Below are 115,343 nucleotides of genomic sequence, written 5' to 3'. Positions count from 1 at the left end.
GATAAAATTTGAATTGAGACCAAATAAATAAAGAAACACATTTGATTATCCAATGTGTTTCTTTATGGTAATAAATTTAAAACGCCCAGTTACCTTTACGGAAGATAGGCTCATGTCTGCCATCAGCAGTAATACCGTCAATATCAAGCTCAGCTGATCCAATCATGAAGTCGTTGTGTGTGATACTAGCGTTTGCGCCGTTTTCAGCAAGTTCTTCTTTAGACATTGTTTTTCCGCCAACTAAGTTAAATGCATAAGCATTTCCGATTGCAAGGTGGCAAGATGCATTTTCGTCAAATAGTGTATTGTAGAATAAAACATTTGTGTTTGAAATTGGTGAGTCATGAGGTACTAAAGCTACTTCTCCTAAGAAGTGAGAACCTTCATCTGTTTCTACTAAATGTTTTAAAGCTTCTTCACCAGCTTCAGCTTTATAGTCTACGATACGCCCGTTTTCAAATGTTAACGTGAAATTATCGATAATATTACCTGCAAATACTAACGGTTTTGTACTAGAAACTTGGCCGTTTACACCTGTTTTAAGTGGCATTGTAAATACTTCTTCAGTTGGAATATTAGCCATAAATGGTACGTTCTTTTCATTTAAGCTACCAGCACCAGCCCATACATGTTTTTCTGGAAGTTCGATTGTTAAATCTGTTCCAGGACCTGTATAGTGAAGAGCTTTATAATGCTTTTCGTTTAAGTAATCCACTTTTGTATGTAATGTTTCATCATGTTCTTTCCATGCTTCTACAGGATTTTCTAAATCAGCACGAGTAGCTTTGAAAATAGCATCCCATAACTTTGCTTCTTGTTCTTCTGGCGCTACGTCAGGGAATACTTTCGCAGCCCATTCTTTCGTAGGAACAGAAATGACACACCAACTTACTTTATCTGCTTGTACGTAATCACGGTATACTTTCATTGCTTCTCCAGCTACTTTATGAGCTGTTGCAATACGCGATGCTTCTACACCTTTTAATAAATCAGGGTTTTCTGCATAGATAGACATAAATGCAGCGCCTTCTTTTGCTAATTCTTCACGAGCATGTGCTTTCCAAGATGGAAATTCAGCGAAAGCTTCTTCAGGAGCTAGATCGAACTTTAAGCGTGTTAACGTCTCATCATTCCAATCTACATATACGTGTTTTGCACCAGATTTATATGCTTTTTCTGTAACGAGGCGTACAAATTGTACAGCTTCAAGAGGTGCACTAATTGATAAAGTTTGTCCAGGTTGAATATTAACACCAACATTAACTGCAAGAGCAGCATATTTCTCTAACGTTTGTTCAAATGACATATGTATAATCTCCTTTAATTTGAAAGATTTCTTACTATATATAATACAAGAAAATTCTAAAAATATATATAAATATAAAGTAAAAAGAGAGCTCAAAATGTATTGAGCCCTTATATTTACTTAATTGAAGAAGCAAACTGCTCTACAGTCGTTGTATGGTGTATACGAACGCGCTTCATCTTTAACAATTCATCAGGTTCACCCTTCGTAATGAATTGCCCAGGCTTTGTCGTCGTCGCAAATTGATAATACTTCTTCGTTTCTGTAACAACCTTATCATCTACATGACCGAATGGATAAGCAATCGCGATAACAGGCTTACCTGTTATTTTTTCTAGTTTTTCTTTTGAACCTTTTAACTCTTCCTCATAGTTTGTAATTTTCGGTAAGTCTGCATGTGTTGCAGTATGAGATTGCACCGAGAAAATGCCGGAATCAACCATTTCTTTTATTTCAGAAGTAGACAATGCTCCTTCTACATCAACGTTATCAACAATCATATATTCTGTTGCTGCCGGTTTAAAAGTATCATCTTTTAGCTTTTGTAAAACGCGAAATGCATTCATATTATTTTTCATACCGTCATCAAATGTAACGAAAATCGGCTTATTTACTTTATTTATATCACCCCAGCGTTCAAACGTTAAAAGCGTATAACCATTGTCTTTTAAATGTTTCATTTGTGCTTCAAAGTTAGCTGGTGATACGAATAAGTCTTTAATACCTTGACCATGATAATCATCGATTGCGTGATACATAAGAACAGGAACCTTTTGTTCGAAAGTAATAGTAGATTTCGTAAGCGGGATTGTTTTCCCATCTTCTTTCATTCCTGTTGCTTCAATTTGGAACTCACCGCGTTTTCCTTCAAATTCTTTTATGTCAAAAGGAATTGTAAATTGTTTCTCCTTTTCTTTAGAAGAAAAAGATTTAGCACGTTCCTTTCCATCAGCTGTGCGCCAAATTTTATATTGTACTTCATTTAAAGAATCTTTTAAGTCTGTAATATGAATACTTGTGTTTGTAGATTCGTGTGTGATGGGAGTATAAGAAATTTTACCTTGTTCTTGTAGAGCCTCTTTTTGTATAGCTACTTCTTGAACCTTTTTCTCTTTTTTAGGTTCTTGGCTTACATTGCTAGTATTGCAGCCTGCTAGAATGGCAGACGTACATAAAGCAATTGCTGCGTATTTTCTCATAAAAATCACCTTCTATTGTGTAGTATGTTGCATATTGACATTAAAATCCCCACCGCTATAAGAGTGGTGGGGATTTACCCTTGTTCATCATATCATTTGAAGAAAATGAGGGGAATATGATTTTTAGGAGGCTATTAAGGTAATAGATTAGTGACTTTGAATAGATGTATTTTTTTGTTTCTTATTAGAATTAATAATAATATAACCGACTACAAAGATAAGAGGAATAATGAAGACATAGATAGGCATTCCCCATACATAATAGCTTTTCAGCGTTAAGACTAGTAAATGTAAGAAATCGAAAATTGCGTGGGCTTTCATAATATCCTCCAATGGTTTTTTGAAAATTATAACATTTTTAACTTGTTATTTGTATAATTTGGAAAGTGATTTAAGCTAATTTTAAAGTAAGAAGAATACATATTAATATGCAATTTTGCATAAGGATATGTATTTTATTAAAATATAAAGATTTTATACTATAATGAAAACCGCTATAAAACTAAGTAAGAATAATGTATGGAGTGGAGAATAGAAATGAAATATAAAAAAATAATATATATCTTTTTCATATCGCTATTTATAGTTGGTTGTCAAAGTGAAGTGAGTAAAGCGAATAGCGTGGAAGAGTATATTCCATCGCATCTTATGAATGCGGAAGTGACGGCGGATATTATGACAATAGAATTTCCTTATGAGATAAAAGAGAAATTAGAGAAAATCGGAAATAAAATGAGCAATAGTATTACAAATAATTTAGATTGGTATTTGAAGTATGCCGAAGAAGAAATTATACCGAAAAAAACGTTTCCTTATCATCAAAACTTAGGTATTACAAAAGAAGAATATGATTTTATGATAGATAAAATGGATAATGCAGAATATATAAATACCAAAGACGGAAAACTCTTTTTTAAAAAGAAAGATCATGAAATTCAAATTCTCTCTGATGAAAATTTGAAGCTAATTAAAAATATTCGAATTGATACAGAGAAGAATACAATTAAAACTCCTTTGGGAGAATGCGAATATGAAGGTGAAATAAAGGCGTCGGATGAACAAAAAGCTACTGGTCCATGGAGTGGGAAGATGTGGACTTTAAAAAGCGATGGATTACTTTATCATTTTTCATTAGGAAAGTTAAAAAATATAAACAAATCTATCATTTACATTTCAATAAAAGGTATATATAAAGATAGGATTATCAATACAGAAGAAGCAGTTGAATTTCACTCGGTTTCATAAAGAATCAAAAAAAACACCTTACTTGTTAAAGTAAGGTGTTTTTTTATTAAATAAACAATCCAGCGATTGTCGCAGATAAAATAGAAGCAAGTGTTGATGCAAATAGCATTTTCCAACCAAATTTAGAAACAACGCTTCCTTGCTTTTCAGAAAGGGCACGGATTGTACCAACGATTGCACCAATTTGGCTAATACTTGCGAAGCTAATTAAGAATACTGTAACGATTCCAACTGTACGTGGAGCTAATGTTGTAGCTGTGTCTTTTAAATCAAGGATTGCTACAAACTCATTTAAAACAATCTTCGTACCCATAATACCACCAGCTGGGATAATATCTTGAGTTGGAATACCCATTAAGAATGCGAATGGAGAAAGTACGTAACCGAAGATTTGTTGTAAAGTAACAGCATGTCCCATTGCGCCTGAAGCTGCACTAATTACGTAGTTTACAACTTCCATCACACCGATAAAGGCGATCATTAATGCGGCAACGATACCAGCTACTTTTAAACCATCAAGCGCACCGTTAATCATTGCGCCGATAAAGCTGTCCCCGAATAGAGTTCTATCAAATTTCTGAATCACTTCATCTTCTTTCTTCGTATCAACTGGTGTTAATAACGAACAAACGATTAAGCTTGAGAATAAGTTTAGCGGAAGAGCTGCCAGTACGTATTTTGCATCTAACATCATTACGTATGATGCTGTAACAGAAGCAGAAACGGAGCTCATCGCAGAACAACAAATGATAAACATACGGTTTTTATTGAAATGCTGTAAATCGTTTTTAATAACGATTAACGCTTCACTTGAACCGAAGAATACAGAGTTTACTGCGTGGAATGACTCAACACGTGGTAAACCAGTAATTTTTGAAATAGCACCGCCGACAACGCGAACGATGAATGGTAAAACACCTAAATAACTAAAGATTGAAAGTAGTGCTGAGAAAAATACGATAATTAATAATACGTTTAAGAAAAAGACAAAATCTCTGTGAATTCCATTAAAGAGAAAATCGACACCTGTCGTACCAAGTTTAATTAGTTTGTTGAAAACTTTACTAATGAAAATAATGATTTGTTGACCAATCTTTGTAGCAAACATAAACCAACCGATTAAAATTTGGAAACCAATCATAATTGCAATTGCACGGAAGTTGATTTTACTTTTGTTGTTTGACAAAGCAAAACATAAACCTAACACGGCAATAATACCGATAATGCTCATTACATATTGCATGTAGTTGCCCCTTTCAGAAGTTCGTATAAAGTTTGTACATAAAACGCTCGTTATATTACTAAAAATAAAGGAATGAGGTTTTATGTCATACGTAAGATGTCTGACCTTTTAGAAAAATAAAAATAAAAAAAGACCCATATGGATTCACTTTCATCTATGAGAGAAAGCTAATCAATATGAGTCCTTTTTTGCGCATAGGCTAATATTCATTAGTTTTCCCCATAGTCCAGCAATTTAAGGTTGCCGGGTAGAAACTCTCGATCCATATTATCAAGTATATATGAGGTAACATCGTCCGTATTAAATTAGTAGTAGCGTAACATTAACAGAGAAGTATCGTCAATAGCTTTTTTTCTTCCAATAGAAAAAGACCATATAAGTATGATAAAATGTAACGCAGTGTTATGAAAAAGAGAGGTCGGAAAATGAGTACTAAAATGACGCCACCAGTTGAGAAAAACGAGTTTATAGATGTAGTATTTGAAGATTTAACACATGATGGTGCCGGTGTTGCGAAAGTAAAGGGCTATCCTATTTTCGTTAAAAACGGATTACCAGGTGAAGAAGCGCAAATTAAAATTATTAAAGTGAAGAAAAACTTCGCATTTGGTCGTTTAATGAAGCTTCATACAGAAAGTCCATATCGTAAAGATGCTGAATGCCCAGTATATAATCAGTGCGGCGGTTGTCAGCTTCAGCACTTAACTTATGAAGGACAATTACAAGCGAAAGAAAAACAAGTACGTGACGTTATGCAGCGTATCGGAGGACTAGCTGATGTTCCTGTTCATCCTGTACTTGGCATGAAGAATCCGTGGGTATACCGTAATAAAGCACAAGTACCAATCGGAGAACGTGAAGGCGGACTTGTAGCTGGTTTTTATCGCCAAGGAACGCATGACATCATTAATATGGAATCATGCTTAATTCAGGCAGAAGAAAACGATACATTAATCCAAGAAGTAAAACGTATTTGTGAAAAGCACGGTATCACTGCGTACAACGAAGAGCGTAACAAAGGAACACTTCGTCACGTAATGGCTCGTTACGGACAAGTAACAGGAGAAATTATGCTTGTCTTCATTACGCGTACAGCAGAATTGCCGAACAAAAAAGCAATTATTGAAGAAATTGCAGCGAAATTCCCAGAAGTAAAATCAATTGTTCAAAACGTAAATACGAGGCGTACGAATGTAATTTTCGGAGACAAAACGACAGTACTGTACGGATCAGAATACATTTATGACTTTATCGGTGACATTAAATTTGCGATTTCAGCACGTTCATTCTATCAAGTAAACCCAGAGCAAACGAAAGTGCTTTACGATAAAACGTTAGAATACGCAAAATTAAATGGTAACGAAACAGTAATCGATGCCTATTGCGGAATCGGATCAATCTCGTTATTCCTAGCGCAAAAAGCGAAAAAAGTGTACGGCGTTGAAATCGTCCCAGAAGCAATCGAAGACGCAAACCGAAACGCAGCACTAAACAACATGACAAACGCTGAATTTGGCGTAGGAGAAGCAGAAGTAGTCATTCCAAAATGGTACAAAGAAGGCGTAATCGCCGACACAATGGTCGTAGACCCACCGCGTAAAGGCTGTGACGAAGCATTACTAAATACAATCATCGACATGAAGCCAAACCGCGTCGTATACGTATCGTGTAACCCAGCAACATTAGCACGTGATTTAAAAGTACTAGAAGAAGGCGGATATAAAACACAGGAAGTACAGCCTGTTGATATGTTCCCGCATACGACGCATGTGGAGTGTGTGGCTTGGCTTAAGTTGGTATAATAGGAAAGCAGTTGATATAGGGGAAATCTATACCACCTGCTTTTTGGTTTACAAAAATACCATTCATAAGCGATTTTAGTTAAAATAAATATTGCTGATTTTCACAAATTATAAATTGAGATTTTGAAATTGTATTCATAGTGAGAGGATTTGAATTTGAAATGATAGATAATTTTTGGCGTGAATTACCACGACCATTTTTCGTACTTGCACCAATGGAAGATGTGACAGACGTTGTTTTCCGTCACGTAGTAAGTGAAGCAGGTCGTCCGGACGTATTCTTCACAGAGTTTACAAACTCGGATAGCTATTGTCATCCAGAAGGTATGAAAAGTGTACGTGGCCGTTTAATTTTTACAGAAGACGAACAGCCGATGGTGGCACATATTTGGGGAGACAATCCCGAATACTTCCGTCAAATGAGTATTGGTATGGCAGAACTAGGATTTAAAGGCATCGATATTAACATGGGTTGCCCAGTACCGAACGTTGCATCAAGAGGAAAAGGTAGTGGCCTTATTCTACGTCCAGACGTTGCGGCAGAACTTATCCAAGCAGCAAAAGCGGGCGGACTACCTGTCAGCGTAAAAACACGACTTGGCTTTAAAGAGTTAAGCGAGTGGGAAGATTGGTTAACGCACATTTTCAAACAAGATATTGCAAACCTTTCTATTCACTTACGTACAAGAGAAGAAATGAGCCAAGTAGACGCGCATTGGGAACTAATTCCGGAAATTAAAAAATTACGTGACCGTATCGCACCAAATACGTTAATAACAATCAATGGAGACATCCTTGATCGTAAAATGGGGCTGGAACTTGCTGAAAAATACGGCATTGATGGCGTAATGATCGGACGAGGCATCTTCAAAAATCCATTTGCTTTTGAAAAAGAGCCAAGAGAGCATAGCAGTAAAGAGCACCTAGATCTTTTAAGACTACAACTTGATCTTCAAGATCAATATGCAGAAGTACTGCCACGCTCAATCACAGGGCTTCACCGCTTCTTCAAAATTTATGTAAAAGGCTTCCCTGGAGCTGCTGAATTGAGAAATCAATTGATGAGTACGAAATCGACTGATGAGGTGCGTGCTTTGTTGGATAAGTTTGAGGATAGTGTTGGTGTGGCTCAGGATAGTGAGACGGTGTAATACTTTGAAGATAGAGGGAAATGGATTGTATTAATTTGTGGGTAGTTATTTTATTTAGTTTTGAGTTTTTTTGTGAATGTAACTTTTTTTGTTGATACAGTCTGCTTGCTGAAAAAAGAAGTCTTTGAGAATATAATGAACTAACGAATACTCGTAAGGAGAAAAATGACAAGAGCTGGAGTAGAGTACATTAGGCTCTATCGAGGTATGAAATGTAATCTGAATAATAGACAGAAATAAAAAATCTCTTTATTTGAGCATGGCCATCAAGTTAAGAAAATGTATGATTTTTATCTAAATAGGACCTCCTTACATGCAGAGTGCATGTAAGGAGGTCCTATTTTATGTTCAAATTAATTAATTTAACAGCGGAAAATTAAATCTAAATTTCCGATTATAAAAATATTGTTTTTCGACTTCTTTCGACATAATTTATAAAGTTAATTATTTAGTATTGGTATGAAGATCTTTTGAATAATAGTTATTTTTAAATATTCGATAATAATTTTAGAGTACTGTGGAATTTTCTTCTGATTTGAAGATTTTTTCTTATAGGAGCTACCAGAATTTTTTTATTTTAATTGGAGGGAAATTATGAAGAAAGTATTAATAGCTTTACTTACAGCAGGATTAATTACATCGGGTTGTCAAAAATCAACAGAATCAGTACCAACAAAAGAAGTAAGCCAAAATGTTAAGCAAGATGAGAAGAAAATTATGACGAATGAGAGCAATGATATTTCGACTTCAAATTTAAGTGGAATAGCAATGTACCTAAAAAAAACTTATCGACTTGAAGATTTAGAGAGAACGCTTTCATCCCCAAGAACAAAAGAGGAAACTAGATGGTTATATGTAGATAATTATGCTAAATATACATTTGAAAGTGATGGGAAAATTATTAATCATATTAAGATTGAATTATTAGAGCCAAAAGATTTGAAGTATAAGGATGCCTTCAAATTATTAGGTCTTGATATTATGTTAGGTACTAAAATTGAATCAGAAGGCACTGAGGCGGAAGGGTATGCAAAATATGATGTTCGAGGAAATGATGCGGAAAGTGTGCAGATTGAGAAGTTTTCAGGAACTGGGGGCGGTAGCATATCTGTAAGTGTGGATGGGGCTTTCAAAAATAAAGAAGGTACTGTTTGGTTGGATTGTGACCGGGATGGTAATGTGAAATTTATTGAAATGAATTATAAGGGTAAGGCGGTAGGAAATGAAACAAGTGTTGCTAACGAGAAATTAGAACCCTTTGATGCAGAGGCAGGATCGGAAGTAGGAAAGAATATTGCAAATATAAAAGTTTATGATACGAAGGATTTACTTATTGAACAAACCGGATTAGCCCCATTTTTATTTCAAGCAACGCTGTATGATAATCCAAATATGTATTATACAGCTGATTTTCCGATAAAAGTTCGAGTTGATAATAAGTCTACGGTAGAAGAAGCTGTGAAAATCGGAAATGAAATTAACAATTTAGTGGTAAGTGCTGTAAATAAAAAGTTTCCACATAAAAATTTTAGAGTCAAAACGTACATTTATCATACAGAATTGGATTCATCAGGTAATTTTAATGCTACTACATCAAAAAAATTGAAAATAATAGAAAATTAATATGTGAAACTTTGGGGATTTGATTTTAATAATAGGGCAGGGAGAAATAAAATAATGAATTGTACAGCATGTAATAAGAAATTATTGAAAACAAATAAGTACTGTACTAGTTGTGGTACAGAGAGAATAAATTTGGATGAATCAGAAGAACTATTTGATAATGGAGAATTCCATAACGATATTACGCCCCAAAATAGAAATGATAAAAACATAAAATTAATAAGAATTGCAAAAAAATCTCCTTGGTACGTGTGGATAATTGGGATTGTGTTTATAGTTATATTAGTTAACGTTCTAATTCAAAATAATAGTCCACAAGAAACAGTAAAAGGCTTTTTTAAAGCTCTTGAATCAAGAGATTTAAACAAAGCAGGTGAGTATATACATCCGAGTCTCCCTTGGGATGTAGAAGCTGGAAAACGTATTGGAATTCCAAAAAATGCGTCAATAGATATATTAAATATAGAAGAAAGAAAAGTTGGAGATAGAGCAAAATTAAAAGTTACGATAGATATCTCTCCAAAACCTTTATACGGCCCTAATCCTGACAATATTACTATTGATTTGAAGAAAGTTGACGGAAAGTGGCTAATTTATGATATGCAATAGTCTCCTATATGGATAAAATTCATCGAAACCCATAAACTCTAGTTTGTATAGAAGAAATATAACAATGTAAGAGACGAGCAGTGTATTTGAGGAATCAATGCACTGCTTTTATAGTTAACAAATATAAAATAGAATGTAGATCTAATGAACTAAGAAAAAATGAACCGAAAAGTTACTGTAACCCTTCTATAGAATCAAATTATTGCTTGGATTGTAGTATAGCCTCTATAATCATAAATTTGGTTAAGACTACAAAACCTCCCCCTAAAATGTTAAAGTAGTAACTTAACGACATTAATTTACACATGCTAAAAGCATTACTATAATCAACATTTCAGGAGGAAACCCAATGGCAATGAGCAACAACGATATATTAAAAAGAGTACGATACGCTTTAGATATAAAAGATATAGATATGGTAGAAATCTTTAAACTAGGCGGGATGGAAGTAACGAAAGAAGACGTAGTTGATATGCTTACAAAAATAAAGAGAGCTCCTCAGCATGAAGCTGAAAATGATGAGGTAGCTGAAGATGAGTACGTAAAAACATGCGATATGATGATGTTAGAGGCATTTTTAAATGGATTTATTACTTTAAAAAGAGGAAAGCAAGATCCGAAACCAGGGCAGCCTGCACCTGTACAGAGCAAGGAGAGTGCCAATAACCTTCTTCTAAAGAAAATGAAAATCGCACTATCTTTAACGAGTGAGGATGTACTTGATATATTAGATAGCGTAGGCGTTACGGTAACAAAAGGAGAGTTAGGCGCTCTATTAAGAAAGAAAGGCCATAAAAATTACAAAGAGTGTGGCGATAGATACGCAAGGAATTTCATTAAGGGATTAGGTGTAAAGTATAGAGGATAATGAGTTCGTTAAAGCAGTAAATGATATAATAGGTAGAGTAGGACGTTCGTATCCTACTCTTTTTTATTTGTAAAAATACTATGCCAGGTGATGAAATGGTACATACATATTTAGGTGAGACAATTAATTTTCATATAACTTATAAGAAGAAAAAGTCCGTGCGTCTTTTTGTGGATTCGTATGGAAATGTGGAAGTGCAGGCTCCGAAAGGGACACCTGTTGAATACTTAGTTCAGTTGCTAGAGGAAAAGTGGGATTGGATTCAGACAACACGTAAGGAAATGGCGGAGCGAGCGCGTGGACCACAGGAAAAGGATTATGATCAAGGAGAGGGCTTTTTGTATTTAGGGAATACGTATCCGATACAGATTTCCCAAGATGCAAGCATTGAGCAAGACAATGCGATTTTTGAAGGGGATAAGTTACATATTTATGTGAAAGAGCTTAAGGATGAGAAAATACAACAAGCTTTAAAACGATTTTACTATAAGCAGTGTAAATCTTTAGTAGAGAAGAGTATTAAAGTGCATCAAAGTAATTTCAAAACAAAACCACGTTCTATTCGTATTACAGATAGTAGTCGTACTTGGGGTACTTGCGATTCGAATTTACAACTAACATTCAATTGGAAGCTAGCAATGGCACCACAGCGAGTAATTGACTATGTGGTTGTTCATGAAATGTGTCATATGGTTCATTTAAATCATGATCGATCTTTTTGGCGTCTTGTCGGGAAGATAATGCCTGATTATAAAGAAATGGAGAATTGGTTAGCGTTATCTAGTTGGAAGATGACGGTTTAGGAAGGGATATCGATTTTTGTCTGTAAATCGATATTTCTTGTCGAATCGTTGATATATTGTGAGTTTTGATAGATATATTTTAAAAATCGTTGATATATTGTAAGTTATGATAGATATATTCGAAAAATCGTTGATATAATTTCATTTACCACAGGATTGTTCAACAAATCGAAAAGAGAAGAGGTCACAGCAGACATCTCCTCTTTTCGAGTATATAGATTATCGCCCAAACTTCACAATGAAAGTATCTGCTGTTTTCTCCATCTCATACCCACGATACCCCTCCGAAAGCAAAGCCTGCTGTCCACTAGCATCACTCATTAGAATACTTTGAATATCCGTCCAATCGCTTTCTTTATCTCCGCGCAATTTCTTCACAAAAACATACCGCAGACTACCACCATACTTCTCCTTTAGCGCAGCAATCGCCATCCCTTGCGCAAACTTATCCTTCAAACTCGGGATGTTAAAAGGAGCAACGGTGCAGCATACATAATCATATTTGCTATCTTCTTTTTGCAATTCGTCCATGATGACGTTTGCTAATATTTTTTGCATACCATTTCCTCGGCAGTTCGGATGAACGTTTGAGATTTCTTGATAGATGACGCGGTGCAGTTCACTTTCTGATAGACCAATATCAAGCCCTAAATGTTCATCGTCGATAGGAGGGACGAGTAGAGCGCGAAATGCGATGAGTTCGTTTTCGATAAAAGCACCGATCATCATGCCGTTTCCTTCTAGAATGTATTGAAATTCTTCTTGTGAGAGTGGTTGTAAACGACTTTTATCTTCTAGTGCTTCAACTACAATGTTTTGTAGTGATAAAATTTGTTCGATGTGCTCTAGTGATAGTAATGTAACGTGAAATGATTCGTTATTTTGTTTTAATGTTCCTTCGTATAGAACCGTCATATGATAGTCCTCCTTTAGCGTACAACGTCTTGAAAGACGGTTAGTTCTTGTAATGTATCTTCGTTTATTTCAATGCCGAGTCCGGGCTTTTCGTTTAAGCGAATGAATGGTACGTCGTAATGTAAGTTTCCGATGTCTTTTGTGAATTTTAATGGCCCTGTTAGCTCTACGCTCGTAATGATTTTTTTTGAGAAAGCGACATGGAATCCTGCGGAAGAGGCAACAGATGATTCGACCATTGATCCCACTTGGCATTCAATGCCTGCCATTTCTGCTTGATGAGCGAGCTTTACAGCTGGATATATGCCGCCGCATTTCATTAGTTTTATATTTACTTTATCAGCAGCTTCTAATTTAATAATTTGGCGCATTTCACGAGAACTTTTTAATCCTTCATCAATCATAAGCGGGAGGTCTGTTTTAGAACGAATATGAGCCATGGCATCAATATCGTCCGCGATAACAGGTTGTTCAATCCAGTCAATGTTTAAATGTCCTAATGAACGTAGTGCTGTTAATGTGTTTGCGCTATTTTTCCAGCCTTGGTTTACATCAACGCGAATAGCGATGTCATTTCCTACACGTTCTCGTACAGCTTCAATACGTTTCACATCTTCTTTTACATTTGTACCAACTTTCATTTTGAAAGATTGGTAACCTTTTTGAATCATAGAAGCAGCTTCTTCAGCCATGTTTTCTGGATCGGCAATACTTAAAACATGAGTGACAGGGAATTCTTCATGGTAGCGCCCGCCAATTAATTGATATACAGGTTGATTTAGTTTTTTGCCCATTATATCAAAACAAGCAATATCAATTGCGGCTTTCGCTGTTGGAACACCGTAAATTGTATTGTCCATCATGTCGTGTATTTTTTCAATATTCATTGGATTTTGCCCGATTAGAGCAGGGGTTAGCGTATGTTTTAAAGTATAGAAAGTACTTTCCCATGATTCACCTGTGACGTGATCATCAGCAACGCCTTCACCGTAACCGATAATACCTTCATCTGTTTCCATTTTGACGATAATAGAGGGCATATCAGAATAAGAGCCATAACTAATAACAAACGGATTGCGAAGCGGTAAACGAATTGCGTAAAGATGAATAGCTGTAATTTTCATTGAATAGAGACCCCTTCCTGTTTACAATAGTTTTATACATTTGATATAGTTGACGTTAAATAGTCGTTAATTAATGATAAGGAGTTAGAGAAAATGATGATAAAAATTGCAGTTGTCGGTTCAAAGGAGTTTATGGAGAACCTTTTTCCTATTGCTCAAAAATTAGAAGGAATAGAAATTGATCCATATATTTACCTTCATCCGGCGGAATCTTCTGAACTATTAAAGTGTTTAAAGCCTTGTGATGTCATCTTTTTCTCAGGTGCTTTACCTTATTATATGGCAAAAGAAATAAGAGAACAATTACAAATTCCAAGTACATACTTACAGCAAGACGAGACAACTGTCGCATCTTCAATTCTTTCTATCATGTATCATCAAAGTATTCAACCACATAACATTTCCATCGATTTAGTAGACCGCTCGTTTATTACAAATGTGTTCCATGATATCGGTATAAAAGAAAGTCCGCAAGTGTTGGATTATGAAAATATGCTGTGGAGTAAGGATGAGATAAATAGAGTTATCGATTTTCATGTAGCTAAATATCAATCTGGAGAGGCTCATTTAGCTTTAACTAGTATTCACGCTGTTTACGACGAGCTTCAAAAAATAGGTGTTCCTTCAGAGCGTATGATTGATCCAACACAATCCGTTATACATGGGCTAAAAGATGCAAAAATAAAAGCTGAGTTAGCAAAAAGCTATTCAGCTACTGTTGGTGCTTGTATTATTTCTTCCTTAGAATTACGAACGAGTTTGCTTGAAAAACTAGATGTCATTTCAAAAGAGCTACGTGGTTCATTTAAACAAGTGGATGAAATGACATGCATTTTGTATACAACTCGTGGTGATATCGAATCAATTATTAAAACAAATGCGATAGATAACTTGTTTGCGAGCGTAGAAGGAACGATAGCTATTGGATTTGGTTATGGGAAAACCGTGAAAGAAGCGGAGCAAAATGCAAAAATTGCTCAAAGTTTTGCAAAGAACAATCCAATAGATCGTTGTTTTTATATACTAACAAGTGATAAAGATTTGTTTGGTCCGTTCCCGAAAGAACAGAGAGTACAAAGTTTGAAAAATGATAATCCGGAACTAATGAAAATAGCGAAGGAAACGAAGCTTAGTCCGGCCAACTTGTCAAAAATCATTCAATTTAGTCAATCGCACCCGTCATTGAAGTTTACAGCAGCTGACCTTTCTGAGTATTTACAAGTGACTCGAAGATCGACAGAAAGGTTGTTAAAGAAATTAGTTGATTACGGGTATGCTCATATTTGCGGCGAGGAAATGCCCTATCAACAAGGGCGACCTCGCGCACTATATGAACTGAATTTACCGCTATTTTTAAGCTTCTAGTTGAGCTTTTTGTTTCTTTAGTAGTTCTGCTTTTTCAATGTCTGATAGTTTTACAATTGTGAAGCCTGTTATACCATAAATGATTGAGATAATAGGTACGATGAAATTTAAAATAGCATAAGGGGCATATTCAAATGCACCTACGCCAAGTGTAGCGAGAATAAATACACCGCACGTATTCCAAGGAACGAAGACAGAAGTTAATGTTCCGCCATCTTCTAATGCTCTGGATAAGTTTTTTGAATGTAGTCCTTTTTCCGTGTATGCATTTGCGTACATTCTTGAAGGGACAACAATTGAAATATATTGTTCAGAGCAAGTAAGGTTTGTTGCAAAACAAGATGCGATAGTAGAAGCGATAAGCCCTTTTGCTGATGTCGCTAACTTTAAAATTTGATTTACAATTGAGCGAAGAATACCTGTATGTTCTAATACTCCTCCGAAAGTCATAGCGACAATTGTCATCGAGACTGTATTCATCATCGAATCTAAGCCACCGCGGTTAAATAGTTCGTCTACTAGCTTGTTTCCAGTGTCTATAACAAATCCAGCTTGGAGTGCACCGACAGATGCTGAGACAGAACCACCTTGAATAAAGACTTGTGATAAAAATCCTAAAATAATACCGACGAGAATCGCTGGTATAGCAGGGACCTTTTTAGCGACCAATACCATAACGACTACGGGTATAATGAGTAGGAAAGGTGAGATAACAAAGTTTTGTTGCAATACTTGTAACGTTTGATCGATGCTCTTCGCATCAATATTGTTAGCGCCGAAGCTTCTTCCTAAGACCGCGTAGACGATAAGAGTAATAATTAAACCTGGAACTGTAGTAAATAACATATGACGAATGTGTGCGAATAAATCTGTATTTGTTAATCCTGCGGCTAAGTTAGTTGTGTCTGAAAGCGGTGACATTTTATCGCCAAAATAAGAGCCTGAAATAATGGCACCAGCAACCATTGGAGCTGGAATTCCCATACTTAGGCCAATTCCCATTCCAGCAACACCAATTGTGCCCATTGTAGACCAAGAGCTACCAATTGCTAATGCTACGATAGAACAAATGACGGTAATGGAAACTAAAAATAGTGATGGAGTTAAAAGTTTTAAACCGTAATAAATCATCGTTGCGACGATTCCACCGCCAATCCAAGCACCAATTGTTAAGCCAACAAGAATAATAATGACGATAGCGGGTAATGCAAGACGAATCCCTTTATACATTGCTTCTTCAAGATCATTCCATTTGTAACCGTAACGCCAAGCGACAATAGAAGCAACGGTTGTACCAATAATAAGTGGAACGTGAGGGGTTTGTTTTAATACAACAATTGTAACCATCATAACTGCAACGGTAATGATAATAGGGATAATCGCTATTCCAAAAGGTATTTCTTTTTTCATAAAGTTCCTCCTTGTTACGTATGTTTGTTTGTATTTTTAGAATTGTCGTAAAATAGACGTTTATTAGGTTATGATAACTAAAAGTTTATGTAAGCGTCAACATAAAAAACAGAAAATAAGGAATGTTCTAATTGTTTGTTTAGTTTGTAATATAAGTGCAGAGTAAGCTTTTTAAGTATTTAAAAATAAATAATTGACTTTTTTCTTAAAATTCAATATGTTCATAAAAACATCTGTTTTTCATAAGTATAATTAACCCGAATCGTTTGTAATGTGGGAAGGAGACTGGAACGTTGAAAACATTAGAACTACAAGAGCGCTTAACGGAGATTTTTCAGCATTTACACGAAAACCCTGAAGTAAGTTGGAAAGAATATGAAACGACAGCGTATATTACTGACTTTTTAAAAGAAGAAGGAATTTCATATAGAACATTTGATGATTGTCCAGGTGTAATTGCTGAGATTGGAGGCGGGAATCCAGTTATTGCGATTCGTGCTGATATGGATGCACTTTGGCAAGAAGTAAATGGAGAATTTAAAGCGAACCATTCATGTGGCCATGATGCTCATATGACCATTGTAATGGGACTTATTTTACAATTGAAAAATATGAGATGGAAAAGTGGTACGGTTAGATTTATTTTTCAGCCAGCAGAAGAGAAGGGGAATGGTGCTTTGAAGATGGTGGAGAAAGGTGCTGTAGATGATGCTGATTTCTTATTTGGCGTCCATCTAAGACCAATTGAAGAACTATCTTTGAAACAAGCAGCCCCATCTATTCGTCATGGAGCAGCAGGATTTTTAGAGGGTATGATTCATGGGGAGGATGCACACGGGGCAAGACCACATCAAGGTGTGAATGCAATTGATGTCATTTCCATGATTAATATCGGTTTGAAAAATATTTGGCTGCCACCGCAAAGTTCTTATTCAGTAAAAATGACGAGATGCCAAGCGGGTGGTGATAATTTAAATATTATTCCGGGAAATGGTCATTTCAGTTTAGATGTAAGAGCAGAGAGTAATATACTATTAGAAGAATTAAAGAAAAAGATTGAGCATGTAATAGAATCAGCTGCATCGATGGGATCAAAAACTTCATACGAATGGATGGATCTTGCACCAGGAGCAGAGGTTTCCGAAGAAGCAGAGCGCTTTATGCGTAAAGGTATTCTCGAAGTGTATGGGGAAGAGAGATGCACAGGGCCTCTCTATACGACAGGAAGCGATGATTTCCATTACTATACAGTGAAAAGACCACATTTAAAAGCTGTTATGCTTGGACTAGGAGCAGACCTACAACCTGGATTACACCATCCGTATATGAGGTTTGATCATAGTTGTATTATGGATGGGGTAGAAATATTGAAACAAACTGTATTGAAAGTGTTAGAAGACAGGGGCTAGAGAGCTCCTGTTTTTTTGTCGTGAATTGTCGGCAAATCGATATATTTGAAAAAACGTTGATATATTTTGAGTTATGATAGATATATTGAGAAAATCGTTGATATATTTGAAGTTACGATAGATATATTAAGAAAATCGTTGATATATTTGAAGTTATGATAGATATATTGAGAAAATCGTTGATATATTTGAAGTTACGATAGATATATTAAGAAAATCGTTAATATAATTTCACGTACCTATTAATTTGATGAAAAATGAGCCTCCAGTACATGGTGTATAATAATAAGTACCATTTTTTAATAGGAGAAAACGAATGAACGAACAATATTACGATGCAGTTTTACATATAAAAACAGTCGGTGAGCAAAAAGGGTTTAACAAGTCTATGCATTATCATCGCTATGAACCGACACCGTATAGCGGGTTAGATGAGTTATTGAATCAATATGAAATACGAAGTAGCGACCGAATTGTAGACTTTGGGTGCGGAAAAGGGCGATTAAACTTTTATATGCATCATAAACGTGGTGCTTCAGCAGTTGGAATTGAAATGAATGAAGAGTTTTATAAAGAAGCGATGGATAATCGAGATCGTTATGCACGAAAGGCACGAAACAGTAAGGGGAAAATTCAATTCCAATGTTGTTTAGCGCAGGAATATGAGATTGATCCACATGATAATAGGTTTTATTTCTTTAATCCATTTTCTATACAAGTGTTTATGAATGTAGTAAATAACATTTTGCTTTCAGTAGAAGAAACGGGGAGAGAAGTGGATATTATTTTATATTATCCTTCTGAGGACTATATTTTCTTCTTAGAAAATCAGACTGCGTTTGAGCTGAAGAAAGAAGTTAGATTGCCAGGTGCTTATGAGAAGAATGGGAATGAGAGGTTTTTAGTTTATAGATTGGAGTGTTAATGTATGGGGGCTTGGGGAGTAGCAATATTATCAGACGATATTGCTGAAGATATTAAGTTACTGTATAAGGATTTGTTAGCAAATGAATATTCAAATGAGGACGCAAGTAGGATTGTAATTGAGGAATACAAGAATGAATTAGATAATGAAGAGACTATTGTTTTTTGGTTAGTATTTGCTTCCATACAATGGAGGTTAGGGAGACTTCAAGAGAATGTTAAGCAGGAGGCATTGCAAATAATAGAAAGTGGTGCAGATTTAGCCCGTTGGGAAGAAGAACCTAAATTACAGAAGAAACGTGAAGTAGTTTTAAATAAACTAAGAGAGCAGTTACATTCTCGGCAGCCAGAAGCTAAAAAAGTGCCGAAAAGATTTATAGCTAATACTTCTTTAAAAGCAGGTGATGCTGTTAGTTATGAATTAGTATCAGGGAGTTGTATTATTCTTAAAGTCATTGAGATTATTGAGGAATGGCACGGAGATAGGTATCCTCTATTTGAAATATGTGACTGGGAAGGCAAAGAAGTTCCTTCAAAGGAACAAATTAACCAATTTGGTTTAAAGAAAAGGATTTATGAAGATGGAAAGCAAGAAATGATGAAACTTGCTATTTATCCTTCAGGAAAAAGAGATAATCCAACTAAGAGAATGCAAATAGTAGCAGAAAATGTAAAAGTAGTATTGAATGTAGGTACACCTTATACAGTAATGAGTTGGAAGGAACTTGATAACTATTTACATGAAATATAATAAAAAAGACGCGCTACCAATAGGTAGCGCGTCTTTTTTATTAGTTACGGATTAAGTAATCAAATGCACCTAAAGCTGCGTTTGCACCTGAACCCATAGAGATGATGATTTGTTTGTACGGATTATTTGTACAGTCACCTGCAGCAAACACTCCTGGTACGTTTGTAGCGCCGTGCTTGTCTGTTACGATTTCACCGCGAACGCGTTCAACTGTTTCGCCTAACCAGTCTGTGTTTGGTACAAGACCGATTTGTACGAATACACCTTGTAATTCAACGTGATGAACTTCTTCAGTTTCACGATCGATGTAAGAAATACCGTTTACTTTATCAGTACCAGTGATTTCTTTCGTTTGAACGTTTTTCAGAACAGTTACGTTTGGTAAGCTGTTAAGACGCTCTTGTAATACAGCATCAGCTTTTAATTCTGGCATGAATTCAAGAACAGTTACGTGCTTAACGATACCTGCTAAGTCGATAGCTGCTTCAATACCAGAGTTACCTCCGCCGATAACTGCTACGTCTTTTCCAGTGAATAATGGACCGTCACAGTGTGGGCAATATGCTACACCTTTATTTTTGAACTCAGCTTCACCTGGTACGCCAACATTACGCCAGCGAGCACCTGTAGAAACGATTACGCTCTTACTTTTCAGAATAGCGCCGTTTTCAAGTTCCACTTCAATAAGTTCTTTTTTCTCTAAACGTTTCGCACGTTGTAGATTCATTACATCGATGTCGTATTCTTTTACGTGCTCTTCAAGGCTTGCTACTAGCTTAGGACCTTCAGTCTTTTTCACGCTGATGAAGTTCTCAATGCCCATAGTATCCATTACTTGACCACCGAAGCGCTCAGCAACGATACCAGTGCGGATGCCTTTACGTGCTGCGTAAATTGCTGCACTTGCACCAGCAGGGCCGCCACCAACAACAAGAACATCGTATGGATCTTTATCAGAAAGCTCTGATGCATCTGGACCGTTACCCATTTTAGCTAAAATTTCTTCAAGTGTCATACGACCGCTTCCGAAAGATTCGCCGTTTAGGTAAACAGTTGGTACTGCCATAATGTCTTTGCTTTCTACTTCCTCTTTGAATGCAGCGCCATCAATCATAGTATGTGTAATACCAGGGTTAAGAACGCTCATTACGTTAAGAGCTTGTACAACATCAGGACAGTTATGACAACTTAGGCTGATATAAGATTCAAAATGATATTCGCCTTGAATGTTTTTAATTTGATCGATTAATTTTTGTTCAACTTTTGGAGCGCGTCCACTTACTTGTAGTAAAGCTAACACTAATGATGTAAATTCGTGTCCTAATGGAATACCAGCGAATACGACACCAGTGTTTTCACCAGGGCGGTTTACGCTAAAGCTTGGTGTTCTCTCTAATTCAACTTTTTCTACTGTAATCTTAGATGACATAGTAGCTAATTCGTCTACTAGAGCTAACATATCTTTAGATACGTTATCGTCTCCTGCGCTTACTTTAAGTAAAATATCGTTCTCCATTAATTGAAGGTATTGGGATAGTTGTGTTTTTATATCTGCATCTAGTATCATTTTGATCGAACTCCTTAGATTTTGCCTACAAGGTCAAGGCTTGGTTTAAGTGTTGCAGAACCCTCTTGCCATTTAGCTGGGCAAACTTCACCTGGGTTGTTACGTACGTATTGAGCAGCTTTAATTTTGTTAACAAGAATGCTTGCGTCACGGCCGATACCGTCAGCATTGATTTCCATAGATTGGATAACGCCGTCTGGATCGATGATGAATGTACCACGAGCAGCAAGACCTTCTTCTTCCATTAAAACGTTGAAGTTTGTAGTGATTGTGCGAGTTGGGTCACCAATCATGATGTACTCGATTTTGCCGATAGTTTCTGAGCTATCATGCCATGCTTTGTGAGTGAAGTGAGTGTCTGTAGATACAGAGTATACTTCAACGCCTAAGTCTTTTAGAGTTGCGTATTGGTTTTGTAAGTCTTCAAGTTCAGTTGGGCAAACGAATGTGAAGTCAGCTGGGTAGAAACAAACTACACTCCATTTTCCTTTTAAACTTTCGTCAGTAACTTGGATAAATTCTCCATTATGGTAAGCATTAGCTTTAAACGGTTTTACTTCTGTGCCGATTAATAACATGTTAAAATTCCTCCTAAATGTTGGTTTTGAGCATCAAAAAATAGTGTGCTCATAAAATATATTTTTTAATTAACTATAATAATTCTAATTCGATATTAATTATCATATAGAAGTGGTTATTTTGTCAAGAGAATAAACCAACTTTATACCAATTTAATTAATATTTATTCTCAATTAAGACTAACAGGGAATGGAAAGGTAATTTTAAGTCTATAAATTTTAGATGAGTAGTTGAAAGTTTAGTGTGTATGTTAGAGATAGTGTGTAAGTTTAATTTCTTAGGAAGGAAATATTTCTTAGAAGTTATGTATTTGAAAAGGAACTGCTTATTTCTATTTTACAAAGAATTGTGCGATAAATAAAATAAAATGAATCGAAATCTTTTTGAACAATTTTTGTCATCTCAAATATATAATTAGGAAGTATATTACGATGATAGTTAGAAATATTGACTCAAAGTGCTAACGAGATATAATAAAACCTAGATATACCTTTCAAAAAGAAGAATACATATTTATAGGATGAAAAAATTCAACCTATTATTTTTTATAGCTTTTAGAAAACGCTTACAATTGGTGTGGAGGGGAAACCATGTCTAAGTTCACAAAGTATTTTTTAATGGAAGCTAAAGATGTGATTGCATATGTGAAAGAGAAATTATCTAAGTTTGAACATGCAAAGGGGTTACAGTGTAAAGAAATAGGTGATGGCAATTTAAATTATGTGTTCCGCGTTTGGGATGAAAAAGAGAACATGTCTGTCATCGTAAAGCAAGCTGGGGATACAGCTCGCATTTCAGATGAGTTTAAGTTGTCGACGAATCGTATTCGTATAGAATCAGATGTTTTGCAGTTAGAGGATGAGTTAGCACCTGGACTTGTTCCTAAGGTGTATTTATTTGATAGTGTGATGAATTGTTGCGTAATGGAAGATTTATCGGATCACACAATATTACGTACAGCACTTATAAATCATCAAATATTTCCGAGGCTTGCGGATGATTTAACTACTTTTATGGTAAATACACTTTTGTTAACATCGGATGTTGTAATGAATCATAAAGAGAAGAAGAAACTTGTGAAGAATTATATAAATCCTGAATTATGTGAGATTACAGAGGACCTCGTATATTCAGAACCATTTACAAATCATAATAAGCGTAATGAGTTATTTCCGTTAAATGAGGGATGGATTAGGGAACATATTTATAGTGATAAAGAGCTTCGTATGGAAGTAGCGAAACGTAAATTTTCTTTTATGACGAATGCACAGGCATTACTTCATGGTGATTTACATACTGGTTCTGTTTTTGTAAGAGATGATTCTACAAAGGTTATTGATCCTGAGTTTGCTTTTTATGGACCTATGGGATATGACGTTGGGAATGTAATGGCGAATTTAATGTTTGCTTGGGTGAATGCAGATGCAACGATGTCACCTGGAGCTGAGAAAGATACGTATATGGATTGGTTACAAACTACGATGGTAGAGGTAATTGATTTATTTAAGCAGAAGTTTTTAGGTGCTTGGGATATTCATGTGACCGAGATTATGGCGAAGGAAGAAGGCTTTAGCGAAGTCTATTTGCAATCTGTATTAGAGGATACAGCTGCAGTGACAGGTCTGGAATTAATTCGCCGTATTGTTGGATTAGCGAAAGTAAAAGATATTACTTGTATTGGGAATGAGGAAGCACGTGCTAGAGCGGAGCGAATTTGTCTTCAAGTAGCGAAGGGTTTTATTTTACGAGCGAATCAATATAGAACGGGCACAAGTTTTGTAGAAACGTTAAAAGAACAGTCAATGCACTACGCGAAGTAAGGGGAGAATATGATGGAAGAGCAATTAATACCAATTCAGTGGAAAGATGATGCTTTAGTTTTGTTAGATCAAACGTTATTACCAAATGAAATTGTCTATGAATCTTTTAAAACAGCTGAAAGTGTGTGGGATGCGATTCAAGTAATGAAAGTACGAGGTGCACCCGCGATTGGTGTTTCAGCTGCTTATGGAGTGTATTTAGGGATAAAGGAATTTGCTGAAAGTACGGAAGAGGGATTTATGGATGAAGTAAGAAAGGTATGTACATACTTGGCGACATCAAGACCGACTGCCGTAAATTTATTTTGGGCACTTGAAAGAATGGAAAGTGTAGCGACAGATAATATTCATTTATCAATCTCACAGCTGAAAAATAGATTACTAGAAGAGGCAAAAGAGATTCATAGAGAAGATGAAGAAATTAACCGTCAAATTGGAGAACATGCATTAACATTATTCCATGATGGAATGGGAGTATTAACACATTGTAATGCTGGTGCGTTAGCGACAACTAAGTATGGTACCGCGACAGCTCCCATGTACTTAGCGAAAGAAAAAGGATGGGACTTAAAAATCTATTCTGATGAAACACGCCCTAGATTACAAGGTTCAACGTTAACAGCATTAGAACTGCAGCGAGCAGGCATTGACGTTACTGTTATTACAGATAATATGGCAGCTATGGTCATGTCACAAGGGAAGATTGATGCGGTAATTGTTGGATGTGATCGTGTGGCAGCAAATGGTGATGTAGCAAATAAAATTGGCACATTAGGCGTATCTATTTTAGCTAAGTACTACAACATTCCGTTTTATGTAGCAGCGCCAACACCGACAATTGATTTAAAGACATCGACAGGAAAAGAAATTCCGATTGAAGAAAGAGATGCTTCTGAAGTGATTAATCGCTTCGGACAATATTCTGCTCCGAAAGAAAGTAAAGTATATAATCCAGCATTTGATGTTACTCCACATGAAAATGTAACAGCGATTATTACAGAAAAAGGGATTGTAAAGGCACCGTTTACGGAGAATTTAAAAAAGCTATTTCAATAAGTAGATAAATGTAAAAGTCAGTCATCATAAGCTTCATACTTAGGGGGATGTATATGTTATTACAAAAAGAAAGAGAAGAAATTGTAGCGTATGGAAAGAAAATGATTTCTAGTGGTTTAACAAAGGGAACGGGCGGTAATATTAGTATCTTTAATCGTGAACAAGGTCTTGTTGCGATTAGCCCAAGTGGTTTAGAGTATTATGAAACAAAGCCTGAAGATGTAGTTATATTAAACCTAGATGGTGAAGTAGTAGAAGGAGAGAGAAAACCATCAAGTGAATTAGATATGCACCTTATTTACTATAGGAAGCGTGAAGATATAAATGCGCTTGTGCATACACACTCTCCTTACGCGAAGACGATTGCATCATTAGGATGGGAGCTTCCTGCTGTATCGTATTTAATTGCTTTCGCAGGACCGAATGTGCGCTGTGCACCGTATGAAACATTTGGTACGAAGCAATTAGCGGAGGCTGCTTTTGAAGGCATGATTGATCGCCGTGCTGTTTTACTTGCAAATCACGGTTTAATTGCTGGTGCAAATAATATAAAAATGGCGTTTACTGTTGCAGAAGAGATTGAGTTTTGTGCTCAAATTTATTATCAAACGAAAAGCATTGGGGAACCAAAGCTATTGCCAGAAGATGAGATGGAGAATTTGGCGAAGAAGTTTGAAGGGTATGGGCAGCAGTAGAATGAAACAAAAACACCCTCAAGAAATCTTGAGGGTGTTTTTTAAGCTTTTTTAAGCAACAAATACATAAAGTAAGGAGCCCCAATTAAAGCAACGACAATACCTGCTGGAATGCCATTAGGATCAACGATATTTCGTCCGATTGTATCTGCTAATAATAATAGCCATCCGCCGATTAAAAGGGCGATAGGCATGAAGATTTGATGTCTTGGACCTACTAAAGATTTCGCGATATGAGGAGCCATTAATCCGATAAAGCTAATTCCTCCTGTTACGGAAACAGCTGCGGCTGCAAGTGCAACGGCTGCAACTAATAAGTACCTGCGTTCTTTTTCAATTTCAATTCCAACGCCAATTGCGACTGGTTCGTTTAATGCTAAAATGTTTAATCGATTTGCTTTATAGAAAACAAACGGAATGAATACGATTAACCATGGGAGCATTGCTAAAACGAAAATCCAGTCATCTCCCCAAATATTTCCGGCAATCCATTTTGAGATAAAGTCCACTTTCATACGATCAGCGGATGAAATAAGGACAATCATCGCTCCAGATAGTGCAAATGCAAAACCGATACCAGTTAATGTTAATCGTATTGGTTGAAGTCCAGTTGATTTACTATATGAAAACACGTAAATTAGAACAGCTGTCAGAAATGCCCCAATAAATCCAACGACAGGTAGTAAGTAAAGAAATGAACCTACGTCTATTGGAAAGTATAAAAAGAAAATAGCAACAGCAACACCAGCCCCAGAGTTAATACCAAGAATACCAGGTTCAGCTAAATCATTTCGGGTAATTCCTTGCAGAATAGCCCCTGATAAAGCGAGAGCCATACCAGCTAATAATGTAATGACAATTCTAGGTAGTCTTAAAGAGTATAAAACAAACTCCTCTTTAAAAGTCCCTTGCCCCATTAATGTTGGGAGTAGTCGATCATAAGATAAAGATGCTGAACCAAGTCCCATTCCAACTACAATGGTTGTGATGATTACTATAAGTAAAGCGAGTATAATGAGACGCTGTTTTCTTAAAATAGATTGCATCATGAGAATGTTTTTCCTCCTTTACGTACAATGAATAGGAAGAATGGTAACCCTACAATCGCAACAATTGCCGCAACTGGTGTTTCGTATGGAGCGTTAATAGTACGTCCGATTGTATCTGCAAGTAGCATAAAGGAAGCTCCAGCAATTGCTGACATCGGTATAACAAATCGGTAATCTGGACCGACAATTGGGCGTACCATGTGAGGTACCATTAAGCCGATAAATGCCATATTTCCAACAAGCGCTACAGATGCACCTGCAAGTAAGATAATAATGATAAATAAAATAGTTTTAATAACAATAATTTTTTGACCTAGTCCAATAGCCACTTCTTCACTGAAACTAAGAACTGTCAATTTTTTTGCTAGTAAGATAGCGATAAAGATACTAATTGAAATGACTGGAATAATAATTTTTAATTGGCTCCAAGTTGTTCCAATTACGCCCCCAGCAGTCCAAAGTGATACATCTTGTGAAATTTTAAAGTAAATGCCGATTCCTTCTGAAATTGCGAGTAGAAATGCTGAAACTGCAGCGCCCGCTAATACAATTCGAAGAGGAGAAAGGCCGCCTTTTTTCACCATACCAATTCCAAATACCATAATTGCGCCAATTGCAGCACCGATAAAGCAAGCTAATGTTAAGTAAAGATAGCTGATGGAAGGGTTGAAAGCAAGTGTCAGTGCAAGCGCAGCATTTGCTCCACCAGATAGCCCTAATAATCCAGGGTCCGCAAGTGGATTTCGTGTTAATCCTTGCATAATTGCCCCAGAAACGGCTAATCCAGCTCCTACAAAAATAGCAGCAACTTCACGTGGTAAACGTATTTCTCGAATAATAGATATTTTGTCTCCTTTAGCGGAGGAAGTGAGTGCTAACCATACATCTTTTATCGAAGTATCTGCAGCACCTAATACCATTGCAACCATAAAAATAAGAAAGAATGCAATTAAGCTTAAAATTAGTTTGTATGTAAAAGCTATAGAACGTGGATTGTCATGATCTTTTGTCATTCGTTTCACATCTTTTCTGTTCATAGAATAAAGGAAGAGGAATTCTTAAATTAAGAATTCCTCATGTTTGTATTATTTACCAAGAAAGCTCTTCTTGAAGAAGTCTAGTTGGAAATCTAATGTAAGTGGATCATTGAAATAGAATTCCATCATGTTTGCTTCATATACGCGATTATTTTTTACTGCTGGGATGTTTTTATATGATTCTGTCTCTTGGAATGAGTTATCAGTATCTTTGTTTTTACTTACGATTAAGTAATCACCAGCAAATTCAGGTAATACCTCAGTAGATAATGCGTAGTAACCTTCTTTTAATGCTTTCTCTTTTACTTTTTCAGGCATTTTTAATTTCATTTCTTGGTACAGGATTTCTGTTCCACGGCCCCAGTTCTCGCCGTATACATAAAGCTGTTTGTTGAAGTTTTCTACAACAGAAACTGTTGCATCTTCACCGATTTTTGCTTTAATTTCTTTACCAGCTTCTTGTGCACGTTTCTTGAAGTCATCAACCCAAGTTTTTGCTTCTTTTTCTTTATTTAATAACTTACCGATTTCTAAATGCTGTGTTAAGTAATCAACTTTTCCGTAAGTGTATGTTACAGTAGGCGCGATTTTCTTTAACTTATCGACATTTTTAACATTTGATAAACCGATGATTAAATCTGGATTTAGTTCAGCGATTTTTTCAACATTTTCATCAGATACTTCAGCAACATCTTTAAGTTTGCTATCAAAACGTGGGTTTTGTTTAGACCATGAATCTACCCCAACAAGATTTACACCTAATGACATTACGTTACCAGCGAATGATGATAATACAACAACGCGTTTTGGATTTGCAGGAACTTCTACTTTTTTACCATCTTCAGATTGGTATGTAATTGTTTCTGATTTGCTACCTTTTGCATCGTTCTTTTTGTCTGTAGAGCTATTGCTACAAGCGCTCATAACAAGAACGAAAAGGACTGTTAGTGAAATAAATAACTTTTTCATCGTCTTTCTCCTTTAACATAGATGATATGTGTATACAATAATTTGTTTAACTGCAATCTTTTTGAAATAGTAGTGGTAATGCAAAAAAATTTATTAAAAATCTTGAATATGAGATTTTATAATATAGTAATAACCATATTAATGAAAGAAGATGTAATCTCAAATTTGCTAATTATTAACAAAATGATAATGATTATCACTATTGATTCTTTAAATAATATAATTTTATATAGGTGTATTGTCAATAGTAATTTTGATTGTAAATTTTGCGGAAACAGGTTATATTTTATTGAGAATGATAATCAACGATTAATAGCTGAGGAGTGAGCACGAATGAATCGAGAAGAATTGTTTGATGTAACCGTGATAGGCGGAGGACCTGCAGGGCTTTATTCAGCTTTTTATAGTGGACTCAGAGAAATGAGAACGAAAATAATAGAATTTCAACCACATTTAGGTGGAAAAATACATGTGTATCCGGAAAAAATGATTTGGGATGTAGGAGGACTATTGCCAGTTACAGGTGATAAGTTAATTGAACAACTTGTACAGCAAGGGTTAACATTTAAGCCGGAAGTTGTATTAGATACAAAAGTAGAATCGATTATTCGTAATCAAGATGGTACTTTTACATTAAAAACAAGTACTGGCGAAGAACACTTTTCAAAAACAGTTATTGTCGCAACAGGAAGTGGTATATTGAAACCGCAAAAGTTATCTATTGAAGGTGCTGAGCGATTTGAAGTATCGAATTTAAATTATACAGTTAAATCTTTAAAGCGTTTTAAAGGTAAAACAGTTATTATTTCCGGTGGAGGCAATTCTGCTGTTGATTGGGCAAATGAATTGGAACCAATTGCGAAAAAAGTGTATGTAACTTATAGAAAAGAAGAATTATCTGGTCATGAAGCACAAGTAAAACAACTTATGAACAGCTCAGCGGAGTGTTTCTTTAATACATCGATTACAAAATTAATTGCCGGTGATAATCATGAAGCGATCGAATATGTAGAATTAACAAATCATGAAACAGGTGAGGTTTCTCATTTACCTATTGATGAAGTTATTATTAATCATGGATATGAACGCGACATTACATTATTAGAAAATAGTGAGTTAGACGTTGCAATTATAGATAATTATTATATTGCAGGTAATGCAAATAGTGAGTCTTCAGTAGATGGATTATATGCTGCTGGAGATATTTTAAAGCACGAAGGGAAACTACACTTAATTGCAGGTGCATTCCAAGATGCTGGAAATGCTGTGAATAAAGCAAAGCAATTTATCCAACCAGATGCAAGTGAGTACGGAATGGTTTCTTCTCATAATGAAGTATTTAAGAAGAGAAATCGCGAACTGATTAAGCAGATGATAAAATAATAAGGAACAAGTATACCCCCACATACTTCTCTATTCAAATGGATAAGAGATGTACGTGGGGGTTTTCCTGTTTACTATATTTTCAATCATTATAATGACACCGGTTTCATCAGTTCATATGATATGAACATTTTATTGGTAAAGCATCCTAGAAAACAATTTAGATATGTTTTGCTTACGCAGAACATGGCTAAATTACGCTGTCCCTTTAGCGCGTTCATTAGGAAATGGCATATTTAGTATAGAAGCAATATACTGTTTTCCGTGTTTTCGAGCCAATGATTCTAATATTTGACGGACGCGTTTTGTAAGATGGCCTTGTTTTTTGATGGCTTCACAATATGCGTCATAGAAAGCATATTTAGCCCAAAGGAAATCATCTTGTTGGAATAAGAAATGATTTTTGTACCATTCACCAATTGTATGATAACAATTGTTTTCATGTATTGCTGTGCTTTGAGAAAGAAAACGATCAGATAAAGATACATTCAAATGAGAAATTGTGTTTTCTGTTTCAACTTGTAGTGTTTTTTCTAACATTGTAATGATGTGACGAGTAGCCATATGTTAACTCTCCTTTGTGTAAATGGGTAATACCATTCTATATTTAAAAAATTCTTACTATATAATACTATACAATATATGGAATGCATCTACCTGCTTTTTGAACTGCATTTACAAAATCTTTTTTATTTGTTTACAAAAATAAAGTAAAGTAAGATACAGTATAGATGAAAAAATAATAAAGGAATGAACGCATTGTATATAACAGTAGAAGAGACTGCGGAGTATTTGAATTTACCAAAATCGTATATTGAAGAGTTAATTCAGCAAAAGAAAATTCGTGCGCTATTCGATGGAGAGCAATATTTAGTAAATAAAGAACAATTTAATACACATTTAGAACAAATGGAGAAATATAAGCAATTAGTGGAAGAAATATTGAACGAACCAATTCCAGAAGATATGGATGTTAAAGACGAAGATTAAACTATGGAAAATCCCTTATGAAGATATGCAGAAATGTATATTCATAAGGGATTTTTTGTTTGAAGATATCAAAAACATAAGGAGTTCTTAGCCTTTCTTCAAATTTTGATAGGTAGTAGTCTACCATGTTAAAAGCATATTTTTTTCTAGCTAGGACAAACATAGAGAACGTAACCTGTACAGATACATATACTATCAGTGCAAAAGCTTATAAATTAATGGAAGGGGTTTTCTCGTGAGTTTATTTCATTGTGATTTTCTGAAAGACTTAATTGGATCTTTTGTGAGAGTAAACAGGGGTGGTCCAGAATCTCAAAAAGGGACAATAGTCGCTGTATGTTCGGATTACTTTGTATTAAAGAATGAAAAAGGAGAGCTCTATTACTATCAGATTCGTCATCTGAAAAGTATTACAAAAAATGTGAAAGATTGTAAAGCGGATGATTGCAGATGGTTGGAATGTGAATGTGAAGATGACTTTGAAAAGTTACTTCAAAGCTTCAAATATTGCTGGGTGAAAATTAATCGTGGTGGCCCAGAGAAAGTTGAAGGTATTTTACAAGATGTTTCTTGTGAATTTGTGACACTAATTGTAAAAGAAGAAGTTATATTAGTTGCAGTATCTCATATTAAGAGTGTAACAGTACCTTGTAGAGAGAGCGAAGAAAGCGAAAGTGAAAGCGAAAGTGAAAGTAATGATTCAGGTCGAGCTCGCGCACAAAGACAGTCAAGAAGAGGAAGATAATAAGAAAGGAGGATACAAATTTGGAAAGTATATTATGCTGTGAACAAATTAAAGGCTTAGTCGGTGAGACTGTAAAAGTAAATCTTCGTGGACCAGAGAGTCGAGTGGGGGTACTTGTATCGTTAGGAAGAGATTACCTTACATTACAACTTCCTCTTGGTGAATTAGTATATTACCAATTGAAACATGTGAAGAGTCTAGTTAAGAAAGTGAAAGAAAGTAAATGTGGCGATGGCTATGTTTCATGTTTCTGCTCTGATGATGATACTTTCGTCGATGTATTACGTGACTTGAAGTATAAGTGGGTAAAGATTAACCGTGGCGGCCCAGAGTGTGTAGAAGGCCTATTAAGTGAAGTGCATGAAGAATGTATTACGCTAGTAAACGGTGATGAAGTTATTTATATCATTAATTATCATATTAAGAGTGTGAGTCAAGTAGTGAAATGTAAAAAGAATGAAGATGAATAATGTTTAATAAATAAGAGGGGCATTATGAGGGAAAGAGAAGAACAATTTCTTATTTCGATAGTATGAAAAGGAATTACTTACTATTAAGACAGAACATTGCCCTGATTATTTTTTTGAAACGGAAGATAGGAAAGCTGAAATTCATAGGAAGGAGGATATAGATGAATGAGTTAAACAAAAGTATTGGGGAAAATATATATGTTAAATTAATCGGTGAAAAAAGGTTTAAAGGTATATTAATAGACGTAGGAAATGACATTATTGTTCTTTACAATGGACAAGACTATGTATATATATCTTTATATCATGTACAATACTATAAATTTTTAAGACCACATGACGAAGACATACTAAAACCAGATGTTGATTCTGTAATTAAGAGGGAATCCCCTTCAATTTCTTTGAGAAAAGTATTAAGTACTTCTAAAGGGATTTTTACAGAAGTTTATGTAGCAGGAAATGCTCCAATACATGGTTATGTTACAAGTGTGATGAACGACTATATTGTTTTTTATAGTCCGGTTTATAAAACGGTATATATATCTTTAAAGCATTTAAAATGGTTAATTCCGTATAAAGAAAACCAAGTACCGTATGCCCTCAATAAAAATGAACTCCCCGTAAATCCGTTAAATATTACATTAGCTAGAACATTTGAAGAACAGCTTATTAAAATGACTGGGAAAATTATGGTGTTTGATTTAGGTGAGGAGTCCAATAAAATTGGAAAAATGGCGAAAATTGATGAAGGTCATATTGAAATATCAAAAGCACGTGATGCAAAAATGTATGTGAATATTCAACATGTAAAATCCGTCCATTGTCCGTAGATTAGTTGGAAGGGCTGGCTTTTTCTTTTATATGCAGAAGAAAAGGTCGAGCCTATTTGTTTTAGTTTAATTTGGAGATGAGGGGAAAATGAATTGAATATAAGCATAGTATAGTGTGATTTTTTAAAAGGTAACTTTGCACTAACTTATAAACATTGTGTACGAGCTATCTTATTATATATTCAATTTATTTTTTGAGGAGGAGCTGCTCAACTAATTTATTAAAGGGGTTTTGTTTGTGGAGCAGTTTCCTAATTCGTTATCAATTACATTGCTTGGTAGTGCTGGTGGAGCAGCAAAAGCAGTTTTAGCAATTTTAAATCAAGCGATAGCAAATGAAAAAGATCCAATTTATGAAGTATTAAAGAATGCCAAATTTCATTTGGTGGATATAAAACAAAAAGATAGGACTTATTATGATGAGTTGTTTTCGAATCTGAAAGGTCAATTATATTTATATGAAATAAACCTTCAAAATGTAGTGGAATTTAAACAACATTTAAAAGAAAAAAGAACGAGTGTTGTGATTGATGTTTCAGGGGCAGATACAATTAGAGTATTAAGCTGCTGTAATGAACTAGGAATTTGTTATATTAACTCAGCCTTGGAAAATGAGGCAGTAGATCAGGACGATAGCTTAATTGGCTTTCAGCTTACGGAAAGATATACAAGGTTTGAGAAGGAGAAAGAGAAATTTACAAATACAAAAGCGATTATAGGTTCAGGTATGAATCCAGGTGTTGTTCAATGGATGGTTGTTGAGCTTATGAAGGAACGACCAAATGAAAGGCCAAGAGCATGTTATATTGTAGAACATGACACGTCATTTTTGAATGATACAGCACTTATAAAGCCACATACACTTTATGCTTCATGGGCAGTAGAGCGATTTTTAGATGAAGCAATCTGGAGTTATCCGATGTATATGAGCCATCATCGTCCTCTTTACTTTTATGAAGATGTATATGCTTCAGAGTATAAAGTGAAGTTAGGAGAAAAAGAATTCTATGGTTGTTTAATGCCACATGAGGAAGTATTAATTTTAGGGAAAAACTTTAATATGGAAGTTGGTTTTCTTTACCGAATTAATGAGTATACAACAAATATAATTAGACAGAACTTAGATCAAGTAGAAGATTTATGGAACTGGAATCGTAAAGTGTTTAATCCAGCGGAAGAAGAGGTTGCTGGAGAGGACTTGGTCGGTGTGTTACTCGTTTATGAAAATAGTGAGACATATATGTATAATGTGATGAATAGTAGCCAAGTTTTTCGTAAATATAAAACGAATGCAACGTATTTTCAGGTAGGGTGCGGGATTTATGCGGGCTTGTCCAGTTTACTTTTAGATCAATTTGAACAAGGTGCTTATTACGTTGAGGAGTTGTTATTAAATACAGAAAGTAAGTACGGTGAGTATTTAAATTTATATATGAAGGATTTTGTAATAGGGCATAATAATTTTACGGATGGATTGTTACATGACAGGGTAAGATGGATGTAAGTTGTTACCAAAAGGAAGGGGAGATCTCCTTCCTTTCATTATTATAAGGTTAAATATTGCCCTGAAAGCAATTTCATACTTATACTTTAAGGAGATAACAATGAAAGTTTTTTGTATCGATCAAGGGGAGTTTTTATATGAATAAATACAAGAGCTTGATTTATGAAGAAAGAAGAGCCTTAAAGGTATTTATATTATTATTTTATATTATATTCTTTTTATATGACGCTATATATTATTTTGTATATCCTGCTATGAATATTAGTGGAACAGCGGTAGGTTGGCCAGAAGGTAGTCTTGGGATAGGTGTGCCTATATTTGTAATAGCATTATTTCCTATTTCTATATATCTTCAAAAAAGAGGGTATGTATATTCTGTAAAATATTTATTTTTATTTGGGTACATGTTTATCAATCTTGTGAATAATTTAATGATTTATTTGCGAACGGATAGACCTTTTGAACATGGTAGTATGGTAGAAATGTTATTAATTTTATTTGCTCCAGTTTTCGTGAATAGAAAATACTTTTATTTAGTGTCCTTTAGTGTAATTGGAAAGTACGTATTTTTCACATTGCTATTACAAGATTTAAAAGTGATAATTCCACTTGTTTTATGTGTATTTTATTTCATTATTTCACATTCTTTATTAAAACGATTTCAATCTTATGTAAGAACAGTGGTTGAAATGATGAACAATATGAAAGAGACGGAAAATTTAGCTGTGATTGGGACTATGTCTACAACAATTGCTCATGAAATTCGAAATCCGTTAACAGCGTTAAAAGGGTTTACGCAAATGCAAAAAGAAAGAAATCCAACTGATACGATGAGCTACGACATTATGCTACAAGAAATTGAAAGAGTCAATGGATTTGTTAGTGAATTGATGTTGTTAGGAAAACCAAAGCCAACAAATTATGAAAGGTGTAATATACGAGACATCCTTCTATATGTTGTGCATCTAATGGAAAGTTATGCAACGCAATATAGAGTTAAATGTCATTTACAAGTAGATGGGAATTTACCGGCTATAAACGGTGATGATAAGCAATTAAAACAAGTGTTATTAAATATCATTAAAAATGGAATAGAATCAATGCCAGAGGGTGGAGAAATTCATATCCGTGCATATCAAAAAACGCAAGGACATTTGTGTATTTCTGTTGAAGACCAAGGATTTGGTATAGAGAATGAGAAGTTAGAAAAAATTGGCAAGGCGTTTTACACAACAAAGGAGACTGGTACAGGACTTGGATTAATGATTACATATAAAATTATTAAGGAACATCAAGGGAGTATCACGATCCAAAGTAGTGTAGGAGTAGGAACGAAAGTAGAAATTTTTTTGCCGACCTTTTAATGTATTGGGAGAAAAGATTTTTCAGAAAAGTGTTCTTGTTGTGTAAATATAAACATTTTATAAAATGTTTCAAGAAGGGTTTTTTTTATAAAATACTTCGTTTATAATGGAGGAAAATATCGACATGAGATTGATTGCTCATGTAGCGGTTCAGTAGTGTTATGAAAAGATAAGAAGGGGTGCACACGCATCCTTTTTTCTATGCAGATATTATGAAAGAGGTGGTATGATGGAATTAACATTAAATTCGACTGTATGTTTACACACGATTCAATTTCGAAAAGAGCAAAAGAATTATATTGTAAAAGATACAATTACAGGAGAAAAATATGAAATGCCGCCACTTTGGATTGATGCATTGGCAATGATGCGTGACGGTTTTTTATTGGGGGAAATTGAGGAGAAATTAAAAGAAGAGTATCCATCCGAAGAAGTGAATATGTTAGCATTCACGAGGCAACTGTTAGAACTAGAACTTGTTGAAATGGTAGATGGAGAAGAGATAGCTTGCACAAAGAAGAAAGAGATAGATTGTTTAGCTTGGGTGCGTCCTCGTGTGGAACAATTCTTTCTTAATTTAAATAGAAAATATAGAAGCAAAGACCAGTAGTGGCCTTTGCTTTTTTTATAGGCTATGTTTAAAAAATAACAGCAAATGCTCTTGCGAAAGCACCGTCACTATTTTTAATTTTTAAAGGTGCTGCTGAGAAAAAGAAACGTTTTTCTTCGATAGCATCTAGATTTGTTAAGTTTTCAATTAAGTAAATATCATTCCCTAGTAATATGTGATGAATCGGTGATGTTTCTGTTGTGACTTCATCAGGAGAAATGAAATCTAAACCGATAGATTTTACTTTTAATCGCACTAGTTCTTTAGCTAATTCTTCAGAAAGATAAAATGCTTCCTTCTCATAAGCTTCTGTATTCCATTTTGTGGATAGATTAGAATGAAAAATAACAATATCACCTTCTTTTATGTCAGTATTATGCAATACTGTCTTAGGTAATTTTCGCTCTTGAATATGTGTTACATCTATAAGAACAGCTTCACCTACAAATTGATCCAGCGGTAATTGATCGATGGTCGTTGCGCCTGAAATAAAATGCGCAGGAGCATCACAATGCGTGCCAACATGAACGACAGAATGAAAATCTGTAACTTGATAGCCTGATTCTTCAACACTTGTAACAGCTTCTAGTTGTATTTTAGGTGTTCCAGGAAATTGAGACATATTATTTTCAAATGTTTGTGATAAATCAATTACTTTCATTTTACATACCTCCAATATATGTTTTTCAAATAATAAAAAGCTCATCCTTCAGTATCAAGAAAGATGAGCTTTACATGCTAGTTGAGTTTTATCTTCCAAAATGCATTGCATTTTGCAGGAATTAGCACCTATTCAGTTTGTATAAACTGAGGTTGCTGGGCTTCAAAGGGCCGGTCCCTCTGCCTCTCTTGATAAAGAAGTATTCAGTTTTTAAAATCGGAATTTTCCGATAGTTAAATTGTAATTCATTTCCTTTTTGCGTGCAATACAAAATAGGTATTCACCCAAATAAAGCTGCTCGCATATTGTAGCTTATGTAAATAGAATGCTGCGAAGGAGTGAGTGCAGTGACAGGAAATGTATTAAATTATTATGCTGGTGGTAATACAGCTAGGGGATTTCACAATTTATACGAAGAGAATTTAAAAGGATTAGACAGATTATTTATCTTAAAGGGTGGCCCAGGAACGGGAAAATCTTCTTTAATAAAGGCAATAGGTCGTGAATGGATTGAAAAAGGATATGATATTGAATTTTTACATTGTTCTTCTGATAATAAATCGGTTGATGGTGTAATTATCCCAAAATTAAAAGTAGGAATTGTTGATGGGACATCGCCGCATGTTATTGAGCCAAAAATGCCAGGAGTTGTTGAAGAGTATATAAATTTAGGAATTGCTTGGGACTCAGATAAACTAAGAAAGCAGAAGTTAGAAATTGAAAGATTTGTTTCAGAAGCAAGCAAAGCTTTTCAGTCTGCTTACGCACGTTTTAAAGAGGCATTGGTTATACATGATGAGTGGGAGAAGATATATATTGATAATATAGATTTTAATAAAGCAAATGAACTAACCAATCAGCTAATCCAGAAATTATTTGCAGATAAAAGCGGGAGACAATCGCTTGTAAAACATCGTTTTTTAGGAGCTGCTACACCGAAAGGAGCAGTTGATTTTGTTCCTAATTTAACAGAAGGGTTACCACATCGTTATTTCATAAAAGGGCGCCCAGGCTCTGGAAAATCAACGATGCTCAAAAAGTTAGCTAAGGCAGCTGAAGAAAAAGGGTTTGAAGTTGAAGTATATCATTGCGGATTTGACCCGAATAGTCTTGATATGGTTATCGTAAGAGAATTAGGATTTGCAATTTTTGATAGCACCGCACCACATGAATATTTTCCAAGTCGCGAGGGTGATGAAATTATTGATATGTATGCCCTTATTGTTACGCCAGGGACGGATGAGAAATATGCGAAGGAAATTCGTGATGTCTCCATTCAATATAAAGCAAAAATGAATGAGGCGATGTCTTTCTTAGCGAAAGCAAAATCGGTTCGTGATAAATTAGAACGAATTTATATTGCTGCTATGGATTTTTCAATAGTAGATGCATATAAAGAGGAGATTCAAAAAGAGTTTGAACGAATTGCTGCTACTGTAATTGAACAGCAACAATAGACGTTTCATTAGGCTGTCAGTAATTTCTGACAGTTTTTTTAGTATGTAGTAAAATTAATAGTGTATTGTCGAATTTCCAAGGAAATAATCAAAAAATGGAGATGTTATGAAATGAGAGAGAAAATCGAGTTGGAGTTAGAAAGAATTGAAAAAGAGAATGATGTAAAAATTTTATTTGCGGCGGAATCAGGGAGTCGTGCTTGGGGGTTTCCATCGAAAGATAGCGATTATGATGTTAGGTTTGTTTATATACATCCGGTAGAATGGTATTTATCAATTCATGACAAACGAGATGTAATTGAATATCCAATTAGTGATGATTTAGATATAAGTGGTTGGGATATTAAAAAGGCGTTGCAACTATTCGCGAAGTCGAATCCTGCTTTACTTGAGTGGATTCGATCACCAATTTTTTATTCGAAAAACTCTAATTTTCCAGAACTACTTCAACAGATGAGTGAGAAGAATTTTGATCCAAAAGCAACGATATATCATTATTTACATATGGCGTCGAAAAATTATCGTGAATTTTTGCAAGGTGAGAATGTAAAGCTGAAAAAGTACTTTTATGTATTACGCCCCATTTTAGCTTGTAAGTGGCTAGAAGAGAAAACGACTTTACCTCCTGTAGAATTTGACCGATTAATTACAGAATTATCATTAGAACGTAGCGTATTAGATGAAATTGAAAAGTTGTTAATAAAGAAAAAAGCAGGTACTGAATTAGATGTTGGATTGAAAATTAAGGTGCTAAATCAATTTTTAGAAGAACAAATTCATTACTATCAGCAATATGTAAAAGGAATTGAAAAGGGATCAGGAATCGATATTGAGAGTTTAAATACATTGTTTCGAGATATGTTGTTTGAAGCATATGAAAAAGAGCACAAGTAAGTTTGTGCTCTTTTTATTTTGTAGGAATGAAGAAAACAGATATAGCTGCGATAAAACCTGCAAAGGAGAATAAGTAAAAATTCCATGCTAAGTCATATTGCATTGTCATAATAATACCGACGAGAATTGGGCCAGCAATTGCACCAACTCGGCCAAGCCCCAGTCCCCAGCCTAAGGAGGTAGCTCGGATATGTGATGGGAAGTATTGTGTTACATATGCATTTAATATTTGAGTAATACCGACTGATCCAATACCAGCAAGGCCAATTAAAAGATAAATGATTGTAACAGATGGTTTGATTGTTAATAGTCCGATACATATGGCTGCCATAAGATAAGAGATGCTAATAACAATTTTTGCTCCTATACGATCAGCAATTGCTCCAGCGAATAATGCGCCGATAGCTGCGGTAATATTTAGCATAAGTAGAAATGACAGACTAGACCCAAGAGGATATCCTGCCTGGCGCATCATCTGTGGTAACCAAGTGTTTAAACCATATATTAAAAACATTCCCATTATATAAGTGATCCAAAAAAGTAGCGTTGCTTTTATGTATTCTTTTGAGAATAAAGTAAAAAATCCATTTTTCTTTCGTATAGTAGATGGGTCTTGATGAGTTTTATCTTTTACATGAAATTCAATTTGAAAACGATTAAGAATTTGGTTCACTTCTTCTTGGCGATTACGTGATAATAAAAATTGAATGGACTCGGGTAAATAGCGAATAATGAAAGGAATGAGGAGTAGTGGAATCATTCCGATACCAAACATAATTCTCCATCCGAAATCTTCTAACATAAGCATGGACAAAATAGCACCTAACACGATACCTAAAGGATAGCCAGTAAACATAAGAGCATAAATAAAAGATTGCCTTTTTTTTGGTGAATATTCAACAGTAAGTGCTGAAGCTGTTGGGATAACACCGCCTAATCCGATTCCTCCTATAAATCGAGATAATCCAAATAACTCAGGAGAAGGAGCGATAGCCGCTAAACCCATTGTGATAGAAAAAAGTGCTAAACAGCATATAAGCGTCCATTTACGCCCAATTAGATCTGTAATCGTTCCAACTAGAATAGCTCCAATAAACATCCCAAATAAAGCATAGCTTGCAATTGTACCAGCATGCGCTGGTGATAGCGCCCAGCTTTTGTCTTCTAGGAGCTTTGGTAGAACGGCACCGTAAATACCTAAATCATATCCATCAGCTAAAATGGCTAGCCAACAAATAAAAACAACAAGTTTTGTAATAGAGCTTGGAAAGATAGTTTCTGTAGATTCTAGATGAGGTGGAGCTGAAGGTTGCATAATATTCACCCCTTTTAATTTGTAGATGAATATATTATTTTATTTAATGTTAATATTTTCCTCCTTGTGTCGAATTTTATCTGAAAAGGGTTTATAACAAATAAAGAAGTTCAACAGTAATTTTGTTGAACTTCTTTATTTGTTTACTCATTATCAACTCGTTTTAACGGTTGGTCTGCTGGGCCTTCAAGAACGTCTCCCTCAATTGAAAAACGAGAACCATGGCAAGGGCAATCCCAAGTACAATCACCATTATTCCATTCAACTTCACAGCCGAGATGTGTACAAGTTGTATCGACGATATGTAATTTTCCTTCTTTGTCCTTATAAGCACCTGCTCGTTTACCGTTAACATGTACGACAGATCCTTCACCAACTTCGAGATCTTCTGGCTTACGTAATGCGGTTTCAATCTTTCCTGCAATTAAATGTTTCGCAACATCAATGTTTTGGGAGAGGAACGTTTTTATATCTGGATTTGCATGGAAGCGTGATGGTGCATACAGTTCTTTATAGGGACTGTGAACTTTTAGGATGGAGTCCTTCAGTAGGTGAGCGGCAGCAGTTCCAGTTGTCATTCCCCATTTGCGATATCCAGTTGCAACAAATATATTTGGATTTCTTTCGTTAATATGTCCGATATAAGGAAGCTTATCTAGAGTAATTAAATCTTGTGCTGACCATCTATAAGGAACTTCATCTATTCCAAAAGTGGCTTCAGCAAAAGAATAGAGTGCTTCATAATGAAGCATCGTATTTATTCCCTGACCTGTTTTATGACTCTCTCCGCCAATCAAAATTAATTTTTCTCCATTGTTTGTTATATAGCGTAAGGAGCGCTTTGGATCATCAATACTTAAATACATGCCACCTGGATACTCCGTTTTTGCTTTTATTGCAAGAGCGTAGGAGCGTTCTGCGTACATTCGCGTAAAGAAAAAGCTATTCGCATCATAAAAAGGAAAATGTGAACAAGAGACGACATATTCACAAGTGATATGATGGCCCTCTTTTGTAATTATTTGTGAATAATCGCCCTTTTCCACATCCATAGCTGTTGTTTGTTCGTAGACCTTTCCGCCCATCTCCACAAACTTTTCTAAAAGTGTTTTTAAATAAAGAAGGGGATGGAATTGTGCTTGATTTTTCATTACAAGCGCAGATTGTACTGGAATAGGAATCGATAGAGATTGAACATAGTCACAAGGTATATTTAATTTTTGATAAGCTTCATATTCTTTCGATAAATTTCTTAATCCGTTATCAGTAGTTGTATATAAATATGAATCTTCATTTGAGAAATTACAGTCGATTTTATATGTTTGAACAGTTTTATTTATGAATTGTAGAGCCTGATTATTTGATTCATAGTAAAGCAGGGCCTTTTCTACACCGAAATGATTTATTAATTCATCATAAATAAGATCATGTTGTGCTGTTACTTTCGCTGTTGTATGCCCAGTCGTTCCATTTAAAATACGACCAGAATCAATTAAAACAACATCGATGCCTTCTTTTGCAAGTAAATAGGCAGTAGTAATACCTGTAATACCAGCACCGATAATAGCAACTTTCGTCTTTATATTTTCGGATAAACGAGGGAAAGTAGGAAACTGAGTAGATTCAATCCAATAAGATAGCGGCAGTTGTGGAAATGTATCACTTGTCATTGCGGAAACCTCCTGATTTTAGAACAATTTTCCTTTTAATATTTCCATATTATATGAAATTCATGTGTGTTGTTTTAGAAGTAGTCTATTTTTATTAAAAGAGGTTATAAATTATTTTAATATAATTAATTAGGTGGGGCATTATGATGTAGTAGGATTTATATAAAACTAAATTCAAGTGATTCTGTTTGTTGATTACATAGGGAGTTATTGAATGAGATAGAGTCTATGGCGTTTAAGAAAATGTCTATATATAGTGGGTAAATCCTTATGGAATCTATACATTTTCTTTAGTGAAATAAAGTATGATTATAAAAATATAACCAACTTTTATTACTAGGTCATAAAAGGTGTTGACAATATAGAAATTCTATTGTTATGATTCATCATGTGGAAAGGTTGATAGAGAGTAAAAAGAGAAATGTTTTTCATTGATAATAAAAGCGAAAAATAAGTGACGATAGAGTGAGTATATTTTCCTTATAATAGATGCTTTTTGGATCATCTAGTAAAATCAATCTGGAAGCAAGAATTGATATATGTAAGTTGCGCAAGGCGCGGCATAAGAAAGGAGCAAAAGGATGAAGGAGCTTCATACGTTTGGGTGGTATGCAGCACGTGTATCACCACATTTGCCGAAAAAAGCATTTAAACCAGTGCCTACTCGTTTATTTGGTGGACTGGCTTATTTGCTTGTGGCATTGGCGGGGTTAATATCGATTGGTGTATTTGAATTGAATGTGTGGGCGAATCTAGGAATTGCGATTGTTCTTGGATTATGTTTTGCTTCACTAGGATTTTTAGGGCATGAAATTTTACATGGAACTGTTGTAAGAAAGGCATGGCTTCGTGACTTCTTAGGCGCGATTGCATTTATGCCATTATCAACAGGGCCAAAGCTTTGGAGAAAGTGGCATAATGCAACGCATCATGTTCATACACAGCATGAAGAGAATGATCCAGATGCATGGCCGACACTTGAGAAACTTAAGAAGAGTAAGTTTTTGAGTTGGGTATATCGTATGCCTTTACATGTACGTTCATTCTTTAGTTTTCTGTCACTAACAATTCAATTTACATTGCATTCGACTCGAATGTTCTTTCATTTTATAAAAGAGTTCAAGTCATCCAATCAAAAATCTGTATGGCTTCAACTTCTTTTGCCTTGGACAGTTTGGATTAGTTTATTGTTTATTATGGGACCTGGAAAATGGTTATTTGCATATGTCATTCCGTTGTTAATTGCTAACTTTATTGTAATGGCATATATCGCAACAAATCACCGCTTAAATCCAATTGTTCCAGTAAATGATCCGTTAGCAAACTGTTTGTCAGTAACAGTGCCGCGCTGGGTAGACGTTTTACATTTCAATTTCTCATATCATACAGAACATCATCTGTTTCCCGCTATGAGTTCTAAATACTATCCGTTAGTAAAAGAGAAGATTAAAGAAATGTGGCCGGAACGCTATCATGAGATGCCGATGACAAAAGCTTTGGCAGCGCTATGGAATACACCACGTGTGTATTATCAAGGAAGTGAATTAGTGGATCCGCATAGAGAGCATTTCTATGGTTCTTTAGGAAATGGACTAGATCCTCATAATATTTCATATCGTGAGGAACATATAGAAGAAGAAAAGAGTATTAAAAAAGTAAATCAGTAAAAATTAATATATTTTTGCAATGAAAAAGCAAGCCATCTCAGGCTTGCTTTTTCTTATAAAGAAACTTCCTTTTTGTTCCTTTTATGGACTTGGACGGAGTTAGTTTCTTTTCGTTGTAGTCGTTTTTCTAAAAGATTAACAAAATAAGTAAATAGAAGAACAAGTATGAGATAGTATGCACCAACGATTATATAAGTATCTAATTGTTGGAAATTACCTGCTGCAATTGATAAACCTGAACCCCATAATTCGGACATTCCTACATAAGCAACAAGTGAAGAATCTTTTAATCCGATAATAAATTGGTTTCCTAGAGGAGGAAGAGACAGACGAAATGCTTGTGGTAATATAATTCGTCGCATAGCTAAAGGATAAGGCATGCCTAAAGAGCGAGCTGCTTCTAATTGTCCCCGGTCAACGGATTGAATAGATCCACGGAAAATTTCCGTAATATATGCTCCGTTATGAATTGCTAAAGCGATTGCACCTGCCCAAAAAGGGGTGAAAACAACAACGGATGTAATTCCAAAATAGAGAATGGCAATTTGAACAATTAAAGGTGTACCACGAATAATAGCAATGTAGACATGAGCGATACTATTTAAAACTTTATTGTTAGAGATTCGAAAGAAAGCGAATAATAATCCAATTAATGAACCGAGTACTAGGGAAGTTAATGTTAATTGTAATGTGACAATAGTAGCCTTTAAGAGTGTGGGATAGGAAGAGATAAAAATTTCAAACATGCGTTTCACCTCATATTGTATAGATTTTAGTAGAGAATGAAATGCCCCACATAAAATGAACATTTAATCAGTGGGGCATTGTTTATAAATCTTTTGAATGGCTAACTTACTTCGTTTTTTCCTCTTCACCGAGAATATTACGCCCGAACCATTTTTTACTGATCTTTTCATACGTACCATCTTTAATGATTTCATCTAACGCTTTATTTACTTTCTCAACCATTTCTTTATCATCTTTGCGAATAGCAATTCCCATTTCATCAAGATTTAATGGTTTTCCGGCTTCTTTTATCTTCGATTTTCCTTCTTTTATCATACGTAGACCAACCATTTGATCCGTAATTACTGCGTCAACACGCCCAGGCTCTAAGTCCATAAGAGCAGTAATATCGCTGTCATATTCTGTGATTTGATCTGTATATTTTGCAACAAGATTTTTAAAGGTACTAGCTTTTACAACACCAATTTTCTTACCTTTTAAATCTTCTGGAGAAGAGATAGCGGTATTCTTTTTAGCCACAAAAATTTGGGCGCCAGAGCGATAGTACGGATTTGAGAAACTAACAGCTTTTAAGCGCTCCTCTGTAATTGCCATACTACCCAGTATTACATCATATTTCTTCGCTTGAAGACCTTGAATCAGCGTTTCCCATGGGTTTGTAACGGGCGTAGCCTTCATGTTCATCTTTTTAGCAAGAGCTTCACCGATTTCTACATCAAAGCCGACAAGTTTGCCGTCATTTTCTTTATAGTTAAAAGGTTTGTATAATCCACTCATCGCATAGCGAAATTCTTTTTCACTATTTGATGAAGTAGTAGAGCTTTCTTTGCTACAAGCTCCTAGTATGAAGGATGTACATAGTGTAATGCTCGCAACAATGGTTAATAGTTTTCTTTTCATAAAACCCCTCCTATATATTGATCATACGGATAGTTTTTTAGTATGTTATTGAAATATTTTATTTGGATGATTAGTTGTGCACCGTATGAATGTATTCCTTTTCGTTTGAAACAAAAGTTACATTATAAAACGTTGCGTAAAAATTGTTTTGCCCGTTCATGTGATGGAGCTGAAAAGAATTGTACTGGCGGAGCATCTTCTACAATCTTTCCATCGTCCATAAAGATGACGCGATCAGCTACATCTTTTGCGAAATTCATTTCATGAGTAACAATAACCATTGTCATCCCTTCTTCAGCAAGTTCTTTCATAACTCGCAATACTTCTCCAACAAGTTCAGGGTCTAAAGCTGAGGTAGGCTCATCAAATAGCATAATCTTAGGGCTCATTGCAAGAGCTCGTGCAATGGCAATGCGCTGTTTTTGACCACCTGAAAGAAGATGAGGAGTTACATCCGCTTTATCTTGAAGGCCGACTTTTTGGAGAAGTTGATTTCCAATATCCTGTGCATTTGCTTTCTCTAATTTTTTTACGTGAATAGGTGCTTCTATGATGTTTTCTAGTGAGGTCATATGAGGAAAGAGGTTAAAGTGCTGAAAAACCATACCGACATTTTCACGGACTTTATTTAAATTTGAATGCTTTGGATCAATTCGCTCACCTTGTAAGTGAATTTCGCCTTCATCGTACATTTCTAAAAAGTTAAGACAGCGAAGTAATGTACTTTTACCAGAACCACTGGCACCAATTAAAACAACAACTTCTTTTTCTTTTACTTCTAAATCAATTCCTTTTAACACATCAAGTGAACCGAATGATTTTACTAGATTTCGAACTTGAATCATACAAAACCCCCAGTTAAAAATATATTTTACAAATGTTGCCCTGTATTTCTGTTATTAGTCATAAATTGTCAGAATCCTTTATTTTTTTCGTGCAATTTGATATTCAAAGAAATAATGATTTTTAAAATCTCTATATCCTTCTATAATGAAAATATGGATAATAATATATAGGTAGTATTTATATTGCTTATAAAAAGGGGGAAAGGGAAGATGGAAAAAGAAAGAAAAACATTTTCTTTTGGATTACGTACACAACTTATGCTATTCACTACAGTTTTAGCTTTCATTACATATTCAACAAGTATATTTTTTATTTACGTGATATACGATTATTTTCAAAGTTATGTAAGTCAAACTGTATATAATATTATCGTTATGTTATTAGGGGTAGTATGGTCTGGAATTTTAGCATATGGAGCAGCCGTATTTTTAATTAAACCGCTTCGCAAGTTAGAGGAAGCGGCAAGAAAAGCAGCTGAGGGTGATATTCGTGAAGATGTTCCATTACCGAAGACAGATGATGAAATTAAATCTTTAAGTGTTGCATTTAATATGATGTTAGGAAACTTAAGGGGCATGGTAAAAAATATTGATACAACATTTTCGTATACAAATAATCAAGTACAGCAGATTAGAAAACAAACAGGCGAAGCAACGAGACAAGCGCAAGGTGTATCTGAGACACTTGCAGAGATTTCTTCAGGCGCTGAGCAATCAGCGGCATCAATTCAAGCAATTGTTTCTGCTGTTGATACAACGACTTCTATTGCAAGTGAAGTAGAAGAAAAAGCGAAGCAGTCTGATACATTGTCTTCAGAAATGGTTGAAGCTTTAGGGCATAGTACTCGTGTCTTTACGTCTTTAATTCAAGGTATTCAAACATTGGCAAAAGAAAATGAAGATTCAATGCAAAATGTACAGAAGTTAGAAGAACGAATGAAACAAGTAGAACATATTGTGTCTGTTGTGAGTGCAATTGCTAGCCAAACGAATTTATTAGCACTAAATGCTTCTATTGAGGCAGCTCGCGCAGGAGAGCATGGAAGAGGCTTTGCGGTTGTTGCGGAAGAAGTACGTAAACTTGCTGATGAAAGTGATCATTCTGCAAGAAACATATCGCAGTTATTACGGAATATGCAAGATGAAGTACAACAAGTTGCAATGAAAATGACAGAACAAGTGAAAATAGCTAAAGAAGAGGCGAAACGTGGGGAAGCTACGGAATTAATTTTAAAAGAAATGTCATCAAGTGTTATGGAAGTAGCCGATGCAACTCAGCAAATTAGTAGTTATATGAATGAACAAGTGAGCCACATTCATCAAACAGGAGCACAAACAAAAGCTGTAGCAGCAATTGCTGAAGAAACGTCAGCTGGTTCGCAAGAAGTAGCACGTGTGACGCTACAACAATCTAAAAATATGATAGTAATCGATCAATTATTAAAGGATTTAGAGAAGCAAGCAACTGATTTGAAACAAACAATTGAACGATTTTCAATGTAAAAGGAAGAACAGAATATTGTTCTTCTCTTTTTTATTTAGCTTGATTTAATATTTACAGTTAAACTATGAACGTTTCCGCAACATTCTTTTCTGTCCCTTTCGGATGAAAATTATAGCGAGCTATAATATTAAAAGGGGTGTCTTTTATGAAAAAAGAAAAAAGACAACGGTTAATTAAACAATTTGTAAAGGAGTATGAAATAGATAAGCAAGAAAGATTAGTAGAATTGTTAGCAAAAAAAGATGTATTAGTAACACAAGCTACGGTTTCTCGCGATATTCGTGAGTTAAACTTAACGAAGGTACCTTCTCAAGAAGGATTAATGATATATAAAGTTTTCTCAGAAGAGCATTTACAAACTGATATAAAGTTAAAGAAAAAATTACGAGAAGTTGTTGTAAAAATTGATTGTGTAGATCAATTAATGGTTATTAAAACATTACCTGGTAATGCACATGTTATTGGTGTTTTATTTGATGAGTTAGATTGGAAAGAAAAAATAGGATGTATATGTGGAAATGATACATGCCTTATAATTTCACAGTCGAAATCAGATAGGGAGATTATAGAAGAAAGATTAAATTTAATTATTTAGATGCAAAAATCCTGTTTTTAATAAAATTAAAAACAGGATTTTTGTTTAAATACGGAAGTTAAATATTCAACATATATGCGTAATATATGTATTTTTTATTGAGAAAGCAAGATAGTTTGTTATAAAAATACATATTCGTATGATTTTAAAAAAATAACTTGTTTAATATTTCACAATGATAATGTGGATGCTTTCACAAAGATGAAAGTACAGAGCATTTATTATGTACTTGTAAGACATCAAACATATTTAAAAGGAGGTACAACAAATGAAACATCCGATACATGTTACTTCAGAAATTGGGGAATTACAAACGGTTTTATTAAAACGACCGGGTAAAGAAGTGGAAAACTTGACGCCAGATTATTTGCAGCAATTATTATTTGACGATATTCCATACTTACCAATTATTCAAAAAGAGCATGATTATTTTGCACAAACGTTACGCAATCGGGGTGTTGAAGTTCTTTATTTAGAAAAACTAGCCGCTGAGGCGTTAGTAGATAAAAAACTTCGAGAAGAATTTGTTGATCGTATTTTAAAAGAAGGACAGGCCGACGTAAATGTTGCACATCAAACTTTAAAAGAATATTTACTTTCCTTTTCAAATGAAGAATTAATTCAAAAAATTATGGGCGGTGTACGGAAAAACGAAATTGAAACAAGTAAGAAGACACATTTATATGAATTAATGGAAGATCACTATCCGTTTTACTTAGATCCAATGCCTAATTTATATTTTACTCGTGATCCAGCAGCTAGCGTGGGCGATGGCTTAACGATAAATAAGATGAGAGAACCAGCGCGTAGACGTGAATCATTATTCATGGAGTACATCATTAAATATCATCCAAGATTTGCAAAACATAATGTACCAATCTGGTTAGATCGTGATTATAAATTTCCGATTGAAGGTGGCGACGAGCTAATTTTAAATGAAGAAACAATTGCGATTGGAGTATCTGCTCGTACTTCAGCTAAAGCAATTGAACGTTTAGCTAAAAATCTCTTTAGCCGACAAAATAAAATTAAGAAAGTGTTAGCAATAGAAATTCCAAAATGTCGAGCATTTATGCATTTAGATACAGTATTTACAATGGTTGATTATGACAAGTTTACAATTCACCCAGCCATTCAAGGGCCAAAAGGGAATATGAATATTTATATTTTAGAAAAAGGATCAGATGAGGAAACTCTTAAAATTACACATCGTACTTCTTTAATGGAAGCATTAAAAGAGGTATTAGGCTTAAGTGAATTAGTTCTTATTCCATGTGGAGGAGGAGATGTAATTGCTTCTGCTCGTGAACAATGGAATGATGGCTCGAACACATTAGCAATTGCGCCAGGTGTAGTTGTTACATATGATCGCAACTATGTATCTAATACGTTATTACGTGAACACGGTATAGAAGTGATTGAGGTGCTAAGTTCGGAATTATCTCGTGGTCGTGGGGGTCCACGTTGCATGAGTATGCCAATTGTTCGTAAAGATATTTAGTATAAATAACGGAGAAAGTAGGGATGAATTATGTTAATGACTAGACCAAATTTAAAAGGAAGAAGCTTTCTAGCAGAAAAAGATTTTACACAAGAAGAATTGTTATATTTTCTAGATTTGGCAGCAGAATTAAAAGAGAAAAAGAAAAATGGTATCCCGCATCATTATTTAGAAGGTAAAAATGTAGCGCTCTTATTTGAAAAAACTTCTACTCGTACGCGTTGTGCATTTACAGTAGCATGTACAGATTTAGGGGCAAATCCTGAATATTTAGGGAAAGGTGATATTCAACTTGGGAAAAAAGAATCTGTAGAGGATACAGCAAAAGTGTTAGGGCGTATGTTTGACGGAATTGAGTTTCGTGGATTTAATCATGAAACTGTAGAATCTTTAGCACAAAATTCTGGTGTGCCAGTTTGGAATGGATTAACAGATATGTGGCATCCAACACAAACACTAGCAGATTTATTAACAATTAGAGAACATATAGGGAAATTGAAAAATGTGAAGCTCGTTTACGTTGGCGATGGGCGAAATAATGTTGCTAATAGCTTACTAGTTGGTGGAGCAATCGTTGGAATGGATGTACGTATTTGTACACCGGAATCTTTATGGCCTGCACAAGAAGTAATTGATTTAGCAAAAAAATATAATGAACAAGTAATGATAACAAGTAATGTGGAAGAAGCTGTTGCGAATGCAGATGTAATTTATACAGATGTATGGGTGTCTATGGGGGAAGAAGAAAAATTTGCTGAACGTGTCGAGTTATTGAAACCTTATCAAGTAAATATGAAAATGATTAAAGCAACAGGGAATGAAAACGTGATTTTCTTACATTGTTTACCTGCATTTCATGATGTTGAAACGATGTATGGCGAAGAAGTTTATGAGAAATATGGGTTGAAAGAAATGGAGGTAACTGACGAAGTATTCCGCAGTAAACATTCAAAAGTATTTGATCAAGCTGAAAATAGAATGCATACAATTAAAGCGGTTATGGCAGCTACTTTAGGAAACATGGAGTAAAGAAGAAAGGGAGTCTTCCTTTCTTCTTTCTCCTCCTTTAGACACTATCATTCACTATTGCTTTTGTATTGTTATTGCAATTAAAGAGAGGTGAGTGGAATGGGTGAAGATAAGAAATTAGGGTTGTTGACACTAACGGCTCTTGTAGTTGGGTCTATGATTGGCGGTGGAGCCTTTAATTTAGCGAGTGATATGGCAAAAGGTGCTGGTGCTGGAGCCATTATTATTGGCTGGGTTATAACAGGAATTGGGATGATCGCACTCGGATTATCTTTTCAAAATCTAACTGTAAAACGGCCAGATTTAGATGGTGGTATTTTTAGCTATGCAAAAGCAGGGTTTGGTAATTTTATGGGGTTTAATAGTGCGTGGGGATACTGGCTATCTGCTTGGCTTGGGAATGTAGCTTACGGTACATTATTGTTTTCTTCATTAGGATATTTCTTCCCGATCTTTGAAGGCGGTCAAAATGTAGAATCCATTATTGGTGCAAGCGTATTATTATGGTGTGTTCACATGTTAATTTTACGTGGAGTTCAATCAGCAGCCCTTGTGAATTTAGTAACTACAATCGCAAAATTAGTACCTGTATTTGTATTTATTGTCATAGGAATCTTTGCGTTTCATATTGATACGTTCTTAGATGGATTTTGGGGGCAAACTGGTTCTTTTTCATGGGGAGCAGTTGGCAGCCAAGTTAAAAGTACAATGCTTGTAACTTTATGGGTATTTATTGGGGTAGAAGGGGCTGTTGTTTTATCCAGTCGAGCAAAAAATAGAAGTGATGTAGGGAAAGCAACCGTTATTGGCTTAATTGGTACACTCATCATTTACATTTTAATCACATTATTGTCTCTTGGACTTATGCAGCAAGCAGACATTGCAGGTTTGAAAAATCCGGCTATGGCTTATTTGTTTGAAAGTGTTGTTGGAAAATGGGGTGCTATCTTTATTAATTTAGGTTTAGTCATCTCTGTATTAGGTGCTTGGTTAGGTTGGACTTTGCTCGCTTCTGAAATTCCATATTTAGCGGCTAAAGATGGAGTATTTCCAAAATGGTTCGCAAAAGAAAATAAAAATAAGGCTCCAGTAAATTCATTATGGATAACAAATGGTTTAATACAAATATTCTTGTTAACATTCGTCGTTTCTGATCAGGCGTATAACTTTGCATTCTCTTTAGCATCTTCAGCTATTTTAATCCCATATGCTTTTTCAGCATTTTATCAACTGAAGCATAGCTTAAAGTCTGAAGAAGCAGATCGAAATAAAAATATAATAATTGGCTTGATCGCAAGTATTTATGGAGTGTGGTTAGTTTATGCAGCCGGTTTAGAGTATTTATTATTAACAATGACTTTATATGCGCCAGGTATTTTTATTTTTTACAATGTTCAAAAGCAAAAGAGTTCGAAGCAAATATTTACTCGAGTGGAATTAGCATCATCCGTAGCAATTGGTGCTTTAGCATTCTTTGCGATTTATGGATTAATTACAGGCAGTATTACTTTATAAAGCGCTGTGAAAGCGAAATCAACTGGAGGGCTGGAATATGGCACGAAGAAAAATTGTAGTTGCACTAGGGGGAAATGCGATACAGTCTGGAGAAGCTACTGCGGGAGCGCAGCAAGAAGCGTTGGAAAAAACGGCAGAACAACTTGTGAAAATAATGGAAAATGATGTGGATATAGTAATTGCGCATGGAAATGGCCCACAAGTGGGGAATATTTTATTACAGCAAAAAGCTGCAGAAACGGAAAAGACACCTGCAATGCCATTAGATACTTGTGGGGCAATGAGCCAAGGGATGATTGGATATTGGATGGAAAATGCAATTGAAAAGGCATTGAAAAAACGGAATATAAACAAAGATGTAGCAACGGTTATAACACGTGTTGTTGTGGATAAAAAAGATGAGGCATTTAAAAATCCAACTAAACCAATTGGTCCTTTTTATACAGAAGAAGAGGCCAGAAAATTAATGGATGAAACAAAAGCAGTGTTTAAAGAAGATGCTGGTAGAGGATGGAGACGTGTTGTTCCATCACCGAAGCCTGTAAGTATCCATGAACATAAAGTGATTAATTCTTTGGTCGAAGATGGAAACATAGTGATAGCTGTGGGCGGAGGTGGAATTCCAGTAATTGATTCTGAAGAAGGGTTAAAAGGAACTGAAGCGGTTATCGATAAAGATTTCGCTGCGCAGAAATTAGCAGAATTAGTAGATGCCGATACGCTCGTTATTTTAACTGCAGTTGATTATGTGTATGTAAATTATAATCAACCGAATCAAAAAAAATTAGAGCATGTCACAGTGAATCAATTAGAAGAATATATTGAAGAACAACAATTTGCTGCGGGAAGCATGCTTCCAAAAATCGAAGCTGCTATTAATTTTGTTAATACAAATCCAAAAAGAAAAACGATTATTACGTCTTTAGAAAAAGTATATGAAGCACTAGAAGAAAAAGCCGGTACTATTATTTCAAAACAGAATGTATGCATGTATGTTTAAATTATTATGTACGCTACTTAGTAGTAAAAAAAGAATGAGGTTAATAACTTCATTCTTTTTATTTATTAATATTTTTTGTACTCATTGTTCATAAAGTTTTCATGATGAAATCTGAATATACAAGTTAATTATGATAAAATTCAAATTGAATACGCTTTCTTGATTTTTCGCTCCAACATACAGCAAGAGAGAGGGAATTTTATGAATAGACGGAACGTAGTGAAAGACTTAAAGCAGTTCGAATTATTTGCTCATTTAACAGAAAAAAAATTGAAAGGCTTAACAGAGTTTGTTTATTGGCGAACTTATAAAAAAGGTCAATTTTTATTTTTAGAAGGGGATTCAAGGGAAAGAATTTACTTCATGTTAGATGGTTTTGTAAAGTTAGAGCGGGTTAATCAAAATGGGAACTTATTATACGATGACTATGTAAAGCGGTATTCTATTTTTCCTTATGGTGGTATGTTTACAGACAGAGGATATAACTATACAGCAGAAGCAATGACGGATGTGGAGGTATATTATATTCCAACGGTAATCTTTGAAGATATGGTAAAGTCCAGCAGAACACAATTGATGTACGTTGTTCAGCAATTATCATCTATATTAAAATTGAACGAAAATCGAGTGCAAAATATTACAATTCCTAATGCACAAGATCGTGTTATCCAAACGTTAAATTATTTAATGCAGGATTTAGGAGAACAGAGTGGAGAAAAGATTGTAATTTCATGTCCACTTACAACAATTGAAATATCCAAAATATCTGGAACATCTCGAGAGACAGTTAGCAGCGTATTAAAACAATTAAAAAATGATAGCATTGTTACAATTTTAGATAAAAAAATTACAATACATGATCCAACATATTTTGAAGAAATCTCTATGTGAAAATTGTATATTGATTTTTTAATTCATAGTGTATATTAATAAGGTTCTTTATATATTTATAAGGAACTTTTTTACGTTATCCTCTATAAAAAGATTGTATAGTATGGTAATAATAGCTAAAATCGATAATAAAATAAAAAGTGAAGGGGAGAAAGAATGATTCGTATTGAGTATGATCGATTAGTAGCTATTTGTTACAGTATAGGGGTTTTGTTATTATTAAAAATTCCAAATGATAATGAATTAATTGGGGAAAAACTATTCAATGTCTATAAGATTCCGATACATACGTATGTTTATATGGATTATAAAGTCTCAAATATATTGATTGTTTCTTTCATACTACATGTAATTGCATTTATATTATTTTTAAAATGGCTAGGAAAAAAGGAGTCTAGTACATTTAGAAAAATGAATAAAATAAAAGTAGTAGGTACTAGTATTTTGATTGTAATGATGCCGTTTATTTTAAATACAATCCTCCAGACATTGAATAAAACATGGTATTATGCAGGAAAAACAGGGGTAGAAGCAATAGAATATAAAAAAGAAGATAGCCAGTGTAGAATGGAGAAAAATGGAGAGAATATCCAACCGAAGTGCATTGTTACTTTAAAAAATTATCGTAATCATTCACAAGCATTAAAAGTTGTTTTATATGATAATGCAAACGAGAATTCAAAAAGCTATCCAGTACCGAAACCAGTCTATTTACAAAAACATGAGACAAAGCAATTTGAATTTCAAGTTCCTGTTTCTTATAATAGAGGTATTGAAAAAGATAAAGTACCAAATATTAAATTACATTCATTGCATGAAAATGATACGAAATACAATTAATCTGTAAGTAAAAGTTTATGAGTAGGAGCAAGAATTTGAAACGATATAGAAAATCAACTTGAATCATCCAACATACTGCGAGGTAACGGTATATTGGATGATTTTTTTATGTTATCCCCTTTTTTCACGTATGAAAAGGAGGAATACTTTGTTGGAAATGAAAAACATCACAAGGATCATACATGGTTTTTACTTTACGTAATCTGTGAAAGTTAGAGCCATAATAACTAGTTTGCCAATTTTTAATGTCGATATCGGGCCAGTTCACATAGTCACCTAGTGTATAAGGATCTAAGCTTTCTCGTAAACCTTTAACCCAGCGTATATTTCGATTTTCTTCATCATCGCATTTCCAAGAGGTAATGTATTCTTGAGCAATAATTGCTTTACGATGAAAATAAGCCGTTTCATTCGGCGAAATATTTTCAACAGCACCTATGAGCGATTGATGCCAAATACTAGCATCTTTATTTGGTGCATGAGAAAGAAAGGATTGCATGATTTGAATGCCTTTAAGGGGAATAGGTTTATAGACATAGGAACCAGAGCGCTTGAAATTTTCAGGGATGTTACCTCCATTAAAAAATTCAACAGCCTTTATATAAGGAACTTCTTCTATAAAGAGAGAGGGGCTACCAGTCTCAAGAAGAGGGGATAATAGGGAATGGAGTTCAGAGGGAGAACCGATAAACTCGCCTTGTGCTTCGATTTTATTTCGTTGCTTGGCGAATAATTCGATCGATGAAGTGAGACGTTCATCTATATAAGGTGCCCAGATTTGCCACGCTTGAAATGCAGCAATAAAGTCTTCCCATTCCCATGTAATTGAGAAAATTGATACATTTTTTATCGGGTGGACTCGAAAAGTTAATGAAGTGACAATTCCGAAGTTTCCACCACCGCCACCACGGCATGCCCAAAAAAGGTTAGAGTTCTCTTGTTCATTTGCACGAATGAGTTTGGCACCAAATTTTCCACATGCTTGTACCATTTCCACTTCCATTAATTGATCACATGTTAATCCATATAAGCGCGAAAGCATACCAATGCCACCACCAAGTGCTAATCCAACAATTCCAACGCTTGCACTTGTACCAGCAGGAATTGTAACACCGTAATTCCAAAGTTCTTTATAAACAGTGCCAAGATTTGCACCAGCCTCAATTGTTGCTGTTAATTTCTCTGTATTAACAGTAATGCGATGCATTTCACTCACATCAATAATAAGTCCTCTATTTAAAAGAGAAAAATTTTCATAGCTATGACGTCCACTTCTTAACCGAAATGGTATATGACGTTCACGTGCCCATTTTAAGGCGTTACAGATATCCTTGCTATTTTGACAAAAAACAATAATACAAGGGAGTTTTGGAATACTTAAATTTAAATTCATTCGGGCTACATTGTAGTCAGGATCTGTGGGAACAACGATACGACCTGTTAATTTTGTTTGCTTCAATTTATTACTCCTTTCTAAAATAATCAGAGCTTTTTATTAATATATGAAAAATGTCTGTAATACGCGTGGACAAGGAGAGGTGGAGAATGAGATTTACCTTTGTGAGAAATAAATAAAGCATAAGAATAAAGAATCTACATAGAGTTCAATGAAAACAGTTGCAAACTGTTCATATTTTGTTATGATAGTGTTACGAAAACGTTTGCATAAAATTTCCGATGGGATGCAAAAGGAGAGAATGACTATGAATAAGACATGGTGGAAAGAAGCGGTTGCTTATCAAATTTATCCACGAAGCTTTATGGATTCAAATGGTGATGGTATTGGAGATTTACAAGGTATTATTGCAAAACTGGATTATTTAAAAGATTTAGGTATAGATGTAATTTGGATTTGTCCAATGTATAAGTCGCCTAATGATGATAATGGTTATGATATTAGTGATTATCAAGATATTATGGATGAGTTTGGTACAATGGCAGACTTTGATGCTTTACTAGATGAAGTTCATAAGCGTGATATGAAGCTTATTATTGATTTAGTTATTAATCATACGAGTGATGAACATCCATGGTTTATTGAATCACGTTCATCTAAAGATAATCCGAAGCGTGATTGGTATATTTGGCATGATGGTAAAGATGGTGCGGAGCCAAACAACTGGGAAAGTATTTTTAATGGTTCGGCATGGGAATATGATGAAGAAACAGAACAATATTATTTACATTTATTCTCACGTAAACAACCAGATTTAAACTGGGAGAATAAAGAAGTTCGCGAAGTACTATACGATACGGTTAATTGGTGGCTTGATAAAGGTATTGATGGTTTCCGCGTTGATGCGATCAGTCATATTAAAAAAGAAGAAGGCCTCAAGGATATGCCAAATCCAAAAGGGTTAAAATATGTGCCATCTTTTGATAAACATATGAATGTGAAAGGTATTCAACCTTTATTAGAAGAGCTAAAAGAAAATACATTCTCTAAGTACGATATTATGACTGTTGGTGAAGCAAATGGTGTTAAGATTGAAGATGCTGAGCTTTGGGTTGGAGAAGAGCAAGGTAAGTTCAATATGGTATTCCAATTTGAACATTTAAGTTTATGGGATGCAGAGAAGAAGAAAGACCTTGATGTTGTAGGATTGAAAAAAGTATTAACGAAATGGCAAAAAGGATTAGAAAATAAAGGATGGAACGCTTTATATATTGAGAATCACGATAAACCACGTATCGTTTCAACATGGGGAGATGATAAACAATATTGGCGTGAAAGTGCAACAGCTCTAGGGGCGATGTATTTCTTTATGCACGGTACACCTTTTATTTATCAAGGCCAAGAAATTGGTATGACAAATGTTCAGTTACCAAATATTGAAGATTACGATGATGTAGCAATTAAAAATTTATATCGCGAGAAAATTGCAGAGGGCGTACCACATCAAGATATGATGGAGATTATATGGGCTTCTTGCCGCGATAATTCACGTACACCTATGCAGTGGAATGATGAGATGAATGCTGGTTTCACAACAAGTACACCTTGGTTTAGCATGAATCCAAATTACAAAGAAATTAATGTTGAAAAGCAAAAAAATGAAGAAAAGTCTATTTTCAATTTCTATAAGAAAATGATTGCCCTGAAAAAAGAGCACGATGTACTGAACTATGGTACGTACGATTTACTTTTAGAAGACGATCCACAAATTTATGCATATACACGTACGTTACAGGATGAAAAAGTCATTGTAATTAGTAATATCTCAAAAGAGGAAGCAGTGTATAATGAGGATTTATTTGCACTAGAACGCAAACGTTTGCTTTTAAATAACTATGAAGTTGCGGAACATGAAGAAGTAACAACAATTGCTTTAAAACCTTATGAAACAAGGGTTTATCGCATTTCATAATAAAAAAGGATGCTCTTTGAGCATCTTTTTTTATGAAAAAAAATAAATTTCTATTGCAAAGTGAAAACGCTTTTATTAAAATAGATTTATGAAAACGGTTGCGTAAAGATAAAAATAAAGTAACATAAGGAATCGTTTTCATAAAGGGAACAGAAATTATAATTTAAATCATTATGTTGTTATAAATAAAGGGGAGGAAGAACAGATGAAAATTACGTCTTTTGATTTTTGGCAAAAGTTCGGGAAAGCGTTATTAGTTGTTGTAGCCGTAATGCCAGCAGCTGGTTTAATGATTTCCATCGGTAAGTTAATTGGTATGTCTGCTGGGGATGTTAACGCAGTTCATACAATTGCTCGCGTAATGGAAGACATCGGTTGGGCAATCATTACAAATCTACACATCTTATTCGCAGTAGCAATTGGGGGATCTTGGGCGAAGGATCGTGCAGGTGGTGCATTTGCAGCGCTATTAGCATTCGTCTTAACAAACCGAATTACAGGAGCTATATTTGGCGTAAACGCTCAAATGTTAGCGGATTCAAAAGCGACAGTTTCTTCAGTAATAGCAGGAGATTTACTTGTAAAAGATTACTTTACTTCTGTACTTGGTGCACCAGCATTAAACATGGGAGTTTTCGTGGGGATTATCACAGGTTTCTTAGGAGCTAATCTATATAACAAATATTATAACTATAATAAACTGCCACAGGCATTAGCATTCTTTAATGGAAAACGATTTGTACCATTCGTTGTAATTCTTTGGTCTACAGTTACTGCGATTGTATTATCACTTCTATGGCCATTCATCCAAAGTGGGTTAAATGAATTTGGTCGCTGGATTGCAGCTTCAAAAGATAGTGCACCAGTTGTTGCACCGTTTGTATATGGAACGTTAGAGCGTTTATTATTACCATTTGGTTTACACCATATGTTAACGATTCCGATGAACTATACAGAGCTAGGCGGAACATATACGATGCTAACTGGTTCAAAAGTTGGACAAGTTGTAGCAGGACAAGATCCATTATGGCTTGCATGGATTACAGATTTAAATAATTTATTGGCAAATGGAGATACGAAGGCATATAACGATTTATTAAATAACGTTGTACCAGCTCGTTTCAAAGCTGGACAAGTTATCGGCTCAACAGCAGCGTTAATGGGGATTGCATTTGCGATGTTCCGTAACGTTGATAAAGAAAAGCGTGCAAAATATAAACCAATGTTTTTATCAGCAGCATTAGCAGTATTCTTAACAGGTGTAACAGAACCAATTGAATTCATGTTCATGTTTATTGCTCCAGTATTATATGTTGTATATGCTATTACAACAGGACTTGCATTCGCGCTAGCTGATTTAATTAACTTACGTGTTCATGCATTTGGATTTATTGAGTTAATTACTCGTACGCCAATGATGGTTAACGCAGGTTTAACAAGAGACTTAATCAACTTTGTTATTGTTTCATTAGTGTTCTTCGGTCTTAACTTTACACTATTTAATTTCTTAATTAAAAAATTCAATTTACCAACACCAGGGCGTGCAGGTAACTATATTGATAATGAAGATGAGGCATCAGAAGGAACAGGAAATGTACAAGACGGTTCATTAGCAACAAAAGTTATCGATTTATTAGGTGGAAAAGAAAATATTGCTGACGTAGATGCTTGTATGACGCGCTTACGTGTAACAGTAAAAGATTTAGATGTTGTTGCACCAGAAGCACAGTGGAAACAAAATGGTGCTTTAGGGCTTATTGTAAAAGACAAAGGTGTACAAGCGGTATATGGTCCGAAAGCTGACGTATTAAAGTCAGACATTCAAGATATGTTAGGTGCGTAATAATATGAAATTGCTAACTTTAAACTGTCATTCTTGGCAAGAAGAGAATCAAATAGAAAAGATACAATACCTTGCTAAAGTAATTCAAGAAGAAGAGTACGATGTCATCGCATTGCAAGAAGTAAGTCAGTCCATACAAGCTGAAAATGTATGCGGTAACAAGAAAAAAGATAATTTTGGACTTTTACTATTAGAAGAGTTAAAAGCGCTACATGTAAAAGATTACAATATTACTTGGGATTTCTCTCATATTGGTTATGACGTGTACGAAGAAGGATTAGCGATTATAACGAAGCATAATATTATAAAAGAAGATACGTTCTTCATTTCAGAAAACGAGGATACAACGTATTGGAAAACGCGTAAAATTGTAAGTACAACAATTGCTTATAATGGTAAGGATATAACGTTTTACTCTTGTCATCTCGGTTGGTGGAATGATGAAGAAGAGTCATTCAAAGGTCAAGTCGATCGTTTGATGGAGCGTGTAGATAGAAATAAGCTCGCCTTCTTAATGGGGGATTTTAATAACAATGCTCGATTGAAAGGCGAAGGTTATGAGTATATGATGCAAAAAGGGTTGTATGACACATATGAATTAGCAATAGAGAAGGATGAAGGAACGACTGTCCAAGGTGAGATTGCTGGTTGGGATGAAAATAAACATAATTTGCGAATCGATCTAATATTGTGTAACCAAAGTAAAAAAGTTCATTCTTCAAAAGTTATTTTTAATGGTACAAACAGAAATGTAATTTCAGATCATTTCGGTGTAGAGGTTCAATTGGATATATAATAGAAGAAATCCTCACAGAGAATAAAAGCTGTGAGGATTTTTTTTAGGAATACAAGTATTTCCAAGAGAAAATACTTGTATTTTTTATGACATTTCATATATATTTGTTATTATTGAATGTAAAACCGATTTGGTCATTTTGTATTCATACTTTGACTCACTTCGTTATATAATGAAGTAAGTGAAAGTTAATGGGAAAAAATAGTACGTTTTTGGTTAATACACGATGTAGAAAGTGATATAATTGCAAAATGTATGTATCATTTTCTAAAGAAGGAAAAATATATAATTAGGTGATAACTTCTATGAAACAGATTTGGCGTATTTATAAGACAGATTTACGGAATGTAGCCAAACATTGGGCTGCAATTGTTATTGTTTTAGGATTAATGATTTTACCATCGTTATATGCATGGTTTAACATTAAAGCTTCTTGGGATCCATATGGAAATACAAAAGAGGTTCCCATTGCAGTTTCTAACCAAGATGCAGGTTCTAATTTAAGAGGGAAAGATATCAATATCGGGGACGAGATTGTAGATTCTCTGAAGAAAAACAAAAATCTTGGTTGGAAGTTTGTAGACGAAAAGCAGGCAATTTACGGAGTTGAACGCGGGGATTACTACGCAAGCATTACAATCCCAAAAGACTTCTCTGAAAAAATTGCAACTGTTCTGGATGAAAATCCACAGAAACCAGAACTTGATTACTATGTAAATGAAAAGGTAAATGCGATTGCACCGAAAATTACAGCAAAAGGTGCATCAGGTATTACGGAAGAAATTAGTAAAAACTTCGTTAAAACAGCGAACGGTGAGATTTTTAAAATCTTCAATGACCTTGGAATCGATTTAGAAACAAACTTACCAAGTATCGAGAAAGTAAAAGATCTTGTCTTTAAGTTAGAAGCGCAGTTCCCAGAAATGAATACATTGATGGATAAGGCGTTAGATGATGCGACTCGAGCAGAGGATATTGTGAAAGTGGCGCAAAAAGATTTACCTGTTGTAGAGAGTATCATAAATGATGGGCAGGAAGCATTGGCGAATTTAGATAAGTTCTTTGCAAGACAAGATCAAACATTAAAAAATGCTCCAGGGACGATAAGAAATGATTTAGTAGCAGCAAAAGGCGTTATGGATAGTGCAGCTGCATTTACTGACTTTTTAATGAATCCAGGTGTAGAACTAAATATTCCTGACTTGTCTGGAATGAATGGATTACCTGAATTCCCAGCGAGACCAGATCTTTCTAAGTTGAATAGTGATGGTTATAAGAGTATAGCGCAAAATATTAATCAAACAGTAAATAATGTTTTAAGTTCATCACGTGCAGGAACAGCTTATGGGAAAAGTGTTTTAAATGGATTGCAAAATGGTCAGTTTAATCCAGAACAAGCAAAGAGAGATTTAAATGCGGTATCAGAACGATTACAAACTGGTACAGATGGTATTTCATATCTTATTAATTTCTTTACTGAACTTCAAAAATCGGCGACTACTGATTTTGGTCAAAGCTTTTTCAAAGGGCGAGTGGATCACTTAACTAATGTTAAAAAAGGTATGGAAAATGCAAATAACGGTATTAAAGATATTGTAAATGTTATTGGCAAAGGACAAGAAGTAAAGAAAGATGTAACAGATGTAGCGAATCAAAAATTAGATGCAGCAAATGGATTAATTGATCAAGCTGAAAAAGATTATAATGAAACGTTTGTAGCAGATTATAAAAAAGCAGTTAGCACAGTCGATCAAGCTAAAGTTGATGCAAATGCAGTATATGATAATGCAAAAGCAGATTACGATAAAGTAAAAAATGGTATTGAGGGTGCAAAAGCAGATTTACAGAAAGCAAAAGAAGATGTACAAAATAGAGGTATTAACGGTTTAGATTCAACGAAAGTAGCTTTAAATAGCTTAAATGGTCAATTCCAATCTGGAATCGGTTTAATTGATGATATGATTCCAGTTCTAGAAAGTACAAATAAGGTTTTAGCGGATGTAAATAGTGATAAAAACCTTAATAATGGAATCGCAAAATTAAACAAAGCGAAAAGTAATCTGCAAAAAGGTGTAGATGCAACGAATAAGGGGATTACACTTCTTAACAATGGCCAGAAACCTACAAAAGATGTAATTGAAAGTATTAACAACGCTGCGAAGGGCGGATCAGCTCAATTAACAGATGTATTATCGACGTATGATTCAGAAATTGTACCTAATTTCAATACAGCAATTGCTCGTACAAAAGAGATGTCGAAAAATACAACTCAAATTTTAAATGATGCAGACAAAAAGCTTCCAGATGTTAAAAAATTACTAGAAGATTCATCAAAAGGCTTAGTAGACGGGAAAAAGAAATTAGCAGATATTAAAGCTGAAATGCCGGAGACTGAGAAAAAGATTAAAGAATTAGCAGATAAAATTCGTGATTTTGAATCTGAAGAGGATTTAAAAGACATCATACGTTTATTGAAAAATGATGTTGAAAAGCAAAGCGATTACTTTGCGAATCCAGTAAATTTAAAAGAAAATAAATTATTTGCGATGCCGAATTACGGTTCAGCGATGTCACCATTCTATACAGTGCTTGCATTATGGGTAGGCGCATTATTAATGGTTTCATTATTAACGGTAGAAGTACACGAAGAGGGCGCGAATTATAAGAGCCATGAAATTTACTTCGGACGTTTATTAACATTCTTAACGATAGGTCTTTCACAAGCGTTTATCGTATCGATGGGAGATATATTCTTACTCGGTACGTACGTAGTCGATAAGTTCTGGTTTGTGTTATTTAGTTTATTTATTGGAGGAGTCTTCGTTTGTATCGTATACTCACTCGTTTCTATTTTCGGAAACGTTGGGAAATCGATGGCGATCATTTTACTTGTACTACAAGTAGCAGGATCGGGCGGAACATTCCCAATCCAAATGACACCAGCGTTCTTCCAAGCGATTTATCCGTTCTTACCATTCACATACGCAATTAGCGCAATTCGTGAAACAGTTGGCGGAATGCTTTGGGATATCGTAACGCGAGATTTACTTGTGTTAAGTGCTTTCGTAGTAGTTATGATTGTTGCTGCGTTATTACTGAAAACACCAATTAACAAATCAAGTGAAAAATTTGTTGAGAATGCAAAAGGAAGTAAAATCATTCACTAAAATAAAAGGTTCCTACCGATAGAGGTAGGAACCTTTTTGTTTAATCAAATTTTAATTTTTTTAATGCTTCTGCGAATGGGTTATTTAATGGTTCTTCTTCTTTTTTCTGTTGTTTCATATATTTTTGAACGTCGCGTTTATCGGCTTTGTTTCCAGATTCTTTTTTACGTCGTTCTTGGAATGTTGATAATTTCTCACGATAGCCACATTTACATGCGAAAATTTGGCCTGCACCCTCACCACGTAATTCTAGTTTCTTCTTACATTGCGGACAGCGAGCGTTTGTTGTACGAGATACATTTTTACGATGACCACATTCACGATCTTGGCATACGAGCATTTTTCCCTTTTTGCCGTTTACTTCTAGCATTGGTTTACCGCAGTCTGGACAAGACTTCGTTGAAATGTTGTCATGTTTATATTTTTTATCACTCGATTTAATTTCAGAAACAATTTCTTTCGTATAGTTCTTCATTTCCGAAATGAATACTTCTTTCTTTAATTTTCCTTTTGCAATTGCTTCAAGTTTTTGTTCCCACTCACCAGTTAGTGTAGGTGATTTTAATTCTTCTGGTACTAAATCAAGTAATTGACGACCTTTTGATGTAATGTGAATATCTTTACCACGTTTTTCAATTAAGAAAGAATTGAAAAGTTTGTCGATAATATCTGCACGTGTCGCTACAGTACCTAATCCACCAGTCGATTTTAACGTATCAGCAAGTTGTTTATTTTGCGTATCCATATATTTTGTAGGATTCTCCATTGCTGAAAGTAAAGTTGCTTCATTAAAGCGTGCAGGTGCTTTCGTTTGACCTGATGTTTGCATAAGTAACTTTACAGTTAATGTATCGCCCTTTTCAATGTGAGGTAGAATCTGCTCTTTTACGTCATCAGTTACATCATCGTCTTCAAATCGATTTTCGTATACTTCCTTCCAACCAGCATATAAAATCGTTTTTCCGCGTGCAATGAATGTTTCATTGCCGACCTTTGTGCGTAACGTTAGTTGTTCGTATTCGAATGCTGGGAATAAAACAGCTAAGAAACGTTTTACAACTAAATCATAAATTTTGCGTTCTTTATCTGTGAATGCTGAGAAGTTAACGTATCCTTCTGTTGGAATAATCGCATGATGATCGCTTACTTTACTATCATCAACAAATGATTTGTTAGGTTTGATAGGCTTTTGTAATACTTTATGTGCGAAGGGACGGTATTCTCCAACACCACATGCTTTTAGACGTTCTGGAAGTGTTCCAACGATATCAGATGAAATGTAGCGTGAATCTGTACGAGGGTACGTTAGTACTTTATGCTGTTCATACAATTTTTGCATAATATTTAATGTTTCTTTAGCAGAGTAACCGAACTTTTTATTTGCATCACGTTGCAATTCAGTTAAATCGTAAAGACCAGGAGAGAATAACTTCTTCTGTTTCTTATCAATTTCCACAACAGTAGCATTTTGTTTATCTAAACTTTTTACAATACCATCGATTTTTTCTTTATTAAAACTACGGCTATTGCCATTTGCATCTTGCCAAGTAAGTTTGAGCTTCTCCATTGTTTGAGCTTCGATGCCGTAGTAAGTTTGTGCTTTGAAGTTCTTTATTTCATCCTCACGACTAGCAATCATAGCAACAGTAGGGGTTTGTACACGGCCACAATTTAACTGGGCATTAAAGCGAGTCGTTAAAGCACGGGTTGCATTAAGACCGATATACCAGTCAGCTTCTGAACGCGCAACTGCTGAAGCGTATAAATTGTCATAGGCTTTACCTGGTTTTAAATTTGCAAAACCATCTTTAATTGCTTTATCGGTTACAGAAGAAATCCATAAACGTTTGATTGGTTTATTTAGCTTAACTTTATCGATAATCCAGCGTGCGACTAATTCCCCTTCACGTCCAGCGTCTGTTGCTACAATAATTTCATTTACATCTTTTCTAAGTAGCTGACTTTTTACAGCATTAAATTGTTTACCAGTTTGTTTAATAACCGTTAATTTCAAACGCTCAGGTAGCATCGGTAAATCTTCTAAATTCCACTTTTTATATTTCACATCATAACTTTCTGGATCTGCTAATGTAACGAGATGACCTAAAGCCCAAGTTACAATATATTTACTACCTTCAAGATAGCCGTTTCCTTTTTTATCACACTTCAGTACACGAGCAATATCTCGTGCAACGGAAGGTTTTTCAGCGATTACAACGCTTTTTGACATATTAAAAACATCCTTTCAAATTTCCATAAGTTAAATATAGCATACATCTTCTTGAGATTCAGTTTCGCTCCATATTTCAGCTGTTTTTAATGGAGTTAACAAAATCCCAACTGATTAAAGTTTCACTTTATCAGTTGCTTCTACAGTAAATAGAAAAGTAAAGAACTTGTTATTTTACTAGAATAAGAGTAGACTTTGAAGTAGATGAATAAGAAACACATGGGAGTTTGTGGATACAAACTGAGAGTATGGCTACTAGTCCGTCATTGACCATTTGAACCTGTTGGATAATGCCAGCGTAGGGAGAGTGTAAAAGCACATATTCAGGCACTTTGCGTACGCGCAAAGTGTCTTTTTGTGTATCTCCCATCATTATAGTTAGGAGATGAAAAGGATGAATATGAAAGAAATTAGTAAAGTAGTGGATTTGGTGAGAGAATCTAATCCGCTTGTTCATAATATTACAAATGTTGTTGTAACAAATTTTACTGCTAATGGTTTGTTGGCACTTGGGGCATCGCCTGTAATGGCGTATGCAAAAGAAGAAGTAGCAGAAATGGCTAGCATTGCTGGAGCGTTAGTATTAAATATGGGGACACTTCGTCCTGAAGAAGTAGAAGCGATGTTACTCGCGGGTAAATCAGCAAATGCGAACAATGTGCCAGTACTATTTGATCCAGTTGGTGCAGGAGCAACTTCGTATCGAACAGAAGTTGCGAGACATATTCCGGCTGAAATTGATTTAGCAATTATCCGCGGAAATGCAGCTGAAATAGCAAATGTTATTAATGAGAAATGGGAAATTAAAGGGGTAGACGCTGGTACTGGAAATGGCGATGTTGTAAGTATTGCAAGGCAGGCAGCAGATGAACTAAATACAGTTGCGGTCATTACTGGAAAAGAAGATGTTGTTACAGATGGAGAGAGAACTATTGTTATTCGAAATGGTCACCCTATTTTAACGAAAGTTACGGGAACAGGTTGTTTACTAACTTCTGTAATAGGAGCATTTGTAGCAGTGGAAAAAGATTATGTAAAAGCAGCAGTAGCAGCATTAACGTTTTATGGTGCAGCTTCGGAACTGGCAGCTGCTAAGACCGTGGAAAAGGGACCTGGTAGTTTCCAAATTGAATTTTTAAATCAGTTAGCGAATACTACTTCTAGTGATATTGAGAAATATGGAAAGATTGAGGAGTTAGAGTAAGAGGGAGTGAAAGAAATGGCACGCATTGAAATAGATAAAATGTCTAAGCTATTGCAAGTGTATTTTATTATGGGAAGTAATAACTGCACGAGGGATCCTTTAGCTGTATTGAAAGAAGCGTTAGATGGTGGAGTGACAATTTTTCAGTTTCGCGAGAAGGGAGAAGGTTCTTTAATCGGAGAAGATAGAGTGCGCTTTGCAAAAGAATTGCAGACGCTTTGTAAGGAATATAGTGTTCCTTTCATTTTAAATGATGATGTAGAATTAGCCATTGAATTAGATGCAGATGGTGTTCATGTAGGACAAGATGATGAAGGAATTACATCTGTTCGTGAAAAAATGGGAGATAAAATTATCGGTGTATCTGCTCATACAATTAAAGAAGCACGCTTTGCAATCGAAAATGGAGCAGATTATTTAGGCGTTGGACCTATTTTCCCAACGAGTACGAAAAAAGATACGAAAGTGGTTCAAGGAACGAAAGGATTAGCTTATTTTAGAGAACAAGGAATTACAGTGCCAATCGTTGGTATTGGTGGGATTACAATTGAAAATACAGCGGCAGTTATAGAAGCGGGTGCGGACGGTGTTTCAGTTATTTCAGCAATTAGTTTAGCTGAATCTGCGTATGAAAGTACGAGAAAATTAGCTGAAGAAGTAAAGAGAAGTTTGTAGGGAAGGACGTGTAGTATTTTAAGTGCTACATGGAGAAATAGACTGCCCCAAAATTTAAACAAACATTTGATTAAAAAAGCACAAACCTTTTTAAATAAAGGTTTGTGCTTTTTCTTTAAAACATAATTGAAATTAAGAGCATTCCAATTCCGATAGAAGTAAATGTTGCAATTAGGCCAGGAATCATAAAGCTATGATTTAATACGTATTTACCAATACCTGTTGTACCAGTACGATCAAAGTTAATGGCAGCAACGATTGTTCCATAGTTTGGAATGAAGAAGTATCCATTTACTGCAGGGAACATAGCGATTAGTAGTGCTGGTGGAATACCGAGTGATAATCCAAGAGGCATTAAAGCACGTACTGTGGCTGCTTGGCTATATAGTAAAATAGATAGAATGAATAATGCGATGGCAAATAGCCAAGGTGCACTTGTTACTAAATGCTGAATGGATCCTTGAATCATATTTAAGTTTCCATTAAAGAAAGTATCTCCCATCCAAGCGATACCGAAAATAGCAACAACTGCTGTTGCTCCTGCTTTAAAGACGTTACCAGACACAATGCTTTCTACATTTGGTTTACAGAAAATAATAATAAGAGCCGCGATAGTTAACATAACCATCTCAATTGTATTCGGCATGGAAAGACGGGCTAACTTCCCATCAACTATCCATCCTGGACGAAGTGCTTCAAATGAACCAAGAAGTACAACAAGGAAGGTTCCTACAAGGAAAAGGATAACTGATAATTTTGCGCCCTTTACACCTACAAATTCTTTTTTCTCTTCAAGCTTAGGAATCATTCCTTCTTTTAATCGTTTTAAGTATTCAGGGTCTTCATTTAATTCTTTTCCCATCTTACTAGCAACGAATGCTGCTAACATACAAGCAATGAAAGTGGAAGGAATACTCACTTTTAAAATATCTAATAAAGTGATTTTATAGTCAGCTAACATTGCTAAAAGAGCAACTGTGGCAGCTGAAATTGGACTAGCTGTAATTGCTTGTTGAGAAGCGATTACGGCAATCGACATTGGGCGTTCCGGTCTAATCCCTGATTCACGAGAGACTTCTGCAATAACAGGAAGTACAGAATAGGCAACGTGACCAGTACCTGCACATAGTGTGAATAAATAAGTAACAATTGGAGCAAAAAAAGTAATACGCTTTGGATTTTTTCGTAATGCCTTTTCAGCTAGATGAACAAGATAGTCCATTCCTCCAGCAGCTTGCAAAGCACCAGCAGCTGTAATTACTGCCAAAATCATAAGCATTACATCGATAGGAGGCGCGGTTGGTTGTAGGTGGAAGACAAAAACGAGTATTGCCATGCCAACTCCACCCATTACTCCTAAACCAACTCCGCCTAGGCGTGCACCAATAAAAATACAGAGTAACAAGGTAAGAAATTGTAGCCAAAACATGATAAACTACCTCCGAAATTCATTAGTTAAGATATATTCGAATAGTTTAATTTGAATGAAAATTAAATAAATACCCGAAGAAATCCTTGTTATTTATACATTTTTTATTATATAACACAAAAAAAGTAACATTCACGTACTTTTTGAAATTATTTTGAAAAAGCAATGCATTAAAAATTTGTATTTATATCTCTAAATAAGTAGACATTTTGATTTATATGTTGTAACCTTTGAAAGAGAATAAATTAATTCTCATAGAACTCCCATATCGTTCAACTCGTTCAGCGAGAAAGGCAAACTGATGGAAACATGAGGACGCAAAACTACAGGAGCTAAGGTCGAAAGGCTACGCTAGCCAGTTACCGGACGGATAGGGTTGGTCTTGGCCAATGCTTTTACATTGGCTTTTTTTTATTCTCGAACATATTGAGAAACATTTTCAAACAAAATATTCATATATTTTGTTTTTTTGTTTATGTTGATTAAGGAAGGTGGATATTAATGAAAAAATATTGGCATAAGTTATCGTTCCTTCAAAAGAACGTCTTATTAACCGTATTAGTTATTTTGACACTTGTTGGAAGTATGGGTGCGTTAAGTTTCAACATGTTTCAAAATAGTATGATGTCTTTATTTGAAAGGCAGTCTATTGAAACAGGAGAAATAGTATTGAAAAAACTGGATGTAGAATTAGTTAGAGACATGGCGAAAGATCCTACAGCCGAAAAAGTGAAAAAAGAAAAGTTAACAGAGAAATTAGATGAAGTGTCAAAAGAATTGAAAAGCGTTGGACAAACGTATGTTACAGGAGCAAAGCCGAATGAAAAGCGAGAATTACAACTCGTTGGTTTGACTACAGAGTTAACAAATGCGTTTCCTATAAAGCCGGGAGATTATTATGAACAACCCGCTCATTGGATGAAGGCATACGATAAAGTGATTGATACGAAAAAGGCTCAAATGACAGAAGTATATGAAGATGAAATAGGTTCGTGGGTGACAATATTAGAACCAATTACAGATGGAGAAAACAATATTGTTGCAATTGTTGCGGCTGACTTAGATGCTTCCATTGTTCCTATTACAAAAGAGAAGTTTATGATACAGGGCTTACTCTTTATCATTATTTCATTAGCAATTGCGACTATTACTCAATTCTTTATCGTGCGTCACTCGTTAGCTCCATTAAAAGATTTACGAGAAGGGTTACGTAAAATTGGTGAAGGTGACTTGAGTATTAAATTAAAAGAAAGACCAGATGATATTGGAATTATTAATGTTTATTTCAATAACACGATTGAAAAATTTAAAGGGATTATAGATAAAGTAAGGCAAACTGCTGAGCAAGTTTCTTCTTCTTCACAAGAATTGTCGGCGAGTACAGAGGAAAACAGCATGGCAGTTCAAGAGATTGCAAGTTCTATTGAAGGTTTAAGAGTAGGGGCACAGTCTCAAAAAACTTCAGTACAACAATGTTTAGGAATTGTACATGGAATGGAAGATAAGGTAGAAGAAATAACTGGGGCTGCAAAACAAGTTGCGGTTGCTTCTGAAGGTATGGAACAACATTCAATTGAAGGTAATGAAGTGATTGGACAAATTATTAATCAAATGAGTTTAATCCAAAATGCAGTACAAGATTTATCTTCCATCATTTATTCGTTAGAAACAAGGTCAAAAGAAATTAGTGATATCGTAACTGTAATTACAGGCATTTCAAATCAAACAAATTTATTAGCTTTAAATGCTTCTATTGAGGCTTCACGTGCTGGAGCAGCTGGAAGAGGGTTTGCAGTTGTTGCTGATGAAGTACGAAAATTAGCAGAACAAACTGAAGCGTCTGCAAAAGATATAGCGAAATTAATTGGTGAAACACAAGCTGAGACAGAAGATGCTGTAGTTTCCATGCAAAAAGGTTCAAAAGAAGTAGAAACTGGAATTTCGCTTGTTCAAAGTAGCGGAGATTTCTTTGAAAAAATCTCAAAATCAGCGCAATCTGTTACAGATCAAGTAAAAGCTGTTTCTGGTAATTCGAGTGATATTTTACAAAATAGCCAGAATATTGTTCAAGTCGTAAATGAATTATCACATATTGCAAATACTTATGCCAACAGCAGTAGTAATGTTGAAGAAAGCATGAAAGAGCAAGAAATATCAGTACAAGATATTGCAGAATTAGCGACTTCTTTAAGTTGGCTTTCTCAGGAATTACAAGAGCTTATTGGTGAGTTTAAAAGCGAATAAGGAGAAAGTTCAATTCTAATCAAGGGGGTATCTCCGCTACTGATTATGAATTGAACGAATCTGCCCTTTAATAAGGGATAAAAAAGGTGTGAATTTTCACACCTTTATTATATTTAAGAGAGGAATTTACATAAATATGAAATTAGCAATTTCTTATAGTGAGATGGTAAAAGAATTTTTAGGAAAAGTAGAAGGAAGTATTAAAATACCTAAAGATGTGCAAGGAACAGAACTTAGGATAAAAAGGAAAACGGAACTGTTTTCAAATTTGACTCACATTGTAGATTTAATAGGAGCGACTGCAACGTGGTTATATCATATTTCTAAAGAAAAACATATTGTCGTGCTTTATCATGTAAGAGGAAGTTTATTTCCGATTACTATTGAAGTTTCTAATTTTCTCTCCTATGAAAGTTTAAATTTACAAATTGAAGAGCAACTGGAGCAAATTAAAGAAATGAATGAGGAAGAAATAGAAGAGTTTCAAAACGGTAATACGTTATATGAAATGTCACCTATTATTATTGGTGAAACATATTATGAGCTAAAAGACACGAATACATTACAATTTGTATTTAGTAAAAATATGCAAAGTGTAGAAATAATATTTAATAGTGTTAATTGGAAAGAGACAACAATTACTCGTTATGCACAACAAATACAAGGTGTTTTAATTAATAAATCACAAAATAAGAGTAATCATATAAATAATTTTAATATTATTACAGAGGCCGAGATGGCACTTTATAGTCAAGTGAATGATACGACAGCAGTATATCCTGAGAAAAGTATCGTCGATATGTTCTATAATACTGTTACTCAATTTCCAAATCGTATAGCTTTATCTTCAAGGGAAGGTACTTTAACTTATGAGGAGCTAAATAAAAAAAGTAATCAAATAGCTCATATGTTAATCAAAAACGGCGTCCAATTAGGAGACTATGTTGGAATATTTATGAAACGTAGCATAGACACAGTAGTAAGTATGGTAGCTATATTAAAAGCTGGTGCAGCGTATGTTCCGATTGATCCAGATTATCCGGAAAGTAGAATACAGTACATTATTCAAGATAGCCAAGCGAAAGTTATATTGATGAAAGAGACGCCTATAACATGTGATGGGGTTCAAACAGTTTCAATGTATGATAGTGAAACTTATGAAGATATAGATGTAAAGTTGTCTATTCATTGTGATGATGTAGCTTATATGATTTATACATCTGGTTCAACAGGGAATCCAAAGGGAACGATGTTAGCACATAGAGGCGTTGTTAATCTGTATACTTGGATGAAAAAGCAATATGAATTGACAGAAGAGGATGTATTTGCCCAATTTCCTTCCTTTAGTTTCGATGCTTCTGTATGGGAGTCATTTGCTTCTTTATTCTGTGGAGGAAACTTATATGTACTATTAGAGGAAGAGCGATTGTCTGTAGAAGCATTTGCAAATGCAATCTATAAAGTGAAAGCAACTTCAATCTTGGCATTAGCAACAATTTTTGTTCGACAAGTAGCAACTTATTTAGCAGAAGAAGATATATATAAGCTAGCTTCCCTAAAAAGAATTGCGATTGGCGGTGAAATGTTGCCTGTAGAGGTTATTAAATTGTGGAGAGAAAGAATAGGTACAAATGTTGAAATTCATAATGTATACGGACCGACAGAATGTACTGTAGTGACGACAACCTATAAAATACCTAGTCAGTTAAATGAGGATGTTGCGAGTATTCCCATTGGTAAACCATGTGCTAATTATCAAGTTATGATTTTGGATGAGAATATGAATCTTTGTCCAATTGGTGTACCTGGTGAATTATATATAGATTCAGTGGGATTAGCAAAAGGGTATTTTAATAAGCCTAATAAAACAATTGAAGCTTTTATTCCGAACCCTTTTAATCCTATAGTTAATATATATAAAACAGGTGATATCGTTAAGTTGCTAGAGGATGGAAATATAGAGTTTTTACATCGGAAAGATGATCAAGTAAAAATTAGAGGACATCGTATTGAACTAGGCGAAATCCAAAGTAAAATTTCTCAAAATCATAATATAAAAGAAAATGCTGTTTTTGCTAAGAAGAGTAAGGAAGGTAGCCAATATTTAATCGCGTTCTATACAACTTTAAATAAAAAAGAAATACCAGAATTAGTTTATCAGTTACAAGAGCAATTACCAGATTATATGGTGCCATCTAAACTAATTTATATTAATGAATTGCCACTTACACCTAATAAAAAGATTGATGTTAAGAAGTTAGCTCAGTTAGAAGAAAAGTATGAACCGGTTCGGCTACAAGAATATGTTGCACCTTCTAATAAAGCAGAAAAACAAATAGCGAACGCCTGGGCGGAAGTATTAGGAATTTCAAAAGTTGGAGTGCATGATGATTTCTTTACAATTGGTGGACATTCATTAAAAGTATTACGAGTCTTAACATTGTTAAAAGAAGATTTCTCACATTTAACAATTCAAGATTTCTTTAAAGAAAGAACGATATATGGATTAGCTCGAATTGAGCGAGAAGTAAAAGTAGAGAAAGAAGAAGTATTTCGTGAATATAAAGTGATTCACGAACCAGATACTATCACGTATGCAAACGTTTTGGAAGAAAACCAGATTTCAAATGTCTTTTTAACAGGAGCTACTGGTTATTTAGGATCACACATATTATATGAATTGTTGAGAGATACATCTGCTACTATTTATTGTTTAGTAAGACCAACTAAAGATGTGCAGCAAAGAATTATAGATACATTAACAGGCTACTTTAATGATATATGTGAAGAATGGTTACAGCGTATACAGGCCGTAGCTGGTGATCTGGGAGAAGAGTATCTTGGGATGAGCGAAGAAGAATTTATGTTCATCAGTTCTAAGATGGATACGATAATTCATTGCGGTGCAGATGTAAGACATTTTGGAGATGTAAAACAATTTGAAAATATAAATGTCCAAGGAACTAGCCGTATGCTAACATTAGCGGAGAAAGGTGCTACATTCCATTTTATTTCTACAATTGGTATCCCGTTAGAATTAGCGGTAGATCAATGGGATACATACATGAAAACTGGTGATTTTAATTACAGTGTAGACTTAGAGAATGTATATTCAAATAGTAAACTACAAGCGGAAAACATTGTTCGTGAAGCAATGAAAAATGGTTTGCGTGGAAATATTTATCGTGCAGGTAATTTAGCATGTCATTCAGAAACAGGTTCGTTCCAACAAAATATTGAAGGAAACGCATTTTATCGTCTTATTAAAACAATGCTATTAATTGGGAAAGCACCAAATGTGAAGTGGAAAGTTGATTTCACACCAATTGATTTTGCTAGTAAATCAATTGTATCGTATTTGCAAGATTCGCAAATTATAGGAGAGACGTTACATATTTGTCATCCACATCAAATTGAGTTTGAACAATTTATACAGCTAATTGGAGAGTGTGGATACAATCTTGAAATGGTTCCACTTTCAGAATATGTAAATACCGGACTTGCATTAGCGAAGGGAAATGAAGTAATAGCAGAGTTAATTGCTTCTCAAGTTGCAGGAGATGGAGCGCAGCAATCTGAAATTGTAATGGGTACGCGTAGAACGAATAAATGGATTAAGAAAAAAGAATTGATAGTACCAGCAATTAATAAAGAATTTATTCAGCAGTTATTAGCTCATGGTGAAAAAGTTGGTTATTTTCCAAAAATAATGAAATGATTATGCATGCTTTTGTTTGTTCAATAAAATAAATCATGCTACAATGAAAACGAATTAAGGACCGGGGAGCCAATTGGCTGAGAGGATGTAAGTAAACATCGACCCTCAACCTGATCTGGATAATGCCAGCGTAGGGAGTTACTTAAAGTGATGTAGCATATGTTATTCTGTAATAACTTGCATACAAGGCTTTCCTACGCAGTAGGAAAGCCTTTTCTTATTTTTGAAATTTATTTTTATAAGGGGGATTTTATTATGTCACAACAAGTTACAATGTCATTTTCAGTAGTACCACAAGCAAAAACGAAAGATGTATATTCTGTTGTCGATAAAGCAATTGAAGTTGTGCAACAATCGGGAGTTCGTTATGAAGTAGGGGCAATGGAAACAACTTTGGAAGGAGAATTAGATGTACTTCTTGATGTCGTTAAACGTGCGCAACAAGCTTGCGTCGATGCTGGAGCAGAAGAAGTGATTACTTCTATTAAAATCCATTATCGTCCAAGCACTGGTGTAACGATAGATGAAAAGGTTTGGAAGTACCGTGATGAATATGCAAAACCAGAAGCAATCTAAACTTATTACAACTATTTGGCTTATCCTTCTCATTGCGATATGGGAAGGATCTGTTTCATTATTTAAAATCGAACCGTGGATTTTACCAAAGCCTTCTGCCATTGTTCAAGAATTAATTGGGATGAAAGATTTACTATTACCAAATACGATGCAAACACTGCAGGAAGTTATAATTGGACTATTCTTTGCAATTTTATTGGGGACGAGCATCGCAATTATTATGGACGTTATACCGTTATTTCGTATTTTAATAAATCCATTGCTCGTTATTTCGCAAACAATTCCAATTGTTGTACTTGCACCGCTATTTATTATTTGGTTTGGATATGGGATGTTGCCGAAAGTAATGGTCGTAATACTCGTTTGTTTCTTCCCAATTGCGCTTAGTATTTTAGAAGGTTTTCAAACAGTAGATAAAAACATGCTGAAACTGTTACAAACAATGAAGGCGACAAAATGGCAAGTTTACCAGAAAGTAAAATTTCCAGCAGTGCTTCCATACTTTTTCTCAGGTTTAAAAATTGCAGTTACATATAGCGTAATGGGGGCAATTATCGGAGAATGGCTCGGTGCAAGTGAAGGATTAGGCGTTATGCTTACGAGGGCTACAAAATCCTTTTTGACTGCCCGAGTATTTGGTGTTGCAGCAATCATCGTTATGGTGACATTATGCCTGTATTTTATCGTAGAGTTTATGGCAAGAATAACAGCACCATGGATATATAGAAAGGACGGCAGAAAATGAAAAAAGGTTTGAAAGTTATGTTAGCTGCCTTAGTAGCGGTAGGTGTGGCTGGATGTAATCCGGCGAAGAAAGAAGAAAGTGCAAGTAAAGATCAAAAAGTAAAAGTAGTATTAGATTGGTTTCCAAATACGAATCATACTGGCTTGTATGTAGCGCAAACGAAAGATTATTACAAAAAGCAAGGATTAGATGTAGAAATTATTCAACCAGGTGACAATGTAACAGCAGAGCAAATGATAGCATCAGGAAAAGCAGACTTCGCAATAAGCGCACAAGAAAATGTAACGTTAGCTCGTGTGGAAGGAATTCCTGTTGTATCTGTAGGAGCGATTATTCAGCATAACACTTCAGCGTTTGCATCGCTTAAGAAAGATAATATGACGTCACCGAAAGATTTTGAAGGTAAACGTTACGGCGGCTGGGGAGGACCAGCGGAAGAAGCGACATTAAAGACGATTATGGATAAACATCAAGCTGATTTTAATAAAGTTGAAAAAATCATCTTAGGACAAACAGATTTCTTTAAATCAATCGGTCGTGATGCAGATTTCGAATGGATTTATTACGGTTGGGATGGTATTGAAGCGAAGCGCCAAGGAAAAGAGTTAAATACGATTATGGTGAAGGACTTAGATCCAGCGCTTGATTTCTATAGTCCTGTTATTATTACGAGTGAAAAACATACGAAGCAAGATAAAGACTTTGTGAAAAAGTTTATGAGTGCAACGACAGAAGGTTATAATTTTGCAATTAAGGAACCGAGAGAGGCTGCTGATATTTTAATTAAAGCTGTTCCAGATGTAAATAAAGATTTAGTTCAAGAAAGCCAAAAATGGTTAAGTACGAAGTATCAAGATGATGCTAAAGCATGGGGAGTACAGAAGGAAGAAATTTGGACGAATTACATGAATTTCTTATATGACAACAAAGTTATTAAAAAGAAAATCGATGTAAAAGATGCTTTTACAAATGAATTCCTTCCAAGTGAAAAATGAGCGGATTACAAATAAAAAATATAGTGAAATCTTTTGACGGAAAGAATGTATTAGAGAATATTAGTGCCTCTATACAAGAGGGAGAGTTTGTTTCCTTTGTAGGACCGAGTGGTTGCGGGAAAAGCACATTATTAAACATGATTGCAAATGTTGAAAAACCAACAAGCGGGAACGTAACGTATAACGATAAGCAAGTACAAGAGCAAGATGTTGTTAGTTATATGCCACAACAAGATTTATTACTACAGTGGCGATCAGCTTTGCAAAATATCGTTCTTCCGTTAGAAATTGAAGGAAAGCCGAAAAAACAAAGGCTGACAGAAGGAATGGAAGCATTAAAGCAGTTCCAACTAGATGAATATGCAGACCATTATCCAGATGAATTATCTGGTGGTATGCGTCAAAGAATTAGTTTTCTGCGCACATATTTATGTGAAAAGCCAATTATGCTGCTGGATGAGCCTTTTGGTAAATTAGATGCATTTACAAAAATGGAAGTACATAGCTGGCTTTTAAACTCTTGGCATCAAGAAAAGCAAACAATCGTTATGGTGACACATGACTTAGATGAGGCAATCTTGCTTTCAGATCGCGTATTTATTTTATCTCAAAGACCAGCGTCAATAGTTGGCGAGGTACAAGTGAAATTACCTAGGCCGAGAACGATGGATATGTTAACATCACTCGAATTAAAAAAGGATAAAGAAGAGATTTTAAGTGTGTTAGCTCCTTATATGAAAAAATAGAAAAAGCCTTTTAACAGTTTTTAGTATAATTACTGTTAAGAGGCTTTTTTTAGAATATGAAAAGATGGAGAAGGAACAAAAGGGAAAATAGAGAATAGAATATAACAGAGTAGTTTATACTCTTAATATAACAAATGTTAAAGGAGTGAAAGGATAAAATGACTTTATCAACTGTTCTTCAAATGGTTTTAGCTTGATATGGGAGAAGTCTGCCCATTTTTTAAGATTAAGCTAAATTGAAGACAGCAGGTAAAGAACCTTAATCCTTTTTTACGATAATATGTAATGGGTAAGGTGTATTCACCTTACCCATTTTTATATGCATAATTAAATAAGGCTTCATACTGTTGGTCTCTCTATTTAGCTTATGGACGATAAGTAAAGGAGAGAAAAAAATGAGTATATTAACAGTAGAAAATTTAAGTCATTCGTATGGTGAGAAAACCATCTTATATAATGTGTGCTTTCGATTATTAAAGGGGGAGCATGTTGGGTTAGTAGGGAAAAATGGGATTGGAAAATCAACACTGCTAAGAATTTTAACAGGAGAACTTATACATGATGATGGGAACATTGAATGGTTTCCACATGTGAAGGTTGGATTTTTGCAGCAGCATATAGATTTACAAGAAGGAATAACAATTGAAGGATACTTGCAAAGTGCATTTTCTAACTTGTATGCGATTGAATACGAAATGTTAAAAATTGCAGAAGAGATGGCTGAAGCAGTAGAAGTAGAAAAATTGTTAGTAAGGTATGGAGAGTTACAAACTATATTGGAAAACTCTAATTTCTATCAAATTCATACAGAAATTGAAGAAGTAGCAATTGGTTTAGGGCTGTTTGAAATAGGATTGGAAAAGGATGTTTCAAAGTTAAGTGGAGGACAGCGGACAAAGTTATTACTAGGAAAGCTTCTTCTAGAAAAAGCTGATGTTTTATTGCTAGATGAACCAACGAACTATTTAGATACAGCACATATAGAATGGTTGCAATCGTACTTGAAGTTGTATGAAAAAGCTTATATTATCATTTCGCATGACGAAGTGTTTTTGAACAATATTACGAATGTCATTTACCATCTAGAAGAACGAAAAGTTAAGCGATATGTAGGGGATTATGAAAAGTTTTTACAAAGTTATCAAGTGCAAAGGAAACAATTACAATCGGCGTATGTGAAACAACAAAAAGAAATTGCTCAGTTAGAAACATTTATTCAAAAAAATAAAATTCGAAAAGCAAAACAGGCAAAAAGTCGAGAGAAAGTATTGGAGAAAATGCGAAGGGTTGAAAAGGTAAATAATGTACCTCAGTCCTGTTTTGCTTTTACTGTTTATAATGAACCAGTAAGTCGTATATTACAGGCTGAGAAACTAAGAGTGGGTTATAGTGAGCCGTTATTTCCAGACTTGAATTTACAAGTGAAAAAAGGAGAAAAGATAGCTATTGTTGGTCAGAATGGTATTGGAAAAACGACAATATTAAAAACGTTATTAGGTCAAATAAAGCCGCTAAGCGGTTCGATTTTTGTTGGGGACCGAGTAAATCCTGCTTATTTTGCACAGGAAGAGTTTGCTTCAGAAATAACACCGTTAGAGAAAATTTGGGCAGAACGACCAGATATGACAAAGAAAGAAGCGCGCCAAGCATTAGCGAAGTGTGGATTGAAAGAAGAACACGTATTAAAACCTATTCGTTTATTAAGCGGTGGAGAGCAAACGAAAGTGCGTTTATGTGAACTTATCGTAACGAAAAGCAATGTTTTAATTTTAGACGAACCGACTAATCATTTGGATGTAGAAACTAAGATGGCTTTACAGGAAGCGTTACAACAATACAATGGAACGATTTTAATTGTCTCACATGAACCTTCTTTCTATGAATCGTGGATAACAAAAGTATGGAATATAGAAGATTGGAATGCTGAACAATATGAATAAAGAAAAGGCATTAGCTTTTATGAGCTAATGCCTTTTCTTTGTGATTAACATGATTTTCGAGAACTCTTACATGAGAATTGTATGAAGAAGCACTCTTATGGTGCGCTTATAAGCGTGCTTTTTCTTTTGTTATATTTATAATAATACGAAAGCCTTTCCCTAACAGGTGACTATCTTTCTTTATATATATAGATAGTTCAAAACGGAATGAAAATAATTCCTATATGTAAAGGATAATGTGGATATTATAGGAAGACAATAGAAATTAAAGGAAATTCATGTAAAATTCAAATGAACTTCATATAAACTTCATATTAGAAACTAAATATAATCATAATAGGTTATTGTAATATTTTTGATTTTTCATAAAATTAAAAGTTTGAATTTAGGAAGTCTTGCTCGAACCTAAATTCAAACTTTAGTGAAATAATTAATGGATATTACGTCTAGTTTTCGCTAATGACGGTATTTAAAAGTTCGGCAGGATTACCTGTTCCTGCACCGCCAATTGTAATAGATCCACCAGGAGGAATTTCACCATTCCATCCTGCGTTCGTAATTACATAATGATTATTTGTTTTACTACTAATTTTAGAATCCCAAACTTGTGTTAAATTACCGCTATAATCAAATTCTAATTTCCAATTTTTAACAGGAGTCGTTCCATTATTTTTGATTATAATCGAGAAGTTATAACCGCTGCCCCAATTCGAAGTGACTGAAAATGTAGCAGTACCATTTCCATCAGGAGGTGTCGTATTAGCTTCATCCGTTTTGACAGTAAGAGCGGTAGGTTGTGATTTATTTCCAGCAGCATCTTTGGCAATTATTGAAAATGTGTATTCCGTATTAGGTTTTAAGTTTTTAATTGTAATGCTATTTGTTGTTGTACTCCATTTCTCTTCTCTAGCAGTAATTTCATATTCCATAACTCCTACGTTATCAGTAGATGCAGTCCAGTTTAATTGAACTGAGTTTGAATTTTTATTCGTAACTACAACGTTTTTAACATTCGTTGGTGGCTCAGTATCTTTTTGACTAATAGGTCCACCAAGTAATTCTTTTACTAGCGTATCAAGTAATTTTGGACCACTGCAACTATATTTTGGACTTGTACGGCAATCTCCGCTTAGTTCCCAAAACATTGCTCCACTTAAACCTTTCGTCTTTATATAGTCTGTTTTGTATTTCATAGATTCATTGTCATCGTAGCTAATAAATGTGCCTGTAGTTGCATTATATAAATAAGGTACTTTAGCTGTGTCATTCCAGTAGCGTACAAAACCATTTTTATTAACGTAATTGGCTGCTAAATCACCGTAATCATACACACCTGTGTCACCGGTAGAATAATCATCCCAAGTACCTTTAGAAGCAAGTTTCCCATCACTACCTGGTTTGCAAGGTTGATATTGTCCGTTATTTTCTTTGCCACAACTTTTCCAGCCACGTCCGTAAAAGGGTACGCCTAATACTAGTTTATCGACTGGAACACCTTCATTTGTATAAACATTTATAGCACCATCTACGTAAAAATTCGTATTTGCTGCTGGGTCATTTGGATCCTTATATAGAGCTGCATTATGATTAGAAGTAGCTTCCCATCCGCCGTGGAAATCATATGTCATAATATTAATCCAATCGAGTATTTGAGAAATTTTCTTTAGCTCTGTATGATCAGCGTAGCGTTGGCTTGCGCCTGAAGCGATTGTTAGTAAATATTGTTTGCCATCTTCAGCACCTGCTTTATTCAAAGCATTTCGGACATCTTGAAGAAGGAGAGTGAAATTTTGTTTATCTTCAGGACGATAACTACCACCAGGAATCGTTTCAACGCCCGGATATTCCCAGTCTAAATCTACGCCATCAAACCCATATGCGCGAAGAAAAGCTACTGTAGATTCAGCAAATACTTTTCTTGTTTTTTCATCAGCGGCCATATCAGAAAAGCGGTTAGACCAAGTCCAGCCACCAACGGAAATAATTGTTTTTAAGTGAGGATATTTAGCTTTTAATCGTTTTAGTTCCCCGAAATTTCCGCAACGGGCATATTTATCGCAATCTTCCCAAGTTGTCCCTGAGCCAGGATACGATTTGGTAACATCAGCCCATGGTTCACCGAGTACGAGAGTACCATTAGGAACCTCTTTATTTTGCAATGGTACACCAGATTCTTTACAGTTCCACGTTTGTTTATTTGGATTATCAGGATGAGTAGAAGGGTTTCCATGTTTTCCATTCCAACAAATATCCGCGAAAGCATAGTTAAGGTGAGTAAGCTTTGATGCATCAATGTCAGCAACTTGATAATTACGTCCGTAAACGCCCCACGAAGGAAAGTACCCAACAATTTTTTGACTTTGCTTTGGTGAATCTGCTAATGCGAGATTTGGAGTAATAAAATTTGTGAGAAAAAGAGGTAAGAAAAGTAGTAGAGATAGTAATAGCAGTGTGAATTTTTGAGACCTCATAGCCATTTCTCCTTTCAAAATAAAAGATATATTTAAAGGCATACGCCAATAAACCAAAATGAATCTAGACGTATGAAACGTCTAGATAAAATGATCAGACATCACGAAGTCTATACAAGGGAGCTGGGGGTGATTAAATCGTAACAAATGTAAGATTTAGTGTAAACGCTTTATTAAGTTGAAAAAGACTTTCTCAATACAAAAAGGCTTGAATACAAACTATATATGAAAACGAAAGATTGGTATGGGAAGAAAAAGCTCATTATAAATAAATTTGAGAAAAAATTGTATGGAGCCAATTATTAAAGACGTAGAAAGATAAGGAAATATCATGTAAAATAATAGTAAAAATATGTAAAGGAGGGAATAGTGTGGATGTGTTTTTGAACATTGCTGAAGAAAAAATTCGACAAGCAATACGGAATGGTGATCTTGATTATCTTCCGGGAAAAGCAAAACCACTACAATTAGAAGATCTTTCAATGGTACCTCCAGAACTTAGAATGAGTTATAAAATTTTAAAAAATGCGGGAATGATTCCACCAGAAATGGAACTACAAAAAGATATATTAAAAATAGAGGATTTAATTGCTTGCTGTTATGATGAAGAAGAGAGAAAGAAATTACGAGAAGAGTTAACAGCAAAAACTCTTCGTTTTCAGCAGGTAATGGAAAAGAGAAAGATTAAAGATAGTTCAGCTTTTCGTATGTATCAAGGCAAATTATTTCGTAAATTACGCTAAGAGGGATAAGATGACTACATTTAAAACGATAGAAGAATTAGCGACCTATATCGAAGAACAACAATTGGTACTTCTGTTTATTAAAACGGAAAATTGTGGTGTTTGTGATGTTATGCTAAGAAAAGTAAATTGCGTATTAGAGAATTATGATTACGTAGAGAAAATAGAAATATTACTACAAGACATGCAAGAGATTGCGGGGCGATATGGAGTATTTACAGGGCCAACAATTTTATTATTTCATAATGGAAAAGAAATTCTTCGTGAATCACGCTTCATTTCACTTGAAAATCTAGAGAGAATCATTCAATTATTCAAGGAATAGGGGAGGCTTTTATATGGGATTTATTATTGTCATACTATTATTTGTTGTAGTTGGAATAATCGTAACAGCAGTTCGATCGAACAAAAAGAAGGTGAACTTGGCGAAACAAAATAACATACATAATTCATCTAACAGCTCATCACCATTATTTTTCTTTGCTGGATCGGATAATGATAGCTCGCATGATGGCGGTTCACATGATTGTGGAGGCTCTTTTGGGGGAGATAGCGGAGGAAGCTGCGGTGGCGGTGGGGATTGATGAAAATGCGCCTTATATAGGCGTATTTCTTTTTAAACAAACGTTTGATTAGTCGGCTTACATATACATAAACACAGTTAAACAAACGTTTGATTAATATTTTTAACATACTAAGGGGAATGGAAATGAAAAGGGAACCGAAAGTGAAAAATAAGGGGAAAGTAGTGTTATTTTTATTAGCTGCGGGAGGCGTATTTCTTGTTAAATTAGCATTTAAATTTGGAACAATACATATGATTCGAACTTGGTTTGAAAGTACGTTTTCTTAAATAAGGAATATAGCCTCTTGCGATAGAGGTTTTTGATTTGTTATTATTAGACTGAACGGTCGGTTTAAAGAGGTGTGAATATGAGAAGAAGCGCAGAAGAGATAAAGAAAGAAATTGCATACAAAGCAGAAAGTCTATTTTCACAGAAGGGCTACGCAGCTACATCTATGGAAGAGATTTGTGAAATTACAGAGCGAAGTAAAGGAAGTATTTATTATCACTTTAAAAGTAAAGAAGAATTATTTTTATTTGTAGTGAAACAGCATACGTATGATTGGCTTGAAAAATGGAATGAAAAAGAGAAGTTGTATAGCACTAGTACTGAAAAACTATATGGTCTCGCGGAATATCATGTAGAGGACATACAGCAACCAATTTCAAATGCCATAGAGGAATTCTCTATGAGTCAAGTTGTAAGTAAAGAGATTTTGGAGGAACTATTAGCTTTAACTAGAGAATCATATGTTATGTTTGAGAAATTAATTGAAGCAGGTATACAGTCTGGAGAGTTCCGTGAAGATAATACTCGTGATCTTATGTATATTGTGAATGGATTATTATCAGGGCTTGGAGTACTTTACTACGAGCTAGATTATAAAGAGTTGAAGCGTATTTATAAAAAGGCAATAGATGTATTGTTAAAAGGAATGGCAGCTGAATAATAGGTCAGTTGCTTTTCTTACAAAATAAATTAGACTGAACGGTCGGTTTGTGAAAGGGGAATGAAAATGAACGCTTTATTTAAAAACCGAGCATTTATGCTCGTTATGGCGTCTGATATTTTACAACAATTTGCAATTTGGATCAGAAATATGGCTCTTTTATATTTCATAATGGAGCGAACGAATAATGATCCGGTTTCTGTTTCTTTGTTATCAGTTATGGAATATGCACCTATTTTTATTTTCTCGTTTATCGGTGGTGCGCTAGCTGATCGTTGGAATCCGAAAAGAACAATGGTCGCTGGAGATGTATTAAGTGTACTGTCTATTATAGGAATTGTCCTGTTGTTAAAGCTGGATTATTGGCAGGCTATATTTTTTGCAACACTCATTTCCGCGATTGTAGGCCAGTTTTCTCAGCCCTCATCTTCGCGCATATTTAAGCGCTATGTAAAAGAAGAAGAGGTAGCAAATGCAATTGCATTTAACCAAACATTACAGTCATTATTTCTGATTTTTGGACCAGTGTTAGGATCGCTTGTGTATACACAACTTGGTTTATTTACGTCACTATATAGCTTAATCATTTTATTTTTGTTATCTGCTATCGCCCTTTCATTTTTACCAAAATGGGTTGAAAAAGAGCAAGTGGCGAGAGATTCATTAAAAAATGATATAAAAGAAGGTTGGAAGTATGTTCTTCATACGAAAAATTTACGTATGATTACGATCACTTTCACCATTATAGGCTTAGCTGTTGGATTAACAACTCCATTAGAGGTGTTTCTTGTAATAGAAAGCCTTGGAATGGAAAAGGAAGCAGTTCAATATTTAGCTGCAGCTGATGGAATAGGTATGTTAATTGGTGGTATTGTTGCTGCAATTTTCGCTTCAAAAGTGAATCCGAAAAAAATGTTTGTATTCGGTATGGGCATATTAGCAATGTCATTTTTAGTAGAAGGGCTATCTACATCATTTTGGATTACTAGTTTCATGAGGTTTGGAACAGGTATTTGTTTAGCTTGTGTTAATATTGTTGTCGGTACGCTTATGATTCAACTTGTACCAGAAAATATGGTTGGAAGAGTAAATGGGACGATTTTACCACTGTTTATGGGGGCAATGCTAATTGGAACTTCACTAGCTGGAGGATTAAAGGAACTAACTTCACTAGTTACTGTGTTTTGTATAGCAATGGCACTTATTTTATTAGCGATAGGGCCAGTTCTACGTATGCAAATAAAAAAAGAAGATGTTGCTAATAAAGAGGCACTAACAAATTCGTTAGCTTCGAAATAACTATTGTAAGGGAGCAATATTGCTCCCTTTTTCTTTGAGGAACTTTTGACAACTATATGAGCCAATTATATACTGATGTTGTAAAAACGATTTTACAGGTTAGGAGCAATGGTGTGAAAAATCAAATCTATGAATTACGCACTGAAAATAATATTTCACAAGGCGCATTAGCTGATAAATGTAAGGTTTCTAGACAAACGATAAATGCAATTGAGAATAATAAATATGATCCAAGTTTAGCGTTAGCATTCCGTTTAGCTGAAGTATTAGGAACAACTGTTGATAAATTATTTTTGTACAAGCAGTAGAGTCGTTCATTATAAGTCGCACCTTTAAAAATAAAAAAGATCCTCTTCTTATGAGAAGAGGATCTTTTCTTATAGCGTTTTAGTCTTTGGACTAGGTGGTGTAACGGATGTATTATTTTCTGGAACTCTAGTTAGTAAAAATCCTCCGATAATAAACAGAACAATAATACTAAGAACACCAGCGTTTGTTTTTCCTGTTAATTGGGTTGTAACACCGACTAATATTGGACCCATAATCGCGGCAAACTTGCCAAATATATTATAAAATCCGAAGAATTCATTTGCAGATTCTTTAGGTACTAGTTTTGCAAAGTATGAACGACTTAGTGCTTGAATACCACCTTGAGATGTAGCAACTAACATTGCTAAAATCCAAAAATCAAGTGTCGTTTTTAAAAAATAAGCATATGTGCAAATAATGATATAAATAATGATACCGACATATAACATTTTTTTACCAGTAAATGTTTCAGATAGTTTTCCATATAGTAAAGCAAATGGACAAGCGACAATTTGTGTTACAAATAATATGATTAATAGATTCGTTGCACTAATACCGAGATCGGTTCCGTAAGCGGTAGACATAGTAATAATCGTATCGACTCCGTCAATATAGAAAAAGTAAGCGATTAGAAACATAAATACAGTTTTATATTCTTTAATATTTTTAAAAGTATCAGCAAGGCGTTTGAAGCTCATTCTAATAGGTCTTGGATGACGTTCAATATAGTGCGTTTGCTCTACGTTTTTTAGCATTGGAATTGTAAATAACCCCCACCAAAGAGCTGTTATCGCGAATGAAATTTGACTAGCAATGCCAACTGATAAAGGGATAGTTCCTTTTTGAGCAAGAATGATAAGAGTGATACAACCGATAAATGGAATAGTACTCCCAATATAGCCTAAAGCGAAACCTCTCGTAGAAATTCGATCCATTCTATCTTCAGAAGTGACATCTACTAAAAATGCATCATAAAAAATGTTTGCTCCAGCAAAGCCGATTAAGGCGAGCATATAGCACCCTAGCAATAAGTACCACTGAGAGGTTGGAACGACTGCTAACATACTTGTAAATACGATACCGAGTCCAAAGAAGAATGTGAAAAAACGTTTTTTAAATCCTTTATAATCAGCAACTGTGCCAAGAATAGGAGCAAGTATAGAAATTAAAAGTGTTGCGAATGAGTTTGCATATCCCCAATATGCTGTTGAAGTTGCCCCAGATAAACCCGCTTCTTTTGCAGCTGCTTTAAAGTAAATTGGAAATAATGCAGTTGTAATGACGAGCGAATATACGGAGTTCGCCCAATCGTATAATATCCAGCTTTTTTCTTGTCTGGACATTTTTTTCATATAATGTTCCCCCTCAAATTTGTTTTACTAACAGTGTACAAAAATAAAAATTATAAAAAGAGAAACAATGATGAATTTTACATAACTTTTACATATATACACAGTTCTTTACAATTGGAGTAAATCCTCTACAATTGATCCGTCTGTTTCACCTAAGTGTAAACCGAGTAGTCTAGCGATAGTTGGGCCCTCATCAATAAGTCTCATATACGGGACGGTAACGCCACTTTTTATTCCTTTCCCAGCAGCGATAAAAATTGTTTCATAGTTAGGTTTTGTTGGAGAGTATCCATGCGTACCAAATGTATATTTTTTACTAGGCGTAACATCTTTTTCGGTAATTTCTTTTATAAAATCTCCTGTATAGTTTTCAGTGAAATAATACCCTTCTCGTGCTTCTAACATGAATAAACAATTACCGTCTGCACCGCAGTCTTTGGCAGCTTCATCATGAAGTATAAATTCAATTCCGTTTTGTTTATTTTGAAGTAGTTCTTCAAGGAGTAGTTGTACCTCCCGAATTGTATCCGTATCATTTTTGTCCTTTACATATACATAGGCAGAGCCGTCGCAACTTTGGCAATAGGCTTTCCAGTCTACTAATTTTCCTTTTTTATTAAGAGATATAAGTCCTCTTTGATGGAATAGCACATTTAATTGGATGGATTTGTTTTCACTTAAAGCGCTATGATCACCAAGGGCAATAATTGTACTTTCTTCGTATAAGTCACTTTCTTTTAGTGCTTGAATAATTTTCCCTAGACGTTCGTCGTGTCTCTGGATAGCAGCTATTGTTCCGTTAGATTCAAAGCCGTGATAGTGTCTTTGTGTGTCTAAATCGGTGAAATGTACAAACATGACATTAGGCTTTTTCGTCTGGATTGTATGCACAGCAGAGGCGAGGACGAAATCATCCAGTTCTGGTTGTGATAAACCATTTCTTATATGGCCGAAACGACGATTTAAATCTAATTGGTATAGTGGGCTACCGCTAAATAAGGAAACTAACACTTGATTTTGCCAAGGTCTATTGGGGAAAATTTCTGGTAAATTGTAATCAATATTCGCTCTTCCAGTAACAGGCCATAGAAGGGCAGCTGTCGTTAAATTTGCTTTGCGCGCTTCATCATACAATGTTGTTCCTTTTATTGATTTTCGGTACCAATGCCAATCAGGTGATTCACGCCCTGGTTGAAGTAACGTATTGCTAACAACACCGTGCTTGTTAGGGTAATTACCGGTTACGATTGTTGAGTGGCTTGGATATGTTACAGAAGGATAAATTGGTTCTACTTTTTCGACAACCGTGCCCTTTTTTATTAGAGATTGGAAATGAGGTAGTTTTTGTAGTATAGGAAAATCTAAAGCTGATAAACAGTCGAATGATAAAATAATGACATGGTTTGTTAATGCTTTATCCATAAAGTTCCCTCCTGATTATATAAAACCTATTATTATATATTACTATTAATACCTAGTAATAAAAATATATTTTTAGGTGAAAATTTATTATTTATTTTCAGAAAAATTAAACATATAATTAAGTATAAGGGAATCTATGGAAGGAGGAAACACTATGGATTGGTTAGATGGATTTGGTATCTTTTACATCATTGGCGGAATCACGATTATCCTTGTATTTGCTATTTCATATTTACTAAAGAAACGGTTTCCAGACAAACAGTTCGATATTATATTTGCACTTAGTTTAATACTTCTTTGCTTAGCGTCCTTTCCCGTTACAATGATTGTTATTGGTGGGTGGGAAGGAATGGGATATGGATTTATTGGTTTCTTTGTCCTACTTGGTACACTTATCGGTATGATTGCACATCAACTTGTGAAAATTACGCGGAAAAGCTACGTATAAAACTGCAAAAAATGAAAAGAATATATAAAAATAAGAAAATTAGCTATTGTTTTAAAAAAGAATTTGTATTATGATAATCAACAAATTTATTTCGTTATAACGATGAAAAAGGACTAGTACATGTTCAACCTTTTTAGCAGAGAGAGAATCCGTCAGGCTGAAAGATTCTTAGAAAGGCAATATGGAACCTGCCTTTGAGTTCTGCATATGCAGCGGGAATTTCCCGTTATCAAAAAGAGAGCATGCGCAATTTTTGTGCATGAATCAGGGTGGTAACGCCGACAAAGCTCGGTCCCTATTTAGGGACGCGGGCTTTTTTGTATTTTCTAGAAGGAGGAAGACTGACTATGGCAAAAGAACAAGTGCAAGCCATTACGAAGATGGAAGAGGACTTTGCGCAGTGGTATACCGATATTGTAAAAAAAGCCGAACTTGTTGATTATTCAAGTGTAAAAGGATGCATGATTTTACGTCCGTATGGTTATGCCTTATGGGAGAATATGCAGAAGGTGATGGATGAGAAGTTAAAAGAAACTGGCCATGAAAATGTATATATGCCAATGTTTATCCCAGAGAGTTTATTGCAAAAAGAGAAGGATCATGTTGAAGGATTTGCTCCTGAAGTAGCATGGGTTACGCATGGCGGAGATGAAAAGTTAGCGGAAAGACTTTGTGTACGTCCTACATCTGAAACTTTATTCTGTGAGCACTTTTCAAAAATTGTGCAATCCTATAATGATTTGCCAAAGTTATATAATCAGTGGTGTTCAGTAGTTCGTTGGGAGAAGACAACTAGGCCATTCCTTCGTACGACTGAATTTTTATGGCAAGAGGGTCATACAATCCATGAAACGGCAGAAGAATCGCAGGCTGAAACATTAAATATTTTAAACTTATATGCTTCTTTCTGTGAGGATTATTTAGCAATACCAGTTATTAAAGGACAAAAAACAGAAAAAGAGAAGTTTGCTGGAGCAAAGGCAACTTATACAATTGAAAGTTTAATGCATGATGGAAAAGCACTTCAAACAGGAACCTCTCATAACTTTGGAACGAATTTCTCAGAAGCATTTGATATTAAGTTTTTAGATCGTAACGGTAAGTGGCAATATGTGCACCAAACATCTTGGGGTGTATCAACAAGAATGATAGGCGGGCTAATAATGGTTCATAGTGATAATAATGGACTTGTAATGCCACCAAAAGTCGCTCCAGTGCAAGTTGTTATTGTACCAATTGCTCAGCATAAAGAAGGAGTTTTAGCAAAAGCAACAGAGTTACAAGCACATATTCAAAAGGTTGCACGAGTAAAAATAGATGCTAGTAATAAAACACCAGGCTGGAAATTTAATGAGTATGAAATGAAGGGGATTCCAATTCGATTAGAAGTTGGCCCTAAAGATATTGAAAAGAATCAAGTTGTACTTGTAAGAAGAGATACGAAGGAAAAAGAGTTTGTACCAATGGATCAATTAGAAGAACGTATTCCAGCATTACTTGAAGAAATTCATATTGCTTTATTTAATAAAGCAAAAGCATCTCGCGATGAGAATACGTATGTTGCGACAAATTTCGAAGAGATGAAAAAAATAGCTGACGAAAAGCAAGGCTTTATTAAGGCAATGTGGTGCGGGGAATTAGCTTGTGAAGAAAAACTAAAAGAAGAAGTTGGCGTATCTTCACGTTGTATGCCTTTTGAGCAAGAGCATTTAGCTGAAGAATGTATTTGTTGTGGTAAAGAAGCTAAACAAATGGTGTATTGGGGAAAAGCGTATTAATACTTTTTCTGATAGGTGATAAAAGGACTTTGGGCTGCATAATAAAATGTAATCCAAAGTCCTTTTTAGTTTTATACAGTATTTCATGTACTTTTTAGATGGAAGGATGTTGTTCTTATTTTACGTTTTTACGACGAATAAACAGTAACATACCAATTAGGAATGTTGAAAGCCCCATTAAAATAGATATAGGGTAATGCGTTGCAGTATTAGGTAATTTATCACCTTGTTTTTTCGTATTACCTTTTACATTACCCCCTTGAGAACCGTTGCCCTCCTGAGAATTGCTATCGCCTTTAACACGATTGCCACCTTGAGAGCCATTACCCCCTTGAGAACTGCTATCACCTTTAACACGATTGCCGCCTTGAGAGCCATTGCCGCCAGAACCGTTACCGCCAGAACCGTTACCGCCAGAACCGTTACCGCCAGAACCGTTACCGCCAGAACCGTTACCGCCAGAACCGTTACCGCCAGAACCGTTACCGCCAGAACCATTGCCACTAGAGCCATTGCCGCCAGAACCATTACCGCCAGAACCGTTGTCACCAGAGCCACTGCCGCCAGAGCCGTTGCCACCAGAACCATTGCCACCAGAGCCACTGCCACCAGAACCGTTACCGCCAGAACCATTGCCACCAGAACCGTTACCGCCAGAACCGTTGTCACCAGAGCCACTGCCGCCAGAGCCGTTGCCACCAGAACCATTGCCACCGGAACCGCTGTCGTCAGAGCCACTACCACCAGAACCGTTACCGCCAGAACCATTGCCACCAGAACCGTTACCGCCGGAACCATTGCCACCAGAGCCACTGCCACCAGAACCGTTACCGCCGGAACCATTGCCACCAGAACCGTTACCGCCGGAACCGTTGTCACCAGAACCGTTACCGCCGGAACCATTGCCACCAGAACCGTTACCGCCGGAACCGTTGTCACCAGAACCGTTACCGCCGGAACCATTGCCACCAGAGCCACTGCCACCAGAACCGTTACCGCCGGAACTATTGCCACCAGAACCGTTACCGCCAGAACCATTGTCACCAGAACCAGTATCGTCCTGAGAACCGTTATTTCCTGGAGGTATATTATTATCCTTTGAGTTTCCTTCTGCAAAATGATCGCTATTTTGTACAATAGCGTTTGTTAATGGTTGGAAGTTTTCAGTTGCAGCATTACCGATATTTAAACCGCTAAAAAAAGATAAAGAGAGTGTTGATGCTAAAATGAAGATTTTCGTCATGGTTTTCCTCCTAAGAGATTAATGTTCCATCTAAAATACATCCCTTTGTAATATTTCTTAGGAAAAAGAGTTTTATGCAAAAAAAACTATATATAGAAAAAGGTGGTGTATTTGTCAAAGCAGAAAAGAGTTAATGTAGATTTCCTACAAATAGTAGAGGGGGAGAATTTACATTCATAACGGTAGAGGAAGTGGCAGCAGATGAAAGAGTATATAGCGTTTGATATTGGCGGTACGCAAATTAAGTATGGTATTGTTTCAGAAATAGGGAGAGTATTAAAGCGTCAAACAGTTGCAACAGAAATTCATTTAGGCGGAGAACAAATTATTCAAAAACTTATATATGTATCCAAAAAAATAATGAATGAACATACTATTGCCGGAATCGGTATTAGCACTGCGGGAATTGTTGATATTAATAAAGGAATTGTGACGGGAGGTGCGGATCATATTCCGGGATATAGTACTATTCCTATTATTGATAGATTGCAAGAGATATTAAAAGTTCCAGTATCGATTGACAATGATGTGAATTGTGCAGCGTTTGGAGAAATGTGGAATGGTAGTGGAAGAGAGAAAGATAACTTTATTATGCTCACCCTTGGAACAGGGATTGGGGGAGCAATTTTTATAGATGGAAAATTGTACCGAGGACATTCATTTAGTGCTGGTGAATGGGGGAATATGTTAATAGAAGGAAAAACGTTTGAAGAGGTTGCTTCGATTTCAGGATTAATTCGACTTGTAAGCAAATATAAAGGCAAAGGCAAGTGGAATGGGAAAAGAATTTTCGAGTTGTATGATAAAGGAGATCGGGAAGTTGCTCAAGCAGTTGGGATTTTCTTTAAACATTTGGCAATCGGAATTAGTAATCTTGCTTATATTTTTAATCCAGAAACGATTATTATTGGTGGAGGAATTACCGATAGAGGAAATGAGTTTTTAAAAGAAGTAAAAGAAGAGGTCAGTAAATACTTAAATCAAGAGATTTATAATAATTGTGAGATTGAACTTGCGCAAAACGGTAATTGTGCAGGAATGATTGGTGCTATTTACCACTTCTTACATCATCATAAGTAAATTATATGAATGTTTTCATATAACTGAGAATTTATCCTTTTTATCGCTAGGTAAATAATGCTACAATATAAGAGAAGAATACAATATTTTCCGATTTGGAAAATGCTTTGTAGAAAGGGAGAAACTTCATGCCTATTATTTTAGAAAAAGGTCAAAAGATCGATTTAACGAAAGGACAACCAAAAGTAGCAAAACTACAGGTTGGCTTAGGCTGGGATCCAATTGGGCAATCAGGTGGATTTCTGTCTTCATTATTTGGAAGTAAACCAAATGTAGATTGTGATGCATCTGTTGTTATGTTAGAAGGAGATCGTTTTTTAAACAAAAATGATTTAGTTTACTTCGGAAATAAACTTTCTACTTGTGGTAGTATTATTCATTCAGGAGATAATTTAACAGGTGAAGGCGCTGGTGATGACGAAACAATTTTCGTAGAATTACATAAAGTTCCAAGCCGTATTAATCGTTTAGTATTCGTTGTAAATATTTATGACTGTGTAAATCGTCGTCAAGATTTCGGGATGATTCGTAATGCATATATTCGTATTCAAAACCCGCAAACTGGTGAAGAATTAGCACGCTATAATTTATCGGATAATTATGCTGGCAAAACAACTCTAATTGCAGGTGAAATGTATCGTCACGGAAGTGAATGGAAGTTTTCAGCAGTTGGAGAAGGCACGCAAGATAAAAACTTAAGTGAGATTGTATCACGTTATCAATAAAATAACCGAGGAGGAATTGTATATGGCATCAATTTCATTGAAAAAGGGACAAAAGGTAGACTTAACAAAAACGAATCCAGGTCTTTCGAAAGTTCTTGTAGGACTTGGTTGGGACACGAATCGTTATGACGGACAAAACGATTTCGACTTAGATGTTAGTATTTTCTTAGTAGGCGCGAATGGTAAAGTTTCAGGAGCTGAAGATTTCGTTTTCTATAATAATCCAAAAGGTGCGAATGGTGCTGTAGAGCATTTAGGAGATAACCGCACTGGTGAAGGTGAAGGCGATGACGAAGCGATTAAAGTAGATTTGAAAAATGTTCCTGCTCACATCGAACGTATTTGTTTCACAATTACAATTTATGATGGAGAAGGCCGTAGCCAAAACTTCGGACAAGTTTCTAATTCTTTCGTACGTATTCTTGATGAAGAAAAGAATGCAGAATTAATTCGTTACGATTTAGGAGAAGATTTCTCTATTGAAACAGCCGTAGTAGTAGGTGAATTATATCGTCATGCAGGTGATTGGAAATTCAATGCAATCGGAAGTGGATTCCAAGGTGGATTAGCGTCTCTATGTAATAACTTTGGTTTAGATGTAGAGTAATAGATTTGATTTATATATCCATCGGTGAAATGTATGTTTACTGATGGATATATTTTTAAAGATAAAAATATAGAGGTGAATATAGATGGTTATTCAATTACAAAAAGGCCAGAAAATCGATTTAGGTAAGACAAGCCCTGGTTTAACAAAAGCAGTAATTGGTCTTGGATGGGATATTAAATCTTATGACGGCGGAGCCGATTTCGATTTAGATGCATCTGCCTTTTTATTAGATGCAAACGGAAAATGTACGAAGGAAACTGATTTTATCTTCTATAATAATTTACAGTCTCCTTGTGGATCTGTTTTACATACAGGAGATAACCGTACAGGTGAAGGTGAAGGTGACGATGAGCAACTTGTTGTGGACTTGAAGAAAGTTCCAGCAGATGTGCACAGAATTGCTATTACAGTTACGATTTATGATGCAGAAGGCCGTAGTCAAAACTTTGGGCAAGTAGGAAATGCGTTTGTTCGTTTAGCGAATGAAGAAACGAGTGAAGAAGTTCTTCGTTTTGATTTAGGGGAAGATTTCTCCATCGAAACAGCAGTTGTCTTTTGTGAATTATACCGTCATAATGGACAGTGGAAGTTTAATGCAGTAGGAAGTGGATTCCAAGGTGGTTTAGGTGCGCTTGTAAGAGCGTATGGCTTGGATGCATAGAAAGGAAACGATATTCGTTTCCTTTTTTTGACCTTTCTATAAATCTAGCAAAGAATAGGGGATAAAGGTAAGATGAGTATTTTGCAAGGAATCCTTGATACGTATGCTCAGTTTTTCGACTTGGACATGTGGATTAAAGTGTTGCAGGATCCAGTATCTTGGGGATTAATTGGTACACTTGTTGTACTTGAAGGATTATTATCTGCTGATAACGCACTTGTGTTAGCGGTAATGGTAAAACATCTTCCGGAAGAAAAACGTAAAAAAGCATTATTCTATGGACTTATTGGAGCTTATGTGTTCCGCTTTATTGCGATTGGAATCGGAATGTTCTTAATTAAATTATGGTGGGTAAAACTTCTTGGTGCACTTTACCTTGCTTGGTTATCAGTAAAATACTTTATTGATAAGCGTAAAGGTGCAAGTGAAGAAGACGAAGCTCACGGTATGAATCAAAATAGTATTCTCTTTAGAATGTTTGGTGTCTTCTGGGGAACAGTTGCGATGGTTGAATTAATGGATATCGCATTCTCTGTAGATAGCGTACTTGCTGCATTTGGTGTATCTAATGAAGTTTGGATTTTACTATTAGGCGGAATGCTAGGTATTTTAATGATGCGTGGTATTGCTGGTGTATTCTTAAAATTGTTAGAGCGTATTCCAGAGCTTGAAACGACAGCATACATTTTAATCTTAATTATTGCAGCAAAAATGTTACTGTCTTTAATCGAGATTGAGATTAGTCATACACTATTCTTTATTATTTTAGTTGTAGCATTTGGAGCAACATTTATACTTCACTACATGAAGAATTCTGGACAAGCTAGAGAAGAAGTTGCAGCTACTAAAGAAGACAATAAATAATTGAAATGGGTTTGCTCGTTTTGCGAGCGCCCATTTTTTATAACCCAAAATAGTTTATAATAGAAGAAGGACTTAGAAAAAACGTAAATGTTTTTGGAGGTGAACTGTTGTGTTTTCACGTTTTACACTTCAACCATATGCATTAAAAGATGAATCAGATTTAAAGCAATTTGAAACGCTTTTAGAAAAACGCCCACAATATGAGCTGACAGAGAATGAGATGAAATTTAGTTATATAGCATGTCGAATCCTTGGCGTTCCTAATGATGTAGATGAATATTTTAATGAGCTGTTTGATTATAGTGAAGCGAAAGGAATCGAAGTTTTACACGAACAAAATTTAAACAAAGTGATTGATTCGGAAAAGCTTCGTCATATTCAAGAAGTGTTCGGATTACATCAAGAAGCACCAAATGGTCTGACAGTAAATAGGCTAGTTGCACACTTATCTGGGAAACAACTTTTACCGAAAGTAGACAATCCTGATTTACAGCATTACATACATACGACGTTTATTTCACTATTGAAATTATATGAGAAGCAACATAATCAGTCGTTAAAGACAGAAGGCTTCCGTCGTTTCTTAATCGACATAATTAAACTAAGCGAAAATTACGTAGCGAAGTGGTTCTCTACGATTAACTATAAGAAACAAATGCCGCGTATCATTTGGTACGGTGATGCACAGGAAAGCCGTATATATTTCTTATACTTTCTTATTATGCTCGGTTGTGATGTGCTTTATTATCACCCAGAAGGAAAAGATGGATTTGAAAATATTGATGAAGAGGGAAGAACTTTTGTTGTATCTCATTCAAGTCGCATTTCGCTTGAACCATTCCCTGATCGTCGCCGTGAGCGTGTTGCAACAGTAGCGTATCAAGCTTCGAAAGAAATTGAACAAGTACTTCACCACGATAATTCACTGCTGTACAAGCCGTGGCAATTCCGTTCCTATACGCCTGTAGCTCGTACACTAAAAACAACATATGATGAACTCTTTTTAATTACGAAAGAAAAGGCGTTTGTACGCCCGACATTCTTTGTTGAAAATAAACACATTTATATCCCTTCTTTATTTGCGAAAATATCCGGCGTTTCAAAGAATGATAAAGAATATTTTCAACGATTAAAGGCTGTTACATCATTTGATAACAGTTTATTAATTAATACATTCCCATTTACGAAAGAGCAAAAAGCAAACTTCCAATATCATTATCGAGATGCATTGGACCGAGCTGGGAAATTGCATCCTGATCTAATTATGAATAGCCATTGGTGGCCGCATAAGCGTTTACCGGAAGGTTTACAGCATGGAATTGCAGAAGCGATTATCCATACGTGTGAAAGTGAAATGTGTAAACCAATTGCGAAAGAGACGAAACAAGATGTAGCGCTATATGTTTTCGCGCAACTTTCTCAAATACCACCGAATATTTTAGAACAGCTTGAGAAATTTGATTATTCACAAGATGTACCGAAAATTGTTATATTTAATAATGAGAAGAGTGGAGAGTTAACTCGTTCTGATGCTGTTTTATTACTATTTTTGAATCAAATTGGAGTAGATGTATTTCATTTCAATCCAACGGGAAGAAACGATATTGAACCGTATATTGAAGCGGGGGCATTTGATTCACATTGGCTTGAAGAGGTTAATTTCGATCTTGAGTTTCATGGTTCATCAGCCTATAAAAATTTATCACAAACAATAAAAGGACTATTTCGTCCATTTTTATAAGGAAAGGGAGAATACCATATGAATAACCCAGTCGTACTAGATCCGAAAACAGAATTAAATGAACAAACAGCACAAGATGTTCGCTTACAACTTAGACAAGATGCGGATGTACAACGTATTTATAATGCGGTAGATATTAAAGATCAATTAGAATTAATTGAACTTGGAAAAGAACCTTCTATGGAAATTTCACGTTTTGCTGATCAAATTTTACATACAATGTCATTATCAAAGATAGAAGATTCTGGTGAATTATTAAAACAGCTTGGTAAAATTATGGACCGATTCGATAGTAAAGACTTTGCGGAAGAGAAAAGCGGTTTCTTTTCACGTATGTTTAAAAAAGCGGATAAAATGATTGAACAAATTTTTAGCAAGTATCAAACGATGGGCCGTGAAATTGATAAAGTTTATGTGGAAATTACGAAGTACCAAGATGAGATGAAAAAATCAATTGGTACGTTAGATGGCTTGTATGAGCAAAACTTAAAATATTATCTAGACTTAGAGAAGTACGTAGTAGCAGGAGAAATGTTATTAGAGCGTTTAAATACAGAGTTAGTTCCGATGTATGAAGAGCGTGTACGTAATAATGATCAATTAGCAGGTATTGAATTAGAGTCGCTTAAAAACTCTGTTGAAATTTTAGAACAGCGTATTGACGATTTAGAAAAAGCACGTATGGTTGCGTTACTTACAGCACCACAAATTCGTATGATTCAACGTGGTAATAATAAATTAATTGGTAAAATCAATACAGCATTTATTACAACGATTCCTATCTTTAAAAATGGTATCATTCAAGCGGTAAATGCGAAGCGTCAAAAGCTTGTTGCAGATTCTATGGCTGAACTGGATCGCCGTACAAATGAATTACTTAAGAAAAATGCACAAAATATCGCAACGCAAAGTGTAGAAGTAGCGAGATTATCAGGTTCTTCTAGTATTAAGATGGAAACACTTGAGGAAACTTGGAACATTATTTCAAGAGGTATGCAAGAAACACAACAAATTGAAGAGCAAAACAAACGTGAGCGTGAAGAAAGCCGCAAACGTATGGCTACATTAACAGAGAACATCAAAAAAGAATTACAAGGATAAAGTGAAACTTTAATCAGTGGGGTTTTGTTCATCCCCACTGATTATTAGCCCACACCAATCGGATGTTTATGGGCAGTTAATCTCCCACCTAGTTTCTTTATTCTAGCTAAATTTTGAGGTGGGGGTTTTACTGCCCGTTAATATGGGGTAAATGAAAAGGCAATGAGGAATATTCCTCATTGCCTTTTTAGTTTCTCTTCACTAATTTAATAATCTCATTCACAACAAGTGGAATGATACTTAATAAGAGAACGAATCCCCAATCTCGCATCGTTAATGCATGTACACCGAATATATTTGCAAGGGGCGGGATGGAGATGATACAAACTTGCATAAGAACACCGATAAGAAGGGAGAAAACTAAATATTTATTTGTAAAGATCCCAATTGAAAAAATTGATTTCGTTCTTGAACGCAAGTTAAATGAATGAACGAGCTGAGAAAAACTAAGAACGACAAATGCCATCGTTTGAGCGTGTAATAGAGCATCGTCATCAATTCGCTCTGGGAAAAGAGGGAATAAATTTGTATCTCCAGTATAGAATTTTGCTCCGGCGATAAAAGCTATTAGCGTTAAAAGTCCAATGATAACTCCATTGAAAATCAGGAAAGGAACGCTGCCACTAAATAAGCTTTCTTTCGCATGTCGTGGTTTTTCCTTCATCACATCTGGATCTTCAGGATCAACCCCAAGTGATAATGCAGGCAGTGTATCTGTAATTAAATTCACCCATAAAATATGAATAGGTCGTAGTGGTGTTGCCCAGCCGAGTAAAATTGCTAAAAATAAAGCGATAATTTCTCCGAAGTTACAAGAGAGTAGGAAGAGAATTGATTTTTTTATGTTGCGATAAATGTTTCTACCTTCCTCAACAGCTTTCACGATAGATGAGAAATTATCATCTGTTAACACAACATCTGCTGCCCCTTTTGCAACGTCTGTTCCTGTAATGCCCATCGCTACGCCGACATCGGCTTGCTTTAAAGATGGTGCATCATTGACGCCATCACCAGTCATAGAAACGATATTTCCTTTCGCGCGTAATGCCTTTACAATTTTCACTTTATGCTCTGGAGAGACTCTAGCGAATACATTTAAATGATTAATTTTGCTAGCTAGTTCTGTATCAGAAATGTTATCTAATTCAGTTCCAATCATAATTTCCGATATTTCTTCAGCAATGCCAAGTTCTTTGGCAATTGCAAAGGCGGTATCTTTATGGTCACCAGTAATCATAACTGTGCGAATACCGGCTTTTTTACATTCTGTAATTGAATCTTTCACTTCAGTTCGTGGTGGATCAATCATACCGACAAGACCAATAAAGATAAGATTTTCTTCAAGATGATTTATATCCACATCGTTTGAATTGTATTGTTTAAATGCGAATGAAAGTACTCTTAAAGCTTCTTGAGACATTGCTCCGGCAGCTTCTAATATTTGATTTTTATCAGAATCAGTTAAAATCTCAATTTTGCCGTTTTTAAAAATATGGGTACATCGAGGTAAGAGCTTATCAATAGCGCCTTTCGTCATGCTATAGTAGCTTTCATCGTATGTATGTACGGTTGACATCATTTTACGATCTGAATCGAAAGGTACTTCGTTAACACGTTCATGTATTTTTTCTAAATGATCTTTTTGCATGTTAAAAGTGGTTCCAGCAACGAGAAGTGCAATTTCAGTCGGGTCTCCCGTTTGTGATTCGTTATTGTAAGAAGCATCATTACATAGCACCATATTTTCTAACAATAGACGTTGCGCATCATTATTTACATTTAAACTTTCTAAGCGATCGTATGTGTTATCACTATAAAAGTGAGTAACGGTCATTTTATTTTGCGTTAACGTACCTGTTTTATCTGAACAAATAATTGTGACAGAACCGAGGGCTTCAACAGCTGGTAGTTTCCGAATGATAACGTTTTGTTTAATCATACGTTGCACACCAATTGCAAGAACGATGGAAACGATAGCTGGCAAGCCTTCTGGAATAGCTGCAACGGCTAAACTAATAGCAGTCATAAACATTTCTAACGTATCCCGGCCTTGTAAAAAACCGATGAGGAACATAACGATACAAATAGCTACAGCGACAAAGCCTAAATATTTTCCGACTTGTGCTAAGCTTTTTTGAAGTGGTGTCATATCATCGTCTGCTTTATGTAAAAGGGTAGCAATCTTACCAATTTGTGAGTTCATTCCAGTTTCAACAGCAACACCGACGCCTCTTCCGTATGTTACAAGAGTGGACATAAATGCCATGTTTTTTTGATCGCCGAGTGGTACTTGCTCATCACTTTGCATGGAAGGGTGGTAGATTGCATCTTTATCAACAGGGACAGATTCACCAGTTAGAGCAGATTCTTCAACTTTTAAATTTGCGGTTTCGATCAGGCGTAAATCGCATGGGATATATCGTCCGGCGTCGAGCATAACGATATCACCTGGAACGACGTGCTCAGATGGAATTTCTTTTAGTTCACCATCTCGCTTGACGATAGCTTTAGGTGTCGCCATCTTTTTCAATGCCTCTAAGGCTTGTTCTGCTTTCGATTCTTGGACGACACCGATAACAGCATTTAAAACTACAACGAGCGCAATGATACTTGCATCTGCCCATTCACCTACAAAGGCAGAAATAAGGGCTGCAATAATAAGGACATATACGAGGACGTCATTAATTTGGGCGAAAATAAGCTGCAATAAAGTGCGTTTTTGTTTTGTAGCTAATTCATTAGAACCGTATTGCTTTAAACGTTCACTTACAATTTCATCTGTTAAACCGTGTTGTTCGTTTGTTTCTAGGTCAATTAATGTTTGATCTTTCGTCTTACTGTACCAATTGCTCATAAGTAAGCACCTCCAGTAAAAACAGTTAGCAATGGTAGTGTTGCTATTATTTGTGAGTAGTATGTATGGAGAAAAAATCTAAGGTGAGGTTCTACTTCTATTGTACAATATTTTACAGTTGGTTGAGGGAAAGAGAAGAGTTGTCATGAATTTGTTGGAAATAAAAAAGAGCCTCATATAAGAGAGGCTTTTTTACTTTTTAATTAATGTACCTAATTCTTCTGTAATAGCTTGCATTTCACTAATGCTGAATGTTTCACGTTTCATAACATGATCATAAATGTCACGTAAATCTTCGTACATTTCTTCGTTAAAACTAGCAGCTCTCATCGCTCCAGCATTAACCATACGTAATTTTTCTTTAATAGCTTCGACCATGTATTCAACGTTTTCTTCTGACTTTACGGATAAATCCACCGAAGTGTCCCCCTTTAAAATAACATAAGGCTATCTTAACATTTTTTATCATTTTCGTTAATGAATCTTTTCAATCCCATTAAATTAGTAGGGATTTCCTTTATATTTAATAATTGGTTGTTTATACTATAAGTATATATTAAGAAATGCACCAAGAAGGGAAGAAACAAAAATATGGTTCAAGTATTGTTTGTTTGTCTTGGGAACATTTGCCGTTCTCCGATGGCAGAAGCGATTTTTCGAAATCTTGTCGTAAAAGAGGGACTTGAAGAGAAAATTGTCATTGATTCTGCAGGAACTGGAGATTGGCATGTTGGCCATCCGCCACATAAAGGAACACAAAAAATTTTAAAAGAAAATGCAGTCACTTTTGAAGGAATTAAAGCAAGGCAAGTAGAAAAAGAAGACTTAACAAAGTTTGATTATATTATTGCCATGGACAACAAGAATATAGCAGATTTAAAAAGTTTAGGTAAAACTGGAGGCTATATTGGTAGGCTGTCCGACTTTGTTCCAGACGGTGGCTGGACAGACGTTCCTGACCCTTACTATACAGGGAATTTCCAAGAAGTATATGACCTTGTAACAGAAGGGTGTGCAAAGCTATTAGCTTTCATTCGAAATGAACAAGGAATATGAGGAAGCTTAGAAAGAAATACTTTCTAACATAAGAAATGAAAGGGTGAAGGAATATGGCAAAGAAAAATAATATTGCTCGAAACATTGCGATTGGTGTAGCTGCAGGTGTAGCTGTATCTATGTTGAAGAAAGAAAATCGTGAAAAAGTAAAAAATACTGCAGAAAAAGCAAAAACAAAGATGATTGAAATTGGCGAAAATGCAAAGATCAAAGAAAAAGTGCAAACTGTTACAGATAAAGGACGCGAACTTGCTGATTTCAATGTGGTAAAAGCGAAAGTAGCAGAAATTAAAAAATTAACGCCATCTGTTGTAGAGACGTTAAAAGAAACGAAAGAAATTTTTAGTAAGAAAAAAGTTGAGCCAGAAGAAAAGCCAGAAACGATTGAAATTCAAGCTGTATCTCCAAAGGTAGATGAGTTGAAAGTAGAAGAAGAGCCAATAGTTGCTGAAGATGGTGGTATGAAAGAAGCGCGTGAATTATTTATGAAAGACTCAAATGCAGTGGAAAAAAAAACTGAAGCGTACATTGAGTTAAAGCAAGATAAAGAAGAGAAGAAAAGCGTTTAAACATATATGAGAAAAATTTTAGAAAAGGTGAGAAGAAATCGTACTTATTCGTTTGGTAAAGATTTATATGACCGGACGATGCGCGATGATGTAGCGGGCTTGGCAGCACAGCTCGCTTATTTCTTCTTGCTTGCAATTTTTCCTGGGCTCGTTTTCTTAATTACGCTTCTTGGATTTATTCCCATTCAAACAGAGGATGTGCTTAGTTTATTAGAGGTTTATGTACCAGATGATGCAATGAACTTAATTGAGGTAAATGTAGATAAAGTTGTAAACCAGCAAAATGGTGGTTTATTATCATTTGGTTTATTATCCATGTTATGGTTTGCCTCAAATGGTGTTAATGCGGTTATGAATGCTTTTAACCGCGCTTATGACGTGAAGGAAACACGTTCTTTTATTACAACAAGAGCGTTATCAATTGTGTTTACATTAGCTATTATTTTTATGATTGTCTTTGCGTTAATTGTTCCGGTATTCGGACAAGTTATTGGAGCAGCAGTGTTTAAAGCACTCGGTTTATCAGATAGCTTTTCTTTCGTATGGAGCATTACACGATTAGTAGCGAGTTTCTTCGTGCTATTTGCTTTGTTTAGTTTCTTATATACATTTGCACCAGATCGAAAGTTAAAAAGAAGAGAAGTTATTTCAGGGGCGTTATTTGCTACTGTAGGATGGATTGTGGTATCGTACTCATTTGCTTATTATGTAGATAAGTTTGCGAATTACGCCAATACATATGGTGGTCTCGGTGGTATCATTATTTTAATGTTATGGTTTTACTTAACTGGATGGGTAATTTTACTTGGCGGTGAAATTAATGGTTTACTCCACCATTATAGAACCGGTGACAATAATTCCCGTAATGAATAATGAGCTCTTGTTCCATAATAAAAAGGAACAGGGGGGATATTTCATGAGTAATAATAAAAAGAACCATAATAATAAAAGTAATAATAAACAAAAGAGCAGTTCGCATCCAAAGCATAAAACGAGTAGCAGTGCGAACGGTCATAATAGCTATCATTAAAAAAAACGGGTCCTCTATGAGGGACCCGTTTTATTTGCTTCCTTTTAATAATCGTAAGCCATTCAAAATGACAAGAATCGTACTTCCTTCATGGCCAATAACACCGAATGGAAGAGCTAAAAATTGCAAGAAGTTTGAACAAATTAGCATGGCAATAACGGCTAGCGAAAAGATTACGTTTTGCTTCACAATACGATTCATTCGTTTTGATAGACGGATTGCTTGAGAAAGACGAGATAGTTCGTTCTTCATCAGTACAACATCCGCAGTTTCTAAAGCTACATCTGTTCCTTCTCCCATTGCGACACCAATGCTAGCAGTAGCTAGTGCAGGTGCATCATTTATACCGTCTCCGACCATTGCTACTGTACCGTATTTTTCTTTTAACTTTTTAATCGTTTCAACTTTTGTTTCTGGTAAGCATGATGCGTAATATTCCTTTATATTACTTTCAGAGGCAATTGCTTTTGCCGTTTCTTCATTATCTCCAGTAATCATAATTGCTTCGACACCAATGCTTTGTAAATCACGAATAGCAGCTATTGTTTCTTGGCGAAGCGTATCTTTTAAAGCGATAAGTCCAAGAATGCCTCCCTCATCACTAATATAAACGACAGTTTTACCTTCCTTTTCAAGTGAGGCAGAAATACCATTATGAAATGTTTTTGTTTCTTCACCGATAAAATCAGCTTTACCTATTTTATAAGCGTTGTTTTCGAATATTCCTTTTAGCCCAAAACCAGTTACATCTTCAACCTTTTCTGGTTTTTTTAATGTAATGTCGTACGCATGTTGTGCATATTTAACAATAGATTCAGCCAAAGGATGTGTAGAGTGACTTTCAATTGATGCTGTAATAGAAAGTACTTCTTTTTCTGTCATATTTTCTCGAACATATATATCTGTTACGGTAGGTTTTCCTTCTGTTAATGTTCCTGTTTTATCAAAGGCGATTGCTTTTACTGAAGCGAGGCGTTCTAAATGTATGCCACCTTTAAAGAGAATTCCATTTCTTGCTCCGTTAGAAATTGCAGATAACGTTGCTGGTGTAATGGCAGCAACGAGTGCACAAGGAGATGCGACTACAAGTAAGATCATAGCGCGATAAAACGTTTCATTCCAGCTCCAGTCAAGTAAGAAATGAGGAACGAACATCATAAGCGCAACAACGAGTAGTACACCTTTTACGTATGTTCCTTCAAACTTTTCGATGAATAGTTGTGATGGTGATTTTTCACTTTGTGCACTTTGTACGAGACGGATAATCTTTTGGAATAATGTTTGATCGCTCGGCTTCGTAATTTTAACTTCGATAGCACCACGTAAATTTACAGTACCTGCAAATACTTCATCGCCATGTCTTTTCTCATTTGGAATAGGTTCTCCCGTGATTGCTGCTTCATCGATATTTGTTTCACCGTTATGAATCGTACCGTCAGCAGGAACACGTTCACCTGGTTTAATTAAAATAATGTCGTTAATTTGTAACTCTCCAACAGGAATACGTTCCTCTGTTCCGTTGGAAATGCGTAATGCTTCTTCGGGTTGTAAGTCAAGAAGAGCGGAAATTTCTTTTTGGCTCTTACTTAATGTATAAGATTCCATAGCACCGCTGAGCGCAAAGATGAAGATTAAAATAGCCCCTTCTGCCCAGTAGCCAATAATTGCAGCACCGATAGCTGCAAAGAGCATTAGCATTTCAACATTTAGCTCTTTTTCTTCAATCGTATCTTCAATTCCTTCTTTCGCTTTTGCATATCCACCAACTATATAAGCAAGGATATAGCAAGTAATACCTGCATTCATTGCATCGTTCTTTGTGAATAGCCAGCCAGCTAAAATAAAAATACCAGATGCCAATGCAAATACAAGTTCATAATGTTTTTTTAATGTGTCCCATAAAGAGGGATGAGAAATTGTTTCTTTTGCGTGTAACGTTTTTACTTCTGAGTTCATTACTACTCGCTCCTTCCGAATTCTTATTGAGAAAAATAATCAAAATCGAAACCCCTATAAAACGACGAAAGCTGCCATCCATAATGGATAGCAGCATTTCTGTTGAATCTGTTTTTAATAGTTATTATGTTGTAATTATTCTATAGTATATCATATGTTTTTATGAGATGGTACGGTTTTGTTTCAAGTATAAACGGAAAACTTGTGTTTTCGCAATTCCTTTGGTATATATGAATATTGTTCATAAAAAGGTCGGAAAGGAAGACAACAAGTGAAGACAGAGAAATTTTTTACCCATCCGATTGGCGTATTTCTTGCTGCAATAGTAGCAACTTTTTTATGGGGAAGCGCATTTCCTTTTATTAAGTTAAGTTATGCTGAACTTGGAATTCAACCACAAGAAGTTGGAGAACAAATATTATTTGCCGGTTATCGTTTCTTGTTATCTGGAGTCATGCTCTTATTATTCTTTAAAGTGTTAGGAAAAGATATGAGCTTCAAAAAAGGAACGGGGAAACAGTTAATACAAATTGGTTTATTCCAAACGTTTCTTCAATATATCTGTTTTTACATTGGAATGAGTTATAGTTCAGGAATTGAAGGAGCTATCATTTCAGGGACATCATCATTCTTTCAAATTTTACTCGCCCATTTTTTATATAAAGATGATGCTCTCAATATAAGAAAAATAATTGGGGTATCGATTGGTTTTTGTGGCGTCGTTTTAGTAAATGTGCCGAGTGATGGTAGCTTATCATTTCATTTTGGAATCGGAAGCTTATTACTTCTTAGTGCAGCAATGCTGTATTCATATGGAAACATATTAGCAAAAGAAGGTAGTAAAACATTAGATGTTGGCTATATGACAGCATACCAAATGATGTTTGGTTCTATAGGATTATTATGTATAGGGGCTTTACAAGTTGGAGTCATGCCATTTACATTTAGTCTACATGCACTACTTATGCTGATTTATTTATCTTTCTTATCTGCAGCTGGTTTTTGCATTTGGAATACAATTATGAAGTACAATAAGGTTGGAAAAGTATCTATGTATATGTTCTTTATACCCGTATTTGGTGTGTTATTATCGAGCATGATTTTAGGTGAAGCAATTCATTCATTTGTGTTACTCGGTTTAGCATGTGTAGCCGCGGGAATTATTGTGGTAAATCGGACGCCAGCTAAGCAAAAAATAGAGAAAGAAAAACAAGTAGCATAGAAAGCAGAAAAGCGATTACAATGGAAGAACAGTACTGTTCTTCTTTTTTTATAGAAAAAGGATAATAGACTAAGTGTAACGAAAAAAGATACAAAAAGCATTTATTGAGGAGAACATATTATGAATCTACTTTACGTGGTGTTAATTGGGCAAATACTTCTTTTTTTAATTGGTGCAATTTATGCAATGCGGCAGACAAAAAGAACGAAAGATAATATGCCGTTACCTTTAGCAATCCGTCTTATTCTTAGTTTTTCTTTAACAGGTAGTGCAATTTGGATATGGTTACAAGATCCATCTGTAGAGTATAGTACGTGGGTTGCACTTGGTATGACTTTATCGACTGTGGGAGATTTGTTTATGGCTGGGCTGATTCCAATTGGTCATCGATTAATTGGTGGGATGGTTACTTTCGCTCTTGCTCATTGTTTTTATGTAAAAGCATTTTTGCAAACAGGAATTTCGTGGAATGGTTTTTGGATTGGCTTACTCGTATATGGGCTCTTTCTAATTGTAGGATGGTTCTTCTTTATCCGAAATGATAAACAGGATAAATTGTTTACGATAGGAGCTCTAATTTACGGATTGTGGGTTGGAGGAATGGCTTGCTTTGCATTCGCCTTATATTATGAAAATACAGGAATATGGTGGATACCAGCGTTTGGTGGTTTACTGTTTGTGATTTCTGATTTTATTATTGGCGTGACAGATATCGGAGGGCGTAAATTGAAGTATGAGCCACTTTGGATTTGGTTTACATATGTAGCTGCTCAAATGTGTATTGTATATGTGGGATTATAAAAAGATACTCTCAAAATAGTGAATAGACTATTTTGAGAGTATCTTTTTTGCTTGTTTAATTTGATCAGTATTACCATTTGAAATTTCTAATATTATAATTTTATAATTAAGAATTTTGTAGAAAAATATCGGTTGTATTATTTATAATAAAAATAAAAAGATGATGAGATGGTGAAATGATGCAAAAGAAAAAACGTTGGCGTGAATTCTTTGGAACTATTGCAATTGCATGTTTATTGGTGTTTTTGGCGAAAATTTTTGTGTTTTTCCCTACGACTGTAAAAGGAGCATCTATGAGGCCAACGTTGCAAGATGGAGATAAGGTAATTGTTAATAAGTTAGCAAAACAATTTGAAAGCTATGGGAGAGAAGATATTATTGTTGTGAAAACAGATAATTTTTATGTCAAAAGAGTGATTGGATTATCTGGAGATATAATTGAGATGAGAAATGATCAATTATATGTAAATTCTGAAGTGAAAGATGAAGAGTATTTGGATAGTAATAAAAAACAAGCAGAAAAAAAACTTATGAATTTAACAGAGGACTTTGGACCGATTACAGTTCCTAAAAATAAGATTTTTGTTATGGGAGATAATCGCTTAATAAGTAAAGATAGTAGAAATGGTTTAGGTTTTATTGATAGAGAAGATGTGTTAGGAAAGTTAGCAGGCATTTATTATCCGTTTGAACATATGAAAATAATAAAGTAAAAAACCAAGCAAATTTTAGTTTGCTTGGTTTTTTTTGTTAAACAGTAGGAGATTCGTTAGATACAAACATATCTTCATGTTTCTTTGTAGTACTTAAAACGAATTTATGTTGTAGCAATTGTAGTTTAAATAACGCCAAAGGATCATGATATGTTTCTGGATTGCTTCTTAGCGTTGCTAATGTTTGCTCGTCTTCCTGTATCTCAAGTTGAGCTGCATCTACATTTTGTTTCAATATGTTAAGTGGATCTTTGAAGAACATCATGATATCACGTTCTAATGCACCTTCAAATACTTCAAATTGAAGGAAGAATTGTTTTGAAATTGTGTGAGCAATTTCTGTATAGTCTTCTGTTTCAATATATTGTTTATATTTGTTGGCGAGCATAGATTGGTTTTTTTGCATATTACCAAATAATTTTCCGGCACTTTTTAAGAAAAACTGTGTCGGTGTAAAGCGTAATAAAATATTGATGTTCGTTACTGTAATTCGATTTGTCATTCGTGCAACATCTCGATTCCAATCATCTAATAATTTGAAATCGCAAGGAAGTTTCATACGTTCTTCTTTATATAATTTATTAAACGTTTCACTCATTTCATCTAAATAAGCTTGAGCTTGAATAAATTCATTATGTGCCGTTTCAATCCATTCTTGAATAGACCCAGTAAATTTAGGAAGAAGTACCTGTTGCACATGCTTTTGAACTCGTTCATTCATTGCAGCATTTAATTCTTCATGAACTAGTTTGAAATCACTATCTTCTTGAACAAGATCAGAGCAGCTCTGTAATAATTCAGGAATTTGAGAATGTATATCTCGTGTAATTTCTTCTTTCGTTAAAAGATAGGATTCGGTAATAGAGCGAATTTTATCTTTTTCAAGAGCAGTAAGGTTATTAATAAATCCAGTAAGTTTCACTGAGATGTGTTTATTCCAGCGTACGGATTTTACTAATGTATTTTCTAATTCCACACGTTCATTTATGAGATAAGCAATTGTCTTTTGCGTAAACCATATTAGCTTTTCTATACGTTCTTTTTCTATATCGCGTTTTGCAAGATTAGAGAGAATAGATTCTGTTACATCTCCAAGTTGCTGACTACTCTCTTGCGAAGGAGAGTATGGGAAGAATTGTGCATCTGGAAAATGTACTTTAAGTTTACTAATTAGTTTTTCATTAGTAGTCGTATTATTTGTGTGTAATACGAAGTGAATTTGTAAGTTTGGTACTTGTTCACGTAAATAAATTAACGTATCAATTTCTTCACTATGCAATGGTGAAGAAGAATTTAATACGTAAACAAGGCTATCTGCTGCTTGTAAGTATTCAAAGTATGCATTGTTTTTATCCAATTGTCCTTGAATGGATGGTGTAATAAGAAATGTAAACTTATTTTTTCTTAAAAATCTACTTGGTAGCTTAATTTCTATACATTTTTTCTCAAGTTCTGACTGAGCAGATGTAGCCGCTATTTGATGGAATTCATCAAGGTTAGAGATATTTCTAATATCTAACTCGTTAAATTCTGTTATTTCAGTTTGACTAGCGTCTTTAAATAGAATAGGAGTTGTTAAAGTTTCAGTTAAGATGTTCTCTCCTAATATTGAATTAACAAATGATGTTTTATCATGGTCACTAGTTCCAGCTATTAGTAGTGGTGTGACATTTAAATCACATAGTTCATGGACGAGTAGCGTAAATTGATGACTTAAATCTACATCATTTTTCTCAGCCCATACAGCGATTGTTTCGAATAAATGAGAAACTATTTCCATATTTACATCTGCTTCAGCTGATGTATTAGAAAGTAAGGATCCAGCACTTTTTACGAGTAATGATTCTAAGGTTGTAGGTGAGACTTCATTCCATGCTAATACTGCTGCAGAGACAACTAGAGAATCTTTTGCTTTCGTTAAACTGAACCAATTTGTTAATAGATTTGGTACAAGTCCGTTTAATTCATGCATAAAATGATTTCCGGTAATTAATGCAAAGTATGTTTCTTGATAGCGAGTAGAAATTTCATTCCAATCGTCATTATTGTCTGTTTCAATATGCAAGAATAAATGATTAATACTTTGAATCCAAGGAAGGTATAAGGATTCATGTTGGTAGCTATTCCAAAGAGCAATAACAAGTTCTTTAAATTGAGCTTGATCAACAGCATATAGAGCTTTTAAAGACTCATAGAAATATTCAGGCTTAATATTTTTAGTAAATCCTTTGTTTATGTAATTTATTAATGTATCAAACCAGTGTAAAGATTGTGTTCGAATACCTTCTTGAACAGCTAGTTCGATAGCGTTGTTCCAATCTTCTTGTTTTTCATAGAAAGAACGTGCAATTGCAGTAATATTTGGGTAATCCGGTTGGAATGCAACAGCTTCACTAATCGTCTTAAAAGCAAGTCCTAAACGATCTTGTTCGATATAAAGAGAAAGAAGTTGTAATGAAACTTCCATCGTAAGAGTTGTATCTTCTGTTTGAATAGATTGATAAATTTCTTCTGCCTTTGGTAGGAATCCTAGTTCAAAATAAGCATCTGCAATATTTTTTGTTGCCCAAAGTGCAAGAGTATTATTAACTTTTTCCCATTTAAATATAGCTGCTTCAAAATCTTTATTTTGATAATAAAATTCACCTTGAGCAAATCGAATATTAGAAATGTTGGAGAATTCATTTTTAGATTCATTTATATATGCTTCACCGAGTACTTCCGATGCAGGAGTAGAAGTTTCTTCTGTTAAAAATGTTTTATAGTAAACTTTTTGAATAAATTGATTTTCAATGGTCATGTTCGTTCCCCCCTGTATAATTTAGAAAAATGATGTTGTATGTAAAAGGGTTCATGTTCTTTTAATAGGTAGAAGTTGGATTATATAGACCAAACTATGTTTTTGCTAGATATATCATTTTTCTTGAGAATTAAACCGTTGCGAAAAGTAACTTTCCTTTATTGTAACAAAAAAACACGCATATGAATTTTTATTTTTTATCAGGACATTTGCAGGCAGTAAGAATCTAATCTCAAAATTAGTGAATGTAAGTGAGTTATGTGGGAGTCGGGATGTCTGTAGAAGCAAGATTGGCATAGGTTAATAATTACAAAACTCCCACTGATTAAAGTTTCACTTTATCTCTGTTAAAGGAAAGAATAGAAGTAGAGTTCATTATAAAAACAATGTATAGTGAATATGTATACCATGTTTGCCTTAAAGATAGAAAGGGTACAATGTGGAATAACGATCGTGCATAGGATGTGTCTTCCGAATGGAACAACATATTGGCGAGTTAATCGCGCATTATGGCTATTTTGGAATTGTTATAGCTTTGGCTGGTGGGATTGTCGGATTACCGATACCAGACGAGTTTTTATTGACCTTTGTTGGTTATAATGTTTCAAAAGGAGTTATGTCAGGAACTGCTGCTTTTTTAAGTGGGATGGCTGGTGCGATGTTAGGGATCACGTTAAGCTACATATTAGGTTTAAAACTTGGGCTCCCTGTTTTAAAGAAATATGGGCCGAAAATTAGAATTAAAGAACATCACATTGAAAAAACACATATTTTATTTGAAAAATATGGGCCATTTCTTTTAATGATTGGTTATTTTATACCGGGAGTACGTCATTTAACAGCATATTTTGCTGGGGTATCAAATTTGACACTTTGGCGTTTTTGTTTGTACGCTTACGGTGGTGCGCTCATTTGGATAAGTGTTTTTATTGGGCTTGGCTGGAAGTTAGGCGAGAAGTGGCGCTTCGTTGAGTATAGTTTACATCATTATGGAATATGGATTTTATTAATTTCAGCAGTTGTTACATGTGTTGTATGGTTTTATATAAAGAAAAAGAAAAACCGCTAATAGCGGTTTTTTTAGCTGAAAGCAATAAATAATACACCAGCTGTAATAAAGACTACACCAACGCCGGTCATAAAGTTTAACTTTTCACCGAGTATAATCATAGCGAGAATGATAGAAAATACGACGCTTAATTTATCGACAGGAGCTACTTGTGAAACCTTTCCTGTTTTGAGGGCAAGAAAATAAAATAGCCATGACGAAGCACCTGCAATCCCACTTAATGTGATAAATAGCAGTGCTTTTTTATTTAGCAGTACGTCGCCGATATTTTGAAATTTACCTTGTATGATAATAACGCCTATCATAAATAATGCCATAATAATAGATCGAATTGTTGTTGCAACGTTTGCATCGATTCCGTCTAAACCAAACTTTCCAAAAATCGATACAAGGGCAGCAGCAATTGCTGATAATAGTGCAAATAAGAGCCACGAACTCATAGTAAAATTCCTCCAATCTTACAGTATTATACATGAAAATGATTCTCATGTATAAAGTTGAAGCAATTGAGGTTTATAGGAAGCGCAACTTCAACTTAACTTCTTGTTCCACCTGAATTTTAAGGTGGGAGTTTGACTGCCCGCAAATAGTGGGCTAAATAACGAAATAATCCCCACCTTATATTTTTAATAAGGTGGGGATTATTATACTACTCTGCAATTTCCTCATATAAAAAGTACGTTACATTATAAATATGTTCTACTTCATCGTCTGTCATAAACAGTAATTCATCACGCTCAATCCCTTTTTTCTTTTCAATAAACTCAATCATGTTTTTGCGTTCTTCTC

At 35.0% G+C, this 115,343-nt stretch carries 101 protein-coding genes, 2 pseudogenes, 5 riboswitches and 1 other annotated feature (2 of these 109 cut by a window edge); of the genes and pseudogenes, 71 read left to right on the top strand and 32 right to left on the bottom strand.

Annotation, left to right across the window (positions count from 1 at the left end):
- Positions 1–31 carry the 3' end of a DUF4352 domain-containing protein gene (locus tag ACTFRM_RS24125; protein ID WP_000915110.1) on the top strand. The gene continues 461 nt to the left of window position 1, outside the view, so the window shows 31 of its 492 coding nt (coding positions 462–492); the start codon falls outside the window, past its left edge; its stop codon occupies positions 29–31.
- Between the two features lie 45 nt (positions 32–76).
- On the opposite strand, the gene ACTFRM_RS24120 is transcribed toward ACTFRM_RS24125, so the two are convergent.
- From ACTFRM_RS24120 to ACTFRM_RS24110, 3 genes are all read right to left on the bottom strand, one after another.
- Positions 77–1,306, bottom strand: coding sequence for an aminopeptidase (locus ACTFRM_RS24120; protein WP_000007349.1), 1,230 nt, complete (start codon positions 1,304–1,306; stop codon positions 77–79).
- A 116-nt stretch (positions 1,307–1,422) separates the two neighbouring features.
- The gene (locus tag ACTFRM_RS24115) at positions 1,423–2,505 is read right to left on the bottom strand and encodes a polysaccharide deacetylase family protein (RefSeq protein WP_001233731.1); all 1,083 of its coding nucleotides are present in this window, start codon (positions 2,503–2,505) and stop codon (positions 1,423–1,425) included.
- Between the two features lie 147 nt (positions 2,506–2,652).
- Complete coding sequence (locus ACTFRM_RS24110; RefSeq protein WP_000643592.1) at positions 2,653–2,826, bottom strand: hypothetical protein; 174 nt, start codon at positions 2,824–2,826, stop codon at positions 2,653–2,655.
- A 216-nt stretch (positions 2,827–3,042) separates the two neighbouring features.
- On the opposite strand from ACTFRM_RS24110, the gene ACTFRM_RS24105 reads away from it, so the two are divergent.
- On the top strand, positions 3,043–3,750 hold the full coding sequence (locus tag ACTFRM_RS24105) for a hypothetical protein (protein WP_000875591.1): 708 nt from the start codon (positions 3,043–3,045) through the stop codon (positions 3,748–3,750).
- Positions 3,751–3,796: 46 nt separating this feature from the next.
- Here ACTFRM_RS24105 and ACTFRM_RS24100 read toward each other — a convergent pair whose 3' ends face one another.
- Complete coding sequence (locus ACTFRM_RS24100; protein ID WP_001200484.1) at positions 3,797–4,993, bottom strand: NupC/NupG family nucleoside CNT transporter; 1,197 nt, start codon at positions 4,991–4,993, stop codon at positions 3,797–3,799.
- 202 nt (positions 4,994–5,195) lie between these two features.
- Positions 5,196–5,297: riboswitch (purine riboswitch) on the bottom strand.
- A gap of 121 nt (positions 5,298–5,418) precedes the next feature.
- Here ACTFRM_RS24100 and rlmD point away from each other — a divergent pair.
- The 6 genes from rlmD (at position 5,419) to ACTFRM_RS24070 (ending at position 11,849) form a co-directional block, all read left to right on the top strand.
- Positions 5,419–6,795 (top strand): 23S rRNA (uracil(1939)-C(5))-methyltransferase RlmD, encoded by a 1,377-nt coding sequence (rlmD, locus tag ACTFRM_RS24095; RefSeq protein WP_173600783.1) that lies wholly within the window; start codon positions 5,419–5,421, stop codon positions 6,793–6,795.
- Between the two features lie 161 nt (positions 6,796–6,956).
- The gene (locus tag ACTFRM_RS24090; protein ID WP_000566708.1) at positions 6,957–7,946 is read left to right on the top strand and encodes a tRNA dihydrouridine synthase; all 990 of its coding nucleotides are present in this window, start codon (positions 6,957–6,959) and stop codon (positions 7,944–7,946) included.
- Positions 7,947–8,540: 594 nt separating this feature from the next.
- Entirely contained in the window at positions 8,541–9,569 is a 1,029-nt protein-coding gene (locus tag ACTFRM_RS24085) for a hypothetical protein (protein ID WP_000756602.1), read from the top strand.
- 54 nt (positions 9,570–9,623) lie between these two features.
- On the top strand, positions 9,624–10,178 hold the full coding sequence (locus ACTFRM_RS24080) for a zinc ribbon domain-containing protein (RefSeq protein ID WP_000995851.1): 555 nt from the start codon (positions 9,624–9,626) through the stop codon (positions 10,176–10,178).
- 349 nt (positions 10,179–10,527) lie between these two features.
- The gene (locus tag ACTFRM_RS24075) at positions 10,528–11,046 is read left to right on the top strand and encodes a DUF1456 family protein (RefSeq protein WP_001251702.1); all 519 of its coding nucleotides are present in this window, start codon (positions 10,528–10,530) and stop codon (positions 11,044–11,046) included.
- 95 nt (positions 11,047–11,141) lie between these two features.
- Positions 11,142–11,849 carry a M48 family metallopeptidase gene (locus tag ACTFRM_RS24070; RefSeq protein WP_000233760.1) on the top strand — a complete coding sequence of 236 codons (708 nt, stop codon included), beginning with the start codon at positions 11,142–11,144 and terminating at the stop codon, positions 11,847–11,849.
- 219 nt (positions 11,850–12,068) lie between these two features.
- Here ACTFRM_RS24070 and ACTFRM_RS24065 read toward each other — a convergent pair whose 3' ends face one another.
- Both ACTFRM_RS24065 and ACTFRM_RS24060 read right to left on the bottom strand, forming a co-directional pair.
- Complete coding sequence (locus ACTFRM_RS24065; RefSeq protein WP_000217554.1) at positions 12,069–12,764, bottom strand: hypothetical protein; 696 nt, start codon at positions 12,762–12,764, stop codon at positions 12,069–12,071.
- Between the two features lie 14 nt (positions 12,765–12,778).
- A complete protein-coding gene (locus tag ACTFRM_RS24060) occupies positions 12,779–13,888 on the bottom strand; it encodes a mandelate racemase/muconate lactonizing enzyme family protein (protein ID WP_000704497.1) in 1,110 nt (369 codons plus the stop codon).
- A gap of 93 nt (positions 13,889–13,981) precedes the next feature.
- Here ACTFRM_RS24060 and ACTFRM_RS24055 point away from each other — a divergent pair, with 93 nt between their 5' ends.
- Complete coding sequence (locus ACTFRM_RS24055; protein WP_025687139.1) at positions 13,982–15,253, top strand: hypothetical protein; 1,272 nt, start codon at positions 13,982–13,984, stop codon at positions 15,251–15,253.
- Here ACTFRM_RS24055 and nhaC read toward each other — a convergent pair.
- A complete protein-coding gene (gene nhaC / locus ACTFRM_RS24050) occupies positions 15,242–16,663 on the bottom strand; it encodes a Na+/H+ antiporter NhaC (protein WP_017657392.1) in 1,422 nt (473 codons plus the stop codon). The genes ACTFRM_RS24055 and nhaC overlap by 12 nt on opposite strands.
- A 293-nt stretch (positions 16,664–16,956) precedes the next feature.
- Here nhaC and ACTFRM_RS24045 point away from each other — a divergent pair, with 293 nt between their 5' ends.
- The 3 genes from ACTFRM_RS24045 to ACTFRM_RS24035 all read left to right on the top strand — a co-directional run bounded on the left by ACTFRM_RS24045 (position 16,957) and on the right by ACTFRM_RS24035 (position 19,747).
- Entirely contained in the window at positions 16,957–18,072 is a 1,116-nt protein-coding gene (locus ACTFRM_RS24045; protein ID WP_000853516.1) for a M20 peptidase aminoacylase family protein, read from the top strand.
- 316 nt (positions 18,073–18,388) lie between these two features.
- The gene (locus ACTFRM_RS24040) at positions 18,389–18,997 is read left to right on the top strand and encodes an SAM-dependent methyltransferase (RefSeq protein WP_440043634.1); all 609 of its coding nucleotides are present in this window, start codon (positions 18,389–18,391) and stop codon (positions 18,995–18,997) included.
- A 3-nt stretch (positions 18,998–19,000) separates the two neighbouring features.
- Positions 19,001–19,747, top strand: coding sequence for a hypothetical protein (locus ACTFRM_RS24035; RefSeq protein WP_000501503.1), 747 nt, complete (start codon positions 19,001–19,003; stop codon positions 19,745–19,747).
- Positions 19,748–19,787: 40 nt separating this feature from the next.
- Here the strand turns inward: ACTFRM_RS24035 and ahpF are convergent, their stop codons facing one another.
- Positions 19,788–21,314, bottom strand: coding sequence for an alkyl hydroperoxide reductase subunit F (ahpF, locus tag ACTFRM_RS24030; protein ID WP_000599508.1), 1,527 nt, complete (start codon positions 21,312–21,314; stop codon positions 19,788–19,790).
- Between the two features lie 14 nt (positions 21,315–21,328).
- Positions 21,329–21,892 carry an alkyl hydroperoxide reductase subunit C gene (gene ahpC, locus ACTFRM_RS24025; protein WP_000924420.1) on the bottom strand — a complete coding sequence of 188 codons (564 nt, stop codon included), beginning with the start codon at positions 21,890–21,892 and terminating at the stop codon, positions 21,329–21,331.
- Positions 21,893–22,483: 591 nt separating this feature from the next.
- On the opposite strand from ahpC, the gene mtnK reads away from it, so the two are divergent.
- Genes mtnK through ACTFRM_RS24010 form a run of 3 tightly spaced genes read left to right on the top strand, consistent with a single transcriptional unit; the run spans position 22,484 to position 25,464 of the window.
- Positions 22,484–23,713 (top strand): S-methyl-5-thioribose kinase, encoded by a 1,230-nt coding sequence (gene mtnK / locus ACTFRM_RS24020; protein ID WP_000033226.1) that lies wholly within the window; start codon positions 22,484–22,486, stop codon positions 23,711–23,713.
- A 9-nt stretch (positions 23,714–23,722) separates the two neighbouring features.
- The gene (mtnA, locus tag ACTFRM_RS24015; RefSeq protein ID WP_025690395.1) at positions 23,723–24,769 is read left to right on the top strand and encodes an S-methyl-5-thioribose-1-phosphate isomerase; all 1,047 of its coding nucleotides are present in this window, start codon (positions 23,723–23,725) and stop codon (positions 24,767–24,769) included.
- A 53-nt stretch (positions 24,770–24,822) separates the two neighbouring features.
- Complete coding sequence (locus ACTFRM_RS24010; protein ID WP_000926557.1) at positions 24,823–25,464, top strand: L-fuculose-phosphate aldolase; 642 nt, start codon at positions 24,823–24,825, stop codon at positions 25,462–25,464.
- Positions 25,465–25,505: 41 nt separating this feature from the next.
- Here the strand turns inward: ACTFRM_RS24010 and ACTFRM_RS24005 are convergent, their stop codons facing one another.
- Genes ACTFRM_RS24005 through ACTFRM_RS23995 form a run of 3 tightly spaced genes read right to left on the bottom strand, consistent with a single transcriptional unit; the run spans position 25,506 to position 28,519 of the window.
- Positions 25,506–26,513: a FecCD family ABC transporter permease gene (locus ACTFRM_RS24005; RefSeq protein ID WP_000983751.1), complete on the bottom strand. Its 1,008-nt coding sequence runs from the start codon at positions 26,511–26,513 to the stop codon at positions 25,506–25,508.
- Positions 26,510–27,550 (bottom strand): FecCD family ABC transporter permease, encoded by a 1,041-nt coding sequence (locus ACTFRM_RS24000; protein ID WP_002025239.1) that lies wholly within the window; start codon positions 27,548–27,550, stop codon positions 26,510–26,512. Before ACTFRM_RS24000 ends, ACTFRM_RS24005 begins: the two co-directional genes overlap by 4 nt.
- Before the next feature lie 48 nt (positions 27,551–27,598).
- Entirely contained in the window at positions 27,599–28,519 is a 921-nt protein-coding gene (locus tag ACTFRM_RS23995) for an iron-hydroxamate ABC transporter substrate-binding protein (protein ID WP_000732597.1), read from the bottom strand.
- 333 nt (positions 28,520–28,852) lie between these two features.
- Here ACTFRM_RS23995 and ACTFRM_RS23990 point away from each other — a divergent pair, with 333 nt between their 5' ends.
- Positions 28,853–29,902, top strand: coding sequence for an NAD(P)/FAD-dependent oxidoreductase (locus ACTFRM_RS23990; protein WP_001078298.1), 1,050 nt, complete (start codon positions 28,853–28,855; stop codon positions 29,900–29,902).
- 195 nt (positions 29,903–30,097) lie between these two features.
- On the opposite strand, the gene ACTFRM_RS23985 is transcribed toward ACTFRM_RS23990, so the two are convergent.
- A complete protein-coding gene (locus ACTFRM_RS23985) occupies positions 30,098–30,466 on the bottom strand; it encodes a hypothetical protein (RefSeq protein WP_000235474.1) in 369 nt (122 codons plus the stop codon).
- A 186-nt stretch (positions 30,467–30,652) separates the two neighbouring features.
- On the opposite strand from ACTFRM_RS23985, the gene ACTFRM_RS23980 reads away from it, so the two are divergent.
- The 7 genes from ACTFRM_RS23980 to ACTFRM_RS23950 all read left to right on the top strand — a co-directional run bounded on the left by ACTFRM_RS23980 (position 30,653) and on the right by ACTFRM_RS23950 (position 36,415).
- Positions 30,653–30,892 carry a helix-turn-helix domain-containing protein gene (locus ACTFRM_RS23980; RefSeq protein WP_001998970.1) on the top strand — a complete coding sequence of 80 codons (240 nt, stop codon included), beginning with the start codon at positions 30,653–30,655 and terminating at the stop codon, positions 30,890–30,892.
- A 235-nt stretch (positions 30,893–31,127) separates the two neighbouring features.
- Positions 31,128–31,637, top strand: a complete 510-nt coding sequence (locus ACTFRM_RS23975) for a hypothetical protein (protein ID WP_000051536.1) — start codon at positions 31,128–31,130, stop codon at positions 31,635–31,637.
- A gap of 20 nt (positions 31,638–31,657) precedes the next feature.
- Positions 31,658–32,107, top strand: coding sequence for a hypothetical protein (locus ACTFRM_RS23970; RefSeq protein WP_000443836.1), 450 nt, complete (start codon positions 31,658–31,660; stop codon positions 32,105–32,107).
- 161 nt (positions 32,108–32,268) lie between these two features.
- Complete coding sequence (locus tag ACTFRM_RS23965; protein WP_001004268.1) at positions 32,269–32,937, top strand: hypothetical protein; 669 nt, start codon at positions 32,269–32,271, stop codon at positions 32,935–32,937.
- Positions 32,938–33,175: 238 nt separating this feature from the next.
- Positions 33,176–34,441 carry a hypothetical protein gene (locus tag ACTFRM_RS23960; RefSeq protein WP_000434719.1) on the top strand — a complete coding sequence of 422 codons (1,266 nt, stop codon included), beginning with the start codon at positions 33,176–33,178 and terminating at the stop codon, positions 34,439–34,441.
- Positions 34,442–34,578: 137 nt separating this feature from the next.
- Positions 34,579–35,805, top strand: a complete 1,227-nt coding sequence (locus ACTFRM_RS23955) for an ATP-binding protein (RefSeq protein ID WP_001046103.1) — start codon at positions 34,579–34,581, stop codon at positions 35,803–35,805.
- 229 nt (positions 35,806–36,034) lie between these two features.
- A complete protein-coding gene (locus tag ACTFRM_RS23950) occupies positions 36,035–36,415 on the top strand; it encodes a hypothetical protein (protein WP_000424116.1) in 381 nt (126 codons plus the stop codon).
- Between the two features lie 28 nt (positions 36,416–36,443).
- Here the strand turns inward: ACTFRM_RS23950 and ACTFRM_RS23945 are convergent, their stop codons facing one another.
- A complete protein-coding gene (locus tag ACTFRM_RS23945; RefSeq protein WP_000862981.1) occupies positions 36,444–37,076 on the bottom strand; it encodes a cyclase family protein in 633 nt (210 codons plus the stop codon).
- Positions 37,077–37,161: 85 nt separating this feature from the next.
- Positions 37,162–37,274, bottom strand: a riboswitch (SAM riboswitch).
- 149 nt (positions 37,275–37,423) lie between these two features.
- Here ACTFRM_RS23945 and ACTFRM_RS23940 point away from each other — a divergent pair.
- Together ACTFRM_RS23940 and ACTFRM_RS23935 are read left to right on the top strand one after the other, a co-directional pair.
- Positions 37,424–38,533 (top strand): PRK06851 family protein, encoded by a 1,110-nt coding sequence (locus ACTFRM_RS23940; protein WP_017657398.1) that lies wholly within the window; start codon positions 37,424–37,426, stop codon positions 38,531–38,533.
- 111 nt (positions 38,534–38,644) lie between these two features.
- Positions 38,645–39,427 (top strand): nucleotidyltransferase domain-containing protein, encoded by a 783-nt coding sequence (locus ACTFRM_RS23935; protein ID WP_440043633.1) that lies wholly within the window; start codon positions 38,645–38,647, stop codon positions 39,425–39,427.
- A gap of 13 nt (positions 39,428–39,440) precedes the next feature.
- On the opposite strand, the gene ACTFRM_RS23930 is transcribed toward ACTFRM_RS23935, so the two are convergent.
- The gene (locus ACTFRM_RS23930) at positions 39,441–40,742 is read right to left on the bottom strand and encodes an MFS transporter (protein ID WP_063245432.1); all 1,302 of its coding nucleotides are present in this window, start codon (positions 40,740–40,742) and stop codon (positions 39,441–39,443) included.
- Between the two features lie 143 nt (positions 40,743–40,885).
- Positions 40,886–42,412, bottom strand: a complete 1,527-nt coding sequence (locus tag ACTFRM_RS23925; protein ID WP_000199980.1) for an FAD-dependent oxidoreductase — start codon at positions 42,410–42,412, stop codon at positions 40,886–40,888.
- A gap of 581 nt (positions 42,413–42,993) precedes the next feature.
- Here ACTFRM_RS23925 and ACTFRM_RS23920 point away from each other — a divergent pair.
- Positions 42,994–44,079, top strand: coding sequence for a fatty acid desaturase family protein (locus ACTFRM_RS23920; RefSeq protein WP_000661226.1), 1,086 nt, complete (start codon positions 42,994–42,996; stop codon positions 44,077–44,079).
- 53 nt (positions 44,080–44,132) lie between these two features.
- On the opposite strand, the gene ACTFRM_RS23915 is transcribed toward ACTFRM_RS23920, so the two are convergent.
- The 3 genes from ACTFRM_RS23915 to ACTFRM_RS23905 form a co-directional block, all read right to left on the bottom strand.
- On the bottom strand, positions 44,133–44,888 hold the full coding sequence (locus ACTFRM_RS23915) for an amino acid ABC transporter permease (protein WP_002025246.1): 756 nt from the start codon (positions 44,886–44,888) through the stop codon (positions 44,133–44,135).
- 43 nt (positions 44,889–44,931) lie between these two features.
- A complete protein-coding gene (locus ACTFRM_RS23910; protein WP_000823765.1) occupies positions 44,932–45,726 on the bottom strand; it encodes an ABC transporter substrate-binding protein in 795 nt (264 codons plus the stop codon).
- A 122-nt stretch (positions 45,727–45,848) separates the two neighbouring features.
- Complete coding sequence (locus ACTFRM_RS23905) at positions 45,849–46,571, bottom strand: amino acid ABC transporter ATP-binding protein (RefSeq protein ID WP_000616928.1); 723 nt, start codon at positions 46,569–46,571, stop codon at positions 45,849–45,851.
- A gap of 210 nt (positions 46,572–46,781) precedes the next feature.
- Between ACTFRM_RS23905 and ACTFRM_RS23900 the strand changes: the two are divergent.
- The 9 genes and pseudogenes from ACTFRM_RS23900 to ACTFRM_RS23860 form a co-directional block, all read left to right on the top strand.
- A pseudogene (locus ACTFRM_RS23900) lies at positions 46,782–47,132 on the top strand (HAMP domain-containing protein); the annotation flags it as partial.
- A gap of 369 nt (positions 47,133–47,501) precedes the next feature.
- A pseudogene (locus ACTFRM_RS23895) lies at positions 47,502–48,074 on the top strand (methyl-accepting chemotaxis protein); the annotation flags it as partial.
- A gap of 146 nt (positions 48,075–48,220) precedes the next feature.
- The gene (gene argR, locus ACTFRM_RS23890; protein WP_000711826.1) at positions 48,221–48,670 is read left to right on the top strand and encodes an arginine repressor; all 450 of its coding nucleotides are present in this window, start codon (positions 48,221–48,223) and stop codon (positions 48,668–48,670) included.
- Between the two features lie 268 nt (positions 48,671–48,938).
- Complete coding sequence (arcA, locus tag ACTFRM_RS23885) at positions 48,939–50,171, top strand: arginine deiminase (protein WP_000682331.1); 1,233 nt, start codon at positions 48,939–48,941, stop codon at positions 50,169–50,171.
- Between the two features lie 30 nt (positions 50,172–50,201).
- On the top strand, positions 50,202–51,200 hold the full coding sequence (gene argF / locus ACTFRM_RS23880) for an ornithine carbamoyltransferase (RefSeq protein WP_000930289.1): 999 nt from the start codon (positions 50,202–50,204) through the stop codon (positions 51,198–51,200).
- A 99-nt stretch (positions 51,201–51,299) separates the two neighbouring features.
- Complete coding sequence (gene arcD, locus ACTFRM_RS23875; RefSeq protein ID WP_000503422.1) at positions 51,300–52,715, top strand: arginine-ornithine antiporter; 1,416 nt, start codon at positions 51,300–51,302, stop codon at positions 52,713–52,715.
- Between the two features lie 37 nt (positions 52,716–52,752).
- Complete coding sequence (arcC, locus tag ACTFRM_RS23870) at positions 52,753–53,715, top strand: carbamate kinase (protein ID WP_000113951.1); 963 nt, start codon at positions 52,753–52,755, stop codon at positions 53,713–53,715.
- Positions 53,716–53,916: 201 nt separating this feature from the next.
- Positions 53,917–54,606 carry a Crp/Fnr family transcriptional regulator gene (locus tag ACTFRM_RS23865; protein ID WP_001081905.1) on the top strand — a complete coding sequence of 230 codons (690 nt, stop codon included), beginning with the start codon at positions 53,917–53,919 and terminating at the stop codon, positions 54,604–54,606.
- 156 nt (positions 54,607–54,762) lie between these two features.
- Positions 54,763–55,446, top strand: coding sequence for a hypothetical protein (locus tag ACTFRM_RS23860; RefSeq protein ID WP_000619186.1), 684 nt, complete (start codon positions 54,763–54,765; stop codon positions 55,444–55,446).
- Positions 55,447–55,570: 124 nt separating this feature from the next.
- Here ACTFRM_RS23860 and ACTFRM_RS23855 read toward each other — a convergent pair whose 3' ends face one another.
- Entirely contained in the window at positions 55,571–56,905 is a 1,335-nt protein-coding gene (locus tag ACTFRM_RS23855) for an FAD-dependent oxidoreductase (protein ID WP_000814909.1), read from the bottom strand.
- A gap of 244 nt (positions 56,906–57,149) precedes the next feature.
- On the opposite strand from ACTFRM_RS23855, the gene ACTFRM_RS23850 reads away from it, so the two are divergent.
- The 4 genes from ACTFRM_RS23850 to ACTFRM_RS23835 all read left to right on the top strand — a co-directional run bounded on the left by ACTFRM_RS23850 (position 57,150) and on the right by ACTFRM_RS23835 (position 64,620).
- Positions 57,150–58,814 carry a glycoside hydrolase family 13 protein gene (locus ACTFRM_RS23850; RefSeq protein ID WP_001044709.1) on the top strand — a complete coding sequence of 555 codons (1,665 nt, stop codon included), beginning with the start codon at positions 57,150–57,152 and terminating at the stop codon, positions 58,812–58,814.
- Positions 58,815–59,019: 205 nt separating this feature from the next.
- On the top strand, positions 59,020–60,657 hold the full coding sequence (locus ACTFRM_RS23845; protein WP_000705569.1) for a PTS transporter subunit IIBC: 1,638 nt from the start codon (positions 59,020–59,022) through the stop codon (positions 60,655–60,657).
- Between the two features lie 4 nt (positions 60,658–60,661).
- Entirely contained in the window at positions 60,662–61,453 is a 792-nt protein-coding gene (locus ACTFRM_RS23840; protein WP_000771996.1) for an endonuclease/exonuclease/phosphatase family protein, read from the top strand.
- 305 nt (positions 61,454–61,758) lie between these two features.
- A complete protein-coding gene (locus ACTFRM_RS23835; RefSeq protein WP_000810065.1) occupies positions 61,759–64,620 on the top strand; it encodes a YhgE/Pip domain-containing protein in 2,862 nt (953 codons plus the stop codon).
- Positions 64,621–64,660: 40 nt separating this feature from the next.
- Here ACTFRM_RS23835 and topB read toward each other — a convergent pair whose 3' ends face one another.
- Positions 64,661–66,850 carry a DNA topoisomerase III gene (gene topB / locus ACTFRM_RS23830; protein WP_000047295.1) on the bottom strand — a complete coding sequence of 730 codons (2,190 nt, stop codon included), beginning with the start codon at positions 66,848–66,850 and terminating at the stop codon, positions 64,661–64,663.
- A 209-nt stretch (positions 66,851–67,059) separates the two neighbouring features.
- Positions 67,060–67,172, top strand: a riboswitch (TPP riboswitch).
- Positions 67,173–67,244: 72 nt separating this feature from the next.
- Here topB and thiM point away from each other — a divergent pair.
- Positions 67,245–68,054 (top strand): hydroxyethylthiazole kinase, encoded by an 810-nt coding sequence (thiM, locus tag ACTFRM_RS23825; RefSeq protein WP_001056092.1) that lies wholly within the window; start codon positions 67,245–67,247, stop codon positions 68,052–68,054.
- A 15-nt stretch (positions 68,055–68,069) separates the two neighbouring features.
- Positions 68,070–68,729: a thiamine phosphate synthase gene (gene thiE, locus ACTFRM_RS23820; protein WP_440043630.1), complete on the top strand. Its 660-nt coding sequence runs from the start codon at positions 68,070–68,072 to the stop codon at positions 68,727–68,729.
- A gap of 115 nt (positions 68,730–68,844) precedes the next feature.
- Here the strand turns inward: thiE and ACTFRM_RS23815 are convergent, their stop codons facing one another.
- Entirely contained in the window at positions 68,845–70,158 is a 1,314-nt protein-coding gene (locus ACTFRM_RS23815) for an anaerobic C4-dicarboxylate transporter family protein (protein ID WP_000498704.1), read from the bottom strand.
- Positions 70,159–70,440: 282 nt separating this feature from the next.
- A riboswitch (cyclic di-GMP riboswitch) is annotated at positions 70,441–70,525 on the top strand.
- A gap of 134 nt (positions 70,526–70,659) precedes the next feature.
- Between ACTFRM_RS23815 and ACTFRM_RS23810 the strand changes: the two genes are divergently transcribed.
- From ACTFRM_RS23810 to ACTFRM_RS23780, 7 genes are all read left to right on the top strand, one after another.
- Positions 70,660–72,402, top strand: a complete 1,743-nt coding sequence (locus ACTFRM_RS23810; protein WP_000761084.1) for a methyl-accepting chemotaxis protein — start codon at positions 70,660–70,662, stop codon at positions 72,400–72,402.
- A 136-nt stretch (positions 72,403–72,538) separates the two neighbouring features.
- Positions 72,539–76,120 (top strand): non-ribosomal peptide synthetase family protein, encoded by a 3,582-nt coding sequence (locus ACTFRM_RS23805; RefSeq protein WP_025687830.1) that lies wholly within the window; start codon positions 72,539–72,541, stop codon positions 76,118–76,120.
- A 52-nt stretch (positions 76,121–76,172) separates the two neighbouring features.
- Positions 76,173–76,274: riboswitch (TPP riboswitch) on the top strand.
- Positions 76,275–76,375: 101 nt separating this feature from the next.
- Complete coding sequence (locus ACTFRM_RS23800) at positions 76,376–76,696, top strand: MTH1187 family thiamine-binding protein (RefSeq protein WP_000082906.1); 321 nt, start codon at positions 76,376–76,378, stop codon at positions 76,694–76,696.
- Positions 76,668–77,441 (top strand): ABC transporter permease, encoded by a 774-nt coding sequence (locus ACTFRM_RS23795; RefSeq protein WP_001057166.1) that lies wholly within the window; start codon positions 76,668–76,670, stop codon positions 77,439–77,441. The genes ACTFRM_RS23800 and ACTFRM_RS23795 overlap by 29 nt, the downstream gene beginning before the upstream one ends.
- Positions 77,438–78,436 carry an ABC transporter substrate-binding protein gene (locus tag ACTFRM_RS23790; protein WP_017657406.1) on the top strand — a complete coding sequence of 333 codons (999 nt, stop codon included), beginning with the start codon at positions 77,438–77,440 and terminating at the stop codon, positions 78,434–78,436. Before ACTFRM_RS23795 ends, ACTFRM_RS23790 begins: the two co-directional genes overlap by 4 nt.
- On the top strand, positions 78,433–79,182 hold the full coding sequence (locus ACTFRM_RS23785) for an ABC transporter ATP-binding protein (RefSeq protein ID WP_000016090.1): 750 nt from the start codon (positions 78,433–78,435) through the stop codon (positions 79,180–79,182). Before ACTFRM_RS23790 ends, ACTFRM_RS23785 begins: the two co-directional genes overlap by 4 nt.
- Before the next feature lie 395 nt (positions 79,183–79,577).
- Complete coding sequence (locus ACTFRM_RS23780; protein WP_440043629.1) at positions 79,578–81,122, top strand: ABC-F family ATP-binding cassette domain-containing protein; 1,545 nt, start codon at positions 79,578–79,580, stop codon at positions 81,120–81,122.
- Positions 81,123–81,568: 446 nt separating this feature from the next.
- Here the strand turns inward: ACTFRM_RS23780 and ACTFRM_RS23775 are convergent, their stop codons facing one another.
- Positions 81,569–83,593: a glycosyl hydrolase family 18 protein gene (locus ACTFRM_RS23775; RefSeq protein ID WP_440043628.1), complete on the bottom strand. Its 2,025-nt coding sequence runs from the start codon at positions 83,591–83,593 to the stop codon at positions 81,569–81,571.
- A 371-nt stretch (positions 83,594–83,964) separates the two neighbouring features.
- On the opposite strand from ACTFRM_RS23775, the gene ACTFRM_RS23770 reads away from it, so the two are divergent.
- The 7 genes from ACTFRM_RS23770 (at position 83,965) to ACTFRM_RS23740 (ending at position 87,458) form a co-directional block, all read left to right on the top strand.
- Entirely contained in the window at positions 83,965–84,336 is a 372-nt protein-coding gene (locus ACTFRM_RS23770) for a DUF1992 domain-containing protein (protein ID WP_440043627.1), read from the top strand.
- Between the two features lie 10 nt (positions 84,337–84,346).
- Entirely contained in the window at positions 84,347–84,661 is a 315-nt protein-coding gene (locus ACTFRM_RS23765) for a thioredoxin family protein (RefSeq protein ID WP_000206516.1), read from the top strand.
- A gap of 13 nt (positions 84,662–84,674) precedes the next feature.
- Positions 84,675–84,920, top strand: a complete 246-nt coding sequence (locus tag ACTFRM_RS23760) for a hypothetical protein (RefSeq protein ID WP_000505774.1) — start codon at positions 84,675–84,677, stop codon at positions 84,918–84,920.
- A gap of 125 nt (positions 84,921–85,045) precedes the next feature.
- Positions 85,046–85,189 (top strand): hypothetical protein, encoded by a 144-nt coding sequence (locus tag ACTFRM_RS23755; RefSeq protein WP_000817981.1) that lies wholly within the window; start codon positions 85,046–85,048, stop codon positions 85,187–85,189.
- Positions 85,190–85,269: 80 nt separating this feature from the next.
- On the top strand, positions 85,270–85,851 hold the full coding sequence (locus ACTFRM_RS23750) for a TetR/AcrR family transcriptional regulator (protein ID WP_001254439.1): 582 nt from the start codon (positions 85,270–85,272) through the stop codon (positions 85,849–85,851).
- A 66-nt stretch (positions 85,852–85,917) separates the two neighbouring features.
- Positions 85,918–87,150: an MFS transporter gene (locus ACTFRM_RS23745; RefSeq protein ID WP_440043626.1), complete on the top strand. Its 1,233-nt coding sequence runs from the start codon at positions 85,918–85,920 to the stop codon at positions 87,148–87,150.
- 56 nt (positions 87,151–87,206) lie between these two features.
- Entirely contained in the window at positions 87,207–87,458 is a 252-nt protein-coding gene (locus ACTFRM_RS23740) for a helix-turn-helix transcriptional regulator (protein WP_002023181.1), read from the top strand.
- Between the two features lie 69 nt (positions 87,459–87,527).
- Here ACTFRM_RS23740 and ACTFRM_RS23735 read toward each other — a convergent pair whose 3' ends face one another.
- Together ACTFRM_RS23735 and ACTFRM_RS23730 are read right to left on the bottom strand one after the other, a co-directional pair.
- Positions 87,528–88,811: an MFS transporter gene (locus ACTFRM_RS23735; protein WP_102956414.1), complete on the bottom strand. Its 1,284-nt coding sequence runs from the start codon at positions 88,809–88,811 to the stop codon at positions 87,528–87,530.
- Positions 88,812–88,919: 108 nt separating this feature from the next.
- Positions 88,920–90,233: an alkaline phosphatase family protein gene (locus tag ACTFRM_RS23730; protein ID WP_102956413.1), complete on the bottom strand. Its 1,314-nt coding sequence runs from the start codon at positions 90,231–90,233 to the stop codon at positions 88,920–88,922.
- Between the two features lie 154 nt (positions 90,234–90,387).
- Here ACTFRM_RS23730 and ACTFRM_RS23725 point away from each other — a divergent pair, with 154 nt between their 5' ends.
- Together ACTFRM_RS23725 and proS are read left to right on the top strand one after the other, a co-directional pair.
- Complete coding sequence (locus ACTFRM_RS23725; RefSeq protein ID WP_000383850.1) at positions 90,388–90,681, top strand: YesK-like family protein; 294 nt, start codon at positions 90,388–90,390, stop codon at positions 90,679–90,681.
- 93 nt (positions 90,682–90,774) lie between these two features.
- Positions 90,775–90,981, top strand: a binding site (T-box leader).
- Positions 90,982–91,028: 47 nt separating this feature from the next.
- A complete protein-coding gene (proS, locus tag ACTFRM_RS23720) occupies positions 91,029–92,459 on the top strand; it encodes a proline--tRNA ligase (protein WP_440043625.1) in 1,431 nt (476 codons plus the stop codon).
- A gap of 115 nt (positions 92,460–92,574) precedes the next feature.
- Here the strand turns inward: proS and ACTFRM_RS23715 are convergent, their stop codons facing one another.
- Positions 92,575–93,702, bottom strand: a complete 1,128-nt coding sequence (locus ACTFRM_RS23715) for a cell wall anchor protein (protein WP_440043624.1) — start codon at positions 93,700–93,702, stop codon at positions 92,575–92,577.
- Positions 93,703–93,903: 201 nt separating this feature from the next.
- On the opposite strand from ACTFRM_RS23715, the gene ACTFRM_RS23710 reads away from it, so the two are divergent.
- The 7 genes from ACTFRM_RS23710 to ACTFRM_RS23680 all read left to right on the top strand — a co-directional run bounded on the left by ACTFRM_RS23710 (position 93,904) and on the right by ACTFRM_RS23680 (position 100,484).
- Positions 93,904–94,782, top strand: coding sequence for an ROK family protein (locus ACTFRM_RS23710; RefSeq protein ID WP_059304172.1), 879 nt, complete (start codon positions 93,904–93,906; stop codon positions 94,780–94,782).
- A gap of 128 nt (positions 94,783–94,910) precedes the next feature.
- Positions 94,911–95,507 (top strand): TerD family protein, encoded by a 597-nt coding sequence (locus ACTFRM_RS23705; protein WP_001121586.1) that lies wholly within the window; start codon positions 94,911–94,913, stop codon positions 95,505–95,507.
- Between the two features lie 22 nt (positions 95,508–95,529).
- Positions 95,530–96,114 carry a TerD family protein gene (locus ACTFRM_RS23700; protein ID WP_000146726.1) on the top strand — a complete coding sequence of 195 codons (585 nt, stop codon included), beginning with the start codon at positions 95,530–95,532 and terminating at the stop codon, positions 96,112–96,114.
- A gap of 85 nt (positions 96,115–96,199) precedes the next feature.
- Positions 96,200–96,778 carry a TerD family protein gene (locus ACTFRM_RS23695; RefSeq protein WP_000236643.1) on the top strand — a complete coding sequence of 193 codons (579 nt, stop codon included), beginning with the start codon at positions 96,200–96,202 and terminating at the stop codon, positions 96,776–96,778.
- A 72-nt stretch (positions 96,779–96,850) separates the two neighbouring features.
- A complete protein-coding gene (locus tag ACTFRM_RS23690) occupies positions 96,851–97,642 on the top strand; it encodes a TerC family protein (protein WP_000025704.1) in 792 nt (263 codons plus the stop codon).
- Positions 97,643–97,751: 109 nt separating this feature from the next.
- Complete coding sequence (locus ACTFRM_RS23685) at positions 97,752–99,383, top strand: YceG family protein (protein WP_000492859.1); 1,632 nt, start codon at positions 97,752–97,754, stop codon at positions 99,381–99,383.
- A gap of 18 nt (positions 99,384–99,401) precedes the next feature.
- Complete coding sequence (locus tag ACTFRM_RS23680) at positions 99,402–100,484, top strand: toxic anion resistance protein (RefSeq protein ID WP_001064409.1); 1,083 nt, start codon at positions 99,402–99,404, stop codon at positions 100,482–100,484.
- 187 nt (positions 100,485–100,671) lie between these two features.
- Here the strand turns inward: ACTFRM_RS23680 and ACTFRM_RS23675 are convergent, their stop codons facing one another.
- Both ACTFRM_RS23675 and ACTFRM_RS23670 read right to left on the bottom strand, forming a co-directional pair.
- The gene (locus ACTFRM_RS23675; protein WP_440043623.1) at positions 100,672–103,338 is read right to left on the bottom strand and encodes a cation-translocating P-type ATPase; all 2,667 of its coding nucleotides are present in this window, start codon (positions 103,336–103,338) and stop codon (positions 100,672–100,674) included.
- Positions 103,339–103,530: 192 nt separating this feature from the next.
- The gene (locus ACTFRM_RS23670; protein ID WP_000366196.1) at positions 103,531–103,755 is read right to left on the bottom strand and encodes a DUF1128 domain-containing protein; all 225 of its coding nucleotides are present in this window, start codon (positions 103,753–103,755) and stop codon (positions 103,531–103,533) included.
- 174 nt (positions 103,756–103,929) lie between these two features.
- Here ACTFRM_RS23670 and ACTFRM_RS23665 point away from each other — a divergent pair, with 174 nt between their 5' ends.
- From ACTFRM_RS23665 to ACTFRM_RS23655, 3 genes are read left to right on the top strand one after another with little or no spacing between them, the layout of a single operon-like run.
- Entirely contained in the window at positions 103,930–104,394 is a 465-nt protein-coding gene (locus ACTFRM_RS23665) for a low molecular weight protein-tyrosine-phosphatase (RefSeq protein WP_000250916.1), read from the top strand.
- 53 nt (positions 104,395–104,447) lie between these two features.
- Entirely contained in the window at positions 104,448–104,963 is a 516-nt protein-coding gene (locus ACTFRM_RS23660) for a DUF4075 domain-containing protein (protein ID WP_001085389.1), read from the top strand.
- Positions 104,964–104,969: 6 nt separating this feature from the next.
- On the top strand, positions 104,970–105,836 hold the full coding sequence (locus tag ACTFRM_RS23655; protein WP_001226536.1) for a YihY/virulence factor BrkB family protein: 867 nt from the start codon (positions 104,970–104,972) through the stop codon (positions 105,834–105,836).
- A 187-nt stretch (positions 105,837–106,023) separates the two neighbouring features.
- On the opposite strand, the gene ACTFRM_RS23650 is transcribed toward ACTFRM_RS23655, so the two are convergent.
- Positions 106,024–107,685, bottom strand: coding sequence for a heavy metal translocating P-type ATPase (locus tag ACTFRM_RS23650; protein WP_440043638.1), 1,662 nt, complete (start codon positions 107,683–107,685; stop codon positions 106,024–106,026).
- Positions 107,686–108,220: 535 nt separating this feature from the next.
- Here ACTFRM_RS23650 and ACTFRM_RS23645 point away from each other — a divergent pair.
- The 3 genes from ACTFRM_RS23645 to lepB all read left to right on the top strand — a co-directional run bounded on the left by ACTFRM_RS23645 (position 108,221) and on the right by lepB (position 110,685).
- Positions 108,221–109,171 carry a DMT family transporter gene (locus ACTFRM_RS23645; protein ID WP_440043622.1) on the top strand — a complete coding sequence of 317 codons (951 nt, stop codon included), beginning with the start codon at positions 108,221–108,223 and terminating at the stop codon, positions 109,169–109,171.
- A 120-nt stretch (positions 109,172–109,291) separates the two neighbouring features.
- Positions 109,292–109,972: a lysoplasmalogenase gene (locus ACTFRM_RS23640; protein ID WP_001051080.1), complete on the top strand. Its 681-nt coding sequence runs from the start codon at positions 109,292–109,294 to the stop codon at positions 109,970–109,972.
- Between the two features lie 176 nt (positions 109,973–110,148).
- Positions 110,149–110,685 carry a signal peptidase I gene (lepB, locus tag ACTFRM_RS23635; protein WP_000983310.1) on the top strand — a complete coding sequence of 179 codons (537 nt, stop codon included), beginning with the start codon at positions 110,149–110,151 and terminating at the stop codon, positions 110,683–110,685.
- 37 nt (positions 110,686–110,722) lie between these two features.
- On the opposite strand, the gene ACTFRM_RS23630 is transcribed toward lepB, so the two are convergent.
- The gene (locus tag ACTFRM_RS23630) at positions 110,723–113,485 is read right to left on the bottom strand and encodes a tetratricopeptide repeat protein (protein WP_000151423.1); all 2,763 of its coding nucleotides are present in this window, start codon (positions 113,483–113,485) and stop codon (positions 110,723–110,725) included.
- A gap of 475 nt (positions 113,486–113,960) precedes the next feature.
- On the opposite strand from ACTFRM_RS23630, the gene ACTFRM_RS23625 reads away from it, so the two are divergent.
- On the top strand, positions 113,961–114,554 hold the full coding sequence (locus ACTFRM_RS23625) for a DedA family protein (protein ID WP_000434876.1): 594 nt from the start codon (positions 113,961–113,963) through the stop codon (positions 114,552–114,554).
- A gap of 11 nt (positions 114,555–114,565) precedes the next feature.
- Here ACTFRM_RS23625 and ACTFRM_RS23620 read toward each other — a convergent pair whose 3' ends face one another.
- Positions 114,566–114,994, bottom strand: a complete 429-nt coding sequence (locus ACTFRM_RS23620; RefSeq protein WP_000100295.1) for an EamA family transporter — start codon at positions 114,992–114,994, stop codon at positions 114,566–114,568.
- A 209-nt stretch (positions 114,995–115,203) separates the two neighbouring features.
- Positions 115,204–115,343, bottom strand: partial view of a BH0509 family protein gene (locus ACTFRM_RS23615; RefSeq protein WP_000817786.1) — the 3' portion only. It continues 7 nt past the right edge of the window; the window shows 140 of its 147 coding nt (coding positions 8–147); its start codon lies beyond the right edge, outside the window; the stop codon is at positions 115,204–115,206.

The organism is Bacillus cereus group sp. MYBK227-1 (assembly GCF_051916325.1).
Classification (GTDB): Bacteria; Bacillota; Bacilli; order Bacillales; family Bacillaceae_G; genus Bacillus_A; species Bacillus_A cereus.
The sequence above is the reverse complement of the archived record's forward strand: the minus strand, read 5'-3'. Positions and strand labels throughout refer to the sequence as shown.

Excerpts from the sequence above, each read along its gene's own strand:
- ACTFRM_RS23925 (WP_000199980.1), bottom strand. The coding sequence starts at position 42,412 with ATGACAAGTGATACATTTCCACAACTGCCGCTATCTTATTGGATTGAA.
- ACTFRM_RS23935 (WP_440043633.1), top strand. The coding sequence starts at position 38,645 with ATGAGAGAGAAAATCGAGTTGGAGTTAGAAAGAATTGAAAAAGAGAAT.
- ACTFRM_RS23790 (WP_017657406.1), top strand. The coding sequence starts at position 77,438 with ATGAAAAAAGGTTTGAAAGTTATGTTAGCTGCCTTAGTAGCGGTAGGT.
- ACTFRM_RS23985 (WP_000235474.1), bottom strand. The coding sequence starts at position 30,466 with ATGGCTACTCGTCACATCATTACAATGTTAGAAAAAACACTACAAGTT.
- ACTFRM_RS23930 (WP_063245432.1), bottom strand. The coding sequence starts at position 40,742 with ATGCAACCTTCAGCTCCACCTCATCTAGAATCTACAGAAACTATCTTT.
- ACTFRM_RS24105 (WP_000875591.1), top strand. The coding sequence starts at position 3,043 with ATGAAATATAAAAAAATAATATATATCTTTTTCATATCGCTATTTATA.
- ACTFRM_RS23800 (WP_000082906.1), top strand. The coding sequence starts at position 76,376 with ATGTCACAACAAGTTACAATGTCATTTTCAGTAGTACCACAAGCAAAA.
- ACTFRM_RS23655 (WP_001226536.1), top strand. The coding sequence starts at position 104,970 with ATGAGAAAAATTTTAGAAAAGGTGAGAAGAAATCGTACTTATTCGTTT.
- ACTFRM_RS24070 (WP_000233760.1), top strand. The coding sequence starts at position 11,142 with ATGGTACATACATATTTAGGTGAGACAATTAATTTTCATATAACTTAT.
- ACTFRM_RS23690 (WP_000025704.1), top strand. The coding sequence starts at position 96,851 with ATGAGTATTTTGCAAGGAATCCTTGATACGTATGCTCAGTTTTTCGAC.
- ACTFRM_RS23760 (WP_000505774.1), top strand. The coding sequence starts at position 84,675 with ATGGGATTTATTATTGTCATACTATTATTTGTTGTAGTTGGAATAATC.
- ACTFRM_RS24005 (WP_000983751.1), bottom strand. The coding sequence starts at position 26,513 with ATGATGCAATCTATTTTAAGAAAACAGCGTCTCATTATACTCGCTTTA.
- ACTFRM_RS24090 (WP_000566708.1), top strand. The coding sequence starts at position 6,957 with ATGATAGATAATTTTTGGCGTGAATTACCACGACCATTTTTCGTACTT.
- ACTFRM_RS23905 (WP_000616928.1), bottom strand. The coding sequence starts at position 46,571 with ATGATTCAAGTTCGAAATCTAGTAAAATCATTCGGTTCACTTGATGTG.
- mtnA (WP_025690395.1), top strand. The coding sequence starts at position 23,723 with ATGATGGAAGAGCAATTAATACCAATTCAGTGGAAAGATGATGCTTTA.
- thiE (WP_440043630.1), top strand. The coding sequence starts at position 68,070 with ATGGCACGCATTGAAATAGATAAAATGTCTAAGCTATTGCAAGTGTAT.
- ACTFRM_RS24055 (WP_025687139.1), top strand. The coding sequence starts at position 13,982 with ATGATGATAAAAATTGCAGTTGTCGGTTCAAAGGAGTTTATGGAGAAC.
- ACTFRM_RS23805 (WP_025687830.1), top strand. The coding sequence starts at position 72,539 with ATGAAATTAGCAATTTCTTATAGTGAGATGGTAAAAGAATTTTTAGGA.
- ACTFRM_RS23725 (WP_000383850.1), top strand. The coding sequence starts at position 90,388 with ATGGATTGGTTAGATGGATTTGGTATCTTTTACATCATTGGCGGAATC.
- ACTFRM_RS23735 (WP_102956414.1), bottom strand. The coding sequence starts at position 88,811 with ATGAAAAAAATGTCCAGACAAGAAAAAAGCTGGATATTATACGATTGG.
- ACTFRM_RS23950 (WP_000424116.1), top strand. The coding sequence starts at position 36,035 with ATGGAATTAACATTAAATTCGACTGTATGTTTACACACGATTCAATTT.
- ACTFRM_RS23745 (WP_440043626.1), top strand. The coding sequence starts at position 85,918 with ATGAACGCTTTATTTAAAAACCGAGCATTTATGCTCGTTATGGCGTCT.
- ACTFRM_RS23915 (WP_002025246.1), bottom strand. The coding sequence starts at position 44,888 with ATGTTCATTTTATGTGGGGCATTTCATTCTCTACTAAAATCTATACAA.
- thiM (WP_001056092.1), top strand. The coding sequence starts at position 67,245 with ATGAATATGAAAGAAATTAGTAAAGTAGTGGATTTGGTGAGAGAATCT.
- ACTFRM_RS24075 (WP_001251702.1), top strand. The coding sequence starts at position 10,528 with ATGGCAATGAGCAACAACGATATATTAAAAAGAGTACGATACGCTTTA.
- ACTFRM_RS23945 (WP_000862981.1), bottom strand. The coding sequence starts at position 37,076 with ATGAAAGTAATTGATTTATCACAAACATTTGAAAATAATATGTCTCAA.
- ACTFRM_RS24100 (WP_001200484.1), bottom strand. The coding sequence starts at position 4,993 with ATGCAATATGTAATGAGCATTATCGGTATTATTGCCGTGTTAGGTTTA.
- ACTFRM_RS23785 (WP_000016090.1), top strand. The coding sequence starts at position 78,433 with ATGAGCGGATTACAAATAAAAAATATAGTGAAATCTTTTGACGGAAAG.
- proS (WP_440043625.1), top strand. The coding sequence starts at position 91,029 with ATGGCAAAAGAACAAGTGCAAGCCATTACGAAGATGGAAGAGGACTTT.
- ACTFRM_RS23780 (WP_440043629.1), top strand. The coding sequence starts at position 79,578 with ATGAGTATATTAACAGTAGAAAATTTAAGTCATTCGTATGGTGAGAAA.
- ACTFRM_RS23775 (WP_440043628.1), bottom strand. The coding sequence starts at position 83,593 with ATGAGGTCTCAAAAATTCACACTGCTATTACTATCTCTACTACTTTTC.
- ACTFRM_RS23630 (WP_000151423.1), bottom strand. The coding sequence starts at position 113,485 with ATGACCATTGAAAATCAATTTATTCAAAAAGTTTACTATAAAACATTT.
- ACTFRM_RS23850 (WP_001044709.1), top strand. The coding sequence starts at position 57,150 with ATGAATAAGACATGGTGGAAAGAAGCGGTTGCTTATCAAATTTATCCA.
- ACTFRM_RS24085 (WP_000756602.1), top strand. The coding sequence starts at position 8,541 with ATGAAGAAAGTATTAATAGCTTTACTTACAGCAGGATTAATTACATCG.
- ACTFRM_RS24035 (WP_000501503.1), top strand. The coding sequence starts at position 19,001 with ATGGGGGCTTGGGGAGTAGCAATATTATCAGACGATATTGCTGAAGAT.
- ACTFRM_RS23730 (WP_102956413.1), bottom strand. The coding sequence starts at position 90,233 with ATGGATAAAGCATTAACAAACCATGTCATTATTTTATCATTCGACTGT.
- ACTFRM_RS24040 (WP_440043634.1), top strand. The coding sequence starts at position 18,389 with ATGAACGAACAATATTACGATGCAGTTTTACATATAAAAACAGTCGGT.
- ahpF (WP_000599508.1), bottom strand. The coding sequence starts at position 21,314 with ATGATACTAGATGCAGATATAAAAACACAACTATCCCAATACCTTCAA.
- ACTFRM_RS23705 (WP_001121586.1), top strand. The coding sequence starts at position 94,911 with ATGCCTATTATTTTAGAAAAAGGTCAAAAGATCGATTTAACGAAAGGA.
- argF (WP_000930289.1), top strand. The coding sequence starts at position 50,202 with ATGTTAATGACTAGACCAAATTTAAAAGGAAGAAGCTTTCTAGCAGAA.
- argR (WP_000711826.1), top strand. The coding sequence starts at position 48,221 with ATGAAAAAAGAAAAAAGACAACGGTTAATTAAACAATTTGTAAAGGAG.
- ACTFRM_RS23755 (WP_000817981.1), top strand. The coding sequence starts at position 85,046 with ATGAAAAGGGAACCGAAAGTGAAAAATAAGGGGAAAGTAGTGTTATTT.
- ACTFRM_RS24080 (WP_000995851.1), top strand. The coding sequence starts at position 9,624 with ATGAATTGTACAGCATGTAATAAGAAATTATTGAAAACAAATAAGTAC.
- ACTFRM_RS23865 (WP_001081905.1), top strand. The coding sequence starts at position 53,917 with ATGAATAGACGGAACGTAGTGAAAGACTTAAAGCAGTTCGAATTATTT.
- ACTFRM_RS23750 (WP_001254439.1), top strand. The coding sequence starts at position 85,270 with ATGAGAAGAAGCGCAGAAGAGATAAAGAAAGAAATTGCATACAAAGCA.
- ACTFRM_RS23740 (WP_002023181.1), top strand. The coding sequence starts at position 87,207 with ATGAGCCAATTATATACTGATGTTGTAAAAACGATTTTACAGGTTAGG.
- ACTFRM_RS23625 (WP_000434876.1), top strand. The coding sequence starts at position 113,961 with ATGGAACAACATATTGGCGAGTTAATCGCGCATTATGGCTATTTTGGA.
- ACTFRM_RS23710 (WP_059304172.1), top strand. The coding sequence starts at position 93,904 with ATGAAAGAGTATATAGCGTTTGATATTGGCGGTACGCAAATTAAGTAT.
- ACTFRM_RS23815 (WP_000498704.1), bottom strand. The coding sequence starts at position 70,158 with ATGTTTTGGCTACAATTTCTTACCTTGTTACTCTGTATTTTTATTGGT.
- ACTFRM_RS24065 (WP_000217554.1), bottom strand. The coding sequence starts at position 12,764 with ATGACGGTTCTATACGAAGGAACATTAAAACAAAATAACGAATCATTT.
- ACTFRM_RS24110 (WP_000643592.1), bottom strand. The coding sequence starts at position 2,826 with ATGAAAGCCCACGCAATTTTCGATTTCTTACATTTACTAGTCTTAACG.
- ACTFRM_RS23680 (WP_001064409.1), top strand. The coding sequence starts at position 99,402 with ATGAATAACCCAGTCGTACTAGATCCGAAAACAGAATTAAATGAACAA.
- ACTFRM_RS23660 (WP_001085389.1), top strand. The coding sequence starts at position 104,448 with ATGGCAAAGAAAAATAATATTGCTCGAAACATTGCGATTGGTGTAGCT.
- ACTFRM_RS23695 (WP_000236643.1), top strand. The coding sequence starts at position 96,200 with ATGGTTATTCAATTACAAAAAGGCCAGAAAATCGATTTAGGTAAGACA.
- ACTFRM_RS23650 (WP_440043638.1), bottom strand. The coding sequence starts at position 107,685 with ATGCTCTTTGCAGCTATCGGTGCTGCAATTATTGGCTACTGGGCAGAA.
- nhaC (WP_017657392.1), bottom strand. The coding sequence starts at position 16,663 with ATGAAAAAAGAAATACCTTTTGGAATAGCGATTATCCCTATTATCATT.
- ACTFRM_RS23920 (WP_000661226.1), top strand. The coding sequence starts at position 42,994 with ATGAAGGAGCTTCATACGTTTGGGTGGTATGCAGCACGTGTATCACCA.
- ACTFRM_RS23795 (WP_001057166.1), top strand. The coding sequence starts at position 76,668 with ATGAATATGCAAAACCAGAAGCAATCTAAACTTATTACAACTATTTGG.
- ACTFRM_RS23840 (WP_000771996.1), top strand. The coding sequence starts at position 60,662 with ATGAAATTGCTAACTTTAAACTGTCATTCTTGGCAAGAAGAGAATCAA.
- ACTFRM_RS23675 (WP_440043623.1), bottom strand. The coding sequence starts at position 103,338 with ATGAGCAATTGGTACAGTAAGACGAAAGATCAAACATTAATTGACCTA.
- rlmD (WP_173600783.1), top strand. The coding sequence starts at position 5,419 with ATGAGTACTAAAATGACGCCACCAGTTGAGAAAAACGAGTTTATAGAT.
- ACTFRM_RS24120 (WP_000007349.1), bottom strand. The coding sequence starts at position 1,306 with ATGTCATTTGAACAAACGTTAGAGAAATATGCTGCTCTTGCAGTTAAT.
- ACTFRM_RS23640 (WP_001051080.1), top strand. The coding sequence starts at position 109,292 with ATGAATCTACTTTACGTGGTGTTAATTGGGCAAATACTTCTTTTTTTA.
- ACTFRM_RS23715 (WP_440043624.1), bottom strand. The coding sequence starts at position 93,702 with ATGACGAAAATCTTCATTTTAGCATCAACACTCTCTTTATCTTTTTTT.
- ACTFRM_RS23965 (WP_001004268.1), top strand. The coding sequence starts at position 32,269 with ATGAATGAGTTAAACAAAAGTATTGGGGAAAATATATATGTTAAATTA.
- topB (WP_000047295.1), bottom strand. The coding sequence starts at position 66,850 with ATGTCAAAAAGCGTTGTAATCGCTGAAAAACCTTCCGTTGCACGAGAT.
- ACTFRM_RS23860 (WP_000619186.1), top strand. The coding sequence starts at position 54,763 with ATGATTCGTATTGAGTATGATCGATTAGTAGCTATTTGTTACAGTATA.
- ACTFRM_RS23835 (WP_000810065.1), top strand. The coding sequence starts at position 61,759 with ATGAAACAGATTTGGCGTATTTATAAGACAGATTTACGGAATGTAGCC.
- ACTFRM_RS23910 (WP_000823765.1), bottom strand. The coding sequence starts at position 45,726 with ATGAAAAGAAAACTATTAACCATTGTTGCGAGCATTACACTATGTACA.
- ACTFRM_RS24060 (WP_000704497.1), bottom strand. The coding sequence starts at position 13,888 with ATGAAAATTACAGCTATTCATCTTTACGCAATTCGTTTACCGCTTCGC.
- ACTFRM_RS23980 (WP_001998970.1), top strand. The coding sequence starts at position 30,653 with ATGAACGCATTGTATATAACAGTAGAAGAGACTGCGGAGTATTTGAAT.
- ACTFRM_RS23810 (WP_000761084.1), top strand. The coding sequence starts at position 70,660 with ATGAAAAAATATTGGCATAAGTTATCGTTCCTTCAAAAGAACGTCTTA.
- ACTFRM_RS23990 (WP_001078298.1), top strand. The coding sequence starts at position 28,853 with ATGAATCGAGAAGAATTGTTTGATGTAACCGTGATAGGCGGAGGACCT.
- ACTFRM_RS23995 (WP_000732597.1), bottom strand. The coding sequence starts at position 28,519 with ATGAAAAAGTTATTTATTTCACTAACAGTCCTTTTCGTTCTTGTTATG.
- arcC (WP_000113951.1), top strand. The coding sequence starts at position 52,753 with ATGGCACGAAGAAAAATTGTAGTTGCACTAGGGGGAAATGCGATACAG.
- ACTFRM_RS23700 (WP_000146726.1), top strand. The coding sequence starts at position 95,530 with ATGGCATCAATTTCATTGAAAAAGGGACAAAAGGTAGACTTAACAAAA.
- ahpC (WP_000924420.1), bottom strand. The coding sequence starts at position 21,892 with ATGTTATTAATCGGCACAGAAGTAAAACCGTTTAAAGCTAATGCTTAC.
- ACTFRM_RS24000 (WP_002025239.1), bottom strand. The coding sequence starts at position 27,550 with ATGAACAGAAAAGATGTGAAACGAATGACAAAAGATCATGACAATCCA.
- ACTFRM_RS23620 (WP_000100295.1), bottom strand. The coding sequence starts at position 114,994 with ATGAGTTCGTGGCTCTTATTTGCACTATTATCAGCAATTGCTGCTGCC.
- arcD (WP_000503422.1), top strand. The coding sequence starts at position 51,300 with ATGGGTGAAGATAAGAAATTAGGGTTGTTGACACTAACGGCTCTTGTA.
- arcA (WP_000682331.1), top strand. The coding sequence starts at position 48,939 with ATGAAACATCCGATACATGTTACTTCAGAAATTGGGGAATTACAAACG.
- ACTFRM_RS24010 (WP_000926557.1), top strand. The coding sequence starts at position 24,823 with ATGTTATTACAAAAAGAAAGAGAAGAAATTGTAGCGTATGGAAAGAAA.
- ACTFRM_RS23955 (WP_001046103.1), top strand. The coding sequence starts at position 34,579 with ATGAATAAATACAAGAGCTTGATTTATGAAGAAAGAAGAGCCTTAAAG.
- ACTFRM_RS24115 (WP_001233731.1), bottom strand. The coding sequence starts at position 2,505 with ATGAGAAAATACGCAGCAATTGCTTTATGTACGTCTGCCATTCTAGCA.
- ACTFRM_RS23845 (WP_000705569.1), top strand. The coding sequence starts at position 59,020 with ATGAAAATTACGTCTTTTGATTTTTGGCAAAAGTTCGGGAAAGCGTTA.
- mtnK (WP_000033226.1), top strand. The coding sequence starts at position 22,484 with ATGTCTAAGTTCACAAAGTATTTTTTAATGGAAGCTAAAGATGTGATT.
- ACTFRM_RS23665 (WP_000250916.1), top strand. The coding sequence starts at position 103,930 with ATGGTTCAAGTATTGTTTGTTTGTCTTGGGAACATTTGCCGTTCTCCG.
- ACTFRM_RS23765 (WP_000206516.1), top strand. The coding sequence starts at position 84,347 with ATGACTACATTTAAAACGATAGAAGAATTAGCGACCTATATCGAAGAA.
- lepB (WP_000983310.1), top strand. The coding sequence starts at position 110,149 with ATGATGCAAAAGAAAAAACGTTGGCGTGAATTCTTTGGAACTATTGCA.